The organism is Rhodococcus sp. 14-2483-1-1 (assembly GCF_002259335.1).
Taxonomy (GTDB): domain Bacteria; phylum Actinomycetota; class Actinomycetes; order Mycobacteriales; family Mycobacteriaceae; genus Rhodococcoides.
This window is the reverse complement of record NZ_NPFX01000002.1, coordinates 56,566-169,994: the sequence shown is the minus strand read 5'-3', so window position 1 is coordinate 169,994 and position 113,429 is coordinate 56,566. Positions and strand designations below refer to the sequence as shown.

Annotated in this window: 114 protein-coding genes and 1 riboswitch (2 of these 115 only partly in view); of the genes, 81 read left to right on the top strand and 33 right to left on the bottom strand. The window is 64.5% G+C overall.

Annotated features, from left to right (window positions below):
- The 7 genes from rplR to map form a co-directional block, all read left to right on the top strand.
- Positions 1-295, top strand: partial view of a 50S ribosomal protein L18 gene (gene rplR / locus CH294_RS00910; protein ID WP_032365631.1) — the 3' portion only. It extends 122 nt beyond the left edge of the window; only the last 295 of its 417 coding nucleotides appear in the window; its start codon lies beyond the left edge, outside the window; it ends in the stop codon at positions 293-295.
- Between the two features lie 34 nt (positions 296-329).
- Entirely contained in the window at positions 330-1,004 is a 675-nt protein-coding gene (gene rpsE / locus CH294_RS00905) for a 30S ribosomal protein S5 (RefSeq protein ID WP_032365630.1), read from the top strand.
- On the top strand, positions 1,004-1,183 hold the full coding sequence (gene rpmD, locus CH294_RS00900) for a 50S ribosomal protein L30 (RefSeq protein ID WP_008718256.1): 180 nt from the start codon (positions 1,004-1,006) through the stop codon (positions 1,181-1,183). Before rpsE ends, rpmD begins: the two co-directional genes overlap by 1 nt.
- Positions 1,184-1,185: 2 nt before the next feature.
- Positions 1,186-1,629, top strand: a complete 444-nt coding sequence (rplO, locus tag CH294_RS00895; RefSeq protein ID WP_027496326.1) for a 50S ribosomal protein L15 — start codon at positions 1,186-1,188, stop codon at positions 1,627-1,629.
- Between the two features lie 314 nt (positions 1,630-1,943).
- Positions 1,944-3,266, top strand: a complete 1,323-nt coding sequence (gene secY / locus CH294_RS00890) for a preprotein translocase subunit SecY (protein ID WP_032376651.1) — start codon at positions 1,944-1,946, stop codon at positions 3,264-3,266.
- Entirely contained in the window at positions 3,263-3,817 is a 555-nt protein-coding gene (locus CH294_RS00885; RefSeq protein WP_032376652.1) for an adenylate kinase, read from the top strand. Before secY ends, CH294_RS00885 begins: the two co-directional genes overlap by 4 nt.
- Positions 3,817-4,614, top strand: a complete 798-nt coding sequence (gene map, locus CH294_RS00880) for a type I methionyl aminopeptidase (RefSeq protein ID WP_094736734.1) — start codon at positions 3,817-3,819, stop codon at positions 4,612-4,614. Before CH294_RS00885 ends, map begins: the two co-directional genes overlap by 1 nt.
- Positions 4,615-4,616: 2 nt before the next feature.
- On the opposite strand, the gene CH294_RS00875 is transcribed toward map, so the two are convergent.
- On the bottom strand, positions 4,617-5,510 hold the full coding sequence (locus CH294_RS00875) for a glycosyltransferase family A protein (RefSeq protein WP_170944544.1): 894 nt from the start codon (positions 5,508-5,510) through the stop codon (positions 4,617-4,619).
- 298 nt (positions 5,511-5,808) lie between these two features.
- Here CH294_RS00875 and infA point away from each other — a divergent pair, with 298 nt between their 5' ends.
- From infA to CH294_RS00830, 9 genes are all read left to right on the top strand, one after another.
- Positions 5,809-6,030 carry a translation initiation factor IF-1 gene (gene infA / locus CH294_RS00870; protein ID WP_005140011.1) on the top strand — a complete coding sequence of 74 codons (222 nt, stop codon included), beginning with the start codon at positions 5,809-5,811 and terminating at the stop codon, positions 6,028-6,030.
- Positions 6,031-6,119: 89 nt separating this feature from the next.
- Positions 6,120-6,233, top strand: a complete 114-nt coding sequence (gene rpmJ / locus CH294_RS00865) for a 50S ribosomal protein L36 (RefSeq protein ID WP_025347279.1) — start codon at positions 6,120-6,122, stop codon at positions 6,231-6,233.
- A gap of 204 nt (positions 6,234-6,437) precedes the next feature.
- The gene (gene rpsM, locus CH294_RS00860) at positions 6,438-6,812 is read left to right on the top strand and encodes a 30S ribosomal protein S13 (protein WP_008718227.1); all 375 of its coding nucleotides are present in this window, start codon (positions 6,438-6,440) and stop codon (positions 6,810-6,812) included.
- Positions 6,812-7,225 (top strand): 30S ribosomal protein S11, encoded by a 414-nt coding sequence (gene rpsK, locus CH294_RS00855; RefSeq protein ID WP_027496331.1) that lies wholly within the window; start codon positions 6,812-6,814, stop codon positions 7,223-7,225. Before rpsM ends, rpsK begins: the two co-directional genes overlap by 1 nt.
- Positions 7,226-7,246: 21 nt before the next feature.
- Positions 7,247-7,852 (top strand): 30S ribosomal protein S4, encoded by a 606-nt coding sequence (rpsD, locus tag CH294_RS00850; protein ID WP_008718223.1) that lies wholly within the window; start codon positions 7,247-7,249, stop codon positions 7,850-7,852.
- Between the two features lie 99 nt (positions 7,853-7,951).
- Positions 7,952-9,016 (top strand): DNA-directed RNA polymerase subunit alpha, encoded by a 1,065-nt coding sequence (locus CH294_RS00845; RefSeq protein WP_032376654.1) that lies wholly within the window; start codon positions 7,952-7,954, stop codon positions 9,014-9,016.
- A 34-nt stretch (positions 9,017-9,050) separates the two neighbouring features.
- The gene (gene rplQ / locus CH294_RS00840; RefSeq protein WP_032404669.1) at positions 9,051-9,638 is read left to right on the top strand and encodes a 50S ribosomal protein L17; all 588 of its coding nucleotides are present in this window, start codon (positions 9,051-9,053) and stop codon (positions 9,636-9,638) included.
- A gap of 5 nt (positions 9,639-9,643) precedes the next feature.
- Positions 9,644-10,540 (top strand): tRNA pseudouridine(38-40) synthase TruA, encoded by an 897-nt coding sequence (gene truA, locus CH294_RS00835; protein ID WP_094736732.1) that lies wholly within the window; start codon positions 9,644-9,646, stop codon positions 10,538-10,540.
- A gap of 30 nt (positions 10,541-10,570) precedes the next feature.
- Complete coding sequence (locus tag CH294_RS00830; protein WP_094736731.1) at positions 10,571-11,128, top strand: NAD(P)H-dependent oxidoreductase; 558 nt, start codon at positions 10,571-10,573, stop codon at positions 11,126-11,128.
- A 7-nt stretch (positions 11,129-11,135) separates the two neighbouring features.
- Here CH294_RS00830 and eccE read toward each other — a convergent pair whose 3' ends face one another.
- A complete protein-coding gene (gene eccE, locus CH294_RS00825) occupies positions 11,136-12,830 on the bottom strand; it encodes a type VII secretion protein EccE (RefSeq protein ID WP_170944543.1) in 1,695 nt (564 codons plus the stop codon).
- Positions 12,831-12,962: 132 nt separating this feature from the next.
- Here eccE and eccB point away from each other — a divergent pair, with 132 nt between their 5' ends.
- Positions 12,963-14,417 carry a type VII secretion protein EccB gene (gene eccB / locus CH294_RS00820; RefSeq protein ID WP_094736729.1) on the top strand — a complete coding sequence of 485 codons (1,455 nt, stop codon included), beginning with the start codon at positions 12,963-12,965 and terminating at the stop codon, positions 14,415-14,417.
- Between the two features lie 9 nt (positions 14,418-14,426).
- Here eccB and mycP read toward each other — a convergent pair whose 3' ends face one another.
- The 3 genes from mycP to CH294_RS00805 all read right to left on the bottom strand — a co-directional run bounded on the left by mycP (position 14,427) and on the right by CH294_RS00805 (position 18,527).
- Positions 14,427-15,812, bottom strand: a complete 1,386-nt coding sequence (gene mycP, locus CH294_RS00815; RefSeq protein WP_094736728.1) for a type VII secretion-associated serine protease mycosin — start codon at positions 15,810-15,812, stop codon at positions 14,427-14,429.
- The gene (gene eccD / locus CH294_RS00810; RefSeq protein ID WP_141216427.1) at positions 15,812-17,413 is read right to left on the bottom strand and encodes a type VII secretion integral membrane protein EccD; all 1,602 of its coding nucleotides are present in this window, start codon (positions 17,411-17,413) and stop codon (positions 15,812-15,814) included. The genes mycP and eccD overlap by 1 nt, the downstream gene beginning before the upstream one ends.
- Positions 17,414-17,537: 124 nt before the next feature.
- Complete coding sequence (locus CH294_RS00805) at positions 17,538-18,527, bottom strand: LLM class flavin-dependent oxidoreductase (RefSeq protein WP_037147832.1); 990 nt, start codon at positions 18,525-18,527, stop codon at positions 17,538-17,540.
- Between the two features lie 247 nt (positions 18,528-18,774).
- On the opposite strand from CH294_RS00805, the gene eccCa reads away from it, so the two are divergent.
- The 8 genes from eccCa to glmM all read left to right on the top strand — a co-directional run bounded on the left by eccCa (position 18,775) and on the right by glmM (position 28,159).
- On the top strand, positions 18,775-22,773 hold the full coding sequence (gene eccCa / locus CH294_RS00800; protein ID WP_094736726.1) for a type VII secretion protein EccCa: 3,999 nt from the start codon (positions 18,775-18,777) through the stop codon (positions 22,771-22,773).
- Complete coding sequence (locus CH294_RS00795) at positions 22,770-24,233, top strand: type VII secretion-associated protein (protein WP_094736725.1); 1,464 nt, start codon at positions 22,770-22,772, stop codon at positions 24,231-24,233. The genes eccCa and CH294_RS00795 overlap by 4 nt, the downstream gene beginning before the upstream one ends.
- 159 nt (positions 24,234-24,392) lie before the next feature.
- Positions 24,393-24,758 carry a WXG100 family type VII secretion target gene (locus CH294_RS00790; protein ID WP_032376662.1) on the top strand — a complete coding sequence of 122 codons (366 nt, stop codon included), beginning with the start codon at positions 24,393-24,395 and terminating at the stop codon, positions 24,756-24,758.
- Positions 24,759-24,824: 66 nt separating this feature from the next.
- A complete protein-coding gene (locus tag CH294_RS00785; RefSeq protein WP_032376663.1) occupies positions 24,825-25,106 on the top strand; it encodes a WXG100 family type VII secretion target in 282 nt (93 codons plus the stop codon).
- 114 nt (positions 25,107-25,220) lie between these two features.
- A complete protein-coding gene (locus CH294_RS00780; RefSeq protein ID WP_094608113.1) occupies positions 25,221-25,562 on the top strand; it encodes a TraR/DksA C4-type zinc finger protein in 342 nt (113 codons plus the stop codon).
- Positions 25,563-25,729: 167 nt separating this feature from the next.
- Positions 25,730-26,173, top strand: coding sequence for a 50S ribosomal protein L13 (gene rplM, locus CH294_RS00775; RefSeq protein WP_027496344.1), 444 nt, complete (start codon positions 25,730-25,732; stop codon positions 26,171-26,173).
- Positions 26,170-26,697 (top strand): 30S ribosomal protein S9, encoded by a 528-nt coding sequence (rpsI, locus tag CH294_RS00770; protein WP_032376665.1) that lies wholly within the window; start codon positions 26,170-26,172, stop codon positions 26,695-26,697. The genes rplM and rpsI overlap by 4 nt, the downstream gene beginning before the upstream one ends.
- A 106-nt stretch (positions 26,698-26,803) precedes the next feature.
- Entirely contained in the window at positions 26,804-28,159 is a 1,356-nt protein-coding gene (gene glmM, locus CH294_RS00765; protein ID WP_094736724.1) for a phosphoglucosamine mutase, read from the top strand.
- 4 nt (positions 28,160-28,163) lie between these two features.
- Here the strand turns inward: glmM and CH294_RS00760 are convergent, their stop codons facing one another.
- Positions 28,164-29,204, bottom strand: coding sequence for an LLM class F420-dependent oxidoreductase (locus CH294_RS00760; RefSeq protein ID WP_032404679.1), 1,041 nt, complete (start codon positions 29,202-29,204; stop codon positions 28,164-28,166).
- Between the two features lie 152 nt (positions 29,205-29,356).
- On the opposite strand from CH294_RS00760, the gene CH294_RS00755 reads away from it, so the two are divergent.
- From CH294_RS00755 to CH294_RS00740, 3 genes are read left to right on the top strand one after another with little or no spacing between them, the layout of a single operon-like run.
- Positions 29,357-29,662 (top strand): type VII secretion target, encoded by a 306-nt coding sequence (locus tag CH294_RS00755; protein ID WP_037147840.1) that lies wholly within the window; start codon positions 29,357-29,359, stop codon positions 29,660-29,662.
- Entirely contained in the window at positions 29,659-31,560 is a 1,902-nt protein-coding gene (locus tag CH294_RS00745) for a hypothetical protein (RefSeq protein WP_141216426.1), read from the top strand. Before CH294_RS00755 ends, CH294_RS00745 begins: the two co-directional genes overlap by 4 nt.
- Entirely contained in the window at positions 31,557-31,826 is a 270-nt protein-coding gene (locus CH294_RS00740) for a hypothetical protein (protein WP_094608064.1), read from the top strand. Before CH294_RS00745 ends, CH294_RS00740 begins: the two co-directional genes overlap by 4 nt.
- A 22-nt stretch (positions 31,827-31,848) precedes the next feature.
- On the opposite strand, the gene CH294_RS00735 is transcribed toward CH294_RS00740, so the two are convergent.
- On the bottom strand, positions 31,849-32,709 hold the full coding sequence (locus CH294_RS00735) for an alpha/beta hydrolase (RefSeq protein ID WP_032404683.1): 861 nt from the start codon (positions 32,707-32,709) through the stop codon (positions 31,849-31,851).
- A 99-nt stretch (positions 32,710-32,808) separates the two neighbouring features.
- Here CH294_RS00735 and glmS point away from each other — a divergent pair, with 99 nt between their 5' ends.
- Positions 32,809-34,671, top strand: a complete 1,863-nt coding sequence (gene glmS, locus CH294_RS00730; RefSeq protein WP_032404684.1) for a glutamine--fructose-6-phosphate transaminase (isomerizing) — start codon at positions 32,809-32,811, stop codon at positions 34,669-34,671.
- Positions 34,672-34,678: 7 nt separating this feature from the next.
- On the opposite strand, the gene CH294_RS00725 is transcribed toward glmS, so the two are convergent.
- Positions 34,679-35,053, bottom strand: a complete 375-nt coding sequence (locus CH294_RS00725) for a plastocyanin/azurin family copper-binding protein (protein WP_052057961.1) — start codon at positions 35,051-35,053, stop codon at positions 34,679-34,681.
- Positions 35,054-35,142: 89 nt separating this feature from the next.
- On the opposite strand from CH294_RS00725, the gene CH294_RS00720 reads away from it, so the two are divergent.
- The 7 genes from CH294_RS00720 to tsaD all read left to right on the top strand — a co-directional run bounded on the left by CH294_RS00720 (position 35,143) and on the right by tsaD (position 41,613).
- Positions 35,143-36,585 carry a bifunctional ADP-dependent NAD(P)H-hydrate dehydratase/NAD(P)H-hydrate epimerase gene (locus CH294_RS00720; RefSeq protein WP_032404685.1) on the top strand — a complete coding sequence of 481 codons (1,443 nt, stop codon included), beginning with the start codon at positions 35,143-35,145 and terminating at the stop codon, positions 36,583-36,585.
- A 90-nt stretch (positions 36,586-36,675) separates the two neighbouring features.
- Positions 36,676-37,848 carry an alanine racemase gene (gene alr / locus CH294_RS00715; protein WP_249304964.1) on the top strand — a complete coding sequence of 391 codons (1,173 nt, stop codon included), beginning with the start codon at positions 36,676-36,678 and terminating at the stop codon, positions 37,846-37,848.
- A gap of 3 nt (positions 37,849-37,851) precedes the next feature.
- On the top strand, positions 37,852-38,871 hold the full coding sequence (locus CH294_RS00710; protein ID WP_032404686.1) for an alpha/beta hydrolase: 1,020 nt from the start codon (positions 37,852-37,854) through the stop codon (positions 38,869-38,871).
- A 13-nt stretch (positions 38,872-38,884) separates the two neighbouring features.
- Positions 38,885-39,373 (top strand): tRNA (adenosine(37)-N6)-threonylcarbamoyltransferase complex ATPase subunit type 1 TsaE, encoded by a 489-nt coding sequence (gene tsaE / locus CH294_RS00705; RefSeq protein ID WP_230592616.1) that lies wholly within the window; start codon positions 38,885-38,887, stop codon positions 39,371-39,373.
- Positions 39,374-39,425: 52 nt separating this feature from the next.
- Positions 39,426-40,094, top strand: coding sequence for a tRNA (adenosine(37)-N6)-threonylcarbamoyltransferase complex dimerization subunit type 1 TsaB (gene tsaB / locus CH294_RS00700; RefSeq protein WP_094736721.1), 669 nt, complete (start codon positions 39,426-39,428; stop codon positions 40,092-40,094).
- Positions 40,091-40,582: a ribosomal protein S18-alanine N-acetyltransferase gene (gene rimI / locus CH294_RS00695; RefSeq protein WP_094616513.1), complete on the top strand. Its 492-nt coding sequence runs from the start codon at positions 40,091-40,093 to the stop codon at positions 40,580-40,582. The genes tsaB and rimI overlap by 4 nt, the downstream gene beginning before the upstream one ends.
- The gene (gene tsaD / locus CH294_RS00690) at positions 40,579-41,613 is read left to right on the top strand and encodes a tRNA (adenosine(37)-N6)-threonylcarbamoyltransferase complex transferase subunit TsaD (protein WP_094736720.1); all 1,035 of its coding nucleotides are present in this window, start codon (positions 40,579-40,581) and stop codon (positions 41,611-41,613) included. The genes rimI and tsaD overlap by 4 nt, the downstream gene beginning before the upstream one ends.
- Here the strand turns inward: tsaD and CH294_RS00685 are convergent.
- Positions 41,598-43,331 carry an Hsp70 family protein gene (locus CH294_RS00685; RefSeq protein WP_094736719.1) on the bottom strand — a complete coding sequence of 578 codons (1,734 nt, stop codon included), beginning with the start codon at positions 43,329-43,331 and terminating at the stop codon, positions 41,598-41,600. The genes tsaD and CH294_RS00685 overlap by 16 nt on opposite strands.
- A gap of 529 nt (positions 43,332-43,860) precedes the next feature.
- Between CH294_RS00685 and groES the strand changes: the two genes are divergently transcribed.
- Both groES and groL read left to right on the top strand, forming a co-directional pair.
- Positions 43,861-44,160 (top strand): co-chaperone GroES, encoded by a 300-nt coding sequence (groES, locus tag CH294_RS00680; protein WP_008718149.1) that lies wholly within the window; start codon positions 43,861-43,863, stop codon positions 44,158-44,160.
- A 97-nt stretch (positions 44,161-44,257) separates the two neighbouring features.
- Positions 44,258-45,871 (top strand): chaperonin GroEL, encoded by a 1,614-nt coding sequence (groL, locus tag CH294_RS00675; protein ID WP_094736718.1) that lies wholly within the window; start codon positions 44,258-44,260, stop codon positions 45,869-45,871.
- 83 nt (positions 45,872-45,954) lie between these two features.
- Here groL and CH294_RS00670 read toward each other — a convergent pair whose 3' ends face one another.
- The gene (locus CH294_RS00670; RefSeq protein WP_027496361.1) at positions 45,955-46,248 is read right to left on the bottom strand and encodes a WhiB family transcriptional regulator; all 294 of its coding nucleotides are present in this window, start codon (positions 46,246-46,248) and stop codon (positions 45,955-45,957) included.
- Positions 46,249-46,916: 668 nt separating this feature from the next.
- Between CH294_RS00670 and CH294_RS00665 the strand changes: the two genes are divergently transcribed.
- The 3 genes from CH294_RS00665 (at position 46,917) to CH294_RS00655 (ending at position 49,465) form a co-directional block, all read left to right on the top strand.
- Positions 46,917-47,744 carry a hypothetical protein gene (locus tag CH294_RS00665; RefSeq protein ID WP_249304962.1) on the top strand — a complete coding sequence of 276 codons (828 nt, stop codon included), beginning with the start codon at positions 46,917-46,919 and terminating at the stop codon, positions 47,742-47,744.
- A 136-nt stretch (positions 47,745-47,880) separates the two neighbouring features.
- Entirely contained in the window at positions 47,881-48,459 is a 579-nt protein-coding gene (locus CH294_RS00660) for a sigma-70 family RNA polymerase sigma factor (RefSeq protein ID WP_032376740.1), read from the top strand.
- The gene (locus CH294_RS00655) at positions 48,452-49,465 is read left to right on the top strand and encodes an anti-sigma-D factor RsdA (RefSeq protein WP_052077837.1); all 1,014 of its coding nucleotides are present in this window, start codon (positions 48,452-48,454) and stop codon (positions 49,463-49,465) included. Before CH294_RS00660 ends, CH294_RS00655 begins: the two co-directional genes overlap by 8 nt.
- A gap of 96 nt (positions 49,466-49,561) precedes the next feature.
- On the opposite strand, the gene CH294_RS00650 is transcribed toward CH294_RS00655, so the two are convergent.
- Positions 49,562-49,966, bottom strand: coding sequence for a DUF5319 domain-containing protein (locus tag CH294_RS00650; protein WP_032378069.1), 405 nt, complete (start codon positions 49,964-49,966; stop codon positions 49,562-49,564).
- Positions 49,967-50,265: 299 nt separating this feature from the next.
- Here CH294_RS00650 and guaB point away from each other — a divergent pair, with 299 nt between their 5' ends.
- From guaB to guaA, 4 genes are all read left to right on the top strand, one after another.
- Positions 50,266-51,789, top strand: a complete 1,524-nt coding sequence (gene guaB / locus CH294_RS00645) for an IMP dehydrogenase (protein WP_032376741.1) — start codon at positions 50,266-50,268, stop codon at positions 51,787-51,789.
- Between the two features lie 56 nt (positions 51,790-51,845).
- On the top strand, positions 51,846-52,985 hold the full coding sequence (locus CH294_RS00640; RefSeq protein ID WP_032376742.1) for a GuaB3 family IMP dehydrogenase-related protein: 1,140 nt from the start codon (positions 51,846-51,848) through the stop codon (positions 52,983-52,985).
- 185 nt (positions 52,986-53,170) lie between these two features.
- Complete coding sequence (locus CH294_RS00635) at positions 53,171-54,925, top strand: GMC family oxidoreductase (RefSeq protein ID WP_032376743.1); 1,755 nt, start codon at positions 53,171-53,173, stop codon at positions 54,923-54,925.
- Positions 54,926-54,955: 30 nt separating this feature from the next.
- Complete coding sequence (gene guaA / locus CH294_RS00630; RefSeq protein WP_094736716.1) at positions 54,956-56,545, top strand: glutamine-hydrolyzing GMP synthase; 1,590 nt, start codon at positions 54,956-54,958, stop codon at positions 56,543-56,545.
- A gap of 5 nt (positions 56,546-56,550) precedes the next feature.
- On the opposite strand, the gene CH294_RS00625 is transcribed toward guaA, so the two are convergent.
- Both CH294_RS00625 and CH294_RS00620 read right to left on the bottom strand, forming a co-directional pair.
- On the bottom strand, positions 56,551-56,811 hold the full coding sequence (locus CH294_RS00625; protein ID WP_249304960.1) for a hypothetical protein: 261 nt from the start codon (positions 56,809-56,811) through the stop codon (positions 56,551-56,553).
- Positions 56,808-58,163 (bottom strand): PspC domain-containing protein, encoded by a 1,356-nt coding sequence (locus CH294_RS00620; RefSeq protein WP_249304958.1) that lies wholly within the window; start codon positions 58,161-58,163, stop codon positions 56,808-56,810. Before CH294_RS00620 ends, CH294_RS00625 begins: the two co-directional genes overlap by 4 nt.
- 233 nt (positions 58,164-58,396) lie before the next feature.
- On the opposite strand from CH294_RS00620, the gene CH294_RS00615 reads away from it, so the two are divergent.
- The 6 genes from CH294_RS00615 (at position 58,397) to CH294_RS00590 (ending at position 63,989) form a co-directional block, all read left to right on the top strand.
- The gene (locus CH294_RS00615) at positions 58,397-59,677 is read left to right on the top strand and encodes a PspC domain-containing protein (RefSeq protein WP_094736808.1); all 1,281 of its coding nucleotides are present in this window, start codon (positions 58,397-58,399) and stop codon (positions 59,675-59,677) included.
- Positions 59,674-60,321, top strand: a complete 648-nt coding sequence (locus CH294_RS00610) for a response regulator transcription factor (protein WP_032404695.1) — start codon at positions 59,674-59,676, stop codon at positions 60,319-60,321. The genes CH294_RS00615 and CH294_RS00610 overlap by 4 nt, the downstream gene beginning before the upstream one ends.
- Positions 60,322-60,373: 52 nt before the next feature.
- A complete protein-coding gene (locus tag CH294_RS00605) occupies positions 60,374-61,381 on the top strand; it encodes a MerR family transcriptional regulator (RefSeq protein WP_094736715.1) in 1,008 nt (335 codons plus the stop codon).
- Between the two features lie 32 nt (positions 61,382-61,413).
- On the top strand, positions 61,414-62,169 hold the full coding sequence (locus tag CH294_RS00600) for a hypothetical protein (protein ID WP_094608054.1): 756 nt from the start codon (positions 61,414-61,416) through the stop codon (positions 62,167-62,169).
- Between the two features lie 108 nt (positions 62,170-62,277).
- Positions 62,278-63,312 (top strand): histidine kinase, encoded by a 1,035-nt coding sequence (locus tag CH294_RS00595; protein WP_170944542.1) that lies wholly within the window; start codon positions 62,278-62,280, stop codon positions 63,310-63,312.
- Entirely contained in the window at positions 63,291-63,989 is a 699-nt protein-coding gene (locus CH294_RS00590) for a response regulator transcription factor (protein ID WP_094736713.1), read from the top strand. The genes CH294_RS00595 and CH294_RS00590 overlap by 22 nt, the downstream gene beginning before the upstream one ends.
- An 8-nt stretch (positions 63,990-63,997) precedes the next feature.
- Here CH294_RS00590 and CH294_RS00585 read toward each other — a convergent pair whose 3' ends face one another.
- Positions 63,998-65,221, bottom strand: a complete 1,224-nt coding sequence (locus CH294_RS00585) for a serine/threonine-protein kinase (RefSeq protein WP_249304956.1) — start codon at positions 65,219-65,221, stop codon at positions 63,998-64,000.
- 205 nt (positions 65,222-65,426) lie between these two features.
- Between CH294_RS00585 and CH294_RS00580 the strand changes: the two genes are divergently transcribed.
- From CH294_RS00580 to CH294_RS00565, 4 genes are read left to right on the top strand one after another with little or no spacing between them, the layout of a single operon-like run.
- On the top strand, positions 65,427-66,245 hold the full coding sequence (locus CH294_RS00580) for a hypothetical protein (protein ID WP_170944541.1): 819 nt from the start codon (positions 65,427-65,429) through the stop codon (positions 66,243-66,245).
- The gene (locus CH294_RS00575) at positions 66,242-67,816 is read left to right on the top strand and encodes a DNA polymerase Y family protein (protein WP_094736711.1); all 1,575 of its coding nucleotides are present in this window, start codon (positions 66,242-66,244) and stop codon (positions 67,814-67,816) included. Before CH294_RS00580 ends, CH294_RS00575 begins: the two co-directional genes overlap by 4 nt.
- Positions 67,817-67,844: 28 nt before the next feature.
- On the top strand, positions 67,845-68,603 hold the full coding sequence (locus tag CH294_RS00570; RefSeq protein ID WP_094705562.1) for an alpha/beta hydrolase: 759 nt from the start codon (positions 67,845-67,847) through the stop codon (positions 68,601-68,603).
- A gap of 9 nt (positions 68,604-68,612) precedes the next feature.
- Complete coding sequence (locus tag CH294_RS00565; RefSeq protein WP_094736710.1) at positions 68,613-69,122, top strand: hypothetical protein; 510 nt, start codon at positions 68,613-68,615, stop codon at positions 69,120-69,122.
- Positions 69,123-69,179: 57 nt separating this feature from the next.
- Here the strand turns inward: CH294_RS00565 and CH294_RS00560 are convergent, their stop codons facing one another.
- Both CH294_RS00560 and CH294_RS00555 read right to left on the bottom strand, forming a co-directional pair.
- Positions 69,180-69,779, bottom strand: coding sequence for an isoprenylcysteine carboxylmethyltransferase family protein (locus tag CH294_RS00560; protein WP_249304954.1), 600 nt, complete (start codon positions 69,777-69,779; stop codon positions 69,180-69,182).
- Positions 69,780-69,899: 120 nt separating this feature from the next.
- On the bottom strand, positions 69,900-70,859 hold the full coding sequence (locus tag CH294_RS00555) for a helix-turn-helix domain-containing protein (RefSeq protein ID WP_170944540.1): 960 nt from the start codon (positions 70,857-70,859) through the stop codon (positions 69,900-69,902).
- Between the two features lie 55 nt (positions 70,860-70,914).
- Here CH294_RS00555 and CH294_RS00550 point away from each other — a divergent pair, with 55 nt between their 5' ends.
- Positions 70,915-71,679, top strand: a complete 765-nt coding sequence (locus tag CH294_RS00550; protein ID WP_094736707.1) for a class I SAM-dependent methyltransferase — start codon at positions 70,915-70,917, stop codon at positions 71,677-71,679.
- A gap of 7 nt (positions 71,680-71,686) precedes the next feature.
- Here the strand turns inward: CH294_RS00550 and CH294_RS00545 are convergent, their stop codons facing one another.
- A complete protein-coding gene (locus tag CH294_RS00545) occupies positions 71,687-73,687 on the bottom strand; it encodes an SDR family oxidoreductase (protein ID WP_094736706.1) in 2,001 nt (666 codons plus the stop codon).
- A 34-nt stretch (positions 73,688-73,721) separates the two neighbouring features.
- Positions 73,722-75,851 (bottom strand): MMPL family transporter, encoded by a 2,130-nt coding sequence (locus tag CH294_RS00540; protein WP_032404705.1) that lies wholly within the window; start codon positions 75,849-75,851, stop codon positions 73,722-73,724.
- A gap of 124 nt (positions 75,852-75,975) precedes the next feature.
- Between CH294_RS00540 and CH294_RS00535 the strand changes: the two genes are divergently transcribed.
- Both CH294_RS00535 and CH294_RS00530 read left to right on the top strand, forming a co-directional pair.
- Positions 75,976-79,251, top strand: a complete 3,276-nt coding sequence (locus tag CH294_RS00535) for an error-prone DNA polymerase (protein ID WP_094736705.1) — start codon at positions 75,976-75,978, stop codon at positions 79,249-79,251.
- Positions 79,252-79,284: 33 nt separating this feature from the next.
- Positions 79,285-79,785 (top strand): metallophosphoesterase, encoded by a 501-nt coding sequence (locus CH294_RS00530; RefSeq protein ID WP_094736806.1) that lies wholly within the window; start codon positions 79,285-79,287, stop codon positions 79,783-79,785.
- A gap of 15 nt (positions 79,786-79,800) precedes the next feature.
- Here CH294_RS00530 and CH294_RS00525 read toward each other — a convergent pair whose 3' ends face one another.
- Positions 79,801-80,526, bottom strand: a complete 726-nt coding sequence (locus tag CH294_RS00525; protein WP_094736704.1) for an SDR family oxidoreductase — start codon at positions 80,524-80,526, stop codon at positions 79,801-79,803.
- Positions 80,527-80,600: 74 nt separating this feature from the next.
- Between CH294_RS00525 and CH294_RS00520 the strand changes: the two genes are divergently transcribed.
- Together CH294_RS00520 and CH294_RS00515 are read left to right on the top strand one after the other, a co-directional pair.
- Positions 80,601-81,440 carry a helix-turn-helix transcriptional regulator gene (locus CH294_RS00520; RefSeq protein ID WP_032404708.1) on the top strand — a complete coding sequence of 280 codons (840 nt, stop codon included), beginning with the start codon at positions 80,601-80,603 and terminating at the stop codon, positions 81,438-81,440.
- 119 nt (positions 81,441-81,559) lie between these two features.
- Positions 81,560-82,489, top strand: coding sequence for an SDR family oxidoreductase (locus tag CH294_RS00515; RefSeq protein WP_094736703.1), 930 nt, complete (start codon positions 81,560-81,562; stop codon positions 82,487-82,489).
- A gap of 32 nt (positions 82,490-82,521) precedes the next feature.
- Here the strand turns inward: CH294_RS00515 and CH294_RS00510 are convergent, their stop codons facing one another.
- The gene (locus tag CH294_RS00510; RefSeq protein WP_032404710.1) at positions 82,522-83,475 is read right to left on the bottom strand and encodes a HAMP domain-containing protein; all 954 of its coding nucleotides are present in this window, start codon (positions 83,473-83,475) and stop codon (positions 82,522-82,524) included.
- A gap of 104 nt (positions 83,476-83,579) precedes the next feature.
- Positions 83,580-83,903 carry a helix-turn-helix domain-containing protein gene (locus CH294_RS00505; protein ID WP_032376810.1) on the bottom strand — a complete coding sequence of 108 codons (324 nt, stop codon included), beginning with the start codon at positions 83,901-83,903 and terminating at the stop codon, positions 83,580-83,582.
- Positions 83,904-83,967: 64 nt separating this feature from the next.
- Between CH294_RS00505 and CH294_RS00500 the strand changes: the two genes are divergently transcribed.
- Positions 83,968-84,714 carry an SDR family oxidoreductase gene (locus CH294_RS00500; protein ID WP_212709761.1) on the top strand — a complete coding sequence of 249 codons (747 nt, stop codon included), beginning with the start codon at positions 83,968-83,970 and terminating at the stop codon, positions 84,712-84,714.
- A gap of 49 nt (positions 84,715-84,763) precedes the next feature.
- On the opposite strand, the gene CH294_RS00495 is transcribed toward CH294_RS00500, so the two are convergent.
- Complete coding sequence (locus CH294_RS00495) at positions 84,764-85,318, bottom strand: DUF6764 family protein (protein ID WP_032404713.1); 555 nt, start codon at positions 85,316-85,318, stop codon at positions 84,764-84,766.
- 160 nt (positions 85,319-85,478) lie between these two features.
- On the opposite strand from CH294_RS00495, the gene CH294_RS00490 reads away from it, so the two are divergent.
- Positions 85,479-85,751 carry a hypothetical protein gene (locus CH294_RS00490; protein WP_141216424.1) on the top strand — a complete coding sequence of 91 codons (273 nt, stop codon included), beginning with the start codon at positions 85,479-85,481 and terminating at the stop codon, positions 85,749-85,751.
- A gap of 118 nt (positions 85,752-85,869) precedes the next feature.
- Here CH294_RS00490 and CH294_RS00485 read toward each other — a convergent pair whose 3' ends face one another.
- The 3 genes from CH294_RS00485 to CH294_RS00475 are packed head-to-tail and all read right to left on the bottom strand — an operon-like array spanning position 85,870 to position 87,759.
- Positions 85,870-86,337 (bottom strand): MerR family transcriptional regulator, encoded by a 468-nt coding sequence (locus CH294_RS00485; RefSeq protein ID WP_094736701.1) that lies wholly within the window; start codon positions 86,335-86,337, stop codon positions 85,870-85,872.
- A 29-nt stretch (positions 86,338-86,366) separates the two neighbouring features.
- Complete coding sequence (locus CH294_RS00480; protein ID WP_032404716.1) at positions 86,367-87,251, bottom strand: SDR family oxidoreductase; 885 nt, start codon at positions 87,249-87,251, stop codon at positions 86,367-86,369.
- Positions 87,252-87,294: 43 nt separating this feature from the next.
- On the bottom strand, positions 87,295-87,759 hold the full coding sequence (locus CH294_RS00475) for a tRNA (cytidine(34)-2'-O)-methyltransferase (protein ID WP_170944539.1): 465 nt from the start codon (positions 87,757-87,759) through the stop codon (positions 87,295-87,297).
- A gap of 33 nt (positions 87,760-87,792) precedes the next feature.
- Here CH294_RS00475 and CH294_RS00470 point away from each other — a divergent pair, with 33 nt between their 5' ends.
- Genes CH294_RS00470 through CH294_RS00460 form a run of 3 tightly spaced genes read left to right on the top strand, consistent with a single transcriptional unit; the run spans position 87,793 to position 89,643 of the window.
- A complete protein-coding gene (locus tag CH294_RS00470) occupies positions 87,793-88,401 on the top strand; it encodes a pentapeptide repeat-containing protein (protein ID WP_037147888.1) in 609 nt (202 codons plus the stop codon).
- A 55-nt stretch (positions 88,402-88,456) separates the two neighbouring features.
- Entirely contained in the window at positions 88,457-89,314 is an 858-nt protein-coding gene (locus tag CH294_RS00465; RefSeq protein ID WP_094736804.1) for a bifunctional methylenetetrahydrofolate dehydrogenase/methenyltetrahydrofolate cyclohydrolase, read from the top strand.
- Positions 89,315-89,325: 11 nt separating this feature from the next.
- On the top strand, positions 89,326-89,643 hold the full coding sequence (locus tag CH294_RS00460) for a DUF3017 domain-containing protein (RefSeq protein WP_052057976.1): 318 nt from the start codon (positions 89,326-89,328) through the stop codon (positions 89,641-89,643).
- Between the two features lie 48 nt (positions 89,644-89,691).
- Here CH294_RS00460 and CH294_RS00455 read toward each other — a convergent pair whose 3' ends face one another.
- Both CH294_RS00455 and CH294_RS00450 read right to left on the bottom strand, forming a co-directional pair.
- Positions 89,692-90,837, bottom strand: a complete 1,146-nt coding sequence (locus CH294_RS00455) for a homoserine O-acetyltransferase (RefSeq protein WP_094608042.1) — start codon at positions 90,835-90,837, stop codon at positions 89,692-89,694.
- Positions 90,834-92,183, bottom strand: a complete 1,350-nt coding sequence (locus CH294_RS00450; RefSeq protein ID WP_080734248.1) for a bifunctional o-acetylhomoserine/o-acetylserine sulfhydrylase — start codon at positions 92,181-92,183, stop codon at positions 90,834-90,836. The genes CH294_RS00455 and CH294_RS00450 overlap by 4 nt, the downstream gene beginning before the upstream one ends.
- 171 nt (positions 92,184-92,354) lie before the next feature.
- Positions 92,355-92,478, bottom strand: a riboswitch (SAM riboswitch).
- A 351-nt stretch (positions 92,479-92,829) separates the two neighbouring features.
- On the opposite strand from CH294_RS00450, the gene CH294_RS00445 reads away from it, so the two are divergent.
- Positions 92,830-93,972: an MFS transporter gene (locus tag CH294_RS00445; RefSeq protein ID WP_032405038.1), complete on the top strand. Its 1,143-nt coding sequence runs from the start codon at positions 92,830-92,832 to the stop codon at positions 93,970-93,972.
- A gap of 14 nt (positions 93,973-93,986) precedes the next feature.
- On the opposite strand, the gene CH294_RS00440 is transcribed toward CH294_RS00445, so the two are convergent.
- Positions 93,987-95,042: an ABC transporter substrate-binding protein gene (locus CH294_RS00440; RefSeq protein WP_094736700.1), complete on the bottom strand. Its 1,056-nt coding sequence runs from the start codon at positions 95,040-95,042 to the stop codon at positions 93,987-93,989.
- Between the two features lie 165 nt (positions 95,043-95,207).
- Here CH294_RS00440 and CH294_RS00435 point away from each other — a divergent pair, with 165 nt between their 5' ends.
- The 9 genes from CH294_RS00435 to yhjD all read left to right on the top strand — a co-directional run bounded on the left by CH294_RS00435 (position 95,208) and on the right by yhjD (position 103,129).
- Entirely contained in the window at positions 95,208-95,882 is a 675-nt protein-coding gene (locus tag CH294_RS00435; RefSeq protein WP_032376819.1) for a response regulator transcription factor, read from the top strand.
- The gene (locus CH294_RS00430; protein ID WP_094736699.1) at positions 95,879-96,853 is read left to right on the top strand and encodes a HAMP domain-containing sensor histidine kinase; all 975 of its coding nucleotides are present in this window, start codon (positions 95,879-95,881) and stop codon (positions 96,851-96,853) included. Before CH294_RS00435 ends, CH294_RS00430 begins: the two co-directional genes overlap by 4 nt.
- 89 nt (positions 96,854-96,942) lie before the next feature.
- Positions 96,943-98,373, top strand: coding sequence for a DUF4173 domain-containing protein (locus CH294_RS00425; protein WP_094736698.1), 1,431 nt, complete (start codon positions 96,943-96,945; stop codon positions 98,371-98,373).
- 39 nt (positions 98,374-98,412) lie between these two features.
- Complete coding sequence (locus CH294_RS00420) at positions 98,413-98,697, top strand: DUF6412 domain-containing protein (protein ID WP_052057980.1); 285 nt, start codon at positions 98,413-98,415, stop codon at positions 98,695-98,697.
- A 62-nt stretch (positions 98,698-98,759) separates the two neighbouring features.
- Positions 98,760-99,104 carry a DUF6412 domain-containing protein gene (locus CH294_RS00415; RefSeq protein ID WP_094736697.1) on the top strand — a complete coding sequence of 115 codons (345 nt, stop codon included), beginning with the start codon at positions 98,760-98,762 and terminating at the stop codon, positions 99,102-99,104.
- Between the two features lie 64 nt (positions 99,105-99,168).
- Positions 99,169-100,071, top strand: a complete 903-nt coding sequence (gene yidC, locus CH294_RS00410) for a membrane protein insertase YidC (protein ID WP_094736696.1) — start codon at positions 99,169-99,171, stop codon at positions 100,069-100,071.
- Positions 100,072-100,136: 65 nt separating this feature from the next.
- On the top strand, positions 100,137-100,943 hold the full coding sequence (locus tag CH294_RS00405) for an exodeoxyribonuclease III (RefSeq protein ID WP_094608110.1): 807 nt from the start codon (positions 100,137-100,139) through the stop codon (positions 100,941-100,943).
- A 41-nt stretch (positions 100,944-100,984) separates the two neighbouring features.
- Positions 100,985-102,025: a tryptophan--tRNA ligase gene (gene trpS / locus CH294_RS00400; protein ID WP_037176679.1), complete on the top strand. Its 1,041-nt coding sequence runs from the start codon at positions 100,985-100,987 to the stop codon at positions 102,023-102,025.
- A gap of 84 nt (positions 102,026-102,109) precedes the next feature.
- Positions 102,110-103,129 carry an inner membrane protein YhjD gene (yhjD, locus tag CH294_RS00395; RefSeq protein ID WP_170944538.1) on the top strand — a complete coding sequence of 340 codons (1,020 nt, stop codon included), beginning with the start codon at positions 102,110-102,112 and terminating at the stop codon, positions 103,127-103,129.
- A 33-nt stretch (positions 103,130-103,162) separates the two neighbouring features.
- On the opposite strand, the gene CH294_RS00390 is transcribed toward yhjD, so the two are convergent.
- Positions 103,163-104,473, bottom strand: a complete 1,311-nt coding sequence (locus CH294_RS00390; protein WP_094736695.1) for a D-alanyl-D-alanine carboxypeptidase family protein — start codon at positions 104,471-104,473, stop codon at positions 103,163-103,165.
- 259 nt (positions 104,474-104,732) lie between these two features.
- Between CH294_RS00390 and CH294_RS00385 the strand changes: the two genes are divergently transcribed.
- The 4 genes from CH294_RS00385 (at position 104,733) to CH294_RS00370 (ending at position 108,948) form a co-directional block, all read left to right on the top strand.
- A complete protein-coding gene (locus CH294_RS00385; protein ID WP_242640340.1) occupies positions 104,733-105,773 on the top strand; it encodes a substrate-binding domain-containing protein in 1,041 nt (346 codons plus the stop codon).
- 29 nt (positions 105,774-105,802) lie between these two features.
- Positions 105,803-106,861, top strand: a complete 1,059-nt coding sequence (locus CH294_RS00380) for an ABC transporter permease (RefSeq protein WP_032404730.1) — start codon at positions 105,803-105,805, stop codon at positions 106,859-106,861.
- A 3-nt stretch (positions 106,862-106,864) separates the two neighbouring features.
- Positions 106,865-107,647: an ATP-binding cassette domain-containing protein gene (locus CH294_RS00375; RefSeq protein WP_094616553.1), complete on the top strand. Its 783-nt coding sequence runs from the start codon at positions 106,865-106,867 to the stop codon at positions 107,645-107,647.
- Between the two features lie 95 nt (positions 107,648-107,742).
- Positions 107,743-108,948: an acyl-CoA dehydrogenase family protein gene (locus CH294_RS00370; protein WP_094736694.1), complete on the top strand. Its 1,206-nt coding sequence runs from the start codon at positions 107,743-107,745 to the stop codon at positions 108,946-108,948.
- A 65-nt stretch (positions 108,949-109,013) separates the two neighbouring features.
- Here CH294_RS00370 and CH294_RS00365 read toward each other — a convergent pair whose 3' ends face one another.
- From CH294_RS00365 to sdhC, 4 genes are read right to left on the bottom strand one after another with little or no spacing between them, the layout of a single operon-like run.
- Positions 109,014-109,793 carry a succinate dehydrogenase iron-sulfur subunit gene (locus CH294_RS00365; RefSeq protein WP_037147905.1) on the bottom strand — a complete coding sequence of 260 codons (780 nt, stop codon included), beginning with the start codon at positions 109,791-109,793 and terminating at the stop codon, positions 109,014-109,016.
- Position 109,794: 1 nt separating this feature from the next.
- Entirely contained in the window at positions 109,795-111,546 is a 1,752-nt protein-coding gene (gene sdhA / locus CH294_RS00360; RefSeq protein ID WP_032376833.1) for a succinate dehydrogenase flavoprotein subunit, read from the bottom strand.
- Between the two features lie 16 nt (positions 111,547-111,562).
- Positions 111,563-112,015, bottom strand: a complete 453-nt coding sequence (locus CH294_RS00355) for a succinate dehydrogenase hydrophobic membrane anchor subunit (RefSeq protein ID WP_027496419.1) — start codon at positions 112,013-112,015, stop codon at positions 111,563-111,565.
- Positions 112,015-112,425, bottom strand: coding sequence for a succinate dehydrogenase, cytochrome b556 subunit (gene sdhC / locus CH294_RS00350; protein ID WP_080730452.1), 411 nt, complete (start codon positions 112,423-112,425; stop codon positions 112,015-112,017). The genes CH294_RS00355 and sdhC overlap by 1 nt, the downstream gene beginning before the upstream one ends.
- Positions 112,426-112,690: 265 nt before the next feature.
- On the opposite strand from sdhC, the gene CH294_RS00345 reads away from it, so the two are divergent.
- Positions 112,691-113,104 carry a cytidine deaminase gene (locus tag CH294_RS00345; protein ID WP_032405044.1) on the top strand — a complete coding sequence of 138 codons (414 nt, stop codon included), beginning with the start codon at positions 112,691-112,693 and terminating at the stop codon, positions 113,102-113,104.
- On the top strand, positions 113,097-113,429 hold the beginning of the coding sequence (locus CH294_RS00340; protein WP_094736693.1) for a thymidine phosphorylase. The gene runs 951 nt beyond the window's last position; only the first 333 of its 1,284 coding nucleotides appear in the window; the start codon lies at positions 113,097-113,099; the stop codon falls past the right edge of the window. Before CH294_RS00345 ends, CH294_RS00340 begins: the two co-directional genes overlap by 8 nt.

Sequence of the window (113,429 nt, the reverse complement as noted above, 5' to 3'; positions counted from 1 at the left end):
CGGAACGCCCGAGCGTCCGCGCTTGGTCGTCAACCGGTCCTCGCGTCACATCCACGTGCAGTTGATCGACGATCTCGCGGGCCACACGCTGGCCAGCGCGTCGAGCATCGAAGCCGATGTGCGCGCACTCGAGGGCGACAAGAAGGCCGTCAGCGCGAAGGTCGGCGAACTCATCGCCAGCCGTGCGAAGGCAGCCGGCGTCGAGGCAGTCGTGTTCGACCGCGGCGGCAACAACTACAGCGGCCGCATCGCGGCACTCGCAGACGCTGCCCGCGAAGGCGGGTTGACGTTCTGATGATGACAATGACTGACAACGGAAGGACAGCCTGATGCCGGGACGTCAACGGCGTGACGGCGGAAGCGGCCCCGCCGGACAGAACAGTGGCCCCAACGCAGGTGGCGACAACAACCAGCGCGGCGACAACCGCGGTGGTGGCGGTCGTGACCGTCGTGACAACGGCCGTGGCGGAAACGCTGCGGACAAGTCGAACTTCATCGAGAAGGTCGTCACGATCAACCGCGTCTCCAAGGTGGTCAAGGGTGGTCGACGCTTCAGCTTCACCGCCCTCGTCATCGTCGGTGACGGCAACGGACTGGTCGGCGTCGGCTACGGCAAGGCCAAGGAAGTTCCCGCGGCCATCCAGAAGGGTGTCGAGGAGGCTCGCAAGAGCTTCTTCCGCGTCCCGATGATCGCCGGCACCATCACGCACCCCATTCAGGGCGAAGCCGCTGCCGGCGTCGTCATGTTGCGTCCGGCCAGCGCCGGTACCGGCGTCATCGCCGGTGGCGCTGTGCGCGCAGTGCTGGAGTGCGCCGGTGTCCACGATGTGCTGTCGAAGTCGCTCGGTAGCGACAACGCCATCAACGTCGTGCACGCGACCGTCGCGGCCCTCAAGGGTCTGCAGCGTCCCGAGGAAGTTGCGGCTCGCCGCGGCCTGACCCTCGAAGAGGTTGCACCCGCCGGAATGCTGCGCGCTCGCGCACAGGCAGGAGCGGTGAAGTAATGGCTCAGCTGAAGGTCACTCAGATCAAGAGCACCATCGGCCAGAAGGCGAACCAGCGTGACAGCCTGCGTACTCTCGGGCTCAAGGGCATCCGCCAGACGGTCGTCCGCGAGGACAACCCGCAGAACCGCGGACTGGTCAACACGGTGCGCCACCTCGTAACTGTTGAGGAGGTCTAACCATGACCATCAAACTGCACCACCTGCGCCCCGCAGCCGGATCCAAGTCGACGAAGATTCGCGTCGGCCGTGGTGAAGGTGGCAAGCGCGGCAAGACCGCAGGTCGCGGTACCAAGGGAACCGGCGCACGCAAGAACGTGCCGGCACGCTTCGAGGGTGGCCAGATGCCACTCCACATGCGGCTCCCGAAGCTCAAGGGCTTCACCAACCGCAACCGTGTCGTGTTCCAGGTCGTGAACCTGCGCGACATCGAGCGCCTGTTCCCCGAGGGTGGTCAGATCGGTATCCCCGAGCTGATCGCCAAGGGAGCCGTTCGCAAGAACGAGCTCGTCAAGGTTCTCGGAGACGGAAACCTCACCGTGAAGGTCGATATCTCGGCCAACAAGTTCACGGGCTCCGCCAAGGAAAAGATCGCCGCTGCCGGCGGTTCTGCAACCGAGGTATGAGCATTGCTTCGAAGTGCTGATTAGCAGCGCTTCGAGCAGCAGTTCGTGACGATGGCCGCAGCCACAGCTCTCGCAGCTGAGCTGCGGCCATCGTTGCCTACACGCAATGTCGTGTGTGTCGACCGATCGGCCAGGGTCCAACACTGACCGTCGGGACGTTCGATGCGCACTGTTAGAGTTCTAGAGTTCAGAGAAGTTCGTATCGATGCGGTCGATGTATGTCGTCCGCAGTCCATGCTCGTGAGGCTCACGGGAGCATCAGTCGCTCCCGATGAAGCACTCGCGGCGTCAACGCAGTCGTGCCAGGAGGATCTTTGCTTTCCGCCTTCGTGTCGGCCCTCAGGACTCCTGACCTGAGACGGAAGATCCTCTTCACGCTCGGTCTGGTGGCCCTGTATCGCTTCGGTGCAACGCTGCCGTCGCCGGGTGTCGACTACGCCAATGTCCGAGCGTGCATCGACCAGGTCTCCGGTGGAGATTCGGCGGGCATCTACTCGTTGATCAACCTGTTCTCGGGTGGAGCGCTGCTCCAGCTGTCGGTGTTCGCGATCGGCATCATGCCGTACATCACCGCCAGCATCATCGTGCAGCTGCTCACCGTCGTCATCCCCAAGTTCGAGGAACTCCGCAAGGAGGGACAGTCGGGCCAGGCCAAGATGACGCAGTACACGCGTTACCTGTCGATCGCACTGGCCATCCTGCAGGCGACCGGCCTGGTGGCCCTCGCTTCGCGCGGCCAGCTGCTCCAGGGATGTCAGCAGGACATCATCGCCGACCAGTCCATCTTCGGGCTCGTCATCATCGTGCTCGTCATGACTGCAGGCGCAGCCGTCGTGATGTGGTTCGGCGAGGTCATCACCGAGCGCGGTGTCGGTAACGGAATGTCGCTGCTGATCTTCGCCGGAATTGCCTCGCGCATCCCGTCCGAGGGCAACTCGATCCTCGAGAGCCGCGGCGGACTGGTGTTCGGGTTCGTCTGCTTCGCAGCGTTCCTCATCATCACCGGTGTGGTGTTCGTCGAGCAGGGTCAGCGTCGTATTCCGGTTCAGTACGCCAAGCGCATGGTCGGTCGAAAGATGTACGGCGGCTCGTCGACCTATCTTCCGCTCAAGGTCAACCAGGCCGGCGTCATCCCGGTGATCTTCGCGTCCTCGTTGCTCTACCTGCCCAATCTGATCGCGCAGCTCACGTCTGCGAGCACGGCAACAGATCCCAGCTGGTGGCAGCGCATCATCAACGAGTACCTGGTGAACCCAGCCAACCCCGTCTACATCGCGATCTTCTTCGGTCTCATCGTCTTCTTCACGTACTTCTACGTGGCGATCACGTTCAATCCCGAAGAGCGCGCCGACGAAATGAAGAAGTTCGGCGGGTTCATTCCCGGTATCCGCCCCGGCAAGCCGACTGCGGACTACCTGAACTACGTTCTCAGCCGCATCACGCTGCCCGGCTCGATCTACTTGGGCACGATCGCTGTGCTCCCGAACCTGTTCCTCGACATCGGCAGTTCCGGTGGAGGCGGGAACCTCCCGTTCGGTGGAACAGCCGTGCTGATCATGGTCAGCGTCGGCCTGGACACCGTGAAGCAGATCGAAAGCCAGCTCATGCAGCGCAACTACGAAGGGTTCCTCAAGTGAGACTTGTTCTGCTCGGTCCCCCCGGTGCCGGCAAGGGCACGCAAGCCGTTCTCCTCTCCGAGAAACTGGGCGTGCCGCACATCTCCACCGGAGATCTGTTTCGCGCGAACATCGGCGAGAAGACGCCGCTCGGCCTCGAAGCGAAGAAGTACCTCGACGCCGGCGATCTGGTTCCCAGTGAGCTGACCGTCGACATGGTCCGCAGCCGTCTCGCCGAGCCCGACGCCGTCAACGGTTTCCTGCTCGACGGCTTCCCCCGTTCGGTCGGTCAGGCCGAGGCTCTCGTGGGCATTCTGTCCGATCTGAACGCGAAGCTCGACGCCGTACTGTCGTTCGTCGTCGACGAGGACGTCGTTGTCGAACGGATGCTTGCGCGTGGTCGCGAGGACGACAAAGAGGACGTCATCCGCAACCGCCTCAAGGTGTACCGAGACGAAACGGCACCGCTGCTGGACTACTACGCCGACGAGCTCGTCACGGTCGACGCCATCGGTGAAGTGGACGAGGTCAACGCTCGCGCGCTGAAGTCCATCGAGGATCACGGCAAGTAATGGCGTTCGGCCGTAAACGCAAAGTCGTACCGTTTCGCAGCGCAGGTGAGCTCGACGCCATGGCGGCTGCCGGTGCGGTCGTGGGTGCTGCGCTGGTTGCCGTCAGAAACGCGGCGGGTCCCGGGGTCTCGACACTCGAGCTCGATCGAGTAGCCGAAGCGGTGATTCGGGACGCCGGGGCCGTTCCGTCGTTCCTCGGGTATCACGGCTTCACCGGCAGCATCTGCTCCTCGGTGAACGATCGTGTGGTGCACGGCATTCCGTCCGCAGACGAGATTTTGGCTGCAGGCGACCTGGTCTCGATCGATTGTGGTGCGGTACTCGACGGGTGGCACGGAGACTCCGCGTGGACGTTCGGCGTCGGGGACATCATCGAGGCCGATGCAATGCTGAGCGAGGCGACGAGACTGTCGATGGAAGCCGGTATCGCGGCAATGCTTCCTGGTAACCGACTCACCGACGTTTCGCATGCCATCGAGTCCGGAACGCATGCGGCGGAAAAAGCGGACGGCCGAAAGTACGGAATCGTCGACGGCTACGGCGGCCACGGAATCGGCCGCGAGATGCACATGGATCCATTCCTGGCGAACGAGGGTGCACCGGGCAAGGGCCCGGAGTTGGTGGTCGGATCGACGCTCGCGATCGAACCGATGCTGACTCTCGGGACCTACGACACCGACATCCTCGAGGACGGGTGGACCGTCGTCACGACCGACGGATCGCGCTCGGCGCACTGGGAACACACGGTCGCCGTGACCGAGGACGGGCCACGCATCCTGACGGTTCGGCCAAGCTAGAACTACCAGGCCAACGATCCGTAACGACGGCCCCCTCGGATGAGTCCGAGGTGGGCAGCCGTCAAACGTAGCCAGAGGCGCGTCGGCATCCGGGTCAGTGCGGTCGGCAGCAGTGGGTTTCGCAGTGCAAGCGCGAGTAGCGCGACGATCGTTGTACGGACTCGGAACGGCGGGCATCCGCTCGCCCGGTACATCCCGCGGACGTGGGCCGAGCCGTATCCGAGTGCCCCCGCTTGTGCCCAATTGTCTCGGTAGCCCGTACGCAGACGATATTCGACCAGCGGCTCGGCTATGAAGTGCAGGCGAGCGCCCGATTGCTGTGCGCGCCAAGAGAATTCCATGTCCTCGCTGGCATGAACGAATTCGAGCATCCCTCCGAGATCTCGGTAGGTCGACGCGTGGCACGCCATACTCGCTCCGATGACGAACGGTCGAAATGCTGACTTGCCCTGATTCGAAGGTGGGGCGAACGGAACGGCGGCTCGCGTGGATTCCGAGTTCAGTGCCTCGGTGCTCAGGCCGGTTCCCACGAGGTCGTAGCGCTCGAGCTCGGCAGTGATGCGCCGCAGCCACGTCGGGTGCACGACGTCGTCGGCATCGCAGAAAGCCAGGAGTGGGCCGTCTGCTGCCTCCGCCCCGCGATTGCGCGCGAAGGACGCGCCTGCGGTGCCGGACGAATCGACGTACTTCAGATTCAGTCGGGTCCGTAGCTCGTGGCTCTTCACGAACTCACACACGCCGTCGGTCGAGCCGTTGTCGCTGACGATGACCTCGAACGAGCCGTCGTAATCCTGATGCGCGAGCGCGCTCAATTGTTGGCCGAGTAAATCCATGGCGTTGTGTACGGGAATGATCACGGAGACGGCTGGGCTGTCTCCGGACGGGTTGGAACTCAAGAGTGCACCTTGCGGGCTCGGACTCTGCACGATTATGGGCGGACGAAACGTTAGCTTCTTTGAACGAGCGTGGCCAGCCGAGGTGTTTCGTGCCCGCTTCGCGCGCATTTGGCCAGATGTGTGTTTGCCGGTAACATAGATCGACGGTGCGCCCTGCGTACCGGATGTTCGCGTGCCCGCATGGGCTGCGAGCGTTTCCGGCGACACGCAGGCTCGAGCGATCGGGTCGGTCAGTGCGCATCACGGTAACGGAAACAGATGCAATCAACCAGGTGTGAGAGCCAGGATCGCGGAGGATATGGCCAAGAAAGACGGTGCTATCGAGGTAGAGGGCCGAGTAGTCGAACCACTGCCCAATGCGATGTTTCGCATTGAGCTCGAAAACGGCCACAAGGTACTCGCTCACATCAGCGGAAAGATGCGTCAGCACTACATTCGCATCCTTCCCGAGGATCGCGTCGTCGTAGAGCTCTCGCCCTACGACCTCACGCGTGGACGCATCGTTTACCGCTACAAGTAAGAGCTTCCCCGGCCACGTCCGGTCGGGGGGAACCATGCTCGGAGCCGCTGCCCGCAGTGGGGCCGAGCTACACACAGGAGATCAACGACGTGAAGGTTCAGCCGAGCGTCAAGAAGATCTGCGAAAAGTGCAAGGTGATTCGTCGTAACGGGCGAGTCATGGTGATCTGCGACAACCTGCGTCACAAGCAGCGTCAGGGATAACCACCGAGCTTTTCGCACGTCGGCTTGGCAACAGCTAGAAGATGACCTCCCAGCACCAACCGTGACACACGCGTTGCGGCATACCCCCGGCACGGAGGCCGGGGCCCCACTGAGTTGGTTGAAAGACGCTTCACACCCCAGCGGTGAGAAGGACACAGGGGACGGACTGGGAGCAGACCTCCGGACAAGAAAAGGAAATGCCACATGGCACGTCTCGCAGGTGTGGATCTGCCGCGCGAAAAGCGCATGGAGATCGCACTGACTTACATCTACGGCGTCGGCCGTACCCGCTCCAAGGAGATCCTCACAGCGACGGGCGTCAGCCCCGACCTGCGAAGCAAGGATCTCGGCGACGACGATCTGCGCAAGCTCAGCGATTACATCAACGAGTCCCTCAAGGTCGAGGGCGACCTGCGCCGCGAGGTTCAGGCCGACATCCGTCGCAAGATCGAAATCGGCTGCTACCAGGGTCTTCGCCACCGTCGTGGTCTGCCCGTCCGTGGACAGCGCACCAAGACCAATGCGCGTACCCGTAAGGGACCCAAGCGCACCATTGCCGGCAAGAAGAAGGCGAAGTAATGCCCCCCAAAGCACGCGGTACCGGTCCGAAGAAGGCGCAGAAGACGCGTCGCAGGGACAAGAAGAACGTCCCGCACGGATCTGCGCACATCAAGAGCACGTTCAACAACACGATCGTGTCGATCACCGACCCCGCCGGAAACGTCATCTCATGGGCGTCCTCGGGACACGTGGGCTTCAAGGGCTCGCGCAAGTCGACTCCGTTCGCCGCACAGCTCGCAGCCGAGAACGCTGCGCGCAAGGCACAGGAGCACGGCGTCAAGAAGGTCGACGTGTTCGTCAAGGGTCCCGGCTCCGGCCGTGAGACCGCTATCCGCTCGCTTCAGGCCGCTGGCCTCGAAGTCGGCACCATCTCCGATGTCACCCCTCAGCCGCACAACGGCTGCCGTCCGCCCAAGCGGCGTCGGGTCTAGCGGGAAGGAAAGGTTTAGAAAATGGCACGTTATACCGGTCCTATCACCCGCAAGTCGCGTCGTCTGCGCGTCGACCTCGTCGGAGGCGACCAGGCATTCGAGCGTCGTCCCTACCCGCCGGGCCAGCACGGCCGCGCGCGGATCAAGGAGAGCGAGTACCTGCTCCAGCTGCAGGAGAAGCAGAAGGCTCGCTTCACCTACGGCGTCATGGAGAAGCAGTTCCGTCTGTACTACAAGGAAGCCAACAGGGCCGCCGGCAAGACCGGTGAGAACCTGCTGACCATCCTCGAGACTCGTCTCGACAACGTCGTCTACCGTGCAGGTCTCGCACGCACGCGTCGTCAGGCACGCCAGCTGGTCACCCACGGCCACTTCCTCGTGAACAACAAGCGAGTGGACATCCCCAGCTACCGCGTCTCGCAGTACGACATCATCGATGTCCGCGAGAAGTCCGCACAGACACTGCCGATCCAGATCGCCCGCGAGAGCTACGGCGATCGTCCGGTCGCACCGTGGCTGCAGGTCGTTCCCAACCGTCTTCGCATCCTGGTTCACCGGGTGCCGGAGCGCGCACAGATCGACGTGCCGCTCCAGGAGCAGCTCATCGTCGAGTACTACTCGAAGTAAGGCGCAGCACGCATGTGAGTCTCCTCGCGAGGCTCACATGCGTCTTCGCCTCCACACGTGGGCGTCAAATAGCGGACGTCCGTACAGGAGGAACACACAATGCTCATTTCACAGCGCCCGACGCTGACCGAAGAGGTCATCGCCGACAACCGCTCGAAATTCGTCATCGAGCCGCTCGAGCCCGGCTTCGGTTACACACTCGGCAACTCGCTCCGCCGCACCCTGCTCTCGTCGATCCCCGGCGCTGCTGTCACCAGCATCCGTATCGACGGTGTTCTCCACGAATTCACCACGGTCCCCGGTGTGAAGGAAGATGTCACCGACATCATCCTGAACCTCAAGGGTCTCGTCGTGAGCTCCGAAGAAGACGAACCGGTCACCATGTACGTCCGCAAGCAGGGCCCCGGCGCTGTCACCGCAGGCGACATCGTTCCCCCGGCCGGCGTGACGGTGAACAACCCTGATCTGCACATTGCGACCCTGAACGACAAGGGCAAGTTGGAGATCGAGCTCGTCGTCGAGCGCGGTCGCGGCTACGTCCCCGCCGTTCAGAACAAGGCATCGGGTGCCGAGATCGGCCGTATTCCGGTCGACTCGATCTACTCGCCCGTGCTCAAGGTCACCTACAAGGTGGAGGCCACCCGCGTCGAACAGCGCACCGACTTCGATCGGCTCGTTCTCGACGTGGAAACCAAGAATTCCATCACCGCGCGGGACGCGCTCGCTTCGGCGGGCAAGACCCTGGTTGAGCTCTTCGGCCTCGCCCGTGAGCTGAACGTCGAAGCAGAAGGCATCGAGATCGGACCCTCGCCCGCCGAGGCCGATCACATCGCTTCCTTCGGACTCCCCATCGAGGATCTGGACCTCACCGTCCGTTCCTACAACTGCCTCAAGCGCGAAGGTGTTCACACCGTCGGTGAGCTGGTTGGTCGTACCGAGTCCGATCTGCTCGACATCCGTAACTTCGGGCAGAAGTCCATCGACGAGGTGAAGGTCAAGCTGCATTCGCTCGGCCTCTCCCTCAAGGACAGCCCCGCGTCGTTCGATCCGACCACCGTGCCTGGCTACGACGCCACCACGGGTACGTGGAGTGACACCGACGCCGGCTCCTTCAGCGACACCGAAGGTGCCGAGCAGGACTACGCCGAGACAGAACAGCTGTAATCAGCTCGCTGGAGCTCTTACTAGGAGATTCATCATGCCCAAGCCCACCAAGGGCCGCCGTCTCGGCGGGTCGGCGTCGCACCAGAAGGCCATCCTGGCCAACCTGGCGACGTCACTCTTCGAGCACGGCCGCATCACCACCACCGAGTCGAAGGCCAAGCGCCTTCGTCCCCACGCCGAGAAGCTCGTCACCCATGCCAAAAAGGGTGATCTGGCCCATCGTCGTGAGGTTCTCAAGACAATCAACAACAAAGATGTCGTGCACAAGCTGTTCGCCGAGATCGGGCCTTTCTTCGCCGATCGCGACGGTGGCTACACGCGCATCATCAAGACCGTCCCCCGCAAGGGTGACAACTCGCCGATGGCCATCATCGAGCTCGTCAACGAGCAGACGGTGTCCAACGAAGCCGACCGCGCGCGCCGCGTGAAGGCATCGAAGGCTGCTCCGGCCGCAACCGAGGCTCCGGCCGAGGAAGCGACCGAAGAGAACGTCGTCGAGGCTGTCGAAGCCGACGCAACGGACTCCGAGGTAGCGAACGCCGACGCAGTCATCGATGGCATCGAGGACAACGACGCTCACGCGTCGGACGCCCCCGAGGCCGAGGAAGCAAAGAAGGACTAGTCCTTTTGAGCTCCGCGCACGATCGAAGCGGGCCCGCCATTCCCCCAGGGGAAGGCGGGCCCGCTTTGTCGGTACCCACCAGAATTCGGCTCGACATCTCCTACGACGGCACGAACTTTTCCGGATGGGCGCGTCAACCGGGTATCCGCACCGTCTGCGGCGTGCTCGAACAAGCCTTCTCCACCGTGCTCCGGCAACCGATCGAGCTGACCGTCGCCGGCCGAACCGACGCTGGAGTACACGCAACCGGTCAGGTGGCACACTTCGATGCCGTCGACGTTCCGGATGATCACGACCGACTGATCCGGCGTATGGCCCGGTTTCTGCCCACCGACGTTCGGGTGCGGGCAATCAGCACCGTCTCCCGCGATTTCGACGCCCGATTCTCGGCGTATCGCCGACATTACGAGTACCGATTCAGCACCGCGCTCTATGGAGTCGACCCGCTCGACGTCGCCGGCGTCGTGTCCTGGCCACGGCCCATCGATCTGGACGCAGTACGCGAAGCGTCGCAGGCATTGATCGGACTGCACGATTTCGCAGCGTTCTGCAAGAGGAGAGACGGTGCCACCACGGTGCGAGAACTGCAGCGCTTCGACTGGGGACGCGACGGTGATCGGCTCACCGCGTACGTCAGCGCCGACGCGTTCTGCTGGTCGATGGTGCGTAGCCTCGTCGGTGCAATGCAGGCTGTGGGGGAAGGACGTCGCAGTCCGGATTGGGCGCGGTCACTGCTGACGCGTCGCGAACGGTCCAGTGAGGTGACAGTGGCTCCGGCACATGGACTCTCGTTGGTCCGCGTCGACTATCCGCCGTCCGACATGCTCGCTGCACGAAACGCGGCCACCCGAGAGGTGCGAACTGCGATCTCGGCCGACGGATGCTGTGGGGGAGAGGGCTGACGAACCGCCGCCGGGGCTACTGTCGGAACGATGCAGCCGATACAACTAGCCATCGTCGTCGGTAGTGTCCGCGCCGGGCGCATCGGACCCACGGTCGCGGCCTGGGTCCGCAGCGTTGCCGCCGAGCGCGCGAGCATCGAGGTGGTCGACGTGGACCTGGCCGACTTCGAACTGCCCGGCAACTTGGTCCCGAACGACGACACCGAGCGTTTCACCGCAACGATCGGGGCATGCGATGCGTTCGTGTTCGTCACGCCCGAGTACAACCACGGCGTTCCCGGATCGTTGAAGACGGCGCTCGACACCGTGAAGTACGAGTGGCGCGCCAAGCCGGCCGGATTCGTGTCCTACGGAGGCCTCGGCGGCGGAATCAGAGCTACCGAACAACTACGACAGATCACTGCGGAACTGCACATGGTGTCCGTTCGAGACGCCGTGTCGGTGCACCGTGTACGCAAGCGGTTCGACGGCGAGGGCGGTATCGACGATCCCGCTGCCGTCGATGCCCTGGGTCGACTGCTCGATCAAGTCGAGTGGTGGGCCGGTGCGGTGGCCGGCGGACGGGAGCGAATCGACTATCCCGGCTGAGAATTGGTCAGGCACGGACGGCTGAGCGCAGACTTCGTGGCCGACCGATGAACGCCGTCTCCTGCGGGATCGTCACCAGTGTCAGTTCGATGTCGAGAGGGCCCGAGAGCACCCTGATCCGGTCGCCCGAGGCGTGCGGTTGAACTATCGACACGTCCCACTCCGGCCGTGGCAGTCCGCGCGCATGTTCGGTGCCGTCGTTGCGCGGTACATGCTCGGTCAACGACATCACGGTCACACCCGAAAGTCGTTGCTGGTCAGTCGGTTCGGATCCGTCCGCGAAGTCGTTCAGGATCACGTCGTACGACGTCCGAGATCGGATAGTGTGGCCGTCGACAGACAGGCGGTCGGGGGCGCCTATCGCGTCGAGGAGCGATCGCCATGCGTGTGGGCGGTCGCTCCGAACGAGAACTCTGGCTCCCGTAGCGATGGCGCGGAACAGCAGTTGCTGAGCGAGGTAGAGTTCCCCGGCGATCCGCACTCGGGCCAGGCCCGGCCCGAACAATCGCACCGCGACACCGTGTCCGGCGGCGTCGGAACCCAGGAGCTGGCCACAACCGCTCACCGGAAGGTCCAAGTCGTCGAGGCTCGATACCTCGAGAGTTCTATTGGGGGACAAGGACTTCAGCCCGGGTACTGCCAGCGGTAGCTGTGCGAAGATTCCGTCTCGTTGACTTCCGCTCATCGAGGTCAATCCGCGGACCGAAGGTTTCGCGATTCGGGCGCGGGCGGCGAATCTGCACGATCCACGGATGCGAAGCTTTCCGATGTCGCGGGTCGGCTGCAGGTGGAAGGTCATCGTCGTCCCCAGGGACGGCGTCGACCACAGAGTGGCAATGTCTTCGGCAGTGATTGCGCTGCAGTCCATTCCGAAGCCGACGCTGGACACACCCGGCAAGGGTGCCGTCGACCACGTCTGTGTCAGATCGTCGGTACTCACTCCCCTACAGAGGTGCAACACAGCCGATCGAAGTTCTGCGCTTGTGAGCAGGCGCGAGGACAGGCCATCGGCCTGAAGAGCACGCAGGACGCGCGTGGTCGCCACGACGGCGGTGCGCGCTGCCCCGGCCCGGCTTCCGCCTCTGACCTCGATAGCCCGAGCATTGGACCGCACGTCGAGAGTGACTGCTACCCATACCGTCCGCATCGCCACAGCGGGTAGCGGACCGATGAGTCCCTCGTACACCTCGGTGGCAGCAGAACCGGGTGAGCTGCGAAATCCGAGTGCAGCGATGTCGATCGACGAGACGATGATGTCGTGTTGCCGAAGACACGACGCCAGCGTCTCGATGGGGAGGGTGTACCGCGTGTCCGCGCTCGCCCTGCCGAGAACCGTCGTCGTGTGCGCGGGCGGGAGGATCTCGATGATGCAGCTGACCGTGTTGCGCTGCCAGTGGACACCGACAGCCTGGCCCGTCGTGTCGTGATGGTCGGTGGTCACACCCACCTCGGGAAAACGGTTCGCGAGGAACCGCCAGAGGACCCGGAACCATTCGACGATCGATCTGCGGCGAATGGTCACGAACGGAACGAGTGCCACCGCCGCAGCGGTGACCAGTGCCCACAATGGCCGCACCTGCCCTGCGAGCAACGCAAGACTTGTTGCCACTGCAGCGATCTCGGCCGTGATCACGCGTCGGAGCGTAGGCGCGGCGAAAGGCATCGCGGTTCGCCCGAGCCCGATCGAACCCGTACGTGCCATCCGAACCCTCCCCCCGAAGGTTGCCGTACCCATCGATCGCCGCCGAAGCGGTCGCCGAGGTGTGCGGACGAACTGTACTGTGTCGCGTGACTCGAATGGGGATCGGGTCCGATCGAATCCTGGGGAGGAACTGTGGCGTCGACGCCCACAACGAAGTGGCAGGTTGGCGGCTACCGCTTTCTGGTTCGCCGAATGGAACACGCGCTGATCAGGCGTGATGCCCGAATGTTGCACGATCCGATGAAGTCGCAGTCCCGTGCACTGCTGGTGGGCGTCGTGATCGCCTGTATCGGTTTGGCGGGATGCGCTGCGCTGGCTCTGTTTCGGCCGCAGGACAAGATCGGCGATGCGTCGATCGTGGTCGGTAAGGATTCGGCCGCCATGTTCGTGAAAGTGAACGACGTGTTCCACCCGGTGCTCAATCTCGCGTCGGCCAGACTGGTGGTCGGCAAGCCCGACGACCCGTTGACGGTCAAGGAATCCGAACTCGCCTCGAGGCCTCGCGGAGCGCTGGTGGGGATTCCTGGCGCTCCCTCGGCACTGCCGCACGACCCCGATGGTCGCGCCGAAGCATGGACTGTGTGCGACACACTCGATCCGATCGCAGGGGTCACCTCGACCACGGTCGTCGCGGGTGATCTCCGGTACGACGACAGCGCAGCGCCACTTGCCGATACCGAGGCATTCCTGTGGACTTCGAACGGAACGGCGTACCTCGTGCACGACGGAACGAAGTCGCCGGTCGATCTGGCCGACCGGGCAGTGATCCGTGCACTCGGGCTCGAGGATGCCACACCGTCACCGGTGAGTGCCGGTCTACTCAATTCGGTGCCGCAGTCGCCCGCTGTCGCGGCACCGTTCATTCCCCGCGCGGGAGAGGCTCCGCAGTTTCCGTTCGACGGTCGACCGATCGGTTCGGTCGTCAAGGTGGCCGGTCGCGACGTCCAGTACTACGTCGTACTCGAGGACGGTATTCAAGCGATCAGCGAAACGGCTGCACTGCTCATCAAGTTCACCGACTCGCAAGGCAGTCCTGACATCGCAGCGGTCAACCCCGACGTTCTCCGAGATGCGCCGAAAACCTCGGTGGGTCTTTCGGTCTCGACGTTTCCGGCGACGACCCCCGTGATCGTCGACGCCGGTGAGCGACCCGTCAGCTGTCTCACCTGGGAACCGCTCGAGGTGGCCGACGGCGGGCCGACGGCTCGGCTCGTGGAGTCCGCCGGTCGCGGGTTACCGCTCGAGTCCGGCGCACAACCGGTCACGCTGGCTCAGGCCGATGGTGGAGGTGACGCCGTGGATCAGGTCTATCTGGCACCCGGCAGTGGCGGGTTCGTCCGCGGCACGGGAATCTCGACGTCGAGTACCCGTCAGGACAGCGTCTTTTTCGTGGCAGACACCGGGGTTCGCTACGGCGTCGAGGGCAGTGAAGCCGCGTCGGCGCTGGGGTTCGGGCCACCCGCACCGGCGCCGTGGGCGATCCTGCACTTGCTCGGCAGCGGTCCCACTCTCGGGCGCGGTCAGGCTCTGACGATGCACGACGGGGTTGCTCCCGACCCACAGGCCGCCGCGCTACCGACGAAGTAGCGCAACTCGTTACGGCCGGCCCCGCCGACGCAAAGGTATCGACAGCGCGAGACCGAGCGCCAGAATCACCGCGACCAGTACCGAACCTGTCACCGCTGCATTTCGCGGACGATGATCCGGTGCAGGCTGTGGAAGCGGAGCGCGCATCGCGACGCTGTTCGCAAGCGCGGCACGAGGTGCAGGCACCACGCGGTCGGTGACAGCGGCGAGTGGATCGACGACGCCGTGACCGACGAACGGATTCCACCCCTCGGCCGGTGCGTGCGCCGTTCTCTCGATTCGGTCCACCACTTCCAGCGCAGTCAGCTCGGGCCGGTGGGCGCGCACCAGCGCCGCGACAGCAGCCACCAGCGGTGCCGCGAAACTTGTTCCCGTCATGGGATTCACACCGTCGTTGCCCCGAGTGCCGTTCGCCAGTCCGCTGCCCGAAGGCGACAGTGAGGTCATGTTCGAGCCCGGCGCGGCGACGTCGACCCACGGACCCGCAAGACTGAACGAGGACGGCGTGCCATCCGACTCGACCGAACCGACGGTCAACACGTCGTCGAACCAGGCCGGGGTTGCAATGGTCGCGAAGCCGTCCCACGGATCTGCATCGGGCCGAAGCGGATCCGCGTGAGGATTCTGCGCCTGGCAGGACGTGCTGCCCAGATTTCCCGCTGCGGCAACGACGACGACATTTCTCTCACGGACGGCGTAGTGCACCGCGGCACCGAGGGGACCGTCCGGCACACCGCCTCCCGCGGGTACGCAGGCCACTTCCGAGATATTGATGACCGACGCCCCGGAGTCGACCGCGGTCCTGATGGCCATGGCCATCGTGCGCACGTTTCCGTACCCCGCGGCGTTCTCCGGCTCGGCGGCTCTGTCCTCCTCGGGTCGGTTGTCGACAATCTGAAAAACATTGCTGGACTGGCGGATCGAGAGTATGCGTGCATCCGGGGCGCCGCCGGCGAATCCACTGCCCGGCGCGGTGTTCGCGGCGATCAAACCGGCGACCATGGTGCCGTGCGCATCGCAATCGAACAATCCGTCACCTGCACTGACGTAATCGCCGCCCGGGCCCAGACCCGATAAACGCGGATGAGCGGTGACACCGGTATCGATGACAGCGACCACCTGACCGGCTCCGCGAGTGATGGGCCAAACCGACGCGAAGTCCAGCGCTTTCTGCGCGGTCGGAGCCTCCTGCGGGTCGGGTGTCTCGGACGGAAGAGCGCACGCATTCTTCTGTTCCGTGGGCTCGAGAGGAGCCGGGGGACTCGGTGCAGGCAACTGGGCGGGATCGATCAGGGGACGTTCGGCACGAGCGGGAGAGACCCCGAGAACGGCATTCGACAACACGGCGAGAGCAGTGAGCACCGCAACGACGATTGTGTGCCGCCTGCGCGGCATCACAGCCCGCGGACGACGCTGTACAACCCGCACACCCACACGGCGACCGGGATGACCAGGGCAATGACGGCATACTCGAGGAGCTCGGCCGATCGTCGCATCACCGGCGAGTACGTGCGTGTCGGCACGAATGCGCCGAAGATCGATGCCGTCACGGCTCCGGCCACTGCCACGCCGAACAAAGCGAGGGAGTATTCGGGCAACGCGATCACGGCACCGACGAGGAGCGATAACAAAATCGTCGTCCCGCCTGCGACAAGCGGAACAGCATGTACCACAACGGCATAGGTGCGACCTCGCAGTAGGAGAACGAGAGCGCACAGCGCCGCGAGCGCTACCGCAGGCCACTCGCCGCCGCCCCCTGTACCGTCGGCCGCCGCAGCGAGAACTCCTGCCACCACGGCGACCGTGAACGCCAGCAGCAGACCGGTCAGGTAACTCCGCGCTCGTGCTGCGGCTCCCTGCAGATCCTCGAACGACATCGCGTCCAGTTCGGCTTCCTCGACCGTATCCAGCGGTGCGCCTGCCGTGGGAACCGGCGGAAGCGGCAACTTGGCCTGCATCATCGACACGCGCGCGGAGAGAGCAATTCCCGTGAGACCCGCCAGAGCCGCAGCAGTTCCGATCGCCGGTTGCGACATCGTGGTGAACAGCGTGCACACAGCCGCGAGGAACGTGAGCAACGCCAGCACGATCGCGGCGGTGAACAACGCGAAGCCGGTTCCACCGATCCGCAGGGACAACAGGGCCGTCGCGCCGGCCATGGCCGAGCCCAACATCAGCTGCGCCGCACCGAATTGTCCTGGCACCAGCAGAGTTCCGCCGGTGAACATCAGCGTGACGGCACACCCGCCGAACAGCACCGCGACCGCGTCCTGCCGATACAGCCGTCCCAGAATCACCCCCGCGATCGCGAAGAGGATCGAGGCAGTCACCGCAGCGACTCCCCCCACGATATCGCCCACATTCTCGGCTCCGTCGCGAATCGGCCCACGCAACACCGTCGCGCACGCCAACAACACCAACGATGCGGTGACGACCGAGCCCACGGTTCGCGCAGTGCGTGCAGTCCAGTGTGGGACGTCGTCACTGCCCGCTCTCGCAACGGAATACATGAGGTCGTCGAAGAGTGGAACCGGTGCAGGCCGCTCGGCGACGCCCAAGACGAACAACTCGCCGTCGCGAACCGACAGTTCGGCGAAGGTCGCCGTCGGCGACAGCGGAGGCAACCCGATTCGAGCAAGTGTCCACGCCACGGGCACGCCCTCGGACTCAGGATCGACGTCGTACCCCGCCACCCCGGGTCGTCCCGCAGGCTGCACTCCCGCCACCCCGGGTCGTTCCGCAGGCTGCACTCCCGCCACCCCGGGTCGTTCCGCAGGCTGCACTCCAGCGATCATGTCGATGATCCCCGGAACGAGCAGCGAGACCGGAACGTCCACCGGCAGCGCCATATCCACCTGGGTGGACCTGGCCAACACCGTCACCCGGCAGACGTCCTGCGCGAATACGGAATGCGTTCCCGATGGCCGACGGTGTGCTTCTGGTGCGGTGGTCGACGGCCCTGGGCCGACCGATGGACGGCTGTCGGCGCGTGTCATGAAGATCCCCCCGGATGCGTACTGTTCGCGTGCAGATGCCCGCCCCACTGGGCATCTGCGTGCACACCTTACGACATCACGACGACTCGCAATCGTCCTTCACACCGCTCGCGGACACTCGCGCTCAGGCTGCGACGAGGTCGCTCACCTGTGCAAGCAACTCGAAGGAGCGAAGCCACGATGCTCGATCGGACACGCCGGAGGCGACGATCAGCTCGTCGGCACCCGTGCGCTCGGCGAATCGATCGAGGTAGTCCTTGACCATGTCCGGGGTACCGACGGCCGAATACTTGGTCATCTTCGCGATCTGTTGTCCCGCCGGCGCTTCGAGAACCATGTCGGCTTCTTCGTCGGTGAAGGTCCGGCCTCGGCCGAGCAGCAGGCTGACGCGGCTGCGCTTGGTGCGGAGGAATTGAGCCTGCGCGTCGGCGAGTGAATCCGCCGCGATCACGTTGACACCCACGATCAGGTGCGGCTCGGCCAGCTGTGCCGACGGCCGGAAGTCACGGCGATAGATCGCGACGGCCTGTTCGAGCGCATCGGGTGCGAAGTGCGAGGCGAAGGCGTAGGGCAGTCCGAGTGCTGCGGCGAGTTGAGCACCGAAGAGCGACGAGCCCAGGATGTAGAGCGGCACTTCGGTACCGGCACCCGGCGTTGCGTTCACCCCGGGGATCAACGACTCCGTCGACAGGTACCCCTGCAATTCCTGGACGTCCTGGGGAAATCGATCTGCGGACTCGGGATCGCGGCGCATTGCGCGCATCGTCACCTGGTCACTCCCAGGGGCGCGACCCAGGCCGAGGTCGATCCGGCCCGGATGCAGGGTCGCCAACGTGCCGAACTGCTCGGCGATGGTCAGCGGCGCGTGATTTGGGAGCATGATTCCGCCGGACCCGAGCCGGATCCGCTCGGTATGGGCAGCGACGTGGCCGATGAGCACCGACGTAGCGGACGACGCGATCGACTTCATGTTGTGGTGCTCGGCGTACCAGATGCGTCGATATCCCCAGTTCTCGGCGTGCTGAGCGAGCGTGACGCTGGCGTCGAAGCTGTCGCGGACTGATTCGCCCTCGCCCACATGTGCGAGATCGAGGATTGACAGGGGTACGGACACGGTGGGAGCCAGCCTTTCGTTCGTCGAGCGCACGGCAAGGGAGCCGCATTCATGTGTAACTGCGTCGGGCGGCGTTCTATTTCTCGCAGCCCCGCGCAGTACGACCCCGGCGGCGGCGCCGAGTAGGGCAGGCGCTCGAAGTGTGCGTGGACCGCCCGGTCTGCGATGCGTTAGCCTGTCGTCCACGTGGCCTCGGGGGGAGGTCGCAGCGAGGCAGTTGTGGGGGCGCAGCCGTGGGGGCGGACCGATGAGTACCGTGCGCTTCGTTCGCGGCGCGCGCAGGGCAGTGCCCCGGTCGCCGGGCGGTGAGGTCGATCTGCAGCCACCACCCGAGATTCCGCGCGCAGTTCCCGGCAATCTGCTGATGAAATTGATGCCGTTGGTGATGGTCGCGGCCATGGTCGGGATGGTCGCGCTGATGTTCACCTCCGGTGCGGCGGCCAACCCGATGATGTTGATGTTCCCGGCCATGATGTTGATGTCCATGGTGGGAATGCTTGCTGGCGGCGGCAAGTCCGGGGGAGCACGTACGGCCGAGGCGAACGAGGACCGCAAGGACTACCTGCGCTACCTCGATCAGCTGCGCCGCGACGTCGCCGAGACGGAGCGTGCGCAGCGCAGGGCCCTCGAATGGAGCCACCCGTCACCCGAGACCCTGTGGTCGGTCGCCGGAACCGAACGAATGTGGGAGCGACGACAGTCGGACCCCGATTTCGCTCATGTGCGAGTCGGCCGCGGTGATCAAAGATTGGCCACCCGTCTGGTACCGCCGGAGACAGGACCGGTGGAGGAGCTCGAGCCAGTGTCTGCGGTGTCGCTGCGCCGTTTCGTGCGGGCGCATTCGGTGGTGTCCGCGCTGCCGACGGCGGTGTCGCTGAGGGGGTTCGCTGCGCTGTCGATAGCAGGCGATCGCGACTGTGCGAGAGCGATGGTGCGCTCGATGTTGGCCTCCCTGTGCAGCTTTCACGGCCCCGATCATGTTGCGGTCGCGATCGTCTGCGGTCCGGACACCGTGGAGCAATGGGAGTGGACCAAGTGGCTTCCACACACGCAGCACGACGCTGTGCGTGACGTCGCAGGGTCGGCTCGGATGATCTTCGGGAGCTTTCTCGAACTCGAAAGTGCACTGGGCGATGTGCTCGCCTCACGAAATCGGTTCGCACGCGGAGCAGTTCCGGTCGTCGGCGTAGTTCAGCTGGTGATCGTGGTGGACGGCGGACTTCTCGACAACAGGTCGACCGACCTCACCGACACGGGCCTCGATTCCGTCACGATCATCGACTTGTCCGGTCTCTGTCCCAGACTCGCTGCATCGCGCGGTCTCCAGTTGTTCGCCGAGAACGGATCGATCGGTGCCGTGAGCGGGACAGCGGTCGAGGTTTTCGCCGTCGCGGACTCGATGAGTACCACCCAGGCGCACGCCGTTGCCCGACGCCTGTCGCCGTTTCGTGCTCCGTCCGCGTCGTCGGTGGTCGATGCCACCGGCGACGACGGAGTGCGAGTCTCGGGATGGAACAGTCTGGTCGGGATCGCCGATGTCGGTGCCCTCGATACCGACCGGGCCTGGACGATGCGTCGCGGCCGCGACAGACTGCGGGTGCCGATAGGTGTGGCACCCGACGGGAGTCCGGTGGAGATCGATCTGAAGGAGTCGGCCGAGAACGGGATGGGACCGCACGGATTGTGCATCGGTGCAACGGGTTCCGGAAAATCGGAGTTCCTCCGCACGCTGGTGCTCGGATTGGTGGCAACGCACTCGCCCGAACAACTGAACTTGGTGCTCGTCGACTTCAAGGGCGGCGCGACGTTCGCAGGCCTCGAGTCCGCACCGCACGTCGCCGCGGTGATCACCAACCTCTCGGAGGATCTGGCGTTGGTGGATCGAATGCGCGACGCGTTGGCCGGCGAGATGAATCGTCGCCAAGAGTTGTTGCGCTCGGCCGGAAACTTCGCGAACGTCTCGGACTACGAGAAGGCGCGCGCCGCGGGGGCGAACCTGGCACCGATGCCCGCTCTGTTCGTGGTGGTCGACGAATTCTCGGAGCTGCTCAGTCAGCAGCCGGAATTCGCCGAGTTGTTCGTGGCGATCGGTAGGCTCGGACGTTCACTGCATATGCATTTGCTCCTGGCCAGTCAGCGCCTCGAAGAGGGAAAACTGCGCGGGCTGGACAGTCACCTGTCGTACCGAATCGGATTGAAGACGTTCTCCGCGAACGAGTCTCGCTCGGTGCTCGGCGTTCCCGACGCTTACCACCTTCCCGCGCAACCCGGTGCGGGCTACCTCAAGTGCGATTCTGCCGAAATCGTCAGGTTCGCTGCAGCGTACGTCTCCGGCCCCTACGAGCCGCCACGGTCGAGTATCGGTGCGCGAGCTGTGCTGGGAGCCGACGTCAGGCCGAGGCCCTTCACTGCCTACGCGGTACCACTCGATTCCATCGATGCCGGCCGTATCGAGGCCGCGCAGGCTCCCGTGGACGAACCGGAGCCGGCCGAGTCCGAGAACACCGGTGCAACGGTGCTCGACGTGGTCGTCGGACGGATACGCGGGCGTGGGATGCCGGCTCATGAAGTGTGGTTGCCGCCGCTGGATGCTGCCCCCACGTTGATACAGCTGCTGCCCGAGTCGGTCCTGACCGAGCGCATCGATCCACGTTCGGGTCTACGTGCTCCGATCGGGATCATCGATCGACCGTTCGATCAGCGCCGCGATCTGCTGACCGTCGATCTCTCCGGTGCAGCAGGTCACGTCGCTATCGTCGGAGCTCCGCAATCGGGGAAGTCGACGGCTCTTCGGTCGCTGATTCTGGCGCTGGCCATGACGCATTCACCCGCGCAGATCCAGTTCTACTGCTTGGATTTCGGCGGCGGAACGTTGGCCGGTCTGGCCGATCTTCCGCACGTGGGATCGGTTGCCAACAGGCTCGACGTCGATCGGGTTCGGCGGACCGTGGCCGAGGTTGCGGGTGTAGTGCGGCAGCGGGAAAAGACCTTCCGTGATCGCGGAATCGACTCGATGGCGGAGTTCCGGCGTCGACGTGCGACGCAGCCCGTCGATCCCGATGATCGGTTCGGGGACGTCTTTCTCGTCATCGACGGGTGGCCGTCCATCAGATCCGACTTCGAGAGCCTCGAACAGTCGATCGCCACCTTGGCCACCCAGGGCCTTGCCTTCGGTCTGCATCTGATCCTCACGGCGTCGCGATGGGCCGAAGTTCGTCCTGCGACAAAGGATTTGATCGGTACCCGATTGGAATTGCGCCTCGGCGATCCGTCGGATTCGGACATGGGCCGTGCGAAGGCGGCGAGTGTTCCGGAAGGTCGGCCCGGCCGGGGAATGACCAGGGAAGGACTGCACATGTCGATTGCGCTTCCTCGAGTGGACCAGCGGAGTTCCGTCGACGATCTGTCCCGCGCTGTCGGTGAATCGGTCGCGGCGATCTCCGCGGCGTCCACGGGAACCCCTGCGCCGCCGGTTCGGATGCTTCCGGAGTTGCTCGAACGGTCCGCAATCCTCGCTCAACTAGGCGATGCGTGGCCTCGAACACGCGGCGGCACTCCCGAATTTGGAGTTCCCATCGGGATCGACGAGACCGAGTTGGCACCGGTGGTACTCGATTTCGCGGAGAATCCGCACTTCCTGGTGTTCGGCGACAGCGAGTGCGGCAAGACGTCTCTGCTGCGCGGGATCTGTCGATCGCTCACCCTGGCCAATTCATCCGATCGGGTCAAGATCATCGTCGCGGACTACCGCCGAACTCTGCTCGGCACAGTCGATTCCGACCATCTGGCGGGCTACGCCGCCTCGCAGGCGACTCTGACGAGCATGATCGTCGACCTTGCCGGTCGCATGAGCGACCGCATGCCGGGTTCCGATGTGACCCAACAACAGCTTCGCGACCGGTCCTGGTGGGATGGTCCCGAGGTGTTCGTCCTCGTCGACGACTACGACCTGGTGGCCACGTCGTCGGGAAACCCTCTGGCTCCGTTGGTGGAACATCTTCCGCACGCACGAGACATCGGGCTGCACGTCATCGTGGCGCGCCGCTCGGGCGGCGCAGGCCGGGCACTGTTCGACCCGGTCATCGGGCGTCTACGCGATCTGGTGACACCGGGTCTGGTGATGAGCGGAAGCCGCGACGAGGGGAACCTGCTCGGGACAGTACGGCCCAGTGCCATGCCGCCCGGACGCGGCGTCTTCGTCGATCGCTCCGGTCAGGCTCTCGTCCAGCTCGGGCATTCGAGTTGACCGACTGGTGGCGCTATGCGGCAGTGCATCTGGGGTATGCCGAGGTCTCGGTCGTCGCCACGAGCGGCCCGCTCGAGGGACCGCGAGAGTGCGTCGGCTCGGCATTCGCCACGGTCGAAGGTGGCCGGCTCGTGTTCGGTCGTGCCGACACAGCAGGGGAGATACCGCCCCTGCTGTGTATCGACGACCCGTACATCGCGGTGGGAACCTCGGTGTGGAACCGGGGCGAAGTCCTGCACGGGATCGTATGGTCGGCACTGCAGAACGCCGGGGTGCACGACCGACTCGATGTACTCGAGATCGCGTATCCGTCGATCTGGGGCGACGAGCGCACGGGTTTCCTTTGCGCCACGTTCGCGGCGTCGGCGAACGAGGTGGTGCTCGTGGAGACGGCCGCGGCCGCGATCGAGTCTTCGGGTGAACGTGCGCCGTCCGCCGCGGTCGTCGTCGAAGTGGGTGCTCTCGATACGACCGTGCTCGTCATCGACCCGTCGGGGGCGCACGGCGGTGACACCGGTGCCGTCGTCCCCTTCGGTGCAGGCGACGACGATGCCTGGCGGCAAGCGGTCGGTGACTACGTTCGTTCGTCGGTCTCGCACTGCCCGGACGAGGTATTCGTGGTGGCATCGGCGAACGCTGGAGCCGACCTCGTCGTCGATCGCAGCAACAGGTGGCTGACCGGACTCGATATCGCCAGGTCGCTGTATCGACTGGCCGGCGCGGATCTCGAACCGGCACCGTCCGTCCGTGCCGCGACGACTCGGTCGGCAGCGTGGCTCGACGACGTCATCGTGCCGTCCCCTCGGCGAAATCCGGTGTCCTCTCGAATCGCAGTCGCAGTCGCGGTCGGAGTCGCGGTTGCCGTCGTATCGACATGTGCCGCGGTGTATTTCGTCTCCAGTTCGCCCGGGAGAGTCGAAACCGCAGCAGCACAGCCATTTTCGCCGATCGTGGCACCGAGCAGCAGTACGTCGGTGTCTGCCGTCGATACGGCACCGGCGACCACGTCGACCGATGTACCTCTGCCGGTTCGAACGGTGACGTTCGTATCGGGACGGACCTCGATGCGTCTGCCGGCCACCTGGACGAGGCTGGACGACCCGGACCGCATGGTGTTGATTCCGCCGGTACCTCCGGACCGACGCATCGTCGTCACGGTGGCCGACCTGACGCCGGGTTCGACGCAGGAACAGGTGGCGGCCGAGCTCCGGTCGGCCGTCGATGCCCGTGGCCCGGACTCCACAATCGGGTCGCTCGAACCTGTCCGTGATTTCGGTAGTCGGGTCGGGATCGCCTACACGGAGACGCCCATCGACGATTCGACGGTGCTCTGGCGGGTGTTCGTCGAGGCCGATCTGCAGGTCAGTATCGGTTGCCAGTTCGAGGGCGACGACTCGGCCGTGATCGACGCCGAATGCGACCTGGCCACCCAGAGCCTGGAGATTGTCCCGGCGTCGTGAGAGCCGACCACAGTTTTTCGAGTGCAGCCGGAACCGAATCGAGGGGTTGCTGCGTCCAAGGAGATGTAGGGGAGTGAGCAGGCCGGACAAGGCCTCTCGGTCGAACAGCACGTGTGCCGCGGGTGCACGTGATTCGAGTAACGAGTACTAGGAGTCGAAGTGGGATATCCAGGGGGACCGGAATCTACGGGTTCGTCGAACGGCGTCACAGTCACACCGCAGGAGCTCGTCGCTGCCGGAGCCACGATCGAGGGGCTGAGCGTCTCGATCAACGCTTCCAATTCAGCAGTCCGCTCCATCGTCGAACAGACCGCCGAGGCCTGGGTCGGCAAGGCAGGCAAGTCTTTTCAGGACGTCATGGCGCAGTGGGACACCAGCGCACAGAAGATGCGCAGCGCGCTGGAACAGATCTCAGCGGACATCAAGACCAACGGCCACGGCTACTCCGACGCCGACGACGACAACGTGTCGGCCGTCAACCAGGTGGCCGGGTCCCTGAACTCGGGCCTGTCCTCCTTCAAGTAACCCCTCGTATCCGGTGACCACGAGACAAACCACACGACCGAGCTCGACCAAGGAGACTGATTCGACATGAAATACGACTTCGCGCAGATCGCGGCGTTGACCGAGGCGATGAACAAGCAGGCGAACGTGACCAAGGACCTCCTCGGGGACGTGGACAGTACTGCGAAGCGGCTCTACGAATCGTGGGAGGGCGACGCGATGACGTCCTACTACGAGCTTCAGCGCCAGTGGAATTCCGCATCCGACGAGCTCAATCTCATTCTGTCGAGTCTCGTCGCGGCTGCCCGCACCGGTGGCGAGACCATGCACGGCGTCGAGATGGCCAACAAGGCGCGAATGGCTCGCTAATTTTCTCGGCTTGCGGGCGAGACATACTGCAAAATCTGCCCCGACCGAGAAAATTCGGTCGGGGCAGATGCCGTTTCTCGGCATCCGAGCCCACCTCGGGGGTCTACTGGTGTGGTGACGGATTTCGGAGCAGCACTCGGGGCCGAGCGGTCTCGTGCCGAGCATCGACTCGAGTCCTTGCGAGACGAACTGGCGTCGGTGATCGAAGGATCGCGGTGGACCACCGACGATGACGAACACGATCCGGAAGGGTCGACGATCGCGTTCGAGCGAGCGAAGATCGCGGCACTGATAGACGACACCGAGGCTGAGATGCGAGAGATCGACGCGGCGGATTCGCGGCTCGCCGCCGGGACGTACGGTATCTGCGAAAGGTGTGGGACCGAGATCCCGGCGATCAGGCTCGAGGCACTTCCGGCCGCCCGCCGGTGCGTGCAGTGCGTGCGCCTGCGCTGAGACGTTTTTGACCTGGGGGACCACTGCCGGTATCGTCTCCCGTTGGCGTGTACGGGCTCGCCGCGTGTTCTTGTGCGCATCGAGCTCTTGTCCTCGGGTCTCAACTGGCCGCCGAGGGCATCCACTCGTCTTGGCCAGCAGCGACATCATGAAGACAGGAATTTTCTGTGTCTACTTACGCCCCGAAGGCCGGGGACACCACCCGGACGTGGCATGTGATCGACGCCACGGACGTCGTGCTCGGACGCCTCGCCGTTCAGGCCGCGACTCTGCTCCGCGGTAAGCACAAGCCCACCTACGCACCCAACGTCGACGGTGGCGACTTCGTCGTCATCATCAACGCCGAGAAGGTTGCCATCAGCGGCAACAAGCTCGACGGCAAGTTCCACCACCACCACTCCGGCCACCCGGGCGGTCTGAAGTCGCGCTCCACCCGCCAGGTGCTCGAGAACAACCCCGATCGTCTCGTGGAGAAGGCCGTTGTCGGCATGATCCCCAAGAACAAGCTCGGTAATGCCATCGCGAGCAAGCTGAAGGTCTACGCGGGCCCCAACCACCCGCATGCCGCCCAGCAGCCCGTTCCGTTCGAGATCAAGCAGGTGTCCCAGTGACGGCGCCGGAGGGAAATGACGTGACGTCGCAGGAGAACATCGAAGAGATCGCCGCCGACGAGTTCGTGGCCGTCGAAGAGCCGGAGGTGACCGCGGACATCGAGGCCGCTGCTGCCGCCCCGGCCCCGATCGTGTTCGATCGTCCGATCCAGACCGTCGGTCGCCGTAAGGAAGCCGTCGCTCGTGTGCGGATGTCGTCCGGCACCGGTGGATTCAAACTCAACGGCCGCACCCTGGAGGATTACTTCCCCAACAAGGTGCACCAGCAGCTGATCAAGGCTCCTCTCGTGCTCGTCGATCGCGCGGAGTCCTTCGACATCGTTGCCCTGCTGCACGGCGGCGGCCCGTCGGGACAGGCAGGCGCACTGCGTCTGGCCATCTCGCGTGCGCTGATCGAGCTCACCCCCGATGATCGCCCGCCGCTCAAGGCAGCCGGCTTCCTCACCCGCGACGCCCGTGCAGTGGAGCGCAAGAAGTACGGCCTGAAGAAGGCCCGTAAGGCGTCGCAGTACTCCAAGCGCTGACGCGTCTTACCCGTTCCATCCTCGAGGGCAGGCTCCATCAGTATCGGATGCCTGCCCTCGAGGCATTTCTCACGACACACTCTCCGCTCGAAGGAGTTCTTGGTTCATGGCGCGATTGTTCGGTACCGACGGGGTTCGCGGACTGGCAGGCGGGCTTCTGACCGCAGAGCTGGCGTTGCAGATCGCGAGAGCAGCGGCCTCCGTATTGGCACCGAACGTCGACGGCGGCAGACGCGTGGCACTCGTGGGTCGTGACCCGCGCGTCAGTGGAGCGATGCTGGGTGCCGCCGTGTCGGCCGGACTGACCGCCTCGGGTGTCGACGTGATCGACGTCGGAGTGCTTCCCACACCGGCGCTTGCCTACCTGACCGCCGAATACGGCGCGGCGCTCGGTGTGATGATCTCGGCATCCCACAATGCGATGCCCGACAACGGAATCAAGATCTTTGCTGCGGGCGGACACAAGCTCGACGACGACGTGGAAGACCGCATCGAAGCCGCCCTCGATCCCGACGCGCGCTCCGAGAACAACGGACCTTTGTTCGACGCGACCGGTGCTGCGATCGGTCGAATCGATGTCGCCCAGGACGCGGCCACCCGGTACATCGAGCACCTCGCTGCGTCGGTCTCGCATCGACTCGACGGTGTCCGTGTCGTTGTCGACTGCTCGCACGGTGCCGCCTCGGTCGTCGGGCCCGAGATCTACCGACGGGCCGGCGCAACGGTGGTGGCGATCAACGCGGAACCCGACGGTATCAACATCAACGACGGGTGCGGATCGACGCACCTCGAGGGGTTGCAGAAGGCCGTCGTGGAGCACGGTGCCGACCTCGGTATCGCCCACGACGGAGATGCCGACCGCTGCCTGGCCGTGGACGCATCGGGCTCCGTGGTGGACGGTGACGCGATCATGGCCGTTCTGGCCATTGCCATGCGTGACGCGAATCAGTTGACCGACAACACGTTGGTTGCCACGGTCATGAGTAATCTCGGTCTGCACATTGCGATGCGTGAAGCCGGAATCACGTTGCGCACCACGGCAGTCGGAGATCGCTACGTGCTCGAGGAACTGCGCCGTGGCGGATTCGCGCTGGGCGGCGAGCAGAGCGGTCACGTGGTGCTTCCCGCCGTCGGCACGACGGGCGACGGCATCGCGACTGCGCTGCGACTGATGGAACGGATGGCGCAGACCGGCAGCAGTCTCGCAGACCTGGCGTCGGTGATGCGTACCCTGCCGCAGGTGCTCATCAACGTGCGAGTGACGGACAAAGCGGCCGTGGCGTCGGCACCGTCGGTATCGGACGCGGTGGCCGTAGCCGAGCGCGAACTCGGCGAATCGGGCCGAGTTCTGTTGCGCCCCAGCGGTACCGAGCAGCTGGTGCGAGTGATGGTCGAGGCATCCGAGCTCGACGTCGCGACCCGGCTCGCCGAAGAGCTGGCGGGCCGGGTCGCGTCGGTCTGACGTCTCAGGCGGTGAGTTCGCGCAGCGCTGTCAACTGCGCGACGCGTCCGGCGGTGTTCTCGGCCAGCGGCGCGACGTTGAGAGTGGTGACACCTGCTTCGGCGAAGGCAGCGACCCGCTCCTTGACGTAGCTTTCCGGTCCGATGAGGTTCACTGCGCGAGCAAGCTCGTCGGGGACCGCAGCGGCCGCTTCTTCCTTCTTGCCGGCGAGATACAGATCCTGGATCTTCTCGGCCTCGGCCTCGTATCCGTAGCGCTGGGCCAGGGAGTTGTAGAAGTTCTTGCCCTTGGCACCCATGCCGCCGATGTAGAGCGCGAGATGTGGCTTGACCCAGGGCAGGTACTTTTCTGCGTCCTCGCCGATGGCCAGGGTGGGACTTGCGAACACCTGTAGTTCGCCGAGCGACGGGTCACGCTTGGCCTTGCCCGCAGCGAGCGAATCTCCCCAGACGTCGGCTGCCTTCTCGGGGAAGTAGAAGATGGGTTGCCAACCCTCGGCGATCTCGGCGGTGAGCTCGACGTTCTTGGGTCCCAGAGCGGCAATGACGACTGGAATGCGATCGCGGACAGGGTGATTGATGAGCTTGAGGGGTTTGCCCAGGCCGGTGCCCTGGTCGGCAGGCAGTGGAATCTGGTAGTGCTTGCCCTGATACTGCACCTTCTCGCGCCGCCAGACCTGGCGGCAGATCTCGATGACCTCGCGGGTTCGTGCGATCGGTGCGTCGTACTTGACGCCGTGGAAGCCTTCGACGACCTGCGGCCCGGATGCGCCGAGTCCGAGTACGAAGCGGCCCTCCGATACGTAGTCGAGACCGGCGGCGGTCATGGCGGTCAGTGACGGTGTCCTGGTGTAGATCTGGAAGATGCCGGACGCGATCTTGATCGTGCTCGTCTTGGCGGCGAGGAATCCGAGTTGACTGACGGCGTCGAACGAGTAGGCCTCGGGCACGAAGATGATGTCGAGACCTGCCTTCTCGAGCTCGGCGACCTCGGCAACCGTCTCGTTGAAACCACCGCTGTAGTTCAGCATCGTTCCGATGTGCATGGGACTCCTCGTTCGGTGAGCAGCTCGGGCAGCTACTTCAGGTACCTGTTACTGACATTTCACATCGGGACGTTACCGCTCGCTGGGGAACCGATGTGCGTCGGCGCACGTCATAGTGAGAAAGGGGCACATCGAGGGCGAGACGGGGACGTATGAGTGAGGGATTCTGGGTGGACGTGGTCCGCGTTCGCGGAGTTGCAGAAGCCTTGGCGGTATCGGCAGACGCACTCGGCAGTGCGGCGGATTCGGTGGCCGACGCGGGCTTCGGGGCGGCTGGTGCCGGACAGAACTACGGCGACCTCGGCGCTGCGTACACCCAAGCTCACCACGGCCTCGGCCGGGCCGTCGACTCGTGGAGATCCTCGGTCGAGGACGTCGCCAACGCGATCGTCACTGCCATGAACGACTACGAAGGCCAGGACGAGACGACGGCAGACGCGATCGAGTCGCCTCGATGACGTCACCTCCCGTCTCTCCGGAGCAGCACTCGTCGATAGACGAGATTCTCGATGCGAATGCGATAGGGCTGCTGCACTTCGAGCGCTTCCTGCCACTCGTCGCCCGGGTATCGAGCAGCGAAGAGTTTCCGAAGTACGAGCAAATATGTGCGCGGTACGACGAACAACGTGGCTTGAATCTCGGCGCGCTCGGCAACGATGCCGACGCGGTCGAAGCTATGTCTGCGGCACTCGGCGATCAGCTCGAGGAACACGTTCGATTGCGCCGGGTTCTCCAGATGCGATGGCACGGCGAGGCAGGCGACGCCGTGCAGATCTATCTCTCGGCCGAACAGCAGACAGCGACCGAGTTCCTGAAATCGATCGAGGACTCACACCAGACGATGTCCGCCGCCGTCGAAGTTCTTCGCGACGCAGTCACCGACAAGGCCGAACTGTTCGGAGGACTCGACATCGATGCGGTGGACGGTCGAACTGTCGACGAGATCGACGCGATCCTGCTTGCTTCGGGAATCGAATGCGTTCCGTTCGATCGAGAGTCGGTGTTTCCTCGGTTGGCGGCGGCATTCGAGGAACTGGCCGAGCGGGCTCGAAGTGCGGACGTATCGGACGAGTTCGCAGCCGAGGTGGGTGAACGCAGTAGGGAGTGGATCCACGAGGAGTTCGTCCCGAGGATGAAGACCACCTGCAAAGCTGTGCTCGACGCATGCACCTCGACGGACACCGCCGTTCGAGACAGTCTGGCGTTGCTGGTCGATGTTCTGGGCGACGTGCACGACCCGCCGTTCGGCGATCTCGACGAGCGGAGTTGGGCAATTGCACCCGGCGCAACGTCTGCCGAACCGTGGCAGGCAGCCGACGACTCGTCGGCAACGCCCCCGGCGACTGCATCTGCTCCTACGACACCGGTAGCCAGTGCGGCACAGTCGATCGCGGGTCCGGCAGTCGCAGCACCGGCAGTCGCGGCTCCGAACACCGGTCCATCCGTGGTCGCGGGAGGTACCGACTCGTCCGGTCCACGAACATCCGAAGATGGGTCCGCTGCTCGAGCCGGCGAATCCTTGGACGGACTCGTGGATCGGGTGGTCGCCGAGATCGTGGATCGCGTCGACGAAGCGTTGAGCACTGCGATCCCAGACGGCCGCAGCGCAGATGACGGCAGTGCTGATGACCGCAGTTCCGATGACCGCAATTCCGATGACCGCAGATCCAGCGACGTCACGGCTCCGTCCACTGCAGAACCGGACGGCGGATCAGTGGTGCAGGACGATCCTGCCGGCCCGCGAACGGAGTCGGTGCCATCGTCTCTGCCGGAGCAGTCGTTGCCGATCGACTCGCGCTCGCCCGCGTCCACCGACGAGCGCGGCCATCTCGAGGCCGAGCTCGACGGGCATCGCGCTCGCATCGCACTCTCAGAGGACGGTGCTGTGACGCTCCGACTCGAAACCCCGGGACTGGGGGTTCGCTCGTTCGAGTTGAGAATCGGCCCGTTCGGCCTGCCCGAGATCGTCGAGATACCCGGTGCTGCGGACAACGTGGATGCGAACCAGCCATCGATACCGGCAGCCACGCCGCCGTCGGAACCTGTGCCGCCCTCCGAACCTGTGCCGACGACCGACTCCGGTCCTGCCGAAACGACACCGACCGAGTCCGGTCCTGTCGAGCCGGCACCCGCCGATTCGGTGCCGAGCCAGGGGTCCGATCCCATGTCGACGGATGCGCAGGCGCAGTGCCTTCCGGAATCGCCCACGGACGAGACCGTCCGGCAGGATGCAGACGAGGCCGGGAATGATCCGTCAGCCGCGCAGCATCCGGTGTCGGCAGATCTCCCGCGTCCTCCGGCCGAATCACACGATTCGAGCACCGGTGCCGGCCTGAGTGAAGCGGGAACACTGTGAGCGCCGCCGGCGGGTGGCGGCGTGAGCTGCATCGAATACGCGACGAGCACCGTGACGCGATGGCGCGCGCGGCCGAGGCGCTCAGGCGGGCTCAGACCCCCACCGCAGTGTCAGGCCGACACGACTCGCACACCGTTTCCCCCGTGGATCCGGAAACGGAGCCGACTCGTGGCTCGGTGCTGCAGCCGGCTCACCTGGACCGGCGAAAGTCCGTACCCCATGTCGAGACCGAACCCGAAGACCGGCCGCGATCCTGGCTGGTCTGACATCGGGCGACGTCGAGCAGAATCAACCTCGGCCGAGCAGAGCCTTGATCGACGCGGACGCCTTCGGCTTGGGCTGTGCGTCGAGTGGCGCGTGCGGATCGACCGCTCTGGTTCCGTCGATCTCACCTGCCGATCCGGCCAGCTCCTCGTAGTCGGAGTCGCCCGTGAGGTGGAACAGCAGAAATGCGGTCAGCACGGCCCGGGTGCGCTGCTGGGTCTTGCGGTCGGAGCTGTTGATTCCCAGTGAGCGGAGCATTCGCCGGCCTTCGACGAATCCGTCTGCCGTCGAGCCGTCGATTCGGCGGAGGACGGATGGTCCGTACCAGGCCTGGGCGAGAGCCAATGAATTGTCGTTGAGCGAATCGGCGTTCGAGCTGTCGCCGACTACCAGTCCGGGCACTTCGAGGCCTGCGGCGGCGTCCTCGGACGACGGTGCCGTCGGTGCCGGGAAGAGTGCAGCGACTGCCTTGATGTCCGATCGCCGGGAGGCTGCGAGAACAGCGGTCCCGGCGCCCATCGCGTGGCCGGCTGTGGCGAGTTTCTCCGGATGCACGCTGATGTTGCCTGGACCCAGTCGCACACCGGTCATGATGTCGAGCACAGTGCCCAGGTCGGCGGCGAGTCCGCGGTGCGAGGGCACGAGGCCACGCTCGGTGTCGGGTGCCGCCACGACGATGCCCCAGGACGCCAAGTGCTTCAGTGTGTCGGTGTAGTGGCTGGGTCGGAGCATCCAGCCGTGTGCGAAGGCCACGCCGGGCAGGCCGAAGCCCTCGGCCGGGGTGTAGACGACGCCGGGTTGTCCGGCGAGGGCAAGGTTGCCTCGCAGCACCTTGTGCGGGCCACGCTTGGAGAGAGCAGATGCCAGCTTCTTCGGTTTCGCCACGAGAGATGACGCTACCGAACGCGGGCCGGTGAGGGGGACGGGGACACGTCGACCCGAGCGAATGGGTCGTGCGCGCCGTGCCGAGTACCCTGAACCACCATGTGCGGAATCGTGGGTTATGTCGGCCACCGCCCAGCTCTGGGTGTGGTGGTCGAAGCGCTTCGGCGTATGGAATATCGGGGCTACGACTCTGCGGGTATCGCAATTCTCGACGGAGCGGGAGCGACGGCAGTCGAACGCAAAGCGGGTCGGCTGGCGAATCTCGAAGCCGAATTGGACGACATCGGTACCGATACGTTCGTCGGTACCACCGGGATGGGACACACCCGGTGGGCGACGCACGGCCGTCCCACCGACCGCAACGCCCACCCCCACCGGGATGCGTCTGGCACCGTCGCGGTGGTGCACAACGGCATCATCGAGAACTTCGGTCCGCTTCGGGCCGAGTTGGAGGCTGCCGGGGTCGAGTTCTTGTCCGATACCGACACCGAGGTCGCAGTGCACCTCGTTTCGCGGGCCTACGCAGACGGTCCGACCGCGGGCAACTTCGTGGCCAGCGCGAAAGCTGTCCTGCGTCGACTCGAGGGTGCGTTCACCCTGGTGTTCACTCATTCCGATCACGCCGACACGATCGTTGCGGCACGCCGGTCCACGCCGCTGGTGTTGGGCGTGGGCGACGGCGAGATGTTCCTCGGGTCCGATGTCGCGGCGTTCATCGAGCACACGCGCGACGCCGTCGAGCTCGGCCAGGATCAGGTTGTCGTCATCACTGCAGACGGATACGACATCAGTGATTTCGAGGGCAACGAGGCGCAGGGGCGCCCGTTCCGAATCGACTGGGATCTGGCGGCCGCCGAGAAGGGTGGTCACGACTACTTCATGCTCAAGGAGATCCAGGAGCAGCCTGCCGCCGTGGCGGATACGTTGCTCGGCCACTTCGACAACGGTCGGATCGTGCTCGACGAACAGCGGTTGTCCGATCAGGAGCTGCGCGACGTCGACAAGGTGTTCGTCGTGGCCTGCGGCAGCGCATACCACTCGGGTCTGCTCGCCAAGTACGCGATCGAGCACTGGACCAGGCTGCCGGTCGAGGTGGAACTGGCCAGCGAATTCCGCTACCGCGACCCGGTCCTGGACCGATCGACCCTGGTCGTGGCCATCTCGCAGTCGGGCGAGACCGCAGACACCCTCGAAGCCGTGCGGCACGCCAAGGATCAGAAGGCGCGTGTCCTCGCCGTCTGCAACACCAATGGGTCACAGATTCCTCGTGAGGCCGACGCCGTCCTCTACACCCGGGCAGGCCCGGAGATCGGCGTCGCGTCGACCAAGGCATTCCTCGCTCAGGTGACCGCGAACTACCTGGTCGGCCTCGCTCTGGCACAGGCGCGCGGCACCAAGTACCCCGACGAGGTCGCCCGCGAATTCGCCGAACTCGAAGCCATGCCCGAGTTGGTGCAGCGAGTTCTAGAGACGGTCGAGCCGGTCCGGGCACTCGCCCGAGAGCTGTCGACCGCGACGACCATTCTCTTCCTCGGTCGTCACGTCGGGTACCCGGTTGCGCTCGAAGGCGCGCTCAAGCTCAAGGAGCTCGCGTACATGCACGCGGAAGGCTTCGCGGCGGGCGAGCTCAAGCACGGACCGATCGCTCTGATCGAGGACGGTGTCCCGGTGATCATCGTGATGCCCTCGCCCAAGGGCCGCGCGGTGCTGCACTCGAAGATGTTGAGCAACATTCGGGAGATCCAGGCGCGTGGTGCGCGGACCGTCGTCATCGCCGAGGAAGGCGACGAGGCAGTGCGGCCGTTCGCCGACAACTTGATCGAGATACCGGCCGCTTCTACGCTGTTGCAGCCGTTGCTGTCGACCATCCCACTGCAGGTGTTCGCTGCCGAGGTCGCCCAGGCGCGGGGCTACGACGTGGACAAGCCGCGCAATCTGGCCAAGTCCGTCACCGTCGAGTAGAGCCCGATCATCTGACGACCACTGCACCCTTCATCTGCGGATGGAGGGTGCAGTAGTAGCGGTAGGTGCCGGGCTCGTCGAAAGTCTGCACGTAGTCGCCGTATCCGAGCATGGGGCTGTGCAGGAGGGTCGAGGCCGTTCCGAGACCGACCACGTTGTGTCCGACGCCGCGATCGGCGAAATGCCACGCCACACTCTGGCCGACGTCGATCGTGACAGACGTAGGAGAGTAGGCCATTCCGGCCACCTGCACGGTGACGTCGGCGATCGATTCGTCCACCGTCAGCGTCGACGGGTCTTCGGTGCAGCCGGTCGCCCCGACAACGATCGGGAGCAGAACCGTGAGCGTGAACGCTGCCGTTCCACCGCCGCGAGATGTCATCTTTCGAGGCTAACCGCCTACGTCACGGTGCCTGATCGGGCGCACGTAGGCTCGAGGTTCACGCCAGCGGGTAACGAGAGGACCTCGGCATGCGCGCCTACTACACACCCGAGCAGATACGGAATGCGGAAGCGCCGCTGCTGAATTCCTTGCCGAACGGCGTTCTCATGCGTCGTGCCGCCTATGGCTTGGCCACTGTGGTGGCAGCCGAGCTCGCGGCGCGCACGGGCGGCGTCACGGGTCGGCGCGTGACGATTCTGGTGGGCACGGGTGACAACGGTGGCGACGGTCTGTGGGCCGGGGCCTATCTGCGTCGACGGGGCGTCTCGGTGTCCGCGCTGCTTCTCGATCCGGCACGTGCGCATGCCGAAGGGCTGGAGGCCCTGCGCTCGTCGGGAGGACGGGTGGTGACGCAGTGCGGACCGGCCGACGTCGTGATCGACGCCATCGTGGGGATTTCCGGTAGAGGTCCTTTGCGGCCCGACGCGGCTGCGGTCGTTGCGCAGATCACCGCACCGATCGTGTCGGTGGACGTACCCAGTGGTGTGGACGCCGAGACCGGTGCTGCGCCGGGTCCGGCGGTGACGGCCGATGTGACGGTGACTTTCGGCGCGCGCAAGCCCGTCCATGTTCTCGCCGTACCTCGTTGTGGCCGAGTCGAACTGGTCGATATCGGGCTGACGCTTCCGGCTCCGGTGATGGCGTCGTTCGAGCCGGCCGACGTCGGGAATGTCTGGCCGATCCCTACCGCCTCGGACGACAAATATTCGCAGGGCGTGGTGGGAATCCTGGCCGGCAGCGCGACATTCCCGGGTGCCGCCCTGCTCTGTGTCGGTGCGGCCGTCGCGGCCACCTCCGGAATGGTCCGCTACGTGGGAAGCGCGGGTGCAGAGGTCGTTTCGCATCATCCGGAGGTGGTCGCCGCCCCGGATCTCGACGCGGCCGGCAGAGTTCAGGCGTGGGTGGTCGGTCCAGGCTTCGGCACCGACGAGCCCTCGGCGGAGACAGTGCGCCGGGTGCTGGAATCGGATCTGCCGGTCGTCGTCGATGCGGATGCGCTGACGATCCTCGCAGGCAACGCACAGTGGGTGACCGGGCGCACCGCACCGACCCTGCTGACCCCGCACGCCGGAGAATTCGCACGCCTGACGGGGTCGGACCCGGGCCCCGACCGCGTGGGAGCGGTGCGCGATCTTGCCGCACGTTGGGGTGTGACCGTGCTGCTCAAGGGACGCGCAACGATCATCGCCGATGCCGACGGCACTACCTTCGTCAGCGACGCCGGGGGATCGGCCGCATCGACCGCCGGATCCGGCGACGTTCTCTCCGGCATCCTCGGGGCCTTGCTCGCGTCGGGAATGTCGCCCTCCACCGCGGCCGCCTGCGGGGCAAAGGTTCACGCGCTCGCCGCAGCCCGCGCGGCACATGGATCAGGCGGGGAGTTCGCGGCACCGGTGTCGGCGAGCCCGCTGTGCGCATCCATCTCGGACGCCATCCGCACCGTGCGCTCGCTCACAGACGGATCGAGATAGTTCCAGGTCCCACTCGGGGCACCGGGTGTGTCACGAGTTGTGCCACCCTGATCCGTCGTATTACCGGCTCGGATGGCACTATCGAATGTTGTGAGTATCGGCTGCGGTGACGAGAGGACCGGTTCGGGCGCGGTGGCGTCCGTCGACCTCGACGCAGTGGCCCACAACGTGCGCGTCTTGCAACAGTTCGCCGGCGACGCTGCCGTGATGGCGGTGCTCAAGGCCGACGGGTACAACCACGGTGCCATCGAGGTCGCACACGCCGCGGTGGCAGCAGGTGTGCAGGAGATCGGCGTCACCACGATCGGCGAGGCTCTCGAACTCCGCGCAGCGGGAATCCGCGTACCTGTGCTGGCATGGCTGCATCGAACGGATTCCGATTACGATGCCGCGATCACCGCACAGGTGGGGATCGGGGTGTCCACGGCAGCCCAGCTCGACGCCGTGGTGGCAGCAGCGCGCAGAGTAGGTCGCGACGCAGACCTCTCGCTCAAGATCGATACCGGGCTCAATCGCAACGGGGTCGCGGAAGCAGATCTCGATGTCGTCCTCGATGCGACGGCGGCCGCCGTCGCGGAGGGGGCCGTGCACTTGGTCGGCATGTTCTCGCACCTGGCGTGCTCCGATGAACCGGAGCACCCGGCCAACGACGCCCAAGCTCAGCGGCTTCGCGATGCAGTGAGGCGCGCCACCCGGCGCGGAACGCCTCCCGCCGTCGTACATCTGTCCAACTCGGCGGCCACGTTGAGCAGGCCCGATCTCAGTTTCGACATGGTCCGTCCGGGTATTGCTCTGTACGGTTTGTCGCCCGTGCCGCAGTTGGGAAAGTTCGGTTTGCGGCCGGTGATGACCCTGTCGGCGCAGGTGGCGAACATCAAGAAGGTGAGCAAAGGTGAATCGGTGTCGTACGGATACACCTGGACCGCTCAGACCGACACCGTGGTCGCACTCATCGCTCTCGGATATGCCGACGGCGTCGTCCGCAGTCTCAGTGGGCGGTTCGACGTGACGATCGCAGGTCGGCGTTTCCCTTCGGTGGGACGAGTGTGCATGGACCAATTCGTCGTCGACCTCGGCGGCGACGGCTCGGGTGTCGCGGTAGGCGACGAGGCGTTACTCTTCGGGCCAGGGGACAGGGGAGAGTCGCACGCCCAGGATTGGGCAGATGCGCTCGACACAATCAGCTACGAGGTCGTCACCGGCATTCGTGGACGTGTTCGACGACAGTTCGTCGGCGCGCGCTCAGGGGAGGCGACGGAATAGATCATGCTCGGATTGCTGGAGAGTATTGCAATTGTGGTGCGCGAGACGGCGTTCCGATCGAACAAGGACCCGCTGGCCACCGAAAATCTCGATCTCATGGACGCGGACCGCGGCAGCATCGTCACCGCGGACGACGGTGTGCCACTGGCGGTGCGCGAAGTCGGCCCGACCGATGCCGAGCTGACCGTGATCTTCGTGCACGGCTACTGTCTGCGTACGTCGTCCTGGCATTTCCAACGTCGTGCACTCGAACAGCAATGGGGTTCGACGGTCCGCATGGTCTTCTACGACCAGCGCGGCCACGGTCGCTCGGGCGTGCCGAGCCCGGAGAGCTGCACGATCGGCCAGCTGGGCCTCGATCTGGACGCGGTGATTCGCTCGGTCGTGCCCAAAGGACGCATCGTCCTGGTCGGTCACTCGATGGGCGGTATGTCGATCCTGTCCATGGCACGGCAACGGTCGGATGTGCTGCGCCAGCGAGTCATAGGCGCGGTGCTGATCTCGACGACCGCTGCCGGTCTCGCGCAATCCGGGGTCGGTCGTAGTCTGCAGAACCCGGCGGTCGACGCGTTTCGCCTCGCGGTCCGCACCTCGCCCGGCTTCGTGCAGTTCGGCCGTGGTGCCGTGCGCGCACTCATCTCACCGATATTGCGTGCGGCGTCCTACGGAACCAGGGTTTCCCCGCGTTTGGTGGCATTCTCTCAGTCGATGATCGACGACACCTCGGTTGTCACGATCGTCAATTTCCTCGAAACACTCGAGTTGCACGACGAGTCCGAGGCTCTCGTGGAATTCGAGAACATTCCGGTATCGGTGGTGTGTGGCGACGAGGACTGGATCATCCCGTTCGCCAGTTCCGAGGCGCTGGCGCAGGCCCTGCCGCGTTCGGAGACGGTGCGCGTCCGACAGGGCGGTCATCTGGTTCAGCTCGAATTTCCGGAACAGGTCAACGGCGCGATTCTGCGCCTCGTGGCGCGGGCGTCGGAAGCCGCGGGCAAGAAGCGGCGGTGGGGCGTTGTCTGATGTGCTGTTGACACTGCCGGTGGATGCCGAGTTGGCCACTGCTGCAGACACTGCCGAGTTCGGCGCACGGTTGGCGAACGTTCTGGTTGCCGGTGATCTGGTGATTCTCGACGGTCCGTTGGGTGCGGGGAAGACCGCGATGACCAAAGGTATTGCCGCCGGTCTCGGCGTGCAGGGGCGGGTGACGTCACCGACCTTCGTCATTGCCCGTGAGCATCGGCCCGGGCCGCGGCCGCATGGTTTACCGCCGGTTGCGCTCGTGCACGTCGATGCCTACCGGCTCGGGATGACCGGACAATCGGCACTCGACGAACTCGATGCTCTGGACCTGGACACCGACCTCACCGATGCGGTGGTCGTGGTCGAGTGGGGCGAGGGTTTGGTCGAAAAACTGACGGACGGACACATCTCGGTTCGGTTGACGCGCGATCCGGAGTCGGATGTTCGACGCGTGACGGTGAGGCGCGTGACCACCCCGCCGGCTCCGGCTGAAGTTCGCTGATCGGGTACCGGGTGCGCGGCCGAATCTCCGTCGACGCGTAACCTGAACCCTCGTGCTTGTACTTGCCGTCGACACCTCGACCCCCGCCGTCACCGCAGGTGTGGTGCGCCTGACGGAGGCCGCCGGTGTTCCGGTCGAAACCCTCGCCACGCGGGTTCGGGTGGACGCGCGGTCGCACGCGGAGGTCCTGACGCCCAACATTCTCGAGTGCCTCACGGAGGCCCATATCACCGCGGCCGATCTCGATGCCGTCGTCGTCGGCGTCGGGCCCGGCCCCTACACCGGGTTGCGGGTGGGAATGGCAACAGCAGCGGCGTTCGGTGACGCGCTCGGGCTGCCGGTGTACGGGGTCTGCAGCCTCGACGCCATCGCGGCCGAGGTTGCCGAACCAGGGTCCCTGCTGGTGGTGACCGATGCGCGGCGTCGCGAAATCTATTGGGCCCGGTACGAAGCGGGGGTGCGCACAGCTGGACCCGACGTTCTGGCACCCGCTGAACTCGACCGTTTCGGAGTGGATGCGGTCGCGGGCTCCGCTCCGCATGCCGCGCTGTTCGACCTTCCGATTCGCGACGTGCAGGCACCGTCACCGGCCGGTTTGATCCAGGTCGCGGCGGCCGATATCGCGAGTGGAGTTGTCCCGGGTCCGCTCGTTCCGCTGTATCTGCGCCGGCCCGATGCCAAGACGCTCGACGAGCGCGCCGCGGCGAAGGCCCGGCAATGACGGTATCGATCGAGCCCATGACCGTGCAGGACGCTCCTCGGTGCGCGTACCTCGAGACCGTCCTCTTCGAGGGCGACGACCCGTGGGCCGAGGATGCATTCGTCGCGGAACTGGCGGCGCCACACAATCATTACGTCACGGCGCGTGAGGGCAGCGAGGTGGTCGGCTATGCAGGCATCGCCCTTCTGGGGCAACCGAGCCGCGGTGCGTTCGTGGTCGGTGAGTCCGAGGTGCACACCATCGGCGTCGATCCTGCTCATCATCGCAGAGGGATCGGCGGACGACTGCTCGGCGAGTTGCTTCGAGCGGCCGACGAGCACGGTGGACCGGTCTTTCTCGAGGTCCGCACCGACAACGAGCCTGCCATCGAGTTGTACCGACGCGAGGGGTTCGAGATCGTGGGTACCAGGGCCAAGTACTACCAGCCGAGCGGAGCCGACGCCTTCACCATGCGTCGGCCGGAACGAACCGAAGGATCAGCCCGATGATCGTCATGGGTATCGAAAGTTCTTGCGACGAAACGGGAGTCGGGGTCGTCCGGTGGAACGCCGGGCAGTGCGAGCTGCTGGCGGACGAGGTTGCATCGAGCGTGGACGAGCATGCCCGTTACGGCGGAGTGGTGCCCGAGGTGGCGTCCCGGGCGCACCTCGAAGCCATCGTGCCGACCATGCGCCGAGCTCTGGCAGCGGCCGACATCGATCGTCCCGACGCCGTCGCGGTGACGATCGGGCCGGGATTGGCCGGGGCGCTGCTGGTCGGGGTCGCTGCTGCCAAGGCATACGCCGCAGCGTGGGGCGTGCCCTTCTATGCGGTGAACCATCTCGGTGGACACGTCGCGGTCGACACGCTCGAACACGGTCCGATGCCGTCGTGTGTTGCCCTGTTGGTCTCCGGTGGGCACACTCATCTGCTGCACGTCGACGATCTGTCTCGGCCGATCGCCGAGCTCGGAACGACGGTCGACGACGCCGCCGGAGAGGCCTTCGACAAGGTCGCGCGACTACTCGGATTGGGCTACCCGGGCGGGCCTGCTCTCGATGCTGCTGCGCGCGAAGGTGATCCGTCCGCGATCGCGTTTCCCCGGGGAATGACCGGCCCCCGTGATGCCCGGTACGACTTCTCGTTCTCCGGCGTCAAGACTGCGGTCGCTCGATTCGTCGAGGCCAGGCAACGCGCCGGCGATCCTGTTCCGGTGGCCGACATCGCCGCATCGTTTCAGGAGTCCGTCGCCGACGTGTTGACCATGAAGGCGGTTCGTGCGGCATCCGACGTCGACGTCGACACGATCGTTCTCGGCGGGGGTGCCACGGCCAATTCGCGTATTCGGTCGTTGATCGAAAGTCGTTGTGCCGAGCAGGGTTTGACGCTGCGAATACCGAAGCCGCGGCTGTGCACGGACAACGGTGTCATGATTGCAGCCCTGGGTGCACATCTCGTCGCCGGCGGCGCTGCGCCGTCTGCGCTCACCGCAGTGACCGATCCCGGTCTGTCGGTTGCGACCAGTCAGGTTCCCGGCTGAACGTCCGGAACAGGCTCGGAGGTTCGCGGCGCAGCCGTGTCCTGTGATGTGCGGGGTTCGACGCTCTGGCCGGACACCGCAGGCGGTGGCGACCAGACGGTTGGCGGAGGCGTCAGTTCGGGAGTGGGATCGGAGCCGCGGACGACCGTCGTCGGAACCGCGATCGATTCGGTCGGTTCCACACCGCTGGATTCCACACCGCTGGATTCCACACGGCTGGGTTCCACACTGCTCTGTGGCACCGCCTCGGCGGAGGGTTGCGGTGTCGGTCCGGGGCTGAGCTCGGTGGGGCCGGACGGCGTTGTCGTACCGGGGGTCTCGCCCGCATCGGGGTCGGTGGGCTCGACAGGTGCAGTGGTGGTCGGTGCGGGCGTCGTGGGCTCGGGGGTGACCGGTGTCGGCGGCACGACGGTGACACCGGTGCCTGCTCCGGGTGACGACGACTCCGGCGGCGGACCGACCGGCCATTCGATGCGTGGGAGGTCGGGAGCAGGTCGCAGCGTCGGCGTGGTGGTCGGTGCCGTGGACGTGGTGAGTCCGGACGACGAATCCGTCGACTCCACCGTGGTCGCTGCGGGTCCGACGGGACCTCCCGAGCTGCGGGCGGAGGTCGACGTATCACCGGGCGAGTAACCCTCGGCCACGGGTCGTCCCGAGTCGCCGGAGCCGGCCACGGGGTTCGTCGCGCTGCCGGCAGGGGACACACTCGGGTCGTCTGCCGGGGTCATCGTCTGTAGGCCGTAGGCGAGCACCAATCCGCCCGCGACGACGGCGGCAGCTATCGCTCCCGAGTAGCGACTCATCCGGCCTGCGGTTCGGCGTGCAGCCGAGACCAGTGGGTAGTCGGTGTCGGTCACCGATGCGGCGACCGCGGCCGCTCCCACGGCGAGCACGGCGTCGGGCTCGGGGAGGCGAATGACGCGGGCGTGGAACATGTCGGTGATGGACGAGGCCAGCAGCGGGATGTGGGCACCGCCGCCGATGAGCACGATGGCCTCGGGTTCGTGGGTGCTCTCGTCGAACACTCTGCGGACGAACAGGGCTGCTTCGCGCAGGAGCGGCGATGCAGCGGTCTCGAATTCACTGCGGCCGACGGTCAGCGGTACCCCGCTGTAGCGCTCGATCCGTACTTCGTCCTCGCAGGAGAGCTGTTCCTTGATCGATCGGTACCGTGCCGATCCGATTCCGCGGTCGTCGCGAATGTCGTCGCGGAGGTTGTCACGGGTCATGTCCTGGACGAGATTCTTGACGAGAGCGTCGAGTGCGTTGCCGCTGACGACGTCCGACCGGCCGTGCGCCGATACCGTTCCAGCCGTTCGGTCGGTGACGGTGACCGACAGGCCCGACGCGCCGAGATCGACCAGAGCGATCGTGTCGTAGCCGTCGATCAGGCCGGTGGTCGCCAGGTGCGCAACTGCCGCCGCGGATTCGGGCACGAGCCGAACGTCGCGGGTGGTGTGCGCCAACGCTGCGCGAATTGCCGCGGCGTGCTCTTCGGTGCGGTAGGTGACGGCGATGGCGTCGGGTGATCGATGTCCGGGAACCATCGATCCCATGAGCTCGATCGCAGAGGTGACGAGCTCACCCATATCGGTGTTCGCCTGGCGATCGGCCGATACCGTCCGATACTCGACCGTGCGACTGCCGTCGAAGTCGACAGTGACGAGGGCTGCGCACACGACCTCGGATCCGGTGGACACTCCCACTCCTACCCGCATGGTGCACCTCCCGCCCCTGTTTGCCTGTCCGCTTCGACTGCCTTGTGCCTCATGTCGCGACACAGCTGTCGATCGTTATCGTTCGGACAGCCCCGTTATCGTAACGTTACTTCCGGTGTTTATGCGAGCGTTATATTCCGTGCGGTCGGTTATCGGGACGCTTTTCGGGGTGGTTCACCAGGCTTTTCAATGGACGAGGGCGCAGCCGGAAAAACACGGAAATCGGTAGCGGCATCGGCGTTTCGGGGCCTGATTTGCTGCGATTTACGACTGATGGGGTCCGTGAAACTGTGCGTTGTCCGTAGCGGACGACCGTCCGGGCCCGGGCCGACTCGAATCTGGCGAACCCAGCCCTTGAGTGCTGGCACTCTCGTGTATAGAGTGCTAGTTGGCATCGAGCGAAGTCCCGGCACCCGCGACGACGGGAACGAGTTCGAGCCGTTTGTCAGGACCGCACGAGAAGTACTTACACACAGCTGTCCGGGGATCCGACCCCGGACGCGTACCCCATAACTTTGGAGGGCTCAACGTGGCGAGCGTGAAAATCAAGCCGCTCGAGGACAAGATCCTCGTCCAGGCCAACGAGGCCGAGACGACGACCGCCTCCGGTCTGGTCATCCCCGACACAGCCAAGGAGAAGCCTCAGGAAGGCACCGTCGTCGCCGTTGGCGAAGGCCGTGTCACCGAAAAGGGCAACCGCATCCCGGTCGACGTCAAAGAAGGTGACACCGTCATCTACAGCAAGTACGGCGGCACCGAGATCAAGTACGCCGGCGAGGAGTACCTGATTCTGTCGGCACGCGACGTGCTGGCAGTCATCGCCAAGTAGGCCACAACGCATCCCGCCCCGGAAGCCGATCTCGTGTCGGTGCCGGGGCGGTGTGCGTTCGATCGAGTTTCTTTACTCGAAGGAGTAACACCGAAACATGGCAAAGCAAATCCAATTCAACGAGGAAGCGCGCCGGTCACTCGAGCGCGGCGTCGACAAGCTTGCCGACGCAGTCAAGGTCACTCTCGGACCCCGAGGACGCCACGTCGTGCTGTCCAAGGCATTCGGCGGACCGACCGTCACCAACGACGGTGTGTCGATCGCTCGTGAGATCGATCTGGAAGATCCGTTCGAGAACTTGGGCGCTCAGCTGGTCAAGAGTGTCGCCACCAAGACCAACGACGTCGCAGGCGACGGAACCACCACTGCGACGGTTCTCGCGCAGGCTCTCGTGCGCGGCGGACTGAAGAACATCGCCGCCGGTGCGAACCCGATCGCACTCGGCGTCGGGATCTCCAAGGCTGCCGACAAGGTTGCCGAGGCGCTGCTCGCCGCCGCTACTCCGGTCGAGGGCAAGCAGGCCATCGCTCAGGTTGCCACCGTGTCCTCGCGTGACCCCGAGATCGGCGAGCTCGTCGGCGAGGCGCTCACCCGCGTCGGTGCCGACGGCGTGGTCACCGTCGAAGAGTCTTCGACTCTGCTCACGGAACTCTCGGTCACCGAGGGCGTTCAGTTCGACAAGGGCTACCTCTCGCCGTACTTCGTCACCGACGTCGACACGCAGGAAGCCGTACTCGAAGACGCGTACGTCTTGCTCTACCGCGAGAAGATCACCTCGCTTCCGGACTTCCTTCCCCTGCTGGAGAAGGTGGCCGAGAGCGGCAAGCCGTTGCTCATCCTCGCCGAGGACACCGAGGGCGAAGTTCTCTCGACGCTCGTCGTGAACTCGATCCGCAAGACCATCAAGGCCGTTGCCGTGAAGGCACCGTTCTTCGGTGATCGTCGCAAGGCATTCCTGGACGACCTCGCCGTCGTCACTGCGGGACAGGTCATCACTGCCGATGTCGGTCTGAGCCTGAAGGAGGCCGGCCTCGAGCTCCTCGGGCGCGCTCGTCGTGTCGTGGTCACGAAGGACGACACGACCATCGTCGACGGTGCGGGTTCCCAGGAAGACATCGATGCTCGCGTCGGCCAGTTGCGTCGCGAAATCGAGAACACCGAGTCCGAGTGGGATCGCGAGAAGCTCGAAGAGCGTCTGGCGAAGCTCTCGGGCGGCATCGCCGTCATCAAGGTCGGCGCAGCCACCGAGACCGAGCTCAAGGAACGCAAGTTCCGCGTCGACGACGCAGTGGCAGCAGCCAAGGCGGCCGTCGAAGAGGGCATCGTTCCCGGCGGTGGCTCCGCTCTGACGCAGGCAGCGTTGTCGCTGGCCGATGATCTGGGCCTGACCGGCGACGAAGCGACCGGAGTCGCCGTGGTGCGTACTGCGCTCAACGCGCCGCTGTTCTGGATCGCCACCAACGCCGGCATCGACGGTTCCGTCGTGGTCAGCAAGGTTGCCGAGCTGCCGAAGGGACACGGATTCAATGCCGCGACCCTGACGTACGGTGACCTGCTGGCAGACGGCGTCGTCGATCCGGTGAAGGTGACTCGTTCCGCTGTGGTCAATGCTGCATCGGTTGCTCGGATGATCCTGACGACCGAGAGCTCGATCGTGGAGAAGCCGGAGGAGTCCTCCGAGCCTGCTGCCGGGCACGGTCACGCTCACTGACGTTCGGTAGAACTACGACGAAGCCCCCAACCTGTATCAGGTTGGGGGCTTCGTCGTGTGTGCGTTCGTGAGTGTCGCGTCGGCTAGACCGCGATACGGCGACGGTTGTGCCGGGCGTGCAGTTCTCGCTCGGTTTCGGACATTCCGCCCCAGATGCCGTACGGCTCACTGACGTTGAGAGCGTGCGTGCGGCACTGCGCGAGGACGGGGCAGCTGCGGCACATTTCCTTGGCGCGCATCTCGCGCTGTGCTCGTGCGCGGCCTCGCTCGCCGTCCGGGTGGAAGAACATGGACGAGTCGACCCCACGGCACAGGCCGTGCATCTGCCAATCCCAAATGTCGGCGTTCGGCCCAGGGAGGTGATTCGGCTGCGGCATGAAAACTCCTAGGGTGGTGTGGCTTCTCGGATTCGTGATCCGAATGCCGACAACGTTATGTGGGTCGACGAAATCCAGTCAATAGTTCTTCGTCGTGGGCAAATGCATAGTTATGGTGCCAAGAATTAACACGGGCGATATTTACTTGGACCTCACCGCGTGCGTGCCGCTCCTGTTGAAGAATCCGCGAACACGGGAGACGATAGGGAGAGCACGGCTCGGCATCGGTCCCGTCGACGCTGGGAATCAATGGCCGAAAGTGCGGCTTCGTGCGGTCGATTCTCCTGGCGTTCGTCCATGTTCTCGCTGTTCAGGGCCCTGTGAAGCCTCCAGGGGTTCGTTCGGTGCCGGCTGGTCGGCTCGGTGGGAACGGCACTGCCCGCGGCGTGCGGTGTCGGCCTCTGGAACTTCGTGTTCAGGGCCGACCCGTCTGACAACGACCGCCGAGGTTTCCCGGCACGGTTCACCGTTTAGGTGCAGCGCTTAACCTATTCGCTACACAGCGTTCAGATTGCCGTTTCCTGAACGGTCTTATTTACATTGTTAATTCCTTGAAAACTGCAATTCGTGCACGGAATGGAGAGCCCGCATCCGGTGCTGAGATCGAGTACGAATTCTCGCCACACCGAGTGGTTCTCTGCGCAGCACAAAGGCCATACCCTTGCGTCGTGCCACCAGAGCAGATCTCGCGGTCAGCCGTGACGCCCTCCGACCTCCTCGACGTCGCTTTCGGTCCGGACCCCGGCCGTTTTCCGCTCCCTGCGGCGACCGGTCCCCGCGAGAGCTGGTACCGCAGTGTGGCTTTGGCCGGGCAAGGTCGATACGGCGCGGCGGACGTCGAGCTGCGGCGATACAGACCGGACAGCCTGGAACTCGAGTCGCTGCACGCGTCGACCAGAGCGTCATGGCTGCGTCAACTGGGTAGGCACGATCGGGCTCGTCGCTTCGACGGCAGAGCGGTGTTTCTCGTCGGTCTCGTGGCACCTTCGCGATCGAGGGACACGGTCGAAGCCCGCAGCGATGCGTTGATCGGCCTCGCCGCCGATGCGCTCGGCACGGGGCGGTTCGGGTTGGCGCAAACCCTTCTCGCGCGCAGCGAGGGGCATCGGCAGGGGCCGAACGGCGATCGGCTGTGGCGTCCGGCTCTGCGAGCTGCGTGGGTGTCTGCCGAACTGGCGATGGTGCGAGGCGATGGTCCGACGGCCGTCCGACACGCCGAATCCGCGCGAGCTCTCGCCAACGATGCCGATTCGTTACGCCACAGCATCAAGACGGACCTGGTCTTGGCGGCCGCACTGAGTTGCGCAGGGCAGACCACCCGCGCACACGATTCGGCGGTCCAGGTGGCCAGCGCTGCGGCGATGCACGGCCTGCTGCCCCTGTGCTGGGCCGCGACGATGCTCTGCGAAGGAACCGGAATCGCCGACGCGGAGATGATGACCTCTGCCGATCTCGCTTCGGCGATCGATCGTCGGGGTGGTTCGTCGATCGACTGACCAGGACCGCGGTCGAAGACGGACCGAGTGGTTCGGTTGGTTCGGGGTGGTGTCGCTATCCTTGGTCACGTTCCACCACCACGTGGAAGCGCTCCCAGGCGGGTGCGTACCTGTAACGCGGGGAAAATTGTCGACGATGAACACAGCGGGTGAGGAGTTGGACTCTTTCGTCGTTGCCGCAGCGCAAGGCGATCGACTGGCTCTGTCCCGGGTCTTGGAGTTCATCCGACCACTTGTCGTCCGGTATTGCCGGGCACGAGTCGGATCGGCTGAGCGCGGTCAGCTATCGGCCGACGATGTGGCGCAGGAGGTCTGTTTGGCAGTCATGACCGCCTTGCCGCGTTACCAGGACCAAGGTCGTCCGTTCATGGCATTCGTGTACGGCATCGCGGCTCATAAGGTCGCCGATGCCCATCGCAGCGCCTCGCGTAACAAATCGGACCCGGCCGCCGAAGTACCAGATGTCGTGTCGATGGAACACGGACCGGAGCAACGTGCTCTCGAATCCGAGTCGAGTCGTCAGATGACTGCACTGCTGGACACCTTGCCCGCCAAGCACCGAGAAATTCTGGTGCTCCGACTCATCGTCGGATTGTCGGCCGAGGAAACAGCTGCGGCAGTCGGCAGCACTGCAGGCGCTATCCGCGTGGCTCAGCACCGAGCTATCGCAAAACTGAAGAACGAAGTTGTGAGAGCAGGTGAAATGTATGGCTAGGGACATTGGTCACGGTGGCTCCGGTGAGACCCCGCGTCGCGGAATCTCGCGAATCGGTGAGCACGTGAACCCCACTGGACCGAAGCAGAACGATCCCTATGCCGACATCGGTGCAGACGGTGGTCCCGTGGACCTCGTCGCCGTACGTCGTGACGATGCGTTCATCGACGCGATCAGTGGTGACGGACCGATTGCTACCGATGACGCAGACGAGTATCAACTCGCCCTTCTACTCGCCAACTGGCGAGCAGACGTGGTGTCGCCGGCGATGCCCGCCGGCCCCTCCCTCGACGTGGTCGTGGCCTCGGTGGAACGCGAGAAGCTCGCCGCCGACATGGCGCGGAGGAGCTCGGCGAATCGTGGTGGACGGATGCGTTTGCTGCGTCCCATCGCCGGTGCCGCCGCAGCGATCGCCGTGGTGATGGGTGGCCTCGTGGTCATCTCCTACAACTCGACGCCGGACGATCCGCTGTGGAGCGTCAAGTCCGTCGTGTTCTCCGAGCAAGCCGATTCGACTGTGGCGCAGATCGATACCACGTCCAAGCTGCAGGAGGCCGAAACCCTCCTGTCGTCGGGTGATGCCGATGCCGCTCGGGCTCTGCTCGACGGTGCATCGAACCGCACCTCTGCTGTGCTCGACGATTCCCAGCGCGCCGAGCTGGACCAGTGGCTGGCGCGTCTGCTGCAGGAATTGCAGGCATTGACCTTGCCTGCGCCGGTACCACCGGCACCCGTGCCGACCGTGCCTGCTCCTGTACCCAGCCCCGACCTGGTCGCCCCGCAGGCTCCGGTGGATCCGGTCACTCCAGACACGAGCGCGGTACCGATCACGCCTAGCCCGGCAACATCGACGCCCGCGGTGCCGCCTGCCACGACGAGTCCGAGTCCGACGACGACCGACGTCACACCGACGGTCCTTCTCGACCCGAACCAACCGACGGCTACCGCCGGCGGCAGTTCGTCCGAGAACCGCGATCGAATGTCGGTACCGTCCGGCGGAAGCTGAGCGAGAAACCGGACGGCACCATCCGTCCGGCCGACGAAGAAGCCCGACACGATCATCGTGTCGGGCTTCTTCGTCTTGCGGAGGTCGGGCCGTAACTCAGCTGTCGAAACCGTCGCCGTGAAGGGCGTCGTTCATCGATGCATCCGCGAAACCGCGGCAGTAGTCCCAGGTGACGTACGCGTCGGGAACAGGGTCGTAGGCCGGCTCGTGCGGTCGTACGGTGCCGTCGACCAAGAGCTGCAACAGGTTCGCGCGGAGCATGTCCCAGTCGTGGTAGTGGTCCTGCTGGCAGTCCTCGCAGCACACGACCAGACCGCGGATGCCGCGATGGCCGAGCAGTGCTTCGTACACAGCAAGGTCCGCCAGGTCTTCCTCGACGGCCAGTCGCTCCTGAGGGTCCAGGGGCTGGCCAGGCTCGATGGCGTCGAGGGCGGCCGACGGGTCGGCTGGGTCTCCGGCGAAGGGGTCCGGGGGTAAACCGGGAGGCAGTTGATCGCGCACGCCTCCACGGTACGCAGGACTGGTGGGTCTGCGCCAGCCGTTCGAAAGCGACATGCCGGACGTGAATGCCGCGCACTGGTGCCGAGGGCCGAGATTTCCGGGCCTCGGGCAGGCCGTAGTGGGAGGCATTCGCACTGGTTGTGCCCTAGCCGATACCATGGTTCACGGCGCTGAACAGATGAGTGCAAGTGCCGAAACTCCATCCGTTCTCCAATCCCGCATTGCGGTGCGCCTGCGAGCTCTCACCGGCCGCACGCCGCGCCGAAGTGCAACCAGGCTCTAGGGAGGGCCAGATTCGCATGAGTAGTCCCGGAGCCCACGTCCGCACAGGCGGCGACGATCCCACCAAGGTCGCGATGCTCGGCCTCACGTTCGACGACGTCCTGCTGCTGCCGGCCGCTTCGGATCTGATTCCCAGCTCGGTCGACACCTCCAGTCAGATCACCCGCGAGATCCGGTTGCGGGTGCCGTTGGTCAGCTCCGCCATGGACACCGTCACCGAAGCGCGGATGGCGATCGCCATGGCCCGCGCCGGCGGCATGGGCGTGCTGCACCGCAACCTGTCGCTGCAGGATCAGGCGTCTCAGGTGGAAACCGTCAAGCGCTCCGAAGCAGGCATGGTCACCGATCCGGTCACGTGCAAGCCCACCGATTCGTTGGCCGAGGTCGACGCCATGTGCGCGCGCTTCCGCATCTCGGGATTGCCCGTCACCGACGAGACCGGCGCGCTCGTCGGCATCATCACCAACCGCGACATGCGCTTCGAGGTGGACCAGAACCGCCGCGTCGCCGATGTGATGACCAAGGCTCCGCTCATCACCGCGCAGGAGGGCGTCACCGCTGAGGCCGCCCTCGGCCTGCTGCGCCGCCACAAGATCGAGAAGCTTCCGATCGTGGACGGCAAAGGCGCACTGACCGGCCTCATCACGGTCAAGGACTTCGTCAAGACCGAGCAGCATCCCAACGCCACCAAGGACCGTGACGGCCGATTGCTCGTCGGTGCCGCGGTGGGCGTCGGACAGGACGCGTGGGCTCGTTCGATGGCCCTGACCGATGCCGGTGTCGACGTCGTCATCGTCGACACCGCGCACGGCCACAATTCGCAGGTGCTCGAGATGGTCAGCAAACTCAAGGCCGAGGTGGGCGATCGGGTTCAGGTCGTCGGCGGAAACGTCGCCACCCGTGCAGGTGCACTCGCTCTCGTCGAGGCCGGCGCGGATGCGGTCAAGGTCGGCGTCGGGCCGGGATCCATCTGCACCACCCGAGTGGTCGCAGGTGTCGGCGCTCCGCAGATCACCGCCATCCTCGAAGCCGTCGCCGCGTGCAAGCCGCACGGTGTGCCGGTCATCGCCGACGGCGGTATGCAGTTCTCCGGTGATATTGCGAAGGCACTCGCTGCAGGTGCATCGACCGCCATGCTCGGATCGTTGCTGGCCGGAACGGCCGAGTCCCCCGGAGAGCTGATTCTGGTGGGCGGCAAGCAGTTCAAGAGCTACCGCGGCATGGGTTCACTCGGTGCCATGCAGGGGCGTGGGGGAGCGAAGTCGTTCTCCAAGGACCGTTACTTCCAGGACGACGTGCTGGCCGAGGACAAGTTGGTGCCCGAGGGCATCGAAGGCCGTGTCCCGTATCGCGGACCGTTGAATCAGGTCATTCACCAGCTCACCGGTGGTCTGCGAGCTGCGATGGGCTACACCGGGTCCAACTCGATCGAAGACCTGCAGAAGGCTCAGTTCGTGCAGATCACCGCGGCCGGGCTCAAGGAGAGCCATCCGCACGACATCACGATGACCGCAGAGGCCCCGAACTACACCACCCGATAGTCGATTCGGCCTCACTCGGCCGACTCGATTCGCTCTCGAAGTAGAAAGGTGCGCGCGTGCGCGACCTCGTTGAAATCGGCATGGGCAGAGAAGCCCGCCGCACCTACCAGCTGGACGACGTGGACATCGTGCCGTCCCGTCGTACACGGTCGTCGAAGGAGGTGTCGACGGCGTGGCAACTCGACGCGTACCGCTTCGACATCCCGGTGCTCGCCCATCCCACCGACGCCCTGGTCTCGCCCGCGTTCGCGATCGAGCTGGGTCGCCAGGGTGGACTCGGAGTCGTCAACGGTGAGGGCCTCTGGGCCCGCCATGCCGACGTACAGGCCAAGTTGGATCAGCTGATCCATATCGCCGAGACCGATCTCGATCCCGATGCGCCCATCGCATTTCTGCAGGAGTTGCATGCCGCGCCGCTGCAGCCCGATCTGCTGTCGGCCGCAGTCGGCCAGGTACGCGATTCCGGGGTCACCGTGGCGGTGCGGGTGAGTCCGCAGAACGCACGTGCGTTGACACCCGCTCTGGTCGCCGCCGGCCTGGATCTGTTGGTCATCCAGGGCACCATCATCTCCGCCGAGCACGTGGCGCACGGCGACGAGGAGCCGCTCAACCTCAAGACGTTCATCGCCGAACTGGACGTCCCCGTCATCGCCGGTGGCGTCAGCGATCACCGCACTGCGCTGCACCTGATGCGCACGGGTGCGGCGGGTGTCATCGTCGGCTACGGCTCCGTCGAAGGCGGCACGACCACCGGTGAGGTGCTCGGCATCGGTGTTCCGATGGCCACCGCGATCGCCGACGCGGCAGCCGCGCGTCGTGACTACCTGGACGAGACCGGCGGCCGGTACGTGCACGTCATCGCCGACGGCGACATCACCACCTCCGGCGCGTTGGCCAAGGCCATCGCCTGCGGAGCCGACGCTGCGGTTCTCGGAGCTCCGTTGGCCGTCGCCGCGGAGGCTCCCGGTGGCGGCTGGTACTGGCCGTCCGCGGCGGCGCATCCGTCGATGCCGCGTGGTGCGTTGCTGCCGATGTCGGCGGGGGAGCGTCCGAGCCTCGATCAGGTGCTGCACGGGCCGTCGCGCGAGTCGTACGGCTCGATCAACCTGGTCGGCGGACTGCGTCGGTCGATGGCGAAGTCGGGATACTCCGATCTCAAGGAATTCCAGAAGGTGGGCCTGAACGTCAGGGCCTGATCAAGTCTTTTCCAGCAGGGCGCGCACTCCTTTCCATCGGGGTGCGCGCCCTTTCTGTTGCATGTCGTCCACCTGAGCCGACCCTGAGTTGGTGATACCTCTCGTAACAGCTAGAATTGTTTGTGGCGGTAGTCACATGGGGGTGTGCATACTGTTCGACAGCAACGGATGTAGCGGAGGTCACCATGGGTTCAGCTGTTCGCGCCACGGATTACGACGTTCTGATCGTCGGTTCGGGCTTCGGCGGAAGTGTCACTGCGCTGAGGCTGGTGGAGAAGGGATACCGCGTCGGAATCCTGGAAGCCGGGCAACGCTTCGAGGACAAGGACTTCGCGAAGAACAGCTGGGATCTCAAGCGCTTCCTGTGGGCACCGAAGCTGGGCCTGTACGGAATCCAGCGCGTGCACCTGTTGCGCGATTGCCTCATCCTCGCCGGTGCCGGAGTGGGCGGTGGATCACTGAACTACGCGAACACCCTCTACAAGCCTCAGGCGCCGTTCTTCGAGGACAAGCAGTGGGCGCACATCACCGACTGGAGCAGTGAGCTCTCTCCGTTCTACGACCAGGCCACCCGCATGCTCGGCGTGGTGCGCAATCCACACATGACCCCTGCTGACGAGGTGATGAAGTCGGTCGCCGAGGACATGGGTGTCGCCGACACTTTCATCCAGACACCGGTGGGCGTGTTCTTCGGTGACGAACCCGGCAAGACCGTTCCGGATCCGTACTTCGGTGGTGCCGGCCCCGAGCGCACCGGATGCATCGAATGCGGTGAGTGCATGACGGGGTGTCGCCACGGTGCCAAGAACACCCTGTTGAAGAACTACCTCGGCTTGGCCGAGCGCGCGGGAGCCGAGATCGTGCCGATGACGACGGTGTCCGGCCTTCGCCCCCGATCCGACGGCACCTGGGACGTCGACACCGAGCGCACCGGTGCTCGGCTCCGCAAGGGCAAGAAGACCTACAGCGCGGCCAATGTCGTGTTGGCCGCGGGCACCTGGGGCACCCAGAATCTGCTGCACAAGATGAAAGACACGGGCGCGCTGCCCAAACTGTCGGACACGCTCGGCGAACTGACTCGCACCAACTCCGAGTCGATCGTCGGAGCGGCCAAGCTGGCGGTCGATCCGAACATGGACCTGACGCGCGGAGTCGCTATCACGTCCTCGTTCCACCCCAGCCCCAACACGCACATCGAGCCGTGCCGCTACGGCAAGGGCTCGAACGCGATGGGCATGCTGCAGACCCTGATGACCGACGGCGGAGGCAAGATTCCGCGGTGGCTCAAGTTCGTGTTCGCGATGATCGCGCATCCGATTCAGTTCGTCCGTGTGGTCAACGTCCGGCACTGGAGCGAGCGCACCATCATCGCGCTGGTGATGCAGAACCTGGACAACTCGATCACCACGTTCACCAAGCGTGGGCCGTTCGGCCGCAAGATCTCCAGCAGGCAGGGCCACGGGGAGCCGAATCCGACGTGGATCCCCGAGGGCAACGACGCCACCCGGCGCATCGCCAAGAAGATCGGCGGCGTCGCAGGCGGCACCTGGGGAGAGCTGTTCAACATCCCGCTCACCGCACACTTCCTCGGCGGCTGCGCCATCGCGTCGGATTCGGCGCACGGCGTCATCGATCCGTACCACCGCGTCCACGGATACCCGACGCTGAGCGTGGTGGACGGGGCGGCCGTGTCGGCAAACCTCGGGGTGAACCCGTCACTGACCATCAGCGCGCAGGCCGAGCGGTCCGCCGCACTGTGGCCGAACAAGGGCGAGCTGGATCTTCGTCCGGCACAGGGGCTTCCGTATCAGCGGCTCGATCCCATCGCCCCCAATTCGCCTGTCGTTCCGGTGGACGCTCCGGGTGGACTGAGATTGCCTATCGTCGAGATCAGGTCAGGCTCCGCGGCGCTGCACGTCGAGCATTCGGGTGTTGCGTAAGCACCACAGCGGTCCCACTAGACTGACCCGGTGACCGACTCCACTGCACACGATCCCGCACACGCACGCCCGGTTCTCGTCGTCGACTTCGGTGCCCAGTACGCGCAGTTGATCGCCCGCCGTGTGCGTGAGGCCAACGTGTACTCCGAGGTGATCTCGCATACCGCCACCGCCGAGGAGATCGCGGCAAAGGATCCGGTCGCGCTGGTGCTCTCCGGTGGACCGTCGAGCGTCTACGCCGACGGGGCACCCGAACTGGACTCGACGCTCCTCGACCTCGGCATTCCCGTGTTCGGAATCTGCTACGGATTCCAGGCCATGGCTCAGGCCCTCGGCGGAACCGTCGAGCACACCGGAACGCGGGAATACGGTCGCACCCAGCTCAGCGTGGACGGCGGTCGTCTGCACGACGGTTTGCCCGCGACCCAGCCGGTGTGGATGAGCCACGGCGACGCGGTCACCGCGGCCCCGGAGGGCTTCACCGTCACTGCCACCAGCGCCGGGGCACCGGTTGCGGCCTTCGAGAACGAGGCCAAGCGGATGGCCGGAGTGCAGTATCACCCCGAGGTTCTGCACTCCCCGCACGGGCAGCAGGTACTGAGTCGGTTCCTGCACGAGACGGCAGGCATCGCTCCGGACTGGACAGCGGCCAATATCGCCGACGCTCTGATCGAGGCAGTTCAGGAGCAGGTCGGTCCTACGGGTAAGGCCATCTGTGGTCTGTCCGGAGGAGTCGACTCCGCGGTGGCGGCAGCTCTCGTGCAGCGCGCAATCGGCGACCGGTTGACCTGTGTTTTCGTCGACCATGGATTGCTGCGTTCCGGCGAGCGCGAGCAGGTTCAGCAGGATTTCGTGGCTGCCACCGGTGCCAAGCTCGTCACCGTCGATGCAGTCGACACCTTCCTCGGTGCGCTCGAGGGCGTCTCCGATCCGGAGGAGAAGCGCAAGATCATCGGCCGCGAGTTCATCCGTAGTTTCGAGGGTGCCGTCACCGAGGTGCTGGGTGAGAACGCCGAGCACGGTGACTCCGTCGAGTTCCTGGTGCAGGGCACGCTCTACCCGGATGTCGTGGAGTCCGGTGGTGGTTCGGGAACCGCCAACATCAAGAGCCATCACAATGTGGGCGGTTTGCCGGACGATCTGCAGTTCGCCCTGGTCGAGCCGTTGCGAGCGTTGTTCAAGGACGAGGTTCGTGCCGTCGGGCGTGAACTGGGACTGCCCGAGGACATCGTCGGAAGACAACCTTTCCCCGGACCCGGACTGGCCATTCGTATCGTCGGAGAGATCACTGCGGATCGGCTGGCCACATTGCGTCATGCGGATTCCATTGTCCGAGAAGAACTTACGGTTGCCGGCTTGGATCAGCAGATCTGGCAGTGCCCGGTGGTGCTGCTGGCGGACGTCCGCAGTGTCGGAGTGCAGGGCGACGGTCGCACCTACGGTCATCCGATCGTGCTGCGTCCGGTGTCGAGCGAGGACGCTATGACTGCGGACTGGACCCGACTGCCGTACGACGTGCTGGAAACGATTTCGACTCGGGTGACCAACGAGGTTCCGGAGGTCAACCGAGTCGTTCTCGACGTGACGAGCAAGCCGCCGGGCACCATCGAGTGGGAGTGAGCGCGTCAGCTTTTTCTGCTGGGGCCCAATAGAAGAGCGACTCCGACGGCGACCGCAGCGATCACGAAGACCCAGCGAAATTGCACGTCGCCCAGAGCGACGATCGCATCCTGTCCGATGATTGCTGCGACCGAGACGACCATGGCGGCCAGTCCGGCAAGCAACAGCAGCGCCGACGGTCCGCGGCGGTTCGAGTTCTGCGCCTCGGTGTCGGAATCGCTGTCGCCGTAGTCGTGGCCGATGCTGTCGGCGTTGTTCTTCTTCACTTCTGCACCTTCAATTCGCCGAATGCCACATCTCCCACAATCGTCAAGACTGGGTCATCGGGGCTCGTTGCCGGGCCGAACCGTGTTTCGGTGGGGCACGAACCCAGCGCTGCCTCGCACTCCACGGTGACGTTCATCGAATCGGGCACGGTGACCGTCGCATTGCCCAGCGCCACGTCGATCTTCACCCTGTCGTTCTCGGTCAGGTCGAGGCCGGTGAGATCGAGATCCAGCTCGCCGAGACCGACGTCGTACGTCGGAGCGAGGTCGGCAACGGTCAACGGAACGACCCGTTGGGTTCCCGACGCACCGTTGCCCAGGTCCACCGGCCCGACCGCCGATGCCAGGACGACGAATCCGGCCAGGGGTGCCGCGACCACCAACAGCCCGTAGCCCTTGCGGAGGAAGGCTCCGAGGATCAGCCCGGCCGAGATGATCGCCAACGCGACGGCTCCGACGCGTCCCGCTGTGGCCCAGTCCCCGCCGGATGCGGCTCCGACCGCGGCGGTGACGGCAGCTCCGAGCAGTGCAAGGCCGAGAAAGCTTGCTGTCCAACGTGATCGGTGCTTACGCTCGATCGCCGCCGGTGGGAATGCCGGTGCCGGTTCGGGGAGATCCCAGGCGAACGGAGCCACCCCGAGCGGATCCCACGACGGGGGAGTCACCGTCGGCGTTTCGGCCGGCCTCTGCTTGTTCAGATTCACGGTGTGGTCTGCACCGGAGTCTGCAGCATCGGAGCTATCGGCTGCTTTCGGCGTCGGAACGTAACTGGTCGGCAACGTCGTGTACGGGCTGTACTGCTCCTGCTGAAACTGCGGCGGCCGATACTGCGCAGCCGTCCACTGCTCCGCTGACGTACTGTACGAGCCGAAAGGCTTGGGGGCGTAGTAGTTTCGGGAGAACTCTTCCGTCCGCATGTACGGCGGCGGCTCGGGGCAACGCTGATGCAGCAACCACAGGCCACCGAGCATGGCCAACAGCGAGATGAGCCCCGAACCTCCGAGTCCGACACCTACCGGGCCTATCGTCGACACCGCGATCACCAACGCCACCGCGACGACGACCATCTTGGTCGTCGAGTCGGAACTGGTGCCGCGGCCGACGAGTGACTCTGCGCCCGACGCAGTGTCACCGGCTCGGCTGAGTACCAACCACGCCGCCAGATACAGCACGATGCCGGTGCCGCCGAACAGGGTGGACACGACGAACGCGACTCGAATCAGAACAGGATCCACGTCGTAGCGATAGCCGATACCGGCCGCGACACCCGCCACATGTCCGCGTTGCGGCAATCGGTGCGGACGGGTTCGCCACATCTGCTGAATTTGATCCGAGACGGTCACGTTGCTCATGACAACCATCGTGGCGTCCCCGATCGAGAAACACATCAGGGATACCCCTGATATCGACCCCGAGCGTGATCGGACGTCGGCGAAGGCGCGAAACATCAGGGCGAACCCTGATGCGACAGTCGCCATGTCCGTGTCAGGATCGATGAGTGCACCCTGTCGACAATCCACCCGTTGACGCCGCCCGCGACGCACCATCCGTAGCCGGCGACGCGCCGGTCGCCCCTGTCACCTCGATTCCCCCAGCTCCTGCTTTAACTGTCGCTCCTGCACGCTCTGCTCCTGACCCTTATCGACGACGCGGCGGCGGACGCATCGTCGGCGGCGTCGCCGGGGGTCTGGCCGACCATCTCGGCGTCGACGTCTTCAAGATTCGGGTGGCGTTCGCGCTGCTCGCGGCCTCGGCCGGTGCCGGAATCGCCGCCTACGGCCTGATCTGGATGTTCACGCCCGCCGGCGACGACACGGCACACCCGAGTGCCGCCGAACGTCAGCGTGCGCTGGGGTTGGCTGCCATCGGTCTCGGCCTCGCGGTGGGGCTCGCCTGGCTCCTCAGTGGTACTGCCGCATCGGTCATCGTGCCGATCATCGTCGTGGTGGTCGGTGCAGCGCTGGTGTGGCGCGAGTTCGACGTCGAGGGTCCGCGCACGGCTTTGGGACTGCCCAAGCATCCGACCGTGCTGAGCTGGGCGCGGGTCGTCGGCGGAGCGACATTGATCGTCCTCGGGCTGGGGGTGGTGGTCCTTGCCCGCGTCGATTTGGCCGCACTGCGTTCGTCGCTGCTGGCGGTGGTGGTCACCCTCGTCGGCGTCGGCCTGTTGACGGTTCCCATCTGGCTGCGTACGTGGCGTGCGCTCGGTGCCGAGCGGTCTGCCCGTATACGTAACGACGAACGTGAGGAGATTGCCTCGCACTTGCACGACTCGGTGCTGCAGACACTCGCCTTGATCCAGAAGCAGTCCGATCGGCCGCAGGAGGTGATGCGGTTGGCGCGCGGGCAGGAGCGGGAGCTTCGCAGATGGCTGTTCGACGGCGGCGACACCGACAACTCCAGCTTGGCCGACGCCCTGAAGACAATCTCCGGTGAGGTCGAGGATCAGCACGGTGTGACCGTCAGACCCATCACCGTCGGAGACGTACATCTTCTGCCCGACGACGTCGAATCCGGCCTGTCCAGGGAAAGTTTCACCGCGCTTCTCGGTGCCACACGCGAGGCACTGGTCAACGCGGCCAAGCACTCCGGTGAGACCAACGTCGACCTGTTCGCCGAAACCGAAGCGGAGCAGGTCAGTATCTTCGTCCGCGACCGCGGAACCGGGTTCGACGAAACCGAGGTACCCGAGGACCGGCAGGGCCTGGCGAAGTCCATCAGGGGTCGTGTCGAGCGCCGCGGCGGCACCGTGCAGGTACGGTCGACCGTCGGCAAGGGCACCGAAGTACGCATCTTCATGCCCCGCAACGGCAGTACTGTGACCACTGAATCGCCCGAATCCAACCAGCAGGAGCAGCCGACGTGACCGACCCGTTTCGAGTTTTCCTGGTCGACGATCACGCGGTCTTCCGGTCGGGCGTGCGAGCCGAACTCGGCCGGGAGGCGGACATCGAGGTGGTCGGTGAAGCGGGAGGCGTCGCCGAGGCGGTATCGGGTATCGACTCGACGAAACCCGATGTGGTGTTGCTCGACGTGCACATGCCCGACGGCGGTGGCGTGGCCGTGCTGAATCGCATCGCCGAGGGGCCGGTGTGCCTGGCGCTGAGTGTGTCCGACGCGGCCGAGGACGTCATTGCCGTCATCCGCGCCGGGGCGAGGGGGTACGTGACCAAGACCATCTCCGGTGCGGAGCTCGCCGACGGTGTTCGACGTGTCGCCGGGGGAGACGCGGTATTCAGCCCGCGTCTGGCCGGGTTCGTCCTCGATTCGTTCACCGGTCGTAGTGCTGCCCCGGAGCCCCCGCTGGATCCGGAACTGGATTCGCTGACGCCCCGTGAACTGGAGGTGCTCCGGTTGCTGGCGCGCGGATACACCTATCGCGAGATCGCCGAGGATCTGTTCATCTCCGTCAAGACCGTCGAGACTCATGCATCGAATGTTCTCCGAAAGACCCAGCAGTCCAACAGGAACGCACTCACGCGATGGGCGCACAAGCGTCGAATCGACTAACCGTCGGCGTCGCGCTTGACCTTCGACCAACCCGAAGCCTCAGGATTTCACCATGACTGATTCGGACGAAGAATTCCTGACCATCGGTGTGTTCGCTCGCTCGAGCGGGCTGACCCCGAGTGCCCTGCGCTTCTACGACGACTGTGGATTGCTCGTCCCGGCGTCCATCGACTCGAAGTCCGGCTATCGCTACTACACTCGTGCACAGTCGAAGCGGGCCAACATCATTCGACAACTGCGCGAGATCGGGATGCCACTCGACAAGGTGACCGCCGCCCTCGACGGCGACGGAGCCGCGGCGGTCGAGATCGTGGATCGACACGTCGAGGAGCTTGCCGCGAATGCGCGCGCGGCAGCCGAGGCTGCGGTGTCGATCCGCCGGCTGTTCGACGAAAAGTACTGCACAGCAACGGTATCTGCCGCAGAATTTGCCTCCGCAGTAGAGCAGGTCTCGTCGGCAGCCGGGACGAGTGACGATTTCCCGGTGTTGCGAGGCGTCCTGATCGAGGTGGACGGCGGCACCGTCACTCTCACTGCGACGGATCGGTATCGACTCTCCACCCGCAGTCTCGTGGCGCAATGTTCGGCAGGCACCCCGTGGTCTCGAATCGCAGCGGTCGGCTCACTCGGGACGGCGACCGCAACCGGCACCCTCGTGCTGACGGCAACCGACGACGCGATGGTGATCGACTCCAACGGTGCTCGGGCCGAGGTGGATCCGGTCGACGGCGAATTCCCCGACTGGCGGGCGATCATGGACGGTTTGGCTCCGACCGTGACGAGGGTTGTGCTTCGACGCGATTTCGTTCCGCTCGACGGCGGCACCATTCGCATGACCGCCGGGCCGGACGGCGTCTCGGTCGATGGTGTTCCGGTTCCCGCGCAGGTGACCGGATCGGAAAGCGTGGTTTTCTTCGACGCGGCCGTCCTGCAGGCGGCCGTCGCTTCGGCTGTCGGACCCGACCTGATGCTCGACATCGCTGCACCGGATCACCCGATGCTGGTGCGCTCCGCGCTCGACGGCGCTCTGACGACGCTGGTGATGCCGGTTCGCGGCTGATCGAGTGCTTCCTGTCGTCGAAAGTCGGCGAAGTGTCGACTTTCGATGACTGGGTACGAGCTCCCACACTCGATACCGTCGACGGTATGGACGACAAGATGCTCGGGGAGACGCCGCCGGCGGTGCTGTGGTTCTCTCGTGGTGATCGAATTCTGCTGATCGCCGGGGCAATGCTGATGGGCGGACTGCTGGGATTCGCGGTGCCGTACGTGGCGGAGTGGGGAGCGTCGCTCACCTGGATACCGTTCCAGGGTCCGTTGGAGTTGATCGCGTCGTGGTCACAGTGGTGGGTGCGGTACGTCTGTATCGCGGTGGGGGTTCTGCTCGGGTTGGCACTGGTGGCTGCCGCGTTCTACGACACTGCGCGGGTGGCGGTATCGGAGGTGCACGTACGCATCACCGAGAAGGGCGAGACCGCCACGGTGTCCAGATCGCAGGTGGGTACCGTGTTCGTCGACGGTAAGGACCTGGTGTTGCTCGACGCAGCCTCGCGTCAGTTGGTGCGAGTACCGAGCGAGGAGAAGCGTGAGGCGATCGAGGCGGCATTCGAGCAGCGGGGTTACTCGGTTGCGCCCGGTGATCCCTACGAGGATCTCTATCACCTGTGGGTGCCCGAGACGCCAGGCCTGGCACCGGAGGTGAATGCGGTGCTCAAAGCTCGGGACATGGCGCTGAAGAAGAAGGCGGGTTCCGATGCGCGCGAATTGCGTTCGGAACTCGACAGACTCGGTGTAGTAGTGCGCGACAAGAAGACCAGTCAATACTGGCGTCCCCTGGTTCGATCATGACGGTCGAATCATGACCCTGTTGCGAACGCATCGAGACCGCGCATGGGACGTCGCCGCCATCGTGTTCGCCCTGTTGTTGGTGTTGTCGGTAGCCGCCGGAACCGAGGGATGACCACCACCCGAACGGTCGTATCGATCGTCGTGGGGGTGCTCGGTGCCGTGTTGCTGTGGTGGCGTCGCCGGTGGCCGATCGAGATCGCGGTAGCGCTGGCCGTGTGCGCCGTGCTCACCGATGCAGTGGGCGGTGCCGAACTGGTGGCCGTCTTCACCGTGGCGTCCCGAAAGTCGTGGCGAGTCACCACTGCGGTGGTGGTTCTGCACCTGCTGGCATCGGTGATCTGGACGACCGTATGGGTCGAACAGTCGATTCTGTACATCGCGATGACCAGTCTTGCCTTTCTGAGCATCCCGGCGGCATGGGGCATCGTCGTCAAGTCGCGTCGCGAGGTGATCGATTCGCTACGTGAGCGGGCCGAGCGGGCCGAGTCGGAGTCGAACCTGCGGGCCGAGACCGTTCGCGGGCTCGAACGTGAGCGGATCGCGCGGGAGATGCACGACGCTCTTGCGCATCGGATCTCGTTGGTCAGTCTCCACGCGGGTGCGCTCGAGGTCCGGCCGGATGTCGGTGCGCGGGAAGTCGAAGCGCTCGCGTCGACCATCAGATCCAATGCGCACGGGGCCCTGGAGGATTTGCGGGAGATACTGGGAGTACTTCGATCGGGCGACGTGAACGTGCCGCGTCCACAACCGGGTGTAAACGATATTGCTGTGCTGATCGAGGATTCGGAGAAAGCCGGTACACAGGTGACGTTCGTCGACGAGATGCCTGTGAACCTCTCGCTGCCTGCCTCTGCCTCTCGCACCGTTCACCGTGTGATTCAGGAGGGCCTGACCAATGCCAGAAAGCATGCGCCGGGGTTGCCGGTGCGATGTGGAATTACCCAGGTCGACAACGAGATTCGAGTGTGGCTCGAAAACGGCATCGGCACAGGGGGATTCGCGACAGTACCGGGTTCTCGATCGGGAATGATCGGCCTCACCGAGCGAGTCGAGCTGGCGGGAGGGCGAATCGAGTACGGCATCGCCCGAAGCAGCGTCGGCGTGGTCTACCGTCTGGAAGCATGGCTACCGTGCCCGAACTGACCGATGGTCCCGAAGCGGGCAAGACACTCGAGGTGTTGCTGGTCGACGACGACGCGTTGGTCCGGGCCGGTTTGTCGCTCATTCTGAGTTCGGATCCGGGTATCGCAGTGGTCGGTGAGGCGTCCGACGGTCGCGGCGGTATCGAGGCAGTGCACGCGTTGTCTCCCGACGTGGTTCTGATGGATGTTCGGATGCCCGTCATTGACGGTCTGGCTGCCACCGAAATGCTTCGAGCAGAGGGTTTTTCAGGGGCAATCGTGGTATTGACCACGTTCGACACCGACGAATATCTGCTGCGTGCTCTGCGGGCGGGGGCCAACGGGTTCTTGCTCAAGGACACGCCACCACGCGACATCATCGACGCGGTGCATCGCGTCGGAACCGGGGAGTCGATGTTGTCGCCGACGGCCGTCGGACGCTTGGTTGCCCACTGGCGCGAGCAGGACGCTCGATCACACGACTCCGCCACGGCGCGAGCGCGAGCGGTACTCGATTCTCTCACCGATCGTGAACGTGAGGTGGCAGTTGCCGTCGGATCGGGAAAGTCCAACGCGGAGATCAGCGCGGAGTTGTACATGAGTGTGGCAACGGTGAAGACCTACGTGTCACGGATCCTGACGAAGCTGGAGTGCAGCAACAGGGTTCAGATCGCGATCATCGTGCACGAGTCGCGTTGAGGGCTCGACTACAGCATAAGGCCGATCACCAGAATCAGAACGATCACGACGGCGAGGATCAGTGTAGCGAGGATGACCGGCGACGGAATCGTCGTCCGATCGCCCACGGCATCTTCGATCCGCATCAGCACGTTCTCGATGGGGTTCTTCTTCTTACGGGGTAGGTCGAACGGTGGGGGAGAGTAGCTGGAGGGAACCGGATTCGCTGGGCTTTCACCGGGTTGCACGGCGGGTAGGCCTGCGACGGTGCTGCCGAATTCTCGTGACGGACGGCGAGATTCGGACACCGGTGTCGAGCGTCTTGCCCATGCCGGAACTACGCCGTCCGCAGAGGTCAGGGGTACACCGCGTAGCTGAGCTATGGTGCCGCGCTTGCTGATCGCAGCGAGGATGATCTCGTCGCGTGCCTGCGCCATGGTGGGACGCCGAGCAGGATCGGGCTCGAGCATGTGCAACAGCGGACCGGTGAGATCTCCGCTTCGGGTGGGAGAAATGATCTGCCCCTTGGCAACTCGGTGCAGCAGTGCGATCGAATCGTGATCGATGTCGAACGGAGGTTTGCCTTCGATGGCGGTGTACAGCGTTGCGCCGAGGGAGAACACGTCGCTGGCTGCGGTGGGATCCTGTCCGCGGGCAACCTCCGGGGCGAAATACGCGGGGGTGCCGGTGATCACGCTGTCGTCGGATTCCTCGACGTCCCCTTTCGCGCGGGAGATGCCGAAATCGCTGATCTTGACGATGCCCAGATCCTTGCCGCGATCGGCGATCAAGATGTTGCCCGGCTTGATGTCGCGGTGCACGATTCCTGCCTCGTGCGCCTCGGTCAGTGCGTCGGCGATCTGTGCCCCGATCTGAGCAACCTCGAACGGCGGTAGCGAATCGGTGGTGCCGAGCGCCTGCGCGAGACTGCGCGAGGACAGGTATTCCATGACCAACCACGGCTCGCCGTCGACAAGAGCGACGTCGTGCATCGCGATGGCGTGGGGGCTGGACAGGCGGGCAGCGATGCGACCCTCACGCATGGCCCGATTGCGCACCTCGACGGCTTGCTCAGGGCTCAGCGCGGTGGTGGACGTGACCTGTTTGACGGCCACCTGGCGGTGCAGAAGTGTGTCGGTGGCGAGCCATACTGCGCCCATTCCGCCGCCCCCGAGTTTGCCGGCAAGGCGGTATCTTCCGGCCAGGAGGTAGTCGGGTCCGACTCCTCGTCGAACACGCTGCTGATCGGTCACGCCCACAGGTTAGTTGACGATGGCGGGGTGTGCCCGCAGCCGCAGAACGGAAGCCCCCACCAGCGGCTTCGGCACCACCTTGACGAGTTGCCGTCCGAGCGGCTTTACTGAGTGCAGATCGAAATTGTGTTCGAATACGCCACTTCCCGCGTTCGACGAACACCGATGTTTCGGCTCGATTTTCTACATCGTGAAGGGGAGTGACATGACTGTATCGGGAGCTTCTGTCACGCCGGATGTGCTCGACGGGTTGTCGCTGCCGGAGCGTGTCGCGTTGCTGCGTAGCCGGATGGCTGCCGTGCCTTCCCGTGGCGAAACGGCGTCGGTGCGCATCGAGAGTTCGGACCCCGACCCCGTTCGTTCCGATTTCGGCGAGGCCGAGCCGAAACGTGCGGTCCGTCAGCGGGCCGTTCTTCCGGTGCCCTCTGCGCTGATCGACGTGCTGCCGCACGGTGGGCTGGTTCGTGGAACGGTGGCCTCGGTGTCCGGTGCCGGCTCGCTGCTGATCGGTTTGGTGGCTGCAGTGACGGGTGCCGGTGGGCATGTCGCCGTCATCGGGCAGCCTCGTTTCGGAGTTCTCGCCGCGGTGGAGATGGGCGCACAGCTGAGCAAACTGGCTCTGATTCCCGATCCGGGCCCCGATCCGGTGGAAGTGGCGGCAATCCTGCTCGACGGTGTGGACCTCGTGGTGCTCGGTCTCGGTGGTCTGTCTGTATCTCCTACTCGGGCCAGAGCCGTGGTGGCCAGGGCACGGAGCAAGGGTTCGACGCTGCTGGTGACCGATGGACACTGGGACGGGGCAGAACTACGGCTGGACGCATCGGTGCACGGTTACGACGGTCTCGGTACGGGTCGGGAGCTGGGACGCGGCCGGCTCCGCGGCGTCCGATTGTCGGTGTGCGCTCGCGGCAAGGCGATGCGGCCCCGCACCGTTCGACTCGATCTGCGTTCGGAGAACGGCCGCATCGAGTGGCATGCCGAACAGCACGAGCAGAATCCATTGTCGATCGCTGTCTCGACATGAGCATCGACCGTTCCAGTCGTGTTCTTGCCCTGTGGTGTCCCGATTGGCCCGCTGTTGCAGCAGCTGCTCAGGCCGATCTGCCTGCGACGCATCCGGTGGTCGTCACCTCGGCCAATCGGGTCGTCGCGTGCTCGGCGACGGCACGTGCGTCGGGTATCAAACGCGGACTACGGCGTCGGGAAGCCCAGGCGCGGTGCCCGGATGTGCATGTCGCTCTCGCCGATACCGATCGTGATGCGCGACTGTTCGAGCCCGTGGTCTCTGCCGTCGCCGCCATCGCACCGGGAGTCGAAGTGCTGCGGCCGGGTCTGTTGGTTCTCGCCGCTCGCGGTGTCGGACGGTATTTCGGTACCGAGCATCGGGCTGCGGAACGGCTGATCGACCAGGCATCGGCTGCCGGTGTGGAATGCCAGATCGGTATCGCCGACGAGTTGTCCACTGCGGTCGTCGCCGCTCGGTATGCACAGGTGGTACCGCGCGGAGGTGGTGCCGGCTTTCTCGCTCCGTTACCGGTGGCAGAACTCTCGGCAGAACCGAGTATGTCCGCTGCCGATCGTGGTGAGTTGGTGGACCTGTTGCGACGCTTGGGTCTACGAACCATCGGCGACTTCGCTGCGCTGTCTCCGGGCGATGTCGCGTCGCGGTTCGGTACCGATGCGGTGTTGGCGCATCGCAGTGCTCGGGGCGAGCCCGAGCGTCCGCCCTCGGCCCGGGCGCTGCCGCCGGATCTCGATGTGGAGTATCGGTGCGATCCGCCGATCGATCGGGTCGACGCCGCTGCATTCGCCGGGCGCGGTCTTGCCGAACAGTTGCACACCAAGCTTGCTGCCGCTGCCGTTGCGTGTACTCGTCTGCTGGTGCATGCCAGTACCGGTAACGGTGAGAACCTGTCGCGGATCTGGCGCTGCGCGGAGCCGTTGATGCCGGAGGGAACAGCCGATCGCGTGCGGTGGCAACTGGACGGCTGGCTCACCGGGCGCAGCGAGAACAAGCCGACGTCCGCGATCACTGTCCTGAGGCTCGAACCGATCGAGGTAGTGGCAGCCGGTGAGCTGCAACTGGGGTTGTGGGGCAGTGTCGGCGACGAGGACGACAGAGCGCGTCGGGCATTGGTGCGCGTTCAGGGTCTGCTCGGTGGCGAATCGGTGCTGGGCGGTGTTCTCAGCGGTGGACGCGGGCCGGCCGAACGGATAACGCTGCGCCCACTCGGCGACGAGCTGGTACCGATGTCCGATCCATCCCATCCATGGCCAGGACGATTACCCGAGCCCGCTCCGGCGGCGGTGATAGAGACCCGTCCGACGGTGACGCTGATGAATCGGACGGGTACGGGAATCGGCGTCACCGACCGTGGTGTGTTCGACGCGCCACCGGCACGGTTGCGCTGGGGAACCAAGGAATGGGAACTGACGGGATTGGCCGGGCCGTGGCCGGTGGACGAGCGGTGGTGGGACAGCGGCACCGCATCGACGGGTCCGACAGCGCGGGCCCAGGTGGTGCTCGACGACGAAAGGGCCCTGCTGCTCGTGTTCGACGAAGGTCGGTGGCGGGTGGAGGGAATCTACGAATAGTGACACCGCTACATTCGAGTGAATGCAGATGATGTCGGAGACGGTCGACCTCGGTGGCGTCGATATCGCGTATCGCTCGTTCGTCCCGCAGGAACACCCCAGCGCGGCACCGGTGCCGGTCATGCTGGTGCACGGGATGGGCGGGGACAGCGGAACCTGGGATCGCTTCGCCCGAGCACTGACAGCTCGAGGTCGCCGAGTGATCACCGTCGATCTGCGCGGGCACGGTAAGAGCGCCCACACACCCACGTACGAGTTCGACTCGTTCGGTGGCGATCTCCTTGCTCTGATCGATCACCTCGGGCTCACCGAAGTCGATCTCGTCGGGCATTCCCTCGGCGGATACGCGGTCTCGCTCGTCGCACAGCGTCGCCCGCCGCTCGTGCGCCGTCTGGTACTCGAGGAACTTCCGATACCGATTCGGCCGGGGGATGCCCCGCCGAGCCTCACCGGCAAGATGCCGTCGGTCACCGAGCTCTGGCACGCCGCAACCAGCGTTGTCCTACATCCCCGTGCGGTACTCGCGTTCGATCGGTCGATGACTGCCACTGCTCTCGAGCAGTTCCGTCGGCCGAATCCGCAGTGGTGGGAGTCGTTGGCCGACATCACTGCTCCGACATTGGTGCTTCGCGGAGGTCCCGGCGGCATGGTCGATCCGGTTCGGCTCGACGCGATGGTCACCGAGATCTCGACCTGCCGCGTCGAAGCGTTTCGCACCGGACACAGCATCCATCGCGACGGTTATTCGGCGTTCGAGGCCACCGTTCTTCCGTTTCTGACGCAGTAATCTGCACTCATGTCCCTCAGCGTGCTCGATGGAAAGCTGTTGGCGTGGTCGTCACTGTTCGTCGTGTCGCAAGCCAACATCGCTCGGTTGCTCGGACCCGCGGCCCCGAAAGTACTCGAGGTGCAGACGGCCTGGTCCGCGCGGCGCTACCGGCAGATCCTCGCGAGCATGGACGACGCCGAGATCGCCAGATTCCGCAGCCACTATTTTCCCGACTTCGTGCATCCGGCGATCTATGCCATCGCACTCAGGGCCGGCGCACGCAGCCTGGCCGCGAAGACGCCGCTGAGCCCCGCGGCGACCACGGCACTGGCCGTCGCACCCGTGGCCTCCGCTGCCGGTGACTACGTCGAGAACATCGTTGGACTGATGCTGGTGGACAACCGAGAACAGATCACCGACACCGTCGTGCGCGCCACCACCGTGGTCAGCACCGTCAAGTGGATACTGGCAATCGGCTCACTGACGTACCTGAGTCAGGGATTTCTGCGCGTGTGGGCAAAGGCTCTGTTGCGCTGAGGCAGACCCAGCGAACCATCGAAATCTCTTTCTCCTGTGCGGCCGAGCTCGAAAGAGTTAGAAAACGAAGGGCACCAATCGTTTCGAGCGTGTCATGTACTCGGCGTACGCGTCTCCCAATCCCTCCAGCATGGCCGTCTCCTCCGCTGGGATTCTGCGTACATATCCCCGGGCCAGAAAGGCCACCATGACGGGAGAAAGCCAGTTCCCGTACGCAATACAGAAGCCGAGCGCGCAGATCAGTGCGCCGGCATAGGACGGGTGGCGAACGAACCGATACGGGCCCGTCCGAACCACGAGTTGCTCAGGGTGCGTGTGGACCACGAATGTGAAGGACTCTCCGAGTGTGCGAGCTGCCGAGATCCGAAGCGTCTGCCCGAGGGTCGCGGTGGCCAATCCTGTCAGAAAGACAGCCCGTCGGTGGCTGGTCCATACAGTGGCCGGTGAGATCACGCTCAGTAGAAGGCCTCCGCCATACGAGAGCACAAGGCCGCGGCCGACGGCGCGACCGGAACCATTGTCTCGGTTCGAAGAGCCGATCCGCGGTTTCCGCATCCCCATCTTGTATTCCGACCACACGAAGCCGGTGAATGCTGTCGCCAGAACAGCAGCGGTCGAACGGTTGGTCACGAACAACGGCAGCTTCTCGGCGATCACGCGAGCCAGCTTCTCAGACGCGGACCCGTAACGGAACATCACCCAGACCGACCCACTCCACGATCGATTGATGCGATGTCAGCGCGCTGCATCACCGAACAACAGCGTGTCGTAGGGGATCTATCGACTCGGCTCGACCAACTCCTCCCCGAGGGGAGTGCGTACGTACAGCACCGACCGTCCCTGTCTGACGCGGCGCACCACGGCCGCTTCGCGCAGAACACGAAGATGCTGGCTCGCCGCGCTGGGTGAGACACCAAGTGCGGCAGCGATTTCCCCGGTGGTGGTGGGCGCGTCGAGCAGCGTGAGAACCGTGGCACGGTGGGTGCCGAGGAGATTGGTCAGCGCTCGGTTCGGAGCTGTCCGTGCCATGTTCCACACTGCGCCGCGCCCGCGGGCTGGATACACCAGTGACGGAGCCCGCGTCGGGCTGATCTGAGTAATCGCACCGTGTACGAACACCGACGGAATCAGTGGAAGTCCACGTCCGTCGACGTCGACCCACACCTGGTCTTCGAGCCGATCGACCCACAGCACACCGTCGTCCCATCGAACTCGGGAATCGAGGTGCTCGAACATCTTTCGCGCCCCGAAGTGCGAGAGCTGTTGTGCTCGGTAGTCCACATCGCCGTCCAGTACGGCTCGGATCCGGGACCAGTCGGGTTCGAGGCACGTGGCCCAATACTGCGAGAGCGCCTGGACTGTACGGGTGCGCACCGCTCGGGCCGGACCGATGAGGACCGCAGGAATGTCAGTGGAGAAGGCGGCAGCGATGTCGCGTCGCATCTCCGCTGCCGGTGTCGCTCCGACAACGGCGATCTCGTCGTCGAAGGCCGGGGATTCGGTGGGCGGACGGGGAGCGAGAAAGTCCGGGATCCTGCCCTCGGGAGAGACCAACGCCGTCAGCATCTCGGTGTCGCACAGCTGCCATGCCGTCAGGACGCGTCTCCGCCACGGCTCGTGCAGACGGTGCCGATTCGGCGAGGTCCAGGCGCGCAGGCTCAGGACCGTCTCGAACAGCGGCGAGACGGTCAACGAGGTATCCGCCAGGTCGGCGGCCCGGAGATGAAGTGCGAGCATGTAGTCCCACACTAAATGGTGGCGACCGGCAACCGTGCTCGATGTACTGATCCACATGCCCATCGACTTCGAAGATCCAGCCAACGGCGACACCTATTCCGGCCGCGAGGCCGACCCTTCCTGGGGTGCCGCGATCACCGACATCGTCGATCCGGTCGGCGCGCACGTCATCGATCTCGGATGTGGCGGGGGTACCTATGCGCGTGCATGGCGCACGCTGGGAGCGCATGTCACAGCAGTCGATTCGAGTGCACCGATCCTGGAGTCCGCTCGCCGATCGTCGCCCGCGGACATTGCGTTCGAGTGTGCACCCGCCGAGCGTACCGGCCTACCCGACGGCCTGGCAGATATCGTGTTCGCTCGCGCTCTGGTCCATCATCTGCCCGATGCCTCCGCGGTGGCGGCCGAAGCGCTCCGGCTGCTGCGGCCGGGTGGTATCGCGATCGTCCAGGATCGGACGAGCGAGGACGCGACACTGACAGGATCGCCTACGAACCCGCGCGGATATCTCTTCGACGCGTTTCCCCGGTTGACGGAGGTCGAGGGCCGCCGCCGCCACGACGTCGACGACGTCGTGGCCGCATTCGCTGGGGCAGGATTCACCGATGTAGCCACGCAACCACTCTGGGAAACCCGTCGACGCTACGAGAATCGCGAGCAGTACCTGACAGAAATCGCCGGCAGAACCGGGCGCTCCATCCTGCACGAACTCTCCGACGTCGAACTCGCGGAGTTGGTCGAGTATCTACGCGGTCGCCTGGCCGCCGGTGAGTTGATCGAACGCGATCGCTGGACTCTATGGACCGCCGTGGCCCCATGACTGGACCTCACCAACTGGTGCCGGGAACCAATCTCCCGACACGCCGGACAACTTTGCCGATGCGTGCGGTCGGAGCTTTCGGATCGTAGGGGCGGACTCGATAGGGCACCGTCCCGTCCTCGATGGGTGTTGCCACCTCGCCCTTGGCCGCCGCGGATTCGGCGAACGTGCGGTAGTGCTGGTGCATCGTGCGGTCTTTACCCTTGGGGGCGAAGATGGCTCCGAATTGTCCGAGCGTTCCCAGCGGTGTGTCGATGCGTTTGGGCTTGTCGCTCAGCGCGCGGATCACCATCGCCCCTGCCTTTTCGGGTGAGAACACTGGGCCGACGTTCTTGTCGCCCGTCGGAGTGATCATCGGGGTGTCCACCAGGGGCATGTGGATGGTGGTGTAGGTGATTCCGTCCGAGAGTGTTTCTGCGGCAGCAACATCGGTGAAGCCGTCGAGCGCGGCCTTGCTGGCCACGTAGGCCGAGAATCGAGGAGGGTGTCCCAGGACCGCAGCGCTGGAGATATTGACGACGTGCCCGAACTGACGTTCGCGCATGTGTGGCAGCAACGCCAGTACCAATCGAATCGCCCCGAAGTAGTTGACGGCCATGGTGCGTTCGTAGTCGTGCAACCGATCGGTGGATCGATAGAGTGACCGGCGGATGGATCGACCGGCGCTGTTCACCAGCATGTCGACATGACCGTGTTCGCTCAGAACGGTTTTCACGGTCTGATCCACCGATTCGCTGTCGGTGACATCGCACGGGTAGCCGTAGGCGGTGCCGCCCGATTCGCGGATGTGCTCGACCACCTCGTCGAGCTGATCCTGGCCGCGCGCGAGCAGAATGACCACCGCGCCCTTGCGGGCAGCCGCCTCGGCACTGGCTCGGCCGATGCCGGACGAGCCACCGGTGATGACGATGTGACGGCCGAACAACGGCCCGCGTGGGTCGTTTCGGCGGTTGCGCTTGGGATCGAAATTCTTCTGCCAGTACGTCCACACTCGATCTGCGTACGTACGCAGTGGCGGCGGCGTAATCGAGCTGCCCTGCAACGCTTTCTGCGTCGCTGCCGACTCGAACACCGTGGGCAGCGTCAGGTGATCGAGCATGACCGGTGGGACGCCGAGATCACGGAGGGCGGCATTGCGCTGCTTTCGTACCGCCCTGGACTTGGGGGAGACGACCGGAGCGACCAACGCTCCGGGTACGTCGACGATTCTCGCGCGAGATCCGGCAGCCGACGAGAACGCGGCATAGACCTCTGCCATCGACTGAGGCGTCGGATTGACCAGATGGAACACGCTGCCGGGGGAGGTGTCTCGATGTACGAGCTCGACAATGGCGTCGGCGACGTAGTCGACCGGTACCAGGTTGGTAGCGCCCATCTTCGGCACCGTGATCGGTAGCACGGAGGGCAGCTTGGCCAGTTGTGCAAAGAATGGAAAGAAGTAGTACGGGCCGTCGATCTTGTCGATGGCTCCGGTCTCCGAATGCCCGATGATCGCGGCAGGCCGGTAGACCCGCCAGTCCGCGGTGCTGTCGCGTACCAATTTCTCGGATTCGAACTTGGTGCGGTGATAGGCCGTCGGGAACCTCTGGCCGAGGTCGAAATCGTTCTCGGAAAACGTTCCTCGGTGGTCTCCGGCAACGGCGATCGACGAGATGTGATGCAGCCGAGCGCCGGTCTTCTCGGCCAGGCCGATGACCGAGGCGGTTCCGGCGACATTGGTCGGTGCCTGCTCGTCGCCTGCGGTCAGGTCGTAGACGGCACCGAGATGGAGGATGTGGTCGATGTCGGACGGCACGTCGGAGAGTCCGAGTTCGGGCTCGGTGAGATCGCCGATCAACGGACGAATCCGATCGCCGCCCTCGAGCTGCTGTGCATGTCGCTCGAGGCGAGCCACCGAGTTCGGACGCACCAGCACGTGGATCACGGCGTTCGCGTCGCGCTCCAGCAGTCGGGGTAGGACGTTCTTACCGAGAAACCCGGTACCGCCGGTCACGATGTAGTTCGCCATGCGAGCCGACCTTACTCCGAAGTAAGTTCCTGGGCTAGTGGCCTATACCGGCCTTGTCGTGCACTTTCTTCATCCATGCCGGAGCCCACCAATTGGCCTCACCCATGAGCTTGACCAAGGACGGAACCAGCAGCATGCGGATGATGGTGGCGTCGATGATCAGGGCGAGAATGACGCCGAAGCCGAGAAACTTCATGATCGACAGACCCGAGATGGTGAACGCCCCGGTCACCACGATCAGAATCAGCGCTGCCGCGGTGACGATACGTCCGGTGCGCTGAGCACCGAAGACAACGGCTTCTTCGGTGCTCGCTCCCGCCGCGCGAGCTTCGACCATGCGAGACATCAGGAACACTTCGTAGTCGGTCGACAAGCCGAAGATGACCGCGAGGATGAGGACCACGAACGTCGATTCGAGTGGTCCTGGAGTGACGCCGATCAGTCCTGCGCCGTGGCCTTCCTGAAACACCCACGTCAGGGCACCGAATGTCGCGCCCAAGCTCAGCCCTGCCATCAGTACGGCCTTGATCGGCAACACGATCGAGCCGAACGCCAGGAACAGCAGTACCAGCGTCGAGACCACCATGATCGAGATCATCACCGGTAGCCACTTCGCAATGGCCGCATTTCCGTCGTCGATGTTCGCGCGGCTGCCGCCGACGAGGATCTCGGTCCCGTCCGGAGGGGTGATCGAACGCAATGCAGACACTGAGTCGGATTGGGATTCGGCCTCGGTCAGTCCACCGGTCGGTTCACTGTAGGCCGCCTCGAGGGTCACGAAATCGTCTTTGGAACCGATGAATTCGGCGCGGGCGATACCGGGCGTGGATTCCACAGCCGAAGTCAGAGCCGCAATGGGTGCGCCCTGAGGCTTGACGCCGTCCAGGCCACGAAGAACGACGGTGGCACCGTCACCGGTCGACTCGAAGTCGGCACCGAGTGTCTCGAACGCCATGCGCGCAGGGTTGTCTTTCGGCAACGCCGTGTAGTCGACCTCGCCGAGCGAGACCTTGAGGATCGGGGTGGCGATGATCAGCAACCCAGCGACGATGACGGCTGCGACGATCCCCGGATGCTTCATCACACGGGTGACCACACCACCCCAGAACTTGTGTGCGCGTGCATCGCTGCGATCGGACGCGGTGCGTGACCAGGTCCAGGAATTGATTCGGGTGCCGAGAATTGCGAGCAGTGCCGGAACGACGGTCAGTGACAGGGCAGCGGCGCTCGCCACCGCGGCCATGGCACCGAATCCGAGGGACCGGATCACCGCCTGGGGGAAAACGAGCATGCCGGCGAACGCGCAGACCAACAGCAATCCCGAGAAGACGACGGTCTTGCCGGCAGTGGCGACGGTGCGGACGGTCGCGTCGACCGACGTCGACCCGCTTCGCAATTCCTCGCGGAACCTGCTGACGATGAACAATCCGTAGTCGATGGCCAGGCCGAGCCCCAACAGAGACGCGACGTTGATCGAGAACGAACTGACTTCGGTGAACTCGGTGAGGACACGCAGGATCGCCAGGGAGCTGAGCACGCTCAGGATGCCGACGAACACCGGAACCGCCGCGGCGATCACGCCGCCGAAGATGAAGATCAGCAGCAGCAGTGTGATGGGAACAGCGATGAGCTCCGAGCGGACGAGGTCGCTTTCGAGGGTCTCACTGAGCGAAACTCCGACCACCGACGCTCCGGCGAACTGCGATTCGACGCCGGGCACTTCGAGCTGGGGCGGAAGTTCGCCGAAGGTATTGAACGTGACGCCCGAGTTGGCGCCGAGGGATACCGTCACCAGCGCCTTCGTTCGGTCCTTCGAGACCAGGAATTCTTTGCTGACCGGGTCTGCGGTCCAGTACGAATTCACGTTGCCGAGGGTGTATCGACCGGTGAACTCGTCGAGCGTCGCCTGTACTCGGGGCCCGATGTCGTCGATCGTTTCGCCGTCGGGTGCGGTGTAGATCGCCACGATATCCGGTGTCGGCTGACCGATGCCCTGCACCAGCCGCGCCACCTCGGACGACTCACTGCCGGCGTCGGCGTAGCCGCCCTCGCTCAGTTTCGAGAAGACGCTCAGTCCCAACACCCCGCCGACGGCGACGACGACAACGACGACTGCCAGTACCCATCGTTTGTGCGATACGACGAACGAGGCCCAACGGGTCACGACGGTGCTCCGGCTCTGTGGAAGGGGTCAGTGGCGACTCGACTGTAGTTGATCGTGTCGGACCCTCGTGCTCTCATTAGAACAAGTGTTCGATGCAACAGTGATGTGGTGTGGGGAGGGCTCGATGGGATGGAACGACGGACCACCCACGTGGTCGGAGATGGAGCGCGTCCTGTCCGGACGTCCCAAGCCTGCGGCCGAGGGTGACGGCGGCGACAGCCCGGCGTGGTCGCGAAAGAGGGACGTCTACGACCGCACCATCGACAAGCCCGTGCTGTCCACGACGCCGTATGCAGAATTGCATGCGCACTCGGCGTTCAGCTTTCTCGACGGTGCCTCGCAGCCGGAGGAGATGGTCGAAGAAGCGGTACGCCTCGGCCTCGAATCCATCGCCATCACCGATCACGACGGTTTCTACGGAGTCGTTCGCTTCGCAGAGGCGGCCAGAGCTCTCGGCATCGGAACCGTGTTCGGTGCCGAACTATCGCTCGACAGCGACCGATCCAGGGCCGGAGCAACCGACCCCGACGGCACTCATCTGTTGGTGCTCGCCCGCGGTCAAGAGGGGTATCGACGGCTCTCGCGTCGGATCGCGGCCGCGCACCTGGCCGGTGGGGTCAAAGGCAAGCCGCAGTACGACATCGACGAGCTCACCGAAGCTGCAGGCGGTCACTGGCAGATTCTCACCGGTTGCCGGAAGGGTCATGTTCGGCAGGCACTCTCGCGCGGTGGTCCGGAGGCGGCCGAGGCCGCACTGCGCACTCTCGTCGACCGCTTCGGTCCCGACCGCGTGACCGTCGAACTCACCCGGCACGGAGTTGCCGACGACGACGAGCGCAACGATGCGCTCGCGGCACTGGCTCGCAAGTACGGCCTTCCGATGATCGCGACCACGGCCGCGCACTACGCGAGTCCGCGCAGTAGGAGGTTGGCCATGGCAATGGCTGCGGTACGTGCGCGCAGCAGCTTGGACGAGGCCGCCGGTTGGATGGCACCGACGGGCGGCGCACATCTTCGGTCCGGGGCGGAGATGGCCGAATTGTTCGAGCACTATCCGGGCGCGGTGCGCGGTGCCGTCGAGCTCGGTCGTGAGTGCTCGTTCGATCTGAAACTGATCGCGCCACGCCTGCCGCCGTTCGAGGTGCCCGACGGTTACACCGAGATCAGTTATCTGCGGCGACTCACGTTCGAGGGCGCGGCCCGACGCTATGGCCCGCAATCGGCGAATCCGGCGGCGTATTCGCAGCTCGAATACGAACTCGACATCATCGAGCGGCTCGAGTTCCCCGGCTACTTTCTGGTGGTCCACGACATCGTCCATTTCTGCAAGACACACGACATTCTCTGTCAGGGAAGAGGTTCGGCAGCGAACTCTGCTGTCTGCTACGCCATCGGCATCACCAACGTCGACCCGGTGGCCAACAAGCTGCTGTTCGAACGGTTCCTCGCACCCGAACGCGACGGCCCACCCGACATCGACATCGACATCGAATCGGATCGCCGCGAGGAAGCGATCCAGCACGTCTACGCCAAGTACGGCCGCACCCATGCCGCTCAGGTGGCCAACGTCATCACCTACCGCGGCAAGTCCTCGGTACGAGACATGGCCCGCGCACTCGGCTTCTCGCAAGGACAACAGGACGCGTGGAGCAAGCAGATCACCCGCTGGTCCGGAATCGGTGATCAGGAAGGTGACGGTATTCCCGAGTCGGTTCTCCAACTCGCGCGGCAGATCGAGGGATTCCCGCGGCACCTCGGCATTCACTCCGGCGGCATGGTGATCTGCGATCGGCCGATCGCAGATGTCTGCCCGGTGGAGTGGGCGACGATGGAGAATCGCAGTGTGCTGCAGTGGGACAAAGACGATTGTGCCGCAGTGGGTTTGGTGAAGTTCGACATGCTCGGGCTGGGCATGCTCTCGGCACTGCACTACATGATGGACCTGATCGCCGAGCACAAGGGCATCGACATAGACCTCGCCTCGATCGACCTGTCCGAGCCCGAGGTGTACGAGATGCTTCAACGAGCCGATTCGGTGGGGGTGTTCCAGGTCGAATCCCGCGCGCAGATGGCCACTCTGCCGAGGCTCAAGCCACGTAACTTCTACGATCTGGTGGTCGAGGTCGCCCTGATCCGTCCCGGTCCGATCCAGGGTGGTTCGGTGCACCCGTACATCAAGCGTCGCAACGGGCTGGAGCCGGTGATCTTCGAGCACCCGTCGCTCAAGAAGGCACTCGATCGAACTCTCGGAGTTCCGCTGTTCCAGGAACAGCTGATGCAGATGGCCATCGATGTTGCCGGTTTCAGTGCCGCCGACGCAGATCAATTGCGTCGTGCCATGGGATCGAAGCGATCACCGGAGAAGATGGAGCTGCTGCGCGGGCGATTCTACGACGGGATGCGCGATCTGCACGGCATCACCGGTGAGGCTGCCGACCGCATCTACGAAAAGCTGTCGGCATTCGCCAATTTCGGCTTCCCCGAGAGTCATTCGCAGAGTTTTGCCTCGTTGGTCTTCTATTCGTCGTGGTTCAAGTTGCATCATCCGGCGGCCTTCTGTGCAGGCTTGCTGCGCGCCCAGCCGATGGGTTTCTACTCACCGCAGTCCTTGGTCGCCGATGCCAGGCGGCACGGCGTGCTGGTACACGGTGCCGACGTGAATGCCAGTCTCGGTCATGCGAATCTCGAGGGAGACGGCCTCGAGATTCGCATGGGGTTGGCCGATGTGAAGTTCATCGGTACCGCACTGGCTCAGAAGATCGTCGATGCTCGGAACTCGCACGGGCCGTACGCCTCGTTCCTGGATCTGACCGGTCGTGTCGAACTGTCGGTTGCGCAGGCGGAAGCACTGGCCACGGCCGGCGCACTGGGGTGTTTCGGCATCACACGTCGAGAGGCGTTGTGGGCTGCAGGCGCGGCCGCGGGGGAGCGGCCTGGTCTTCTCCCCGGCATCGGCGCGTCGACGAAAGCGCCTGCGCTGCCGGGAATGTCGGATCTCGATCTGGCCTCGGCCGACGTCTGGGCAACCGGTGTGTCACCGGATTCCTATCCCACGCAGTTCTTTCGCGATCGGCTCGATTCATTCGGCGTGATTCCCGCGAACCGGCTGCTGCAGATCCCCGATGGCGACCGAGTGCTCGTCGGCGGTGCGGTGACGCATCGCCAGCGGCCTGCCACTGCCGGAGGCGTCACGTTCATCAACCTCGAGGACGAGACCGGCATGGTCAACGTGGTGTGCTCGGTGGGATTGTGGGCCAAGTACCGCAAGTTGGCAATCACGGCTCCGGCGTTGCTCATTCGAGGCAAAGTGCAGAACGCAGAGGGCGCGGTGACCGTGGTGGCAGACCATCTGCAACTGATGGATCTGCGAGTCGCATCCAGGTCGAGGGACTTTCGTTGACCGGGCCGCACCGCTCGCGTGCACAATCGAGTGGTGAAGCTGCTGCTGATTGCCGACACTCATCTCCCGAAGCGTGCTCGCGACCTGCCCGACGAAGTGTGGTCGGCTGTCGACGACGCAGATGTCGTGATCCATGCCGGTGATTGGGTGGACCTCGCATCGTTCGAGGCACTGTCGCAGCGGTCGCGTTCTCTGGTCGCGTGCTGGGGGAACAACGACGGTGACGAGTTGCGGGCTCTGATGCCCGAGCGCGCCGACGTCTTGCTCGGCGGAGTTCGGTTCACCGTGGTGCACGAGACCGGTGCCGCGACGGGCCGTGAACGACGCATGGCGGCGGCATACCCGGACACGGACGTCCTCGTGTTCGGGCACAGTCACATACCATGGGACACCTTCGCGGACAACGGTCTACGGCTGCTCAACCCAGGATCTCCTACGGATCGGCGTCGGCAACCGTTCTGCACCTACATGACGGCCGTTGCCGAGAACGGGGAGCTCGGAGAAGTCGAACTGCACCGCATCGCACCTCGTTAGTGGCAGCCGAGGCGTTCACATACCGCCGGCCACCCGAACGACGGTTCCGGTGGCGTACTGCGCATCGGCGGAGAGCAGCCACGACACCGCACCGGCAATCTCGTCCGGCACACCTGGGCGACCGAGGGGGATGTTCGACGCCATCTTCTGCGGCCGTTGTCGATCTCGGTGGAAGTCGGTTTCGATGATTCCGGGTGCCACTGCATTGACCCGAATATTTTGCGCGGCAACCTCTTTGGACAGACCGACGGTCAGTGTATCGACCGCAGCCTTGGCTGCCGCGTAGTGCACGTACATTCCGGGGCTACCGAGGGTGGCGGCAGCAGAGGACATGTTGACGATTGCTCCACCCGATTCGGCCATCGCTGCGATCGCATATTTGCAGCAGGTGATCACCCCGATCAAGTTGACATCGAGGTCTGCTCTGATGGTCTCGATGTCGTTGTCCACCAGCATCCCGACGGCGCGTGCCGAGCCCGCGTTGTTCACCAATCCGGTGAGGGTGCCGATCTCCGAGGCCGCGGCGAACAGGGCGGAGACCGCCTGCTCGTCGGTGGTGTCGGCGCATACCGCGACCACAGTTCGGCCGGATGTCGACAACTCGGTGGCGAGTCTCTCGGCAGCGACGGCATCGGAACGGTAGCCGATCACCACATCGTGCCCGTCGGCAGCCAACCGTCGGGACACGGCGGCACCGATCCCGCGGCTGCCACCGGTGACGATGGTCAAGGGAGCGCTCATCGTTCGACAATAGCCACCGTGGAGAGGGCACAATTGCGGAAGCACCAACCGCATTCGACGGAAGGAGGTCTGTGATGATCGATCGGCCGGAGTTGGCCGCTTTTCTTCGGCAGCGGCGTGAGTCGTTGCAGCCCGAGGACATCGGCCTTCCACGTGGACAGCGCAGGCGAACGCAGGGCCTTCGACGCGAGGAGGTCGCCGAACTGTGCCATATGTCGACCGACTACTACGCCCGGCTCGAACGTGGGTCCGGTCCGGCGCCGTCGGAGCAGATGATTGCGTCGATCGCGCAAGGTTTGCATCTGTCGCTGGGCGAGCGTGATCACGTGTTCCGCCTCGCCGGGCACGCTCCTCCTGTGCGCGGGATCTCGACCGACCACATCAGCCCAGGATTGCTGCGGATACTGGACCGACTGAACGACACCCCCGCCGAGATCGTGTCCGAGCTCGGTGAAACTCTGCGCCAGACGCCGCTGGGCGCGGCATTGACCGGCGATGCGTCGTTGCGCACCGGGCCGAACCGGAGTCTGGGATATCGCTGGTTCACCGACCCCGCTACCCAGCAGTCGTACCCGCCCGACGAGCGTGCCGTGCTGTCTCGGGTGTATGCGTCGGGGCTGCGCGAGATCGTCACTCTTCGCGGGCCGGACTCGACAGCAGCGCATCTGGCCGCCGAGCTGCACGAGGTCAGTGAGGAGTTCCGAACCCTGTGGGAGAAGCGCGAAGTGGGGGTGCATCCACCCGAGTCCAAGCGGTTCCTGCACCCGACGGTCGGCATGTTGCAACTGAACTGCCAGACCCTTCTCGACCCGGAGCAAGCGCATCGGCTGTTGGTGTACACGGCAGTACCCGGCAGCGAGAGCTACGCCAAATTGGAACTGCTCGCGGTGGTGGGAACACAGGTCCTGTCCTGACTCGGTGCAGGGTGTCGGAGTATCAGTGGATCGGGAAGTCCTGGATAAGCCCGAAACGGTAGTCGAACATGGGTTCTGCACGTCCGAGCCGGACGATCACAACACCCGAGGAGCTTGATATGGGCCGCATCGCAGATCTATCCATCCCCGACCTGAACGGCAAGCGCGCCGTCGTCACGGGAGCCAGTGACGGGATCGGCACGGTCATCGCGACGCGGCTCGCGCGCGCCGGAGCAGAGGTCGTCATGCCGGTGCGCTCTGCCGCCAAGGGGGAGCGCGCAGCCGAGTCGATCCGGGCTTCGGTACCCGGAGCGCAGGTCAGCACGCGCGAGTTGGACCTGTCGTCACTGAATTCGGTTGCAGCGTTGGCGAGCCAGCTCGTCTCCGAAGGACGGCCGATCGATGTGCTCGTCAACAATGCAGGAGTCATGCAGCCACCCGAGCGCCAAGTCACTCAGGACGGATTCGAGCTGCAGTTCGGAACCAACCACCTCGGTCATTTCGCACTCACCCTCGCTCTCCTGCCGCTTCTTCGTGCGGGCCGTGCTCGAGTCACCCATCAGACGAGCATCGCGGCGCGATCGGGGGCCATCAACTGGGACGACCTGAACTGGGAGCGTTCCTACGACGTCATGAAGGCATACAGTCAGTCGAAGCTCGCGGTGGCCTTGTTCGCCCGCGAACTCGACGCACGCAGCAGGGCCGGTGGGTGGGGAATCACCAGCAACATGGCCCATCCCGGAATTTCACCGACCAATCTGCTTGCGGCCCAACCAGGTCTGGGGCGTCCGAAAGATTCTGCGGGAAGACGGCTCATCGGTGTTCTTGCCCGCGTCGGCATCGCAGGAACAGTGGACAGCGCCGCGCAACCGGGCGTTATCGCCGCGGCGGGTACAGCCTCGCGCGGTGATCAGTTCGTCGGTCCCACCCGGTTGATCGGCGGACCGCCGGCCGAGGTCGGGCTGTGGAAGCCACTGCGCAACATGGACGACGCACGCCGGCTGTGGGAAGCGTCCGAAGAGCTGACCGGTGCGCGACTCTCGTCCTGAAGCGATCGACTTCGACTGCGTCGCATCGAGTGTCAGCGGGGTGTCGGCGCGGGTTCCCGGGCATGGTCGACCAAATCGTGCACCAACCCGATGATGACATCCATCTGAGCGATCACCTCGACGCGTAGACGATCCTGCTCTTCCTCGGGCATGTCCGGTGAGTCGGGCCGGTCGAGAGACATCAGTAGGTCGATGTTGGTCCGCAGTGCCGTCAACGGCTGCATCAGTTCGGCACCTGCATCGACGATCAACTGCCCTTGGCGTTCTCGCGATCGCGACAGCGCTGCCAACATTTCGTTGAAGCTGTTGGCGAGTGAGGCCAGTTCGTCGTCTCCGTTGACGTCGATCGGCTCGAAACTTCCAGTTCTGGCGACTCTTTCGGTGCCGGCACGGAGGCGTCGGACCGGTCGGAGTCCGGTTCGGGCAACAGCGGCACCGGCGACACCGGCCAGCGCTACGAGGAATGCCCCGACGATAACGAGTGCAAGTGTGAGCTTGGCGAGCAGTGGTGACGCTTCGCTGAGCGATTCGGCCACCATGATTGTTGCGCCTGAGTCGGTGCGTTGGGCCGAGAGGTAATAGCCACGGACCTCACGCAGCGACCGATCGACGCTACCGTCGACGACAGATTTTTCAGGGCCGTCCAGGGTGCCGTCCGAGTTGATGAACGGTTCGCTACCGTTCGTCGACGTCACCAACGCGCCGTCGCTCGTCACCAGCGCTACTTTTACCTTGGTGCCCTCGGTGTCTTCGATGCCGAAGCCGAGCAAACCGGCAGGCAGGCCGGATGTCGCGCTGGCGATGATGGCGTCGCTGTTGCGGCCGACGCGGTCGATGATCTGCGAACGTAAGGCTTGCTCCGCAACGAGATAGATCGCCAGCGCACTCACGGCTACGGCGAGGGCCGCCACACTCATCGTCAACACTCGTATCCGGCCGTGCAGCGACAGCGCCCTCGGGCGAGCGGCCGCGCGCGAATTCCTCATTTTTCGAGTATGCCGGTCGGCGCGAGTCCATGACTCCGCAGACCAGTCCAGAGTGTCGGGGTGATGGAGCAGAGCGCGGTGGGTGAGGGGTGCGACGCAGTTGCTCAGGGTCGCCGGTCGGCGGGCGCGTTGCCTTCGTCCCATCGTTGCGCCCATTGCCATAGTGGTTCCAGTGCCGGCCCCAGCTCGTCGCCGAGTTCGGTCAGGCGATAGGTCCCATCCGAGTCTTTCAGTAGCACTCGCGCATCGACGAGCGTGCGCAGTCGGGTGGCGAGAACGCTGGACGAGATGTCGTCGGTGCGTCGCCTGAGTTCGAGGAACCCGAGCGGCCCGTCGCGTAGTTCCCACAAAATGCGCATGTTCCATCGCTGCCCCAGGAGATCGAGCACGGCCATCATCGATCGGCGGGGTGCGTTTGCCATTTCCATCGCGCTTCATCATAGTGGTTCGAAATCGAAGCAGTTCGAAAATCGAAGCTCGAGGAGGATGTCGATGACCCGACGTATGGCAGGAAGGTCGGTGTTGATCACCGGCGCATCCCGTGGCATCGGAGCCGAAGTCGCGGTGCAGCTGGGTGCGGAAGGTGCGATGGTTGCAGTGAACTACCGAGAGAAGAAGCGCAGGGCCGACGCCGTGGTGCGAACGATCGAGGAGGGTGGGGGGCGAGCTCTGGCTGTCGGAGCCGACGTCACCGATCCAGTCGCAATCGAGGCGATGCTCGACTCGGTTGTCACCGAGTTCGGCGCTCTCGATGTGCTGGTGCTCAACGCATCCGGTGGACTCGAGCTCGGTGCCGATCCCGGCTACGCGATGAGCATCAACCGCGACGCCCAGGTTGCATTGGCTCGCGCGGCCACCGATCGGATGAAGCCCGGCTCGCGCATCGTGTTCCTCACCAGTCATCAGGCGCATTTTCACGGCCGAAAGCCGGTGCCGGTCGAGTACGAGCCCATTGCCGCCAGCAAGCGTGCAGGAGAAGACGCCCTGCGCGACTCGATTCCCCACTTCGAGAGTCGAGGCATCGAATTGGTCGTCGTCTCGGGCGACATGATCGAGGGCACGATCGTCGTCACTCTGCTGGAACGCCGCAACCCCGACGCGGTGGCCGCTCGTACCGCACACGGTGCGCTTCCCACAGTCGCCGAATTCGCTACGGCTGTGGTGGAAGCATGCGCCGATCCGATCGAAAAATCAGGGCATGTCGTCTACGTCGGCGGAGCCGATTACCTCGAGCAGTAGCTGCGGGTAATCGGCTCCGTTCGACGACGGGAGATCGTGTCCCCGAAGATCAGCTACCGAGGACGCAGAACTGGCCGCTGGAAAGATTCAGAGCGAGAGACAGCGGGCCGACGCAATCGACACCCTGACCTTCGGATGTAGCACCGGATCCCCACCCGGCGACGGCAAGAGTCGTTTGGCCGGCGTCGGCCCACGAGTGTGCGATGCCCCCGCCGAGCGCGAGAGCGTAGGCCGTACCCGCATTCTTGCTGGCTCCGAGTGCGACGCCGTATCCGTTGGCGTAGGTGGTCGTTGCGCCGGGGCCGTCGTTGACGCTGACCGCGGTACCGCTGTCAGCAGCACCGGCGGTGGCCCGGCCGGTGCCCTCCGAGGTGGCGCCGCAGCTGGCGGTGCCGTCGACCTGGATGTCGTTGGCCGAGGGCGGAGACACGCAGTTGACGGGGGCAGCCGACGCGGTGCCGGCACCCACCAGCGCCGCGGCGGTCATTCCTGAGCCGAGGGCGAATATTGCTGCGGTGCGGGCAATTCGGCTACCGAACCGACTCGACGTGCGCGTGGTGGAGGAGGAGGACGAAGAACGGCGGGGATGGGAAACAGAGAACAACAGAAAGCTCCTTCACGAGCGAAACGGGTCGGTGCGGCACACGGTACCCCGCTCGAGTCGTTCACGGCAGCAACCTGCTCGGTTTGTGTAACGGTGCCGCCGACATCCGGGAATGAATCGTCGTGGAAGTCCGGTTTTGCGTACCCTTGCCGGAGCTGTCGTGGCCGCCGGTCGTGCGCTCGCGGCACTGTCCTTCGCTTCGGTCGATAAATCGAATTCTGTTCCTTCGCTTGATATTTCGGTGTTCACATCAGGGTTGTCCGTCACGCCCGAGTCGGGACTCTCCGGGGCGGGGGCGCAAGCGCCGATGCTCGCCGATCGCAAGGAAATCGTTACCGACAGCTACCGCCCGCCGCTGTGGCGCAGACGCGTCGAACACTGCCGATCTCATCGAGACCGGATCGTCAGTGTCGAGCCGTGGGGGCACGTGTGACGGTTCGTTGTCACAGACGATCGGCCTGCCCATTTATCGACGCTCACAATTGATTTCGCGTCCGAGGAAGGGGGTGACACGCCCGAACCGGTCCGGGCTTCGGCCTGACCTCGCGGCGTCAGGGACCGGTTGTACCGCCGTACGTAGCAATCTTGTATTCGGTTGCCACCAGCGAGAGCTGCAGTTCGCGGATGCGGCGTCGAACGGTGTCTCGATGCTCGACGAGCATGTCGAGTCGTTCCGGAACGGTGTGCTCTCCGCCGTCGACCAGCTCGACGTAGTGCTGCAAGTCGCGCATCGGCATTCCCGAGAGCCGCATGCGGGTGAGGAACACGAGTCTACGAATGGCTACGTTGTCGTAGCTGCGATGGTCGAGCCCGTCGCGGGCCACCTCGATCAGACCGCATCGTTCGTAGTACCGAAGGGTGTGTGCGGAGATATCGAGCAACTCGGAAACCTCTGAGATGCCGAGTGGTTCGGAGAGCTCTACGGGCTCGATCAGCTCGTGTACCAGTTCGACGGTCAACGGTGCGTCCGAATCCGCCGCGGCTGCCAGCGCCCTGTTCATCAAGTCCGTCGTCGCCATGAGTACAGAAGATAGTCCGGCGAGCGGTGTCAGACCGGCCGGACAGATTCGGGAACACCCGGGAAATCCGCACCGGCACTCGCCTCGGCATGGGTCTCGAGCGAGGCGAGCTCCCGCCGGTAGGACTCGCGCAGGCGTCGAACGGCCTCGCGTCCCAGCGGAATACGAAGGGGAGCCGAGTCGGCCTCGACGAGGTCACGGATGATTCGCGCCGCGCGGTGAGGATCACCTTCCTGTCGTCCGTTCGCGGCGAGCATGTCGGTTCTCATCGCACCGAGAGCGTCGGCGTACGCATCTGTGGACGCAGCGCGCTCGAGTACGTCGGCACTGTTGAAACCGGTCCGAAAGCGACTCGGCTCGACGATCAGAACTCGAATCCCGAACGGTGCGACCTCGCCGGCCAGTGCCTCCGACCAACCCTCCAGTGCAAATTTTCCAGCCGAGTAGGAACCGGCTCCAGGGAATGAGATGCGGCCGCCCTGGCTACTCATCTGCACGATCGTTCCTGCGCGACGCGCACGCATTCCCGGCAGTACGGCCCTGGTCAGGGCGGCGGGTCCGACGACATGCTGTTCGAGCATGTCGCGCAGTCGTGCGTCGTCGATTTCCTCGGCAGCACCGATCTGCCCGACGCCGCCGTTGTTGACGAGTACGTCGACCCGTCCGAATCGATCGATCGCCCTCTCGACGACGGTCGGCGCGGACTCGGTGTCTCGTACGTCGAAAGCTATGGGCAGAAGCGACTTCGGGTACTCGGCCATCAGGTCGCCGAGTCGTTCGGGGCGTCGCATGGCCGCGACGACGGTGTCGCCCGCTTCCAGGGCCGCTACGGTCAGCGCCCGTCCCAACCCGGACGATGCTCCGGTGACGAGCCAGGTACGTGGTGAATCGGTCCGTTGTGCTGCAGATGTCATGAAACGCACGCTAGGGGTTCGAGCGCACTCGAACGCAAACTCCTCAGACGCTGCCCTCGTACCCGTGTTGCCGCCATGCCTCGTACATCGTCACCGCCGCCGCGTTGGCGAGGTTGAGCGATCGACGGCCGGGAATCATCGGTATGCGAAGGCGGTCGCTCACGTGCGGGTCGTCGAGGACCTCGTCGGGGAGTCCTGTGGGTTCCGGTCCGAAGAGGAGGACATCGCCGGGCTCGTACGCAACGTCGGCGTACGAGCGTGTGGCGTGGGCGGTGTAGGCGAACACTCGCGTCGGTGCCAGAGCCGACCAGGCCGACGGCAGGTCTCGGTGCACGGTGACGGACGCCAGATCGTGGTAGTCCAAGCCGGCCCGTTTGAGCTTCGGCTCGGACATGTCGAAGCCGAGCGGACCCACCAGGTGCAGCTCGCATCCGGTGCCGGCGACCAGGCGAATTGCATTGCCGGTGTTCTGGGGGATTCGGGGCTCGAAGAACATCAGTCGAAACACCCGGTTCACTCTGCCACCACGAACCGGGGAAGTATGGGGCAGGTGGACGACGAGCAGATCATCGGTGAAGATTTTTCCGACACTCGATTGGACGGGCAGGAGTGGAACGGCAGGCAATTCGTCCGGTGCACCTTCCGCGATGCCGACATGAGTGGAGTGCGAACCGAGTCGGTCGTGTTCACCGAATGCGATTTCACCGGCACCGACCTGACCGAATCGATCCACACGAATTCTGCATTTCGATCGTGCACCTTCACTCGGACGAACTTGCAGCACAGCACATTTCGTCACTCGACCATGATGGGTTCGGTGTTCGTGGACAGTCGAATGCGGCCCGCGACCTACGACGAGGTCGATTTCACTCTCGCGGCGTTGGGGAACGTCGACCTGCGCGGTCTCGACCTCACGGGGTGTCGGATGCGGGAGGCGAACCTGGTGTCTGCAGATTTTCGGAAAGCAACAGTGCGCTCGGTCGACTTCGCTGGAGCCCGCACCGTCGACGCCAAGTTCGACGAGGCCGACCTGCGCGGAGCCGTCGCCGATCCGTCCCTGTGGGTGAGCGCGAGTGTGCGGGGTGCCAAGATCGAGCTGATGCAGGCCGTGGCATATGCCGGAGCGCACGGTCTCGTCGTGGAGGGTTGACGCGGTCATCGGACCGGCGCGGCGCGGTCGACCTCGAGCCTGGAACAATGGCCGGGTGACTGCAACGATTCTCGATGGCAAAGCGACCCGTGACGAGATATTCGTCGATCTCACCGCCCGCGTGGCAGCGCTCCGTGAGAAGGGCATAACCCCAGGGCTGGCCACTGTCCTGGTGGGAGACGACCCGGGTTCTGCGGCGTACGTCCGAGGCAAGCACAACGACTGCGCCAAGGTCGGGATCACCTCGATTCGTCGCGATCTACCCGCGGACATCACCCAGTCGGATCTCGAAGCAGTGATCGACGAACTCAACGCCAACCCCGAGTGCACCGGATACATCGTGCAGCTGCCGCTGCCGAAGCATCTCGACGAGAATGCTGCTCTGGAGCGGATCGATCCGGACAAGGACGCCGACGGCCTACATCCGATCAACCTGGGCCGTTTGGTGCTCGGTAAGGACGCCGCGCTGCCGTGTACCCCTCGCGGGATCGTGCACCTGCTGCGTCGTTACGACGTGGCCCTCGACGGTGCGCACGCGGTGGTCATCGGCCGCGGCGTCACGGTCGGTCGGCCTATCGGGCTGTTGCTCACGAGACGGTCGGAGAACGCCACGGTGACGTTGTGCCACACAGGAACTCGCGATCTTGCCGCCGAGGTCTCCCGTGCCGACATCATCGTTGCCGCCGCCGGAGTTCCGGGATTGATCACCGCGGACATGGTCAAGCCCGGTGCTGCCGTCCTCGATGTCGGTGTGACCCGCACCGAGGACGGATTGCGCGGGGACGTCGCCGACGGTGTTGCCGAGGTAGCAGGTCTCCTCTCGCCCAACCCCGGTGGTGTCGGACCTCTGACGCGAGCCTTCCTACTCACCAACGTCGTCGAGCGCGCCGAGCGCACCGCAGCCGAGAGCTGAGCGATCCGAGGATGAACGCCGCCGAGGATTCGCGAGCTGAATCCGACCAGGGGTTTCGTGCAGCGGTAGCACGTAACCTACCGATCGTTGCGGTGTCGGTCGTCGTGCTTGCCGCGCTCGTTCTGGTGCTGGCGGATCGCTGGCGGCGCGGCGCGTTCATCTTCGGATGTGCGGCGCTACTGGCCGCGGTGCTGCGATTGTGCCTGCCCGAATCTCGGGTCGGAACCCTGAGCGTGCGCAGTCGCGGATTCGACGTGCTCGCGTTGGGCTGCGTCGGCGGAGCGATCGTGTTCTTGTCGCTGTCGATCGACCCACTGGGCACCGACTGATACCAGGAGCGGACCCTGGGGGAGCGACCGGACCAGGGTCCGTCGGTGTCAGCGGCGTCCGAGGCGAGCGAGTTCCATCGTCTCGGCGAGCAGTTTCGCCACCGAGTCGGCTTCGGTGAGGAAGCCGTCGTGACCGTCGCGAGATTGGATCACTTCGAGTCCGCGGCACTGGGGGAGTTCGCGAGCGATCTCCTTCTGCAAGCGCAGTGGATACAGACGATCCGAATCGACGCCGCCGACGATGGTCGGAACCGGTACCGACGCAAGAGCTTCGGCTACACCGCCGCGGCCACGACCCACATCGTGACGGTTCATTGCCTCGGTGAGTAGGACATACGTCGCCGCGTCGAATCGATTGACCAGCTTTGCGGCCTGGTGCTCGAGGTAGCTCTGCACCGAGTAGCGACCGCCGGCCCACGGATCCTCGTCGTTCTGCGCAGAGTTGCCGAACCGAATGTCGAGTTCGCTCTCGGTGCGATACGTCAGATGCGCGATGCGTCGTGCGATACCCAGTCCGGCCGTCGGAGATGTTCCGGTGGCGTGGTAGTTGCCACCGAGCCAACCCGGATCCGCCTTGATCGCGGCGATCTGCGTTGTCTGCGTGCCGATCTGGTCGGCTGTTGCCCTGGCTCCGACTGCCAGAATCAGTGCCGCTGCCACTCGATCGGGGCGACTGACGATCCATTCGAGGGTGCGCATGCCGCCCATCGAACCGCCGACGACTGCGGCGAAGCGGTCGATGCCCAGGGCGTCGGCGACGGCTGCCTCGGCCGCGACCTGGTCGCGGATGGAGATCTCGGGGAACGTCGAACCGTACGGTGTGCCGTCGGGCGAGATGCTGCTCGGTCCGGTGGTGCCGCCGCACCCGCCGAGCACGTTGGTTGCCACTACGCACCACTCGTCGGTGTCGATAGGGCACCCGGGTCCGACCATTCCGTTCCACCAACCGGGCAGCGCATGATCTGCATCCGGCGGACCGGACACATGCGAATCGCCCGTCAGGGCGTGTTCGACGAGCACGACATTGCTGCGGTCGGTGGCGAGTTCGCCCCACCGCTGCACCGCCACGGTGACCTGGGGGATGCGAGCGCCGTTCTCGAGATCGAGACCGCCGATGTCGATGGTGCCCAGCCGCCCGTCCGGAGACGGAAGAACCGCCTCCGGACGAACGCCTGTGTCGCAGCTGTGACTCAAGATGCCGCCGCGCTGAAGCCGACCTCGAGATCGGCGATGATGTCGTCGATTCCTTCGATTCCCACGGCGAGACGAACCAGACCCGGCGTCACGCCCGATGCCAACTGCTCGTCGGGAGTCAGCTGGGAATGGGTGGTGGACGCGGGATGGATGACGAGTGAGCGCACGTCTCCGATGTTAGCGACGTGACTGTGCAGTGTGAGCGCGTTGACGAACTTCTTGCCCGCGTCCACTCCGCCCTTCAACTCGAATGCGACGATCGCACCCTGCCCCTTGGGCAACAACTCCTGGCCGCGTCGGTACCACGGCGACGATTCGAGTCCGGCGTAGTTGATCGAGACGACGTCGTCGCGGCCGGCGAGGAACTCCGCCACCTTCTGTGCGTTCGCCACGTGCCGCTCGATTCGGAGGCTCAACGTCTCGATACCTTGGCTGATGAGGAAGGCGTTGAACGGGGAGACCGCCGCACCGATGTCACGCAGCAACTGCACGCGTGCTTTCAATGCGAATGCAGGCGCGCCGAGATCGGCGAAGACCACACCGTGGTAGCTCGGATCCGCGGTGGTGAAGTTGGGGTGACGGCCCTGCGTCCAATCGAAGGTGCCACCGTCGACGATGACGCCCGCGATCGCCGTGCCGTGGCCGCCCAGGTACTTGGTCGCCGAATGCACGACGATGTCGGCACCGTGCTTCAACGGCTGCAGCAGGTACGGCGTCGCCACCGTGTTGTCCACGATCAACGGGATGCCGTTCTCGTGGGCCACCGCCGAGATGCCGGGGATATCGAGAATGTCGTTCTTCGGGTTGGAGATCGATTCGCCGTAGAACGCCTTGGTCGACGGCGTGATCGCGGCTCGCCACTGCTCGAGATCATCGGGATCGTCGACGAACGAGACGGTGATGCCCAGCTTGGGGAGCGTGTAGTGGAAGAGGTTGTACGTACCGCCGTACAGCCGCGGGCTCGAGACGATGTGGTCGCCTGCCTCCGCAAGATTGAGAATCGCGAACGTCTCGGCCGCCTGACCCGACGCGAGCAACAGTGCCGCGACGCCACCCTCGAGAGCGGCGATGCGCTGCTCCACGACGTCCTGGGTGGGGTTGATGATGCGGGTGTAGATGTTGCCCGGCTCTGCGAGTCCGAACAATGCGGCCGCGTGATCGGTGTTGTCGAACGTGTACGAGGTGGTCTGGTAGATCGGCAATGCGCGGGCGTTGGTAGCGCCGTCCGGGGTCTGACCCGAGTGGATCTGCTTGGTCTCGAAACTCCAGTTGGCCGCCGGGTCGGTGAACGGATCCTCGGTGGGTGCTCCGGTGGCGTCGACGATGTCGGGGGTCGAATCGGTCATGGCTGGTGATACTCCGTTTTCTGAGACGAGTCTGTCTAAGACGAATCGAATGTCGAATGATGCTCGAGAAGTCGAGCGTTACGGGGCGTATCGGTACAGCAACACATGAGAGAACCTCCTGACAGGCCTCGGCCCCAGGAGGCCGAAGATTCAGTGGGTCCGCTGCCTGCGGACCCGCGCTTGTCGATTCGGCACTCGGCGTGCCGAATCGGCCCGGTCGTTCACCCGGGGCACCCCACCGCGGTTGGAGGGTTGCCGGCCAGCAAGCCGGGGCTCGATGCTGGCACTCATGACCTGGCGAAGATCTTAGCGGGTGCGGACGTGTCACAGGAACAAGGGCTCGGTGCGGCGGCCGGTGGGACTCGAGCAGATGCTCGGGTGAGGACAATCACCGCGCTGCGACTCGAAAACAGGTTGCCCGAGGGAAGACAATGGTCGGGTTGGCTGTTCTCTTACTCGGTTGCGCTCTGCTGAATCGATTCGGCCGGCCGCCGTTCCTGTTGCTCGATTCCCCGATCGAAACGAAGGTAGTACCGCTGTGACTGTCACCGATTCCGCTCTTTCCCGAGTCAGCGCTGTGCGCGGCAAGGTCTCGAGTGGTCTGAGTGTCAGTCATCGACCGCACTCGACCCGTCGCAGGCTCGCCATGTTGGCCCTGTCCATCGGCGGCTTCGGCATCGGCACCACGGAATTCGCGTCGATGGGATTGCTGCCGGACATCGCCACCACGATGGGGATCTCCGAGCCCTCCGCGGGCCACATGATCTCTGCCTACGCGCTCGGCGTGGTGGTCGGTGCGCCCACCATCGCTGCCCTGGCCGCGCGCGTTCCTCGGCGGATGTTGCTGCTGGTGTTGATGGTCGCCTTCACTCTGGGCAACCTCGGAACGGTGTTCGCACCCAGTTTCAACGAGCTCGTCGCCTCGCGATTCGTCGCGGGCCTGCCGCACGGTGCGTACTTCGGAGTGGCCGCCCTGGTGGCTGCCCATCTCGCCGAACCAGGTAAACGAGCCAAGGCCGTCGCGATGGTGATGATGGGTCTCTCGGTCGCCAACGTCGTCGGCGTACCGGTGGCAACCTGGATCGGGCAGGCGCTGGGTTGGCGCAGTGCGTTCGCTCTCGTGGCGGTCATCGGTGCCCTCACCGTCGCCGCGCTCGCTGTGTGGATGCCGCGACTCGACGCCATGCCGACCACCAGCCCCATCACCGAGCTCGGTGCACTGCGCCGCAGCCAGGTGTGGATGACCCTGTTCGTGGGCATCGTCGGATTCGGTGGCATGTTCGCGGTGTACACCTACATCGCGTCGACGTTGACCGATGTCGCCGGTCTCGCTCGCGCGCTCGTTCCGGTCGCCCTGATGATCTACGGACTCGGAATGGTCGCCGGCAACTACGCCGGTGGCTGGTTGGCAGACCGGTACCAGCTCAAGGGCACCTTCGTCGGGCTGGCCGCGACTGCAGTGTTCCTGGCGCTGTTCGTGGCAGCGGCACACAATCCGATCACTGCTCTGCTACTGGTGTTTCTGATCGGCGCATCCGGCTCCTCGGTGGTTCCCGGTCTGCAGACGAGGTTGATGGACGTGGCCGAGGACGCCCAGACGCTGGCCGCATCGCTGAACCACGCCGCATTCAACCTGGCCAATGCCATCGGTGCGGCAGTCGGTGGTGCCGTGATCGCCGCCGGCTTCGGCTACACGGCACCCGCCGCTGTCGGCTCCGGCCTGGCGGTGGCCGGTCTCGGTGTGCTGGCCACCGCCATGTGGATGGACAAGCGCGCGGCCGCACAGTAGGCGACCAGCACCTGTCAGCTGGTGATCGTCGCTGCCGTTCCGCCGAGTGCTTCGGTCAGCGCTGGGGTCAGCTTGTCGATGACGTACGGCAGGCTCAGCACGCTGGTGAAGTAGATCGCACCGGCCGTCACCCCGTCGGTGAAGACCAGGTTGCCGTCCTGCACCGGCTCCAGTGCGTTGTACACCGCTTCTTTCTCCAACTGGGCGCGGTCGCCGGGTCCTTCGGTTCCCCAGATCAACACGTCGGCGACGTTGAGTACAGACAGGTTCTCCAGCGGAATACTGGCCTGAGCGCTACCGTCGGCCGGAACGTACGCGTCGATGTCGTCGGGGATCGCGAAGCCGAGCTTGGTCAAAAAGTCTGTGCTCAGTCCGTCCTGGTACGCAATCGCCTTGCCCTCGTAGAACGCGTTCTGCAGGAAGATCGCCTTCTTGCCGGCGAACTCCGGGTGTGCGGCAGCGGCGTCCGCGAACTTCTGGTTCACTCCGTCGATCAACGCATCGACCTCGGTCTTCTGGCCCAATGCGCGTCCGATTTTCTCGGCCTGGACGTCCCAGGGCTCGAAGTACGCGGTCGACGCGTCGGACTGCGCGAGCGTCGGTGCGATGTCGCTGAGCGTGTCGTAGTTGTCCGCCGTCAGGCCGGCATTGGTGGCGATGATCAGATCGGGTTCGAGTGCGGCAATCTTCTCCGTCTCGAATCCATCGTCGTTCGAGAGCACTTCTGGTTGCGCGTCGCCGAGCGCTGCCTGCGCCCAGGGCCAGGTTGCGTACGGCTGATCGCCGTACCACTCCGTGACGCCGACGGGTATGACGCCGAGCGCCAGCACGGTGTCCTGCTCGGTGTACCCCGCCACGACGATGCGAGTGGGTTCCTCGGGAACGACGGTCTCACCGAACGCGTGCTCGATCGTGACCGGAAATGCGGACGAGTTGGACGAGGAGCCCGTGTCCGTCCCTCCGGCAGGCGACGCCTCGTCACTCGAGTTCGAGCAAGCACTGAGCAATCCTGCGGTGGTCAGCGCTATCGCACACACCGCAAGAGTCGTACGTAGTGGTCGGAAGTGCATCGAGACGCCTTTCGGAAGGGTTGGCTAACAAACGGAAGGATAGCCGACCCTAAATCGGAGTTGCGGCCGAGTTCGGGATCGACCCGACGGTCCGGCTCGAACCTTCACCGAACCTCCACATTTCCCGACGGACTCCTCCATCTGCGCCCTCTAGGGTCAGTTCTCATGAGCCGCACAGTTCTCGTCGTGGACGACGAGCCCACGATCTCCGAGGCCGTGGCGGCGCGACTCCGCGGCGAGGGGTACCAGGTCGTCACCGCAGCCGATGGCCCCGCCGCTGTCGAGGCCTGTGCGCGATTCGATCCCGACCTCGTGGTTCTCGACCTGATGCTGCCCGGTTTCGACGGGCTCGAGGTGTGCCGCCGCATTCAAGCGTCACGGCCGGTGCCGGTGTTGATGCTGACGGCCAAGTCCGACGAGACCGACATGCTCGTCGGCCTGGGCGTCGGCGCGGACGACTATCTGGGCAAGCCGTTCAGCATGCGAGAGTTGGTCGCTCGCGTGCACGCGCTGATTCGCCGCGCCGAGCGATCGGCGACCGCCGAGACCCACTCCGTCCGCATCGGCGACCTGCAGATCGATCACCGTGAACGACGCGTGTCCAACGAATCCGGCGACATCCATTTGACCAGAACGGAATTCGACATCCTGGCTTATCTCGCTGCTCGTCCTCGTACCGCGGTCTCTCGAGAGACCCTGCTGTCGCAATTGTGGGGCTGGGACGATTCCGCGAGCAGCCGAACCGTCGACTCTCATGTGAAAGCATTGCGCCGCAAACTCGGTGGCGATCTCATTCGAACGGTGCACGGCGTCGGGTATGCCGTGGAGTCGCCGCGATGACGCGCATGCTGCCGCGCCCGCTTGATCCCTTGCGCTCGTTCAAGCTCAAGGTCTCGTTCGTCGTGGGCACTGTGTTGGTGTTGGCCAGTGTCGTCTTCTGGATCGGGGCGGGCTGGCAATTTCGCTACACACTGCTCGCGGCGCTCGTGGTCTCCTTGGCCGCAACACAATTCGTCGCTCACGGAATGACGTCGCCGCTGCGCGAGATGACCTCGGCGGCCAAGGCGATGGCGCGTGGCGACTACTCGAAACGCGTGCGGGCCACCTCGCGGGACGAGGTGGGAGAGCTCGCCACCGCATTCAACACCATGGCAGACGATCTGAAAGCCGCAGAGAAGTATCGCCGTGAACTGATCGGCAACGTCTCGCACGAGTTGAAGACGCCCATCGCTGCCCTGCAAGCCGTGCTCGAGAACATGGTCGACGGGGTGACCGACGCGAATCCCGCAACACTGTCGGTGGCGCTGAGCCAGACCGAGAGACTCGGCGATCTGGTCAGTGAACTGCTCGACCTGTCGCGGGTGGAGGGAGGTGTTCTCACCATTGCCCCGGAGGAGTTCGCGGTGCGGCAATTCCTCGAGGATGCGACCTCCGTTCACCGTGAACGAGTGTCGATCGTCGTCTCGCCCGCCGATTCGACCGTCGTGGCCGACCGATCTCGCATGACCCAGGTGATCACCAACCTCGTCGACAACGCCGTGCGGCATTCGCCCTCTTCGAGCACCGTGACGCTGCGGGCCCATCGAATCGTCGGAGCGTATGCATTCGACGTCATCGACCAGGGCCCAGGTATTGCGCTCGCCGATCGCCACGCGGTGTTCGATCGATTCACTCGCGGCGGATCCACCGACGGCGGAACAGGTCTCGGCCTCGGCATCGCCCGCTGGGCCACCGAACTGCACGGTGGAACCATCGAAGTTCTCGACCGCGAATTCGGCTGCCACATCAGAGTGGCCATCCCCGAGCACTGACTTTCTCGATCCATCCGAACCGCGACTGCTCGTCTCCGGACTACAGCCGCCGACCTTCCATGCCCGAAACACAGAAAAAGGGACGAGCCATGAGCACGATCGACATTCCGATTCATCCGAGAACGAAGCACGGGCGCTTTCCCTGGGGGCCGCGCACCTGGCCGGTGCTGCGGTATTCGCAGCCCCCTCGTGCGGCGCTCATCGGGTCGGCTCTTGCTGGACTGATCGGTGCAGTGACGTTGGTGGACAACACGTTCGGTGTGCTGATCGCTGCCGTGACCTTCGTGGTCGTTGTACTCGCAGCACGCAGCGGCAGGCTATCGCGGTGGGAATGGGCCGGCGTGGCAGGAGTGCTGGCACTGGCGAGTGTGTCTGCACTGCGAGCGGCCGAGTGGATCGTGACGATGTCGACGACGCTTGCCATCGTGGTCGCAGTGGTGGTGCTCTCCCGTGCCTGGACGTGGACGGGAATCGCACTCGGCGCTCTCCTGCCGTTGTTTCTGCCGGTGCGCGTGGCTCGGTGGACCCGACGCGGAGCCGGTTCGATCGACCTGGAGGGGCCGCGGCCGGTGCGGATCGGCATGGTGGCCGTCGTGACCGTTGCGCTCTGCGTCGTGTTCGCGGCGTTGTTCGGTGCGGCCGACAAGCGGTTCGCGGATGCACTGGGCGCGGTGACGCCCGAGTTCGACGCCGCATCGATCGTCGGACGCACCCTCGTTTTCCTGCTCACCGCAGCGGGTGCGCTGGCCGTGTCGTACGTTGCACTGCACCCGCCTCGGTTCGATCGCCTCGCACCGTCGCCGCGTCGAACACTGCAGTTGTGGGAGTGGATGGTTCCCCTGGGGGCGGTGGTCGCGCTGTTCGTCGTGTTCGTCGGATTCCAGGTGCCGACGCTGTTCGGCGGCCAGGGGCACGTTCTGACCACCGAGGGTCTGACCAACGCCGAGTACGCGCGGCAGGGCTTCTGGCAGTTGCTCGCGGTGACGGTGCTGACTTTGCTCGTCATCGCGGTCACCGTGACCAAGGCCGAGCGCATCGCCCGACGCGACCGTATTGCGTTGCGTGCCCTGTTGGGCGCGCTCTGTGTCTTGTCGATGGTGATCGTGGCGTCGGCCCTGCATCGAATGTCGTTGTACGAGGAGCAGTACGGGTACACCACTCTGAGGTTGTTCGTCACGGCTGTCGAGTGGTGGCTGGGATCGGTGTTCGTGCTCCTGCTCGCCGCTGGTGTGCGGATGTCGGGTCGCTGGATTCCACGAGCAGTGGGCGCCGGGGCGGTACTCACCGTGCTCGCATTGGCGGCCCTGAATCCCGATGCGTACATCGCGCGTCACAACGTGGAGCGATTCGAGCAGACCGGGCGTATCGATGTCGGCTACCTGAGTGGGTTGTCGTCCGACGCCGACGCGGAGCTCGATCGATTGCCTGATTTCACGCGAGCGTGTGTGCACGGCCGCGGCCTGGCGCGAGTGGGCAACACATGGCAACAGTGCACAGACCCGTCGGTATCTGTACCCTGAGCAACGACTCGGATCAGCGGCACACCAGGGAGGTGGGGGATGGGATACCAGAACTTCGTCGTCACCTCGCTGCTTCTTCTGTCGCTGCTGCTGACGACGCCGGCCGGAACAGCGGACGTTGCACTCGTTCTCGTTGCCGCACTGGCGGTCTTGATGGTGCTCGCGCACCGTGTCGATGTACTGACGCTCCTACGCCGGCTGCCGAACGTCGGACCCACTGCCGAGGAACGTCACCTACGAGGTGCGTTCCGACGTCAACACCGCCCGGATGCCCCGGGCCGTCCACAGCCACGAGCACCCGGTGCTCCGGTGGGGGCACTGTAGCTCGAAAGTTCCCCCACGCCTTCGCAATCCATTGTCCGCGAGGCTGTCACAAGGAACCGAAGATGCTCGGATTTCGATCACACGCATGTCGCCTGGCTGTTCGACGCCACGCAATCACACTCGTCGGCATCCTCTCCGTCTTGCTCGTCGTCTTCACCGTTGTCGATGCGCAACCCGCCGCCCAGATCGCGATGTTCGGTGCGTTGGTGGCCGCATCGCTGCTGACATTCGGCGCGCCGGTCGATCCTGGGGTGGTCGCACCACGGTCGACGTGCGCCGGAGCTGCGGACGGCCGACGTCTTCGAGGATCCTTCCGTAGGCAGGAGCACCCCGATACTCCCGGCCGCCCCATGCCGAGAGCGCCCGGTTCGGTCTTTCGACCGGACCGGTGGCTCGTATTCTGCTGAGTCACTGCGAGATCCGGTCGAGACGCCTTCCGACCGACTTTCTCTCACAGTGAGGTGCTCCACCATGCTCGATTTCGTCTACTATCCCGTCTCCGCAGTCCTCTGGTTCTGGCACCGAGTCTTCGGCTTCGTCCTCGGACCCGACAACGGCTTCGCCTGGGCATTGGCGGTGATCTTTCTCGTCTTCACTCTGCGAGCGGTGTTGATCAAGCCGTTCGTCAGCCAAATTCGTTCCCAGCTCCTCATGAAGCAGCTGAAGCCCCAGCTCGAGGCCATCCGGAAGAAGCACTCCGGGGACCGGGCTCGACTGGCCACCGAAACGCGGAAGCTGCAGCAGGAACACGGATTCAATCCCTTGATGGGATGTCTGCCTCTGCTTGCGCAGGGCCCAGTCTTCATCGGTTTGCTCCACGTGCTGCGCTCGTTCAACCGAACCGGTACCGGATTCGGGCACCTCGGTATGTCGGCGCAGGAGAATGCGAACACCGCGAACTACGTCTTCAGTGCCGCCGATGTGCAGTCCTTTCTCGACGCACGGCTCTTCGGTGCGCCGATCTCCGCTGCCATCAACAGCTCTCGGGACGTGCTCGAAGCGTTCGGTCCGTTCGGGGGAGTGCCGTCGATCTGGAGCATCGCGTTCGTTGCGGTCCCGTTGATGATCGTCGCCGCGGTTGCCACCCACCTGAACTCCCGGGCATCGATTGCCCGCCAGGATGCAGCGGCAGCTGCCAATCCGCAGACGGCGATCATGAACAAGCTCACGCTCTGGGTGTTCCCGGCCGGTGTGCTCGTCGGCGGCCCGGTGTTGCCGGTCGCGGTGCTGCTGTACTGGGTCAGCAACAACATCTGGACGTATGCCCAACAGCACGTCGTCTACCGGCGGATCGACCGTGAACCGACAGTGGTGCCGGAGGTGACATCGGTGGTCACCGCTCCGAAGCCCGGGGCCAAGCCCAGGCGTCGGTAACGGGCCAGTGCCGCCGACAGAAGGCGACCTGCAGTCTGTCGGTGGTCTCCGCTACCGTCGTCGGCGTGCCGATCACAATTTCCACAGTCAACGTCAACGGAATACGCGCTGCTGTTCGCAAGGGCATGCTGCCGTGGTTGGAGGCCACCGATGCCGACGTCATCTGCCTGCAGGAGACTCGGGCCAACGACGGGGAACTGACCAAGGCGCTGGCTCCGGCTCTCGATGCGGGGTGGCACCTTGCGTCGGCCGAACCGTCGGCGAAGGGACGCAACGGCGTGGCGTTGCTGTCCAAGGCAGCGCCCGACGCGATTCGCACCGGCATCGGCGCTGCCGAGTTCGCCGACGCCGGTCGTTACATCGAAGGCGATTTCGGAGATGTCACCGTGGCGAGCCTGTACCTGCCGTCGGGCGAGGTGGGTACCGACCGCCAGGACGAGAAGGAACGCTTCATGGCCGCGTTCGCGAAGTACCTGAGCAAGTCGGCCAAGGCAGCGAAGACCGCCGACCGGGACGTGGTCGTGTGCGGCGACTGGAACATCGCCCATACCGAGGCCGACTTGAAGGCGTGGAAGACGAACCGCAAGAACTCGGGGTTCTTGCCGGAGGAACGTGAGTGGGTGTCGCGGTTGCTCGCCGAGAAGGCACCGTGGACCGATGTCGTCCGGGCGTTGCACCCGGAGGTCGAGGGTCCGTACAGCTGGTGGTCGTATCGCGGGAAGGCGTTCGACAACGACGCCGGTTGGCGCATCGACTACCAATTGGCCACGAGTGATCTGGCCGAGCGTGCCAAGGAAGCGATCACCGAGCGCGCCGAGGCCTACGACCAGCGATGGTCGGATCACGCACCGGTGACAGTGCGCTACCGCTAGGCGAGACCCAGGTGTCGATCGGTTCGTGAAAAGATTGCACCATGTCTTCTCCCGACTCCATCGACACTCCGCAGGGTCCGCGTCGGCGGGTGCTCTCCGGCATCCAACCGACGGCCGATTCGTTCCATCTCGGCAATTACCTGGGTGCGGTGCGGAACTGGGTGGAGTTGCAGGACGAGTTCGACGCGTTCTACTTCATCCCGGACCTGCATGCCATCACTGTCCCGCAGGATCCCAAGGAGTTGCGTCGTCGCACCAGAGTGGCTGCGGCGCAGTTGCTCGCGGTGGGCATTGATCCGGAGAAGTCGACGCTGTTCGTACAAAGTCAGGTGCCCGAGCACGCGCAGTTGGCGTGGGTCCTCAATTGCATCACCGGGTTCGGTGAAGCGGCGCGGATGACGCAGTTCAAGGACAAGTCTGCCAAGCAGGGTCGCGATCACACCAGCGTCGGTCTGTTCACCTACCCGATTCTGCAAGCCGCCGACATCCTGCTCTACCGTCCGAATCTGGTTCCGGTAGGCGAGGATCAGCGTCAACATCTCGAGTTGACTCGTGATCTGGCGCAGCGCTTCAACACGAGGTTCAAGAAGACATTCGTCGTTCCCGACGCACACATCATCAAGGGCACCGCGAAGATATTCGACCTGCAGGATCCCACCGCGAAGATGAGCAAGTCCTCGTCGAATCCGGCGGGCATCGTTAACATCCTCGACGATCCGAAGGTGTCTGCGAAGAAGATTCGCTCGGCGGTGACCGACAACGAACGCGACATCGTGTTCGATACGGAGAACAAGGCCGGGGTCAGTAATCTGCTGGTCATCCAGTCTGCTCTCTCGGGTACCAGCATCGAGGATCTCGTGGCCGGATACGCGGGCAAGGGATACGGAGACCTCAAGTCCGATACCGCCGAGGTACTGACCGAGTTCGTCGTTCCGTTGCGTGAGCGGATGGACGGGTTCATGGCCGACGTCGCCGAACTCGATCGCATTCTCGCGGCTGGGGCGGATCGAGCCAGAGAAGTGGCGAGTCGAACGCTCGCTCAGGTGTACGACCGGGTGGGTTTCCTGCCTCCCGGCGCATAGCATTTACGACACACCGGGTTTCGTTGCGCAGCGATGCGGCAACACCATCCGACAGCGGCCGACGACAGCGAGAAGGTGAGCGCGATGCCCGACTTCAAGGCCATGCTCGACGACCGGCGCGCCCGGTGGCCCTGGCTCGATCACACCGTCGTTGCGGCGCAGCGTTATCAAGGTCAGAAGGGTGACTACTACGCGGCCGGTATGACGTATTTCAGTGTGCTGGCGTTGTTTCCGCTGCTGATGGTCGCGTTTGCGGTCGCCGGCTTCGTGCTCGTGAACCAGCCCGAGTGGCTTGCCGAGATTCAGTCGCAGATCGCGGAGAACGTGCCGGGGAGCTTCGGCGAAACGATCAGTTCTCTGATCGATACGGCCATCGAATCGCGCACGAGTGTCGGCATCATCGGTTTGCTCGGCGCGTTGTACGCCGGTCTCGGGTGGATCGCCAACCTTCGTGAAGCGCTGACCGCCATGTGGGAGAGCCAGCACGAGCAGGGTGGCTTTCTGGCGACCAAGGCCAAGGACTTCGCTGCGTTGCTGGGGCTCGGGACCGCATTGGTTCTTTCGCTCGCCCTCTCGGCTCTGGCCGGCGGCGGCGTCATGCGCAGCATCCTCGAATGGGCGAATCTCGACTCCGTACCGGGAGTGGGCATTGCACTGCGAATATTCTCGGTGCTCCTCGCGCTGGCGGGCACCTGGGCCCTGTTCACTTGGGTGATCTCGCGCCTGCCGCGCGAACCGGTGTCGTGGCGTAGCGCAGCCAAGGGTGCTCTGCTGGCCGCAATCGGGTTCGAGATCTTCAAGCAGCTCGGTGCCCTCTATCTGGCGTCGGTGACCAGCGGTCCTGCAGGCGTCGTCTTCGGACCCATCATCGGTCTGTTGGTGTTCGTGTTCACGACTTCACGGCTGGTGCTGTTCTCCACATCGTTCGCTGCCACGACTCGTGAAAGCCTCGCCGAAGCCCACGTTCCGGCACCGGAACCGGCGGTGATCAACACGAGGGTCGAGGTCAGTGAAGGTCCTGGCGTGACCGGTGGGTTGGCGCTGGTGGGTGCGGGTGTACTCGCCGCGGTCGGAGTCGCGGGACTGCGTAACCGGCGCCGCTGAATGCCTCGCGACGGCGCACGACCGAAGGTCTGATCAGCGGTTGCGGGAAAGTCTGCGCGCGCCCCACAGCAGCCCGATCACCACGATCGCACCGATGACACCGATCGAGATACGGACAACGGTGTCGCCCTGGGCCTGCATCTCGGACTGGCGGGAGCCAGACCCCGATGCAGTCGCGGGTGGCTGGGCAAGAGTCGGCGTGGCCTCGCTCGCTCGTGTACTCGTCACCGCCGCCGTCGACTGCGGTTCGACGAGATTACCGACGGTGTCGTTCGGATCCATGGCGAACCCGTAGTCCAGCAGCCGCGCCGCCTGCTCCCACGGACGTATCGGCAGCACATCGCCCTTCATGATCGTCACGACGAGCCGTCGGCCATTGCGTTCGGCCCCGGCGACGAAGGTCTGGCGGGCGTCGTCGGTGTATCCGGTTTTTCCTCCGAGGGCACCCTCGTAGTTGTAGAGCAGCTGGTTGTCGTTGGAGAGTGCGAAACCGGGTCTGTCCTGATCTTCTGGGATCGCAGGATCTTTCGGGTAGCCCGGAAACTGCACGGTCTCAGTCGAAATCAGTTGGGCGAACGTCGGATTGCGCATCGCCTCGCGGAAGATCAGAGCAAGATCGTAGGCGGAACTCGCCATCCCGGGCCCATCGAGACCCGACGGCGTGGCCGTGCGTGTGTCGAGTGCGCCCAGTTCTGCCGCCTTGGCATTCATCTTGTCCACAGTGGCGGCATCCCCGCCCAGTTGAGTCGACAACGCGTGCGCCGCATCGTTTCCCGATGCCATAACCAACCCCTGCATCAATTGCAGATTGGTGTAGACGCCGTTCTTGCCGATGCCGACTGCACTGCCCTCGGCTTCGGCATCCTCGGCGGTTGCGGTGATCTGTGTGTTCGGATTCAGCTCGTCCAGTGCGACGAGGGCCAGCAGGGTCTTGATCGTGCTGGCCGGTCGGTACCGTCCGTGTGGATCCTTGGCTGCGAGAACCGCCCCCGAGTCCATGTCCGCCACCACGAACCCGGTGGCCGAAATATCCGCAGGTACCGGGGGAGCGCCATCCGGCAATATCACGCCGCACTCGGCGAGTCGATCGCCGCCGACGGCGTCGGCAGGGATCGGAAGTGGTTGCGGTGCAGTACTTCCAGGGGCCGGTACCTCGGACAGGTCGATCGCCGGGGGAGGTGACGCGGCGTACGGGCAGCTGTCTGTGTCCGGCGTCGTGAACGGCGGTGTCGTCGTCGGAACCGGCGGTTCGGCGGCCGGCTGTGCCATGGCAGGTCCGGCACCGATTCCGACGAGCGCAATCGATACAGCACACACAGCCGCAAAACTTCTGATCCTTTTCATCGCGAATCACCATAGGCGCTCGAGGGCCCGCCGAGGCGGCGACTCGCACTGGACGGCCGTGACCTACCCGATGGGGTTCGCAGGGGCGTCGTGGGACCGGGACGGACCGGTCGAGTGAGGCAGGTGAGACGATGATGCGGGCACCGCCGATGCCCGTTCCGACAATCGAGCACAACTGCGTGCTCCGTATATTTCGTCTTTCCAGGCAGCGACCGGACCGGCCGTGTCAGGATCGTTCGGTCGTCCGAGAGGAATTGCAATGACGTTTCGACAGAGGCTCACCGGTGAGCCCGGACCGATTCGGAAGCGGCCGGGCCGCAGGCCGAGCGCGGTTGCACTGGCTATCACCGCCGCACTGACCCTCGCGGCCTGTTCGAGCACCGGCGGTGCTCCTCGATCGTCCGACGACGGAAACAATGCGGGCGTAGCCGACACGCCGGCGGCGACGATAGCGATGATCACGCACGAGGTTCCCGGCGACACCTTCTGGGATCTGGTGCGCAAGGGTGCCGAAGCCGCGGCAGCGAAGGACAACATCGAGCTGCGCTACTCCGCAGATCCCGAAGCGCCCAATCAGGCCAACCTCGTCCAGAGTGCAATCGATTCCAAGGTCGACGGCATCGCGGTCACGCTGGCCAAGCCCGACGCGATGGCCCCCGCCGTCGAGACGGCCACTGCCGCGGGCATTCCCGTGGTCGCGTTCAATTCCGGCTACGACTCCTGGAAGGACATGGGAGTCGGCCAGTACTTCGGTCAGGACGAGACCATTGCCGGCCAGGCGGCAGGAGCGCGTCTCACCACCGACGGTGCTCGAAAGACACTGTGCATCATCCAGGAGCAGGGTGCAGTGTCGCTCGAGGCTCGCTGTGCTGGCGTCAGGCAGGGCTTCACCGGAGGCACCACCGAGATCCTGAACGTCAACAGCAAGGACATGCCGTCCGTGGAGTCGACCATCACGGCCAAGCTGCAGCAGGATCCGACGATCGATCACATCATCGCCCTCGCCGCTCCGATCGCATTGACAGCTGTGCAGTCCACGGTCAACGCGGGCAGCGATGCCACGGTTGTCACGTTCGACACCAATGCCGCCTTGGTCGATGCGATCGAGTCCGGCGATGTGGCGTGGGCGATCGATCAGCAGCCGTACCTGCAGGGCTACCTGGCGATCGACTCGCTGTGGCTCTACCTCAACAACGGCAACACGATCGGCGGCGGCACCCCGGTGCTGACCGGACCCGCGTTCATCGATTCGACCAACATCGACGCGGTCGCCGAGTACGCCCGTAACGGCACACGCTGAGTGCATCGCCTCGGCGCGGAAGGAACATCATGCCCACACAGGCCGATCCGGCTCTGTCGAAACACACCGTGATCACGGACGAGCGCGTTACGAAGCAAAAGCCGTTGCAGCGCTTGCTGATCCGTCCGGAGGTCGGCGCCCTGTTCGGCGCGGTCGCCATCTTCGTCTTCTTCTGCATCGTGGCACCACCGTTTCGATCGCCCGAGGCTCTCGCGACCGTGCTGTATGCGTCTTCGACCATCGGCATCATGGCGATCGGGGTGTCGTTGTTGATGATCGGCGGCGAGTTCGACCTCTCCACCGGTGTTGCAGTGACCTTCTCGTCCATCATGGCGTCGATGTTGGCCTACAACCTGCATCTGAACGTGTGGGCCGGCTCTGCGTTGGCACTGCTCTTGGCGCTGTCGGTCGGCGTGTTCAACGGCTATCTGGTGATGCGGACCAAAATCCCGTCGTTCCTGATCACGCTGGCGTCGTTCTTGATGCTCACCGGCATCAATCTCGCCGTCACCAAACTCGTCACCGGTCAGGTTGCCACCCCGTCGATCTCGGATATGGAGGGATTCGATTCGGCCAAAGCTGTGTTCTCGTCTTCGTTCTCGGTATTCGGAGTGTCGATCCGAATCACCGTCGTGTGGTGGATCGTGTTGACGCTGGCGGCAACCTGGGTGTTGATGAGAACTCGTACCGGCAACTGGATTTTCGCCGTCGGCGGCAATCAGGAATCGGCGCGAGCCGTCGGGGTGCCGGTCACGAGGGTCAAGATCGGCTTGTTCATGTTCGTCGGCTTCTGCGCCTGGTTCGTCGGCATGCATCTGCTGTTCGCCTTCGACACCGTGCAGTCCGGCCAGGGCGTCGGCAACGAGTTCCTGTACATCATCGCCGCCGTCATCGGCGGGTGCTTGCTCACGGGCGGATACGGGACAGCCGTCGGCGCATTCATCGGCGCATTCATCTTCGGCATGACCAATCAGGGCATCGTCTATGCCGGGTGGAACCCCGACTGGTTCAAGTTCTTTCTCGGCGCGATGCTGCTGTTCGCCGTGATCGCCAACAACTCATTCCGCAACTTCGCGGCAAAAAGGTAATCGATGACTTCCTCCGCGAACACGCCCCTCATCGAACTTCGGAACGTGGGCAAGAGTTACGGCAACGTCACTGCGCTGCAGGGAATCGATATGCGTGTCGGTGCCGGTGAGGTCACGTGCGTTCTGGGCGACAACGGTGCAGGCAAGTCCACCTTGATCAAGATCATGGCCGGCCTACATCAGCAGTCCGAGGGTCAGTTGCTCGTCGACGGCGAACCAGCGACCTTCGGATCGCCGAAAGACGCCCTGGACAAGGGGATTGCCACCGTCTATCAGGACCTCGCGGTGGTATCCCTGATGCCGGTGTGGCGCAACTTCTTTCTCGGTCAGGAGTTGCGTCGTGGCAAGGTCCTGAAATCGCTCGACATCCACGCAATGCGCGCGACGACCATCGAGGAACTTCGCAAGATCGGCATCGATCTGCCCGACGTCGATGCTCCGATCGGCTCTCTCTCCGGTGGACAGCGACAGTGCGTGGCCATCGCCCGCGCCATCTTCTTCGGTGCGCGTGTGCTCATCCTCGACGAGCCGACGGCCGCGCTGGGCGTCAAGCAGTCGGGCATGGTTCTGCGTTACGTCTCTGCGGCCCGAGAGCAAGGCTTCGGCGTCGTGTTCATCACCCACAATCCACACCACGCGTACCTGGTCGGAAATCATTTCGTTCTGCTCAACCGTGGTCGCCAGACGCTCGACTGTGCTTACGACGACATCTCGCTCGACGACCTCACCAGGGAAATGGCGGGCGGCGACGAACTGGCGACCCTCACCGACGAACTGCGCCGCTGACCTCTGACCGCTGCTTCGCATGAGTGAGAAGCGGGTGTGGCGGGTAGAAGATCGGTAGCGGTGCCCGACGGAGGCACCAGACGAAGGAGCCGAACATGAGTGAGCACGAGCCCCTCGGACCACTGTCGACCGATTTTCTCGAGTCCGATTTCTACGGATATCAGGGGATGCTCGACGACAACGAGATCGAGGTGGTACTGCGCGCCCGTCGGTTCCTGCAGGAGGAGGTCGCGCCGAGGGCGAACGAATTCTGGGAGAAGGCGAGCTCGCCGGTACATCTGTTGCCGCTGATCGCCGAGCTCGAGATCGCCGGTCTCGGTTACGAGTTCGACGATCGAAAGGCCTCGCGCAAGCTGCTCACGGGATGGCTGGAGATGGAGTTCGCACGAATCGATCCGTCCACGGGAACGATGTTCAGCGTGCACAGTTCGCTGGCGATGAGCAGTGTCTCGATTCTCGGCTCCGAGGAGCAGCGCGCGCGGTGGTTGCCCGCCATGCGCCGGATGGAGACCATCGGTGCCTTCGGCCTGTCCGAGCCGCACGGCGGATCCGACGTCGCGGGCGGGCTGGAAACGACAGCCCGCCTCGAAGGCGATCACTGGGTCCTCAACGGTAGTAAGCGCTGGATCGGCAACGCCACCTTCGCAGACCTGACCATCGTCTTCGCCAAGGACGAGGCCGACGGCGAGGTCAAGGGCTTTGTGGTCGAAAAGCACTTCGAGGGATTCCGGGCCGAGAAGATCGAGGGCAAGTACTCGCTCCGCGCGGTGGAGAACGCGGACGTATATCTCGAGAACTGCCGAGTTCCGGTCGCCAACAAGCTCGCCGAGGCCAACTCCTTCGCCGATACCGCGAAGGTGCTCCGCTTGACCCGTGGGGGAGTGGCGTTCCAGGCGGTGGGCGTCATGATGGGTGCATACGAGCGGGCTGTCGCGTATGCGCGTGAACGCGAGCAGTTCGGTTCTCCGATCGCCTCGTTTCAGCTGATCGCCGATCTCATTGCACGGATGACCGCCAACATCACCGCCTCGCTCGGTATGGCAATTCGTGTTTCGCAGCTGCAGGACAACGGCGTCCACTACGACGAGCATGCAGCGCTCGCGAAGACGTTCTGTACGACGCGGCTGCGCGAAGTGGTGAGTTGGGCCCGAGAGATCATGGGCGGCAACGGAATTCTGATCGAGCATGACGTCATCAGGTTCTTCGCCGATGCCGAGGCGCTGTACTCCTACGAGGGCACAGCGCAGATCAACAACCTGATCGTCGGCCGTGGTGTGACGGGCTTCAGCGCGTTCGTCTGACCCTGGAAACGGCAAGCGCCCCTTCGCATGTGCGAAGGGGCGCTTGCCGTCGGTCGATGTGACTGCTAGCGAGCGAAGAGCAACGCGCGCTTGACTTCCTGAATCGCCTTGGTCACCTGGATGCCGCGGGGGCATGCGTCGGTGCAGTTGAAGGTGGTGCGGCAACGCCACACACCCTCGACGTCGTTGAGGATGTCCAGACGTTCGGTTGCACCCTCGTCACGGCTGTCGAAGATGAACCGGTGTGCATTGACGATCGCGGCGGGGCCGAAGTAGCTGCCGTCGCTCCAGAACACGGGGCACGAGGTCGTGCAGCACGCGCACAGGATGCACTTGGTGGTGTCGTCGAACCGGGCGCGGTCTGCGGCGGACTGGATCCGCTCACGAGTCGGCTCGTTACCGGTCGTCATCAGGAACGGCTTCACGGCGCGGAACGCGTCGAAGAAGGGCTCCATGTCGACGATGAGGTCCTTCTCCACCGGCAAGCCCTTGATGGGCTCGATGGTGATGTTGAGCGTCTTCGACGAGTCCTTGGGGAGCATGTCGCGCATCAGCACCTTGCAGGCGAGACGGTTGACGCCGTTGATGCGCATCGCATCGCTGCCGCACACACCGTGTGCGCACGAACGCCGGAACGTCAGTGTGCCGTCCAGGTAGCCCTTGACGTACAGCAGCAGGTTGAGCAGACGGTCGGTTTCCAGGGTGGGCACCTGGAAGGTGTCCCATCGCTGTCCGTCTCCGCTTTCGGGGTTGAAGCGCGCGATCTTGAGGTTCACCATCACCGCGCCTTCGGGTACGGGTGGCAGATCGGACTCGGACTTCTTGTCCAGGGTAGGTGCGCTCATATCAGTACTTCCGCTCCATCGGCTCGTAGCGGGTTTGGATTACCGGCTTGTAATCCAGGCGAATCTCGGTGAGCAGACCTTCGCCCTCTTTGTAGGCCATGGTGTGCTTCATGTACTCGGCGTCGTTGCGCTCGGGGTAGTCCTCGCGGGCGTGACCGCCGCGCGATTCCTTGCGATTCAGTGCTCCGACGACCGTGACCTCGGCCATCTCGAGCAGGAAGCCGAGTTCGATGGCTTCGAGCAGGTCGCTGTTGTAGCGCTTGCCCTTGTCCTCGACGGTGATCTTGTTGTACCGCTCCTTGAGGGCACGGACATCCTTGAGTGCCGTCTCCAGGCGCTCCTCGGTGCGGAACACCGATGCGTTGTTGTCCATGGACTGCTGCATCTCGGTACGGATGTCGGCTGCGCGCTCGTGACCGTGGTCCGACAGGATCAGCTCGAGCCAGTCCTGCACCATCTTGGCCGGCTCCTCGGGGAGCGGGGTGAAGTCGACCGAGTTGGCGTACTCGGCCGCGGCGATGCCGGCACGACGTCCGAAGACGTTGATGTCGAGCAACGAGTTGGTGCCGAGGCGGTTGGCTCCGTGTACGGAGACGCAGGCGCATTCACCGGCGGCGTACAGACCGGGAACGATGTCGGTGTTGTTGCGCAGAACCTCACCGTGGATCTTGGTGGGGATACCACCCATGACGTAGTGGCACGTCGGGTAAACGGGCACCGGCTCCTTGACGGGGTCGACGCCGAGGTACGTGCGCGAGAACTCCATGATGTCGGGGAGCTTCTCGTCGAGTACTTCCTCGGGGATGTGCGTGACGTCGATGTAGACGTAGTCCTTGTTGGGGCCACCGCCGCGTCCTTCGAGTACCTCGAGCACCATCGAGCGAGCAACGATGTCGCGGGGCGCGAGGTCCTTGATGGTCGGTGCGTAGCGCTCCATGAAGCGCTCACCCGACTCGTTGCGCAGGATGCCGCCCTCGCCGCGGACTGCCTCGGAGATGAGGATGCCCAGGCCTGCGAGACCTGTCGGGTGGAACTGGTGGAACTCCATGTCCTCCAAGGGAAGACCCTTGCGGAACACGATGCTCATGCCGTCACCGGTGAGGGTGTGGGCGTTGGACGTGGTCTTGTAGATCCGGCCCGAACCGCCCGTGGCGAAGATGATCGACTTCGCGTGGAAGATGTGCAGCTCACCGGTGGAGAGCTCGTAGGCGATGATGCCGGTTGCGACGGGGCCGTCGTCGGTTTCGGTCAGGCACAGATCCAGCGCATAGAACTCGTTGTAGAACTCGACGTCGTGCTTGACGCAGTTCTGGTAGAGCGTCTGCAGAATCATGTGGCCGGTGCGGTCGGCTGCGTAGCACGCACGACGAACCGGTGCCTTGCCGTGGTCGCGGGTGTGGCCGCCGAAGCGACGCTGATCGATCTTGCCCTCGGGCGTCCGGTTGAACGGAAGACCCATCTTCTCGAGGTCGAGAACGGCGTCGATTGCTTCCTTCGCCATGATCTCCACGGCGTCCTGGTCGGCGAGGTAGTCGCCACCCTTGACGGTGTCGAACGTGTGCCATTCCCAGTTGTCTTCCTCCACGTTCGCCAGAGCAGCGCACATGCCGCCCTGGGCTGCACCGGTGTGCGAACGAGTGGGGTAGAGCTTGGTCAGTACGGCGGTGCGAGCGCGGGGTCCGGCTTCGATCGCAGCACGCATACCGGCACCGCCTGCGCCGACGATCAGTACGTCGTAACGATGTTCCTGCATGTAAGCGTCAGTGTCCTTAGCTCGCCGAGATGTTGGGATCGAACGTGAAGATGACGTAGGTGCCGACGCCCATGATCAGGATCATCGACAGCACCAGCAACGTGGTCAGCCAGAATCGCGTCGAATCCTTGCGGGAGTAGTCCGCGATGATCGTGCGCAGGCCGTTGCCGCCGTGGAGCTGAGCGAGCCACAGCATCGTCAGGTCCCAGAACTGCCAGAACGGGCTGGCCCAGCGACCGGCCACGAAGGCGAAGTTGATGCGGTGCACACCGTCGTCGAGCATCAGCATGATGAACATGTGTCCCAGCACCAGCACGACGAGTGCCAGGCCCGAGAAGCGCATGAACAGCCACGCGTAGAGCTCGAAGTTGCCCTTGCTCTGCCGACGCGGTGAACGGGGGTTGGCCAAGCTGGCCGGACGGTCGTAGTTCGTGCCGAGGACCTTCGCCTCGGGACCCTGCGTCGACATCAGTGACCACCCGCCGTGAACATGTTGTAGAAGATTCGTCCCGCGCCGGGGATCATGACGACGAGCCAGACGACTGCGATGACCCACAGCATCGGCTTCTGGTACTGCGGTCCCTTGGACCAGAAATCGACCAGCATGACCCGGATGCCGTTCAGCGCGTGATACAGCACTGCGGCAACGAGGCCGAGTTCCATCAGGCCGACGAGCGGAGTCTTGTAGGTCTCGATGATGGCGTCGTACGTTTCGGGGTTGACCCGAACCATCGCCGTGTCGAGGACGTGGACGAACAAGAAGAAGAACGTCAACACGCCAGTGATGCGGTGCAGAACCCAGGACCACATGCCCGGGTCCCCGCGGTACAGAGACCGCTTGCGCTCCTTGACCGGAGCGACTTCCGTCGTGCTACTCATCGAGTGCAATGCCTCCAACGTCGTTGGTGGACGCTTCGAGCCCGGTGGCCGGTCTTGTCCTGGCTCGATTTGTCGCGATTCGGCCCTAGTGCTGGTTGTACTAGCCGCTTACTCGAAACTGTAAACCCATTCGAAACACGGAACTAATTCGACTCGAGGTTCGTACGGTGCCGAAATTCGGTGTTAGGTTTGCCTTCCCAATTACCGATCGAAGTTCGGGGCAGATATCTGCATCAATTCAGACGGCGTGATTGGATGGGTAACCATGGACGAAATCGACTGGAATACGTTGCGCGACAATGCTCATGAGGCAATGCGACATGCCTACGCCCCGTACTCGAACTTTCCGGTCGGTGCGGCCGCTCTGGTGGACGACAACAGAATAGTCACCGGGTGCAATGTGGAAAATGTCTCATACGGTTTGGGGCTCTGCGCCGAATGCGGGCTGGTCTCGAACCTGCACTCGAGCGGCGGCGGCAGACTCGTGGCCTTCTCCTGCTGCGATTCTCGGCGTGAGATCCTGATGCCGTGCGGGCGATGCCGGCAGTTGCTGTACGAATTCGGCGGCGCGGATCTGCTCGTCGACACCACCTCGGGACCGCGTCGACTGGCAGAGTTGCTTCCGGATGCATTCGGACCCGACAACCTCGACGAAGGACGCGTGAACAACCATGCCTGACGCCGTATCGATCATCAGCGCCAAGCGCGACGGTCGCGTTCTCGACGACGAGCAGATCGAGTGGGTGATTGCCGAGTTCACTCGCGGAACCGTCGCGCCGGAACAGATGTCGGCACTGGCGATGGCAATTCTGTTGCGCGGATTGTCCCGTCGGGAACTGAGTACGTGGACCGGCGCGATGATCGCCTCGGGCACACGCATGGATTTCTCGGCACTGCCGCTGCCCACCGTCGACAAGCACTCGACCGGCGGTGTCGGAGACAAGATCACGCTGCCGTTGGCTCCCCTCGTCGCTGCGTGCGGGGCAGCGGTGCCGCAACTGTCG

What these genes read in the sequence shown, in the direction of transcription:
- yhjD (WP_170944538.1), top strand. Translation starts at nt 102,110, where the DNA reads ATGCCCGACTTCAAGGCCATGCTCGACGACCGGCGCGCCCGGTGGCCC.
- groL (WP_094736718.1), top strand. Translation starts at nt 44,258, where the DNA reads ATGGCAAAGCAAATCCAATTCAACGAGGAAGCGCGCCGGTCACTCGAG.
- CH294_RS00470 (WP_037147888.1), top strand. Translation starts at nt 87,793, where the DNA reads ATGGGGCAGGTGGACGACGAGCAGATCATCGGTGAAGATTTTTCCGAC.
- CH294_RS00785 (WP_032376663.1), top strand. Translation starts at nt 24,825, where the DNA reads ATGAAATACGACTTCGCGCAGATCGCGGCGTTGACCGAGGCGATGAAC.
- CH294_RS00655 (WP_052077837.1), top strand. Translation starts at nt 48,452, where the DNA reads ATGGCTAGGGACATTGGTCACGGTGGCTCCGGTGAGACCCCGCGTCGC.
- trpS (WP_037176679.1), top strand. Translation starts at nt 100,985, where the DNA reads ATGTCTTCTCCCGACTCCATCGACACTCCGCAGGGTCCGCGTCGGCGG.
- tsaD (WP_094736720.1), top strand. Translation starts at nt 40,579, where the DNA reads ATGATCGTCATGGGTATCGAAAGTTCTTGCGACGAAACGGGAGTCGGG.
- yidC (WP_094736696.1), top strand. Translation starts at nt 99,169, where the DNA reads ATGCTCGATTTCGTCTACTATCCCGTCTCCGCAGTCCTCTGGTTCTGG.
- sdhC (WP_080730452.1), bottom strand. Translation starts at nt 112,425, where the DNA reads ATGAGTAGCACGACGGAAGTCGCTCCGGTCAAGGAGCGCAAGCGGTCT.
- rpsK (WP_027496331.1), top strand. Translation starts at nt 6,812, where the DNA reads ATGCCCCCCAAAGCACGCGGTACCGGTCCGAAGAAGGCGCAGAAGACG.
- CH294_RS00760 (WP_032404679.1), bottom strand. Translation starts at nt 29,204, where the DNA reads ATGCACATCGGAACGATGCTGAACTACAGCGGTGGTTTCAACGAGACG.
- map (WP_094736734.1), top strand. Translation starts at nt 3,817, where the DNA reads ATGGCGTTCGGCCGTAAACGCAAAGTCGTACCGTTTCGCAGCGCAGGT.
- CH294_RS00830 (WP_094736731.1), top strand. Translation starts at nt 10,571, where the DNA reads ATGCAGCCGATACAACTAGCCATCGTCGTCGGTAGTGTCCGCGCCGGG.
- CH294_RS00500 (WP_212709761.1), top strand. Translation starts at nt 83,968, where the DNA reads ATGACCCGACGTATGGCAGGAAGGTCGGTGTTGATCACCGGCGCATCC.
- CH294_RS00620 (WP_249304958.1), bottom strand. Translation starts at nt 58,163, where the DNA reads ATGAGCAACGTGACCGTCTCGGATCAAATTCAGCAGATGTGGCGAACC.
- CH294_RS00605 (WP_094736715.1), top strand. Translation starts at nt 60,374, where the DNA reads ATGACTGATTCGGACGAAGAATTCCTGACCATCGGTGTGTTCGCTCGC.
- CH294_RS00355 (WP_027496419.1), bottom strand. Translation starts at nt 112,015, where the DNA reads ATGTCGACGCAGGGTCCCGAGGCGAAGGTCCTCGGCACGAACTACGAC.
- eccD (WP_141216427.1), bottom strand. Translation starts at nt 17,413, where the DNA reads ATGACACGCGCCGACAGCCGTCCATCGGTCGGCCCAGGGCCGTCGACC.
- rimI (WP_094616513.1), top strand. Translation starts at nt 40,091, where the DNA reads ATGACGGTATCGATCGAGCCCATGACCGTGCAGGACGCTCCTCGGTGC.
- CH294_RS00555 (WP_170944540.1), bottom strand. Translation starts at nt 70,859, where the DNA reads ATGCTCGCACTTCATCTCCGGGCCGCCGACCTGGCGGATACCTCGTTG.
- CH294_RS00505 (WP_032376810.1), bottom strand. Translation starts at nt 83,903, where the DNA reads ATGGAAATGGCAAACGCACCCCGCCGATCGATGATGGCCGTGCTCGAT.
- CH294_RS00710 (WP_032404686.1), top strand. Translation starts at nt 37,852, where the DNA reads ATGCTCGGATTGCTGGAGAGTATTGCAATTGTGGTGCGCGAGACGGCG.
- CH294_RS00385 (WP_242640340.1), top strand. Translation starts at nt 104,733, where the DNA reads ATGACGTTTCGACAGAGGCTCACCGGTGAGCCCGGACCGATTCGGAAG.
- CH294_RS00535 (WP_094736705.1), top strand. Translation starts at nt 75,976, where the DNA reads ATGGGATGGAACGACGGACCACCCACGTGGTCGGAGATGGAGCGCGTC.
- CH294_RS00725 (WP_052057961.1), bottom strand. Translation starts at nt 35,053, where the DNA reads ATGACATCTCGCGGCGGTGGAACGGCAGCGTTCACGCTCACGGTTCTG.
- CH294_RS00420 (WP_052057980.1), top strand. Translation starts at nt 98,413, where the DNA reads ATGGGATACCAGAACTTCGTCGTCACCTCGCTGCTTCTTCTGTCGCTG.
- CH294_RS00520 (WP_032404708.1), top strand. Translation starts at nt 80,601, where the DNA reads ATGATCGATCGGCCGGAGTTGGCCGCTTTTCTTCGGCAGCGGCGTGAG.
- CH294_RS00480 (WP_032404716.1), bottom strand. Translation starts at nt 87,251, where the DNA reads ATGACATCTGCAGCACAACGGACCGATTCACCACGTACCTGGCTCGTC.
- CH294_RS00365 (WP_037147905.1), bottom strand. Translation starts at nt 109,793, where the DNA reads ATGAGCGCACCTACCCTGGACAAGAAGTCCGAGTCCGATCTGCCACCC.
- CH294_RS00415 (WP_094736697.1), top strand. Translation starts at nt 98,760, where the DNA reads ATGCTCGGATTTCGATCACACGCATGTCGCCTGGCTGTTCGACGCCAC.
- CH294_RS00380 (WP_032404730.1), top strand. Translation starts at nt 105,803, where the DNA reads ATGCCCACACAGGCCGATCCGGCTCTGTCGAAACACACCGTGATCACG.
- CH294_RS00845 (WP_032376654.1), top strand. Translation starts at nt 7,952, where the DNA reads ATGCTCATTTCACAGCGCCCGACGCTGACCGAAGAGGTCATCGCCGAC.
- CH294_RS00670 (WP_027496361.1), bottom strand. Translation starts at nt 46,248, where the DNA reads ATGCCGCAGCCGAATCACCTCCCTGGGCCGAACGCCGACATTTGGGAT.
- CH294_RS00425 (WP_094736698.1), top strand. Translation starts at nt 96,943, where the DNA reads ATGAGCACGATCGACATTCCGATTCATCCGAGAACGAAGCACGGGCGC.
- CH294_RS00745 (WP_141216426.1), top strand. Translation starts at nt 29,659, where the DNA reads ATGACGTCACCTCCCGTCTCTCCGGAGCAGCACTCGTCGATAGACGAG.
- mycP (WP_094736728.1), bottom strand. Translation starts at nt 15,812, where the DNA reads ATGCCGCGCAGGCGGCACACAATCGTCGTTGCGGTGCTCACTGCTCTC.
- CH294_RS00390 (WP_094736695.1), bottom strand. Translation starts at nt 104,473, where the DNA reads ATGAAAAGGATCAGAAGTTTTGCGGCTGTGTGTGCTGTATCGATTGCG.
- CH294_RS00720 (WP_032404685.1), top strand. Translation starts at nt 35,143, where the DNA reads ATGCGCGCCTACTACACACCCGAGCAGATACGGAATGCGGAAGCGCCG.
- glmS (WP_032404684.1), top strand. Translation starts at nt 32,809, where the DNA reads ATGTGCGGAATCGTGGGTTATGTCGGCCACCGCCCAGCTCTGGGTGTG.
- glmM (WP_094736724.1), top strand. Translation starts at nt 26,804, where the DNA reads ATGGCGCGATTGTTCGGTACCGACGGGGTTCGCGGACTGGCAGGCGGG.
- CH294_RS00660 (WP_032376740.1), top strand. Translation starts at nt 47,881, where the DNA reads ATGAACACAGCGGGTGAGGAGTTGGACTCTTTCGTCGTTGCCGCAGCG.
- sdhA (WP_032376833.1), bottom strand. Translation starts at nt 111,546, where the DNA reads ATGCAGGAACATCGTTACGACGTACTGATCGTCGGCGCAGGCGGTGCC.
- CH294_RS00430 (WP_094736699.1), top strand. Translation starts at nt 95,879, where the DNA reads ATGACGCGCATGCTGCCGCGCCCGCTTGATCCCTTGCGCTCGTTCAAG.
- CH294_RS00525 (WP_094736704.1), bottom strand. Translation starts at nt 80,526, where the DNA reads ATGAGCGCTCCCTTGACCATCGTCACCGGTGGCAGCCGCGGGATCGGT.
- CH294_RS00635 (WP_032376743.1), top strand. Translation starts at nt 53,171, where the DNA reads ATGGGTTCAGCTGTTCGCGCCACGGATTACGACGTTCTGATCGTCGGT.
- rpsE (WP_032365630.1), top strand. Translation starts at nt 330, where the DNA reads ATGCCGGGACGTCAACGGCGTGACGGCGGAAGCGGCCCCGCCGGACAG.
- eccE (WP_170944543.1), bottom strand. Translation starts at nt 12,830, where the DNA reads ATGGCACGTACGGGTTCGATCGGGCTCGGGCGAACCGCGATGCCTTTC.
- CH294_RS00375 (WP_094616553.1), top strand. Translation starts at nt 106,865, where the DNA reads ATGACTTCCTCCGCGAACACGCCCCTCATCGAACTTCGGAACGTGGGC.
- CH294_RS00450 (WP_080734248.1), bottom strand. Translation starts at nt 92,183, where the DNA reads ATGACCGATTCGACCCCCGACATCGTCGACGCCACCGGAGCACCCACC.
- CH294_RS00570 (WP_094705562.1), top strand. Translation starts at nt 67,845, where the DNA reads ATGATGTCGGAGACGGTCGACCTCGGTGGCGTCGATATCGCGTATCGC.
- rplQ (WP_032404669.1), top strand. Translation starts at nt 9,051, where the DNA reads ATGCCCAAGCCCACCAAGGGCCGCCGTCTCGGCGGGTCGGCGTCGCAC.
- CH294_RS00510 (WP_032404710.1), bottom strand. Translation starts at nt 83,475, where the DNA reads ATGAGGAATTCGCGCGCGGCCGCTCGCCCGAGGGCGCTGTCGCTGCAC.
- CH294_RS00435 (WP_032376819.1), top strand. Translation starts at nt 95,208, where the DNA reads ATGAGCCGCACAGTTCTCGTCGTGGACGACGAGCCCACGATCTCCGAG.
- rpsM (WP_008718227.1), top strand. Translation starts at nt 6,438, where the DNA reads ATGGCACGTCTCGCAGGTGTGGATCTGCCGCGCGAAAAGCGCATGGAG.
- CH294_RS00565 (WP_094736710.1), top strand. Translation starts at nt 68,613, where the DNA reads ATGTCCCTCAGCGTGCTCGATGGAAAGCTGTTGGCGTGGTCGTCACTG.
- CH294_RS00370 (WP_094736694.1), top strand. Translation starts at nt 107,743, where the DNA reads ATGAGTGAGCACGAGCCCCTCGGACCACTGTCGACCGATTTTCTCGAG.
- CH294_RS00580 (WP_170944541.1), top strand. Translation starts at nt 65,427, where the DNA reads ATGACTGTATCGGGAGCTTCTGTCACGCCGGATGTGCTCGACGGGTTG.
- infA (WP_005140011.1), top strand. Translation starts at nt 5,809, where the DNA reads ATGGCCAAGAAAGACGGTGCTATCGAGGTAGAGGGCCGAGTAGTCGAA.
- CH294_RS00685 (WP_094736719.1), bottom strand. Translation starts at nt 43,331, where the DNA reads ATGCGGGTAGGAGTGGGAGTGTCCACCGGATCCGAGGTCGTGTGCGCA.
- CH294_RS00575 (WP_094736711.1), top strand. Translation starts at nt 66,242, where the DNA reads ATGAGCATCGACCGTTCCAGTCGTGTTCTTGCCCTGTGGTGTCCCGAT.
- rpsD (WP_008718223.1), top strand. Translation starts at nt 7,247, where the DNA reads ATGGCACGTTATACCGGTCCTATCACCCGCAAGTCGCGTCGTCTGCGC.
- CH294_RS00515 (WP_094736703.1), top strand. Translation starts at nt 81,560, where the DNA reads ATGGGCCGCATCGCAGATCTATCCATCCCCGACCTGAACGGCAAGCGC.
- CH294_RS00550 (WP_094736707.1), top strand. Translation starts at nt 70,915, where the DNA reads ATGCCCATCGACTTCGAAGATCCAGCCAACGGCGACACCTATTCCGGC.
- CH294_RS00755 (WP_037147840.1), top strand. Translation starts at nt 29,357, where the DNA reads ATGAGTGAGGGATTCTGGGTGGACGTGGTCCGCGTTCGCGGAGTTGCA.
- rplO (WP_027496326.1), top strand. Translation starts at nt 1,186, where the DNA reads ATGACCATCAAACTGCACCACCTGCGCCCCGCAGCCGGATCCAAGTCG.
- CH294_RS00445 (WP_032405038.1), top strand. Translation starts at nt 92,830, where the DNA reads ATGTTGGCCCTGTCCATCGGCGGCTTCGGCATCGGCACCACGGAATTC.
- CH294_RS00345 (WP_032405044.1), top strand. Translation starts at nt 112,691, where the DNA reads ATGGACGAAATCGACTGGAATACGTTGCGCGACAATGCTCATGAGGCA.
- CH294_RS00460 (WP_052057976.1), top strand. Translation starts at nt 89,326, where the DNA reads ATGAACGCCGCCGAGGATTCGCGAGCTGAATCCGACCAGGGGTTTCGT.
- guaB (WP_032376741.1), top strand. Translation starts at nt 50,266, where the DNA reads ATGAGTAGTCCCGGAGCCCACGTCCGCACAGGCGGCGACGATCCCACC.
- CH294_RS00590 (WP_094736713.1), top strand. Translation starts at nt 63,291, where the DNA reads ATGGCTACCGTGCCCGAACTGACCGATGGTCCCGAAGCGGGCAAGACA.
- CH294_RS00595 (WP_170944542.1), top strand. Translation starts at nt 62,278, where the DNA reads ATGACCACCACCCGAACGGTCGTATCGATCGTCGTGGGGGTGCTCGGT.
- eccCa (WP_094736726.1), top strand. Translation starts at nt 18,775, where the DNA reads ATGAGTACCGTGCGCTTCGTTCGCGGCGCGCGCAGGGCAGTGCCCCGG.
- CH294_RS00545 (WP_094736706.1), bottom strand. Translation starts at nt 73,687, where the DNA reads ATGGCGAACTACATCGTGACCGGCGGTACCGGGTTTCTCGGTAAGAAC.
- CH294_RS00485 (WP_094736701.1), bottom strand. Translation starts at nt 86,337, where the DNA reads ATGGCGACGACGGACTTGATGAACAGGGCGCTGGCAGCCGCGGCGGAT.
- rpmD (WP_008718256.1), top strand. Translation starts at nt 1,004, where the DNA reads ATGGCTCAGCTGAAGGTCACTCAGATCAAGAGCACCATCGGCCAGAAG.
- CH294_RS00440 (WP_094736700.1), bottom strand. Translation starts at nt 95,042, where the DNA reads ATGCACTTCCGACCACTACGTACGACTCTTGCGGTGTGTGCGATAGCG.